The organism is Alphaproteobacteria bacterium LSUCC0719 (assembly GCA_040839025.1).
GTDB lineage: Bacteria > Pseudomonadota > Alphaproteobacteria > Puniceispirillales > Puniceispirillaceae > UBA8309.
Genome location: JBFPJN010000001.1, coordinates 346030 through 460124, shown reverse-complemented (window position 1 = coordinate 460124; position 114095 = coordinate 346030). Strand labels below are relative to the sequence as shown.

Annotated in this window: 115 protein-coding genes, 2 tRNA genes, 1 pseudogene and 1 riboswitch (2 of these 119 only partly in view); of the genes and pseudogenes, 29 read left to right on the top strand and 89 right to left on the bottom strand. The window is 58.4% G+C overall.

The genetic code is table 11. From position 1 onward, the window contains the following. The 3 genes in view from ispD to AB3X55_02210 are tightly spaced (each overlapping or abutting the next) and all read left to right on the top strand, a layout consistent with a single transcriptional unit that may run on beyond the window. On the top strand, window positions 1-1168 hold the 3' portion of the coding sequence (gene ispD / locus AB3X55_02220; protein MEX0502394.1) for a 2-C-methyl-D-erythritol 4-phosphate cytidylyltransferase. 74 nt of this gene lie to the left of the window's left edge; only the last 1168 of its 1242 coding nucleotides appear in the window; the start codon falls outside the window, past its left edge; its stop codon occupies window positions 1166-1168. Then, window positions 1168-1623, top strand: coding sequence for a phosphatidylglycerophosphatase A (locus AB3X55_02215; GenBank protein ID MEX0502393.1), 456 nt, complete (start codon window positions 1168-1170; stop codon window positions 1621-1623). Before ispD ends, AB3X55_02215 begins: the two co-directional genes overlap by 1 nt. After that, entirely contained in the window at window positions 1617-2120 is a 504-nt protein-coding gene (locus AB3X55_02210) for a CinA family protein (GenBank protein ID MEX0502392.1), read from the top strand. The genes AB3X55_02215 and AB3X55_02210 overlap by 7 nt, the downstream gene beginning before the upstream one ends. A gap of 6 nt (window positions 2121-2126) precedes the next feature. Here AB3X55_02210 and AB3X55_02205 read toward each other — a convergent pair whose 3' ends face one another. From AB3X55_02205 to tpiA, 12 genes are all read right to left on the bottom strand, one after another. Continuing rightward, a complete protein-coding gene (locus AB3X55_02205; protein ID MEX0502391.1) occupies window positions 2127-2597 on the bottom strand; it encodes a type II toxin-antitoxin system RatA family toxin in 471 nt (156 codons plus the stop codon). Between the two features lies 1 nt (window position 2598). Further along, window positions 2599-3552, bottom strand: a complete 954-nt coding sequence (gene lipA / locus AB3X55_02200; GenBank protein MEX0502390.1) for a lipoyl synthase — start codon at window positions 3550-3552, stop codon at window positions 2599-2601. A 68-nt stretch (window positions 3553-3620) separates the two neighbouring features. Beyond that, window positions 3621-5021, bottom strand: coding sequence for a dihydrolipoyl dehydrogenase (lpdA, locus tag AB3X55_02195; GenBank protein MEX0502389.1), 1401 nt, complete (start codon window positions 5019-5021; stop codon window positions 3621-3623). 18 nt (window positions 5022-5039) lie between these two features. Continuing rightward, entirely contained in the window at window positions 5040-6299 is a 1260-nt protein-coding gene (locus AB3X55_02190) for a pyruvate dehydrogenase complex dihydrolipoamide acetyltransferase (GenBank protein ID MEX0502388.1), read from the bottom strand. A gap of 2 nt (window positions 6300-6301) precedes the next feature. Then, window positions 6302-7687 carry a pyruvate dehydrogenase complex E1 component subunit beta gene (locus AB3X55_02185; GenBank protein ID MEX0502387.1) on the bottom strand — a complete coding sequence of 462 codons (1386 nt, stop codon included), beginning with the start codon at window positions 7685-7687 and terminating at the stop codon, window positions 6302-6304. 3 nt (window positions 7688-7690) lie between these two features. Continuing rightward, on the bottom strand, window positions 7691-8764 hold the full coding sequence (gene pdhA / locus AB3X55_02180; protein MEX0502386.1) for a pyruvate dehydrogenase (acetyl-transferring) E1 component subunit alpha: 1074 nt from the start codon (window positions 8762-8764) through the stop codon (window positions 7691-7693). Between the two features lie 164 nt (window positions 8765-8928). Further along, window positions 8929-9243: a septum formation initiator family protein gene (locus AB3X55_02175; GenBank protein MEX0502385.1), complete on the bottom strand. Its 315-nt coding sequence runs from the start codon at window positions 9241-9243 to the stop codon at window positions 8929-8931. Between the two features lie 147 nt (window positions 9244-9390). After that, a complete protein-coding gene (gene eno, locus AB3X55_02170) occupies window positions 9391-10668 on the bottom strand; it encodes a phosphopyruvate hydratase (protein MEX0502384.1) in 1278 nt (425 codons plus the stop codon). 94 nt (window positions 10669-10762) lie between these two features. Continuing rightward, window positions 10763-11581: a 3-deoxy-8-phosphooctulonate synthase gene (kdsA, locus tag AB3X55_02165; protein MEX0502383.1), complete on the bottom strand. Its 819-nt coding sequence runs from the start codon at window positions 11579-11581 to the stop codon at window positions 10763-10765. Window positions 11582-11618: 37 nt separating this feature from the next. After that, entirely contained in the window at window positions 11619-13247 is a 1629-nt protein-coding gene (locus AB3X55_02160) for a CTP synthase (protein ID MEX0502382.1), read from the bottom strand. A 110-nt stretch (window positions 13248-13357) separates the two neighbouring features. Next, window positions 13358-13672, bottom strand: a complete 315-nt coding sequence (gene secG / locus AB3X55_02155; protein ID MEX0502381.1) for a preprotein translocase subunit SecG — start codon at window positions 13670-13672, stop codon at window positions 13358-13360. Window positions 13673-13759: 87 nt separating this feature from the next. Continuing rightward, a complete protein-coding gene (tpiA, locus tag AB3X55_02150; protein MEX0502380.1) occupies window positions 13760-14503 on the bottom strand; it encodes a triose-phosphate isomerase in 744 nt (247 codons plus the stop codon). A 285-nt stretch (window positions 14504-14788) separates the two neighbouring features. Between tpiA and AB3X55_02145 the strand changes: the two genes are divergently transcribed. The 4 genes from AB3X55_02145 to AB3X55_02130 all read left to right on the top strand — a co-directional run bounded on the left by AB3X55_02145 (window position 14789) and on the right by AB3X55_02130 (window position 21037). Next, complete coding sequence (locus AB3X55_02145) at window positions 14789-16651, top strand: SurA N-terminal domain-containing protein (GenBank protein ID MEX0502379.1); 1863 nt, start codon at window positions 14789-14791, stop codon at window positions 16649-16651. Between the two features lie 2 nt (window positions 16652-16653). After that, window positions 16654-18147: an anthranilate synthase component I gene (gene trpE / locus AB3X55_02140; protein MEX0502378.1), complete on the top strand. Its 1494-nt coding sequence runs from the start codon at window positions 16654-16656 to the stop codon at window positions 18145-18147. A gap of 140 nt (window positions 18148-18287) precedes the next feature. Beyond that, complete coding sequence (locus AB3X55_02135) at window positions 18288-20036, top strand: long-chain fatty acid--CoA ligase (GenBank protein ID MEX0502377.1); 1749 nt, start codon at window positions 18288-18290, stop codon at window positions 20034-20036. A gap of 74 nt (window positions 20037-20110) precedes the next feature. Beyond that, window positions 20111-21037, top strand: coding sequence for an aminotransferase class IV (locus AB3X55_02130; protein ID MEX0502376.1), 927 nt, complete (start codon window positions 20111-20113; stop codon window positions 21035-21037). On the opposite strand, the gene AB3X55_02125 is transcribed toward AB3X55_02130, so the two are convergent. Further along, window positions 21028-21630, bottom strand: a complete 603-nt coding sequence (locus tag AB3X55_02125; protein MEX0502375.1) for an HD domain-containing protein — start codon at window positions 21628-21630, stop codon at window positions 21028-21030. The genes AB3X55_02130 and AB3X55_02125 overlap by 10 nt on opposite strands. Window positions 21631-21812: 182 nt before the next feature. Further along, window positions 21813-22277: a CoxG family protein gene (locus AB3X55_02120; GenBank protein MEX0502374.1), complete on the bottom strand. Its 465-nt coding sequence runs from the start codon at window positions 22275-22277 to the stop codon at window positions 21813-21815. 334 nt (window positions 22278-22611) lie between these two features. Here AB3X55_02120 and AB3X55_02115 point away from each other — a divergent pair, with 334 nt between their 5' ends. From AB3X55_02115 to AB3X55_02095, 5 genes are read left to right on the top strand one after another with little or no spacing between them, the layout of a single operon-like run. Next, on the top strand, window positions 22612-24477 hold the full coding sequence (locus tag AB3X55_02115) for an extracellular solute-binding protein (protein ID MEX0502373.1): 1866 nt from the start codon (window positions 22612-22614) through the stop codon (window positions 24475-24477). 25 nt (window positions 24478-24502) lie between these two features. Beyond that, window positions 24503-25582 carry a microcin C ABC transporter permease YejB gene (locus tag AB3X55_02110; protein ID MEX0502372.1) on the top strand — a complete coding sequence of 360 codons (1080 nt, stop codon included), beginning with the start codon at window positions 24503-24505 and terminating at the stop codon, window positions 25580-25582. Further along, entirely contained in the window at window positions 25579-26685 is a 1107-nt protein-coding gene (locus AB3X55_02105) for an ABC transporter permease (protein ID MEX0502371.1), read from the top strand. Before AB3X55_02110 ends, AB3X55_02105 begins: the two co-directional genes overlap by 4 nt. Further along, a complete protein-coding gene (locus AB3X55_02100; protein MEX0502370.1) occupies window positions 26682-28277 on the top strand; it encodes an ABC transporter ATP-binding protein in 1596 nt (531 codons plus the stop codon). Before AB3X55_02105 ends, AB3X55_02100 begins: the two co-directional genes overlap by 4 nt. A 36-nt stretch (window positions 28278-28313) precedes the next feature. Further along, the gene (locus AB3X55_02095) at window positions 28314-28790 is read left to right on the top strand and encodes an MmcB family DNA repair protein (GenBank protein MEX0502369.1); all 477 of its coding nucleotides are present in this window, start codon (window positions 28314-28316) and stop codon (window positions 28788-28790) included. A gap of 44 nt (window positions 28791-28834) precedes the next feature. Here the strand turns inward: AB3X55_02095 and AB3X55_02090 are convergent, their stop codons facing one another. Next, window positions 28835-29281, bottom strand: a complete 447-nt coding sequence (locus AB3X55_02090) for a YtoQ family protein (GenBank protein ID MEX0502368.1) — start codon at window positions 29279-29281, stop codon at window positions 28835-28837. 216 nt (window positions 29282-29497) lie between these two features. After that, window positions 29498-29574, bottom strand: a tRNA-Pro gene (locus AB3X55_02085). 195 nt (window positions 29575-29769) lie between these two features. Between AB3X55_02085 and AB3X55_02080 the strand changes: the two genes are divergently transcribed. After that, window positions 29770-30330 (top strand): Crp/Fnr family transcriptional regulator, encoded by a 561-nt coding sequence (locus tag AB3X55_02080; protein MEX0502367.1) that lies wholly within the window; start codon window positions 29770-29772, stop codon window positions 30328-30330. Window positions 30331-30423: 93 nt separating this feature from the next. Here AB3X55_02080 and AB3X55_02075 read toward each other — a convergent pair. The 7 genes and pseudogenes from AB3X55_02075 to AB3X55_02045 all read right to left on the bottom strand — a co-directional run bounded on the left by AB3X55_02075 (window position 30424) and on the right by AB3X55_02045 (window position 34624). Next, a tRNA-Pro gene (locus tag AB3X55_02075) sits at window positions 30424-30500 on the bottom strand. Window positions 30501-30755: 255 nt separating this feature from the next. After that, window positions 30756-30986, bottom strand: a pseudogene (locus AB3X55_02070) (MerR family transcriptional regulator). Then, window positions 30983-31279, bottom strand: a complete 297-nt coding sequence (ihfA, locus tag AB3X55_02065) for an integration host factor subunit alpha (protein MEX0502366.1) — start codon at window positions 31277-31279, stop codon at window positions 30983-30985. The pseudogene AB3X55_02070 and the gene ihfA overlap by 4 nt, the downstream one beginning before the upstream one ends. Before the next feature lie 103 nt (window positions 31280-31382). Next, window positions 31383-32366 carry a beta-ketoacyl-ACP synthase III gene (locus AB3X55_02060; protein MEX0502365.1) on the bottom strand — a complete coding sequence of 328 codons (984 nt, stop codon included), beginning with the start codon at window positions 32364-32366 and terminating at the stop codon, window positions 31383-31385. Beyond that, a complete protein-coding gene (gene plsX, locus AB3X55_02055) occupies window positions 32359-33408 on the bottom strand; it encodes a phosphate acyltransferase PlsX (protein ID MEX0502364.1) in 1050 nt (349 codons plus the stop codon). Before plsX ends, AB3X55_02060 begins: the two co-directional genes overlap by 8 nt. A gap of 40 nt (window positions 33409-33448) precedes the next feature. Continuing rightward, complete coding sequence (locus tag AB3X55_02050; protein MEX0502363.1) at window positions 33449-33955, bottom strand: DUF177 domain-containing protein; 507 nt, start codon at window positions 33953-33955, stop codon at window positions 33449-33451. A gap of 132 nt (window positions 33956-34087) precedes the next feature. Continuing rightward, on the bottom strand, window positions 34088-34624 hold the full coding sequence (locus AB3X55_02045; protein MEX0502362.1) for a ubiquinol-cytochrome C chaperone family protein: 537 nt from the start codon (window positions 34622-34624) through the stop codon (window positions 34088-34090). 83 nt (window positions 34625-34707) lie between these two features. Between AB3X55_02045 and AB3X55_02040 the strand changes: the two genes are divergently transcribed. Then, window positions 34708-35172 (top strand): outer membrane protein assembly factor BamE, encoded by a 465-nt coding sequence (locus AB3X55_02040; GenBank protein MEX0502361.1) that lies wholly within the window; start codon window positions 34708-34710, stop codon window positions 35170-35172. Between the two features lie 12 nt (window positions 35173-35184). Here the strand turns inward: AB3X55_02040 and AB3X55_02035 are convergent, their stop codons facing one another. The 28 genes from AB3X55_02035 to AB3X55_01900 form a co-directional block, all read right to left on the bottom strand. Next, window positions 35185-35676 carry a transcription antitermination protein NusB gene (locus tag AB3X55_02035; protein ID MEX0502360.1) on the bottom strand — a complete coding sequence of 164 codons (492 nt, stop codon included), beginning with the start codon at window positions 35674-35676 and terminating at the stop codon, window positions 35185-35187. After that, a complete protein-coding gene (locus AB3X55_02030) occupies window positions 35669-36106 on the bottom strand; it encodes a 6,7-dimethyl-8-ribityllumazine synthase (protein ID MEX0502359.1) in 438 nt (145 codons plus the stop codon). The genes AB3X55_02035 and AB3X55_02030 overlap by 8 nt, the downstream gene beginning before the upstream one ends. A gap of 11 nt (window positions 36107-36117) precedes the next feature. Beyond that, window positions 36118-37263: a 3,4-dihydroxy-2-butanone-4-phosphate synthase gene (gene ribB / locus AB3X55_02025; GenBank protein ID MEX0502358.1), complete on the bottom strand. Its 1146-nt coding sequence runs from the start codon at window positions 37261-37263 to the stop codon at window positions 36118-36120. Beyond that, on the bottom strand, window positions 37253-37852 hold the full coding sequence (locus AB3X55_02020) for a riboflavin synthase (protein ID MEX0502357.1): 600 nt from the start codon (window positions 37850-37852) through the stop codon (window positions 37253-37255). Before AB3X55_02020 ends, ribB begins: the two co-directional genes overlap by 11 nt. Window positions 37853-37887: 35 nt before the next feature. After that, window positions 37888-39027, bottom strand: a complete 1140-nt coding sequence (gene ribD, locus AB3X55_02015) for a bifunctional diaminohydroxyphosphoribosylaminopyrimidine deaminase/5-amino-6-(5-phosphoribosylamino)uracil reductase RibD (protein MEX0502356.1) — start codon at window positions 39025-39027, stop codon at window positions 37888-37890. Next, on the bottom strand, window positions 39020-39472 hold the full coding sequence (nrdR, locus tag AB3X55_02010; GenBank protein ID MEX0502355.1) for a transcriptional regulator NrdR: 453 nt from the start codon (window positions 39470-39472) through the stop codon (window positions 39020-39022). Before nrdR ends, ribD begins: the two co-directional genes overlap by 8 nt. Before the next feature lie 45 nt (window positions 39473-39517). Beyond that, window positions 39518-40786, bottom strand: coding sequence for a serine hydroxymethyltransferase (gene glyA / locus AB3X55_02005; GenBank protein MEX0502354.1), 1269 nt, complete (start codon window positions 40784-40786; stop codon window positions 39518-39520). 74 nt (window positions 40787-40860) lie between these two features. After that, entirely contained in the window at window positions 40861-41319 is a 459-nt protein-coding gene (rpiB, locus tag AB3X55_02000; GenBank protein ID MEX0502353.1) for a ribose 5-phosphate isomerase B, read from the bottom strand. Window positions 41320-41745: 426 nt separating this feature from the next. Then, window positions 41746-41988 (bottom strand): DUF1467 family protein, encoded by a 243-nt coding sequence (locus AB3X55_01995; protein ID MEX0502352.1) that lies wholly within the window; start codon window positions 41986-41988, stop codon window positions 41746-41748. After that, entirely contained in the window at window positions 41988-42398 is a 411-nt protein-coding gene (gene mce, locus AB3X55_01990; protein MEX0502351.1) for a methylmalonyl-CoA epimerase, read from the bottom strand. The genes AB3X55_01995 and mce overlap by 1 nt, the downstream gene beginning before the upstream one ends. Before the next feature lie 9 nt (window positions 42399-42407). Then, window positions 42408-44099: a ribonuclease J gene (locus tag AB3X55_01985; protein MEX0502350.1), complete on the bottom strand. Its 1692-nt coding sequence runs from the start codon at window positions 44097-44099 to the stop codon at window positions 42408-42410. Between the two features lie 30 nt (window positions 44100-44129). Next, the gene (locus tag AB3X55_01980) at window positions 44130-44909 is read right to left on the bottom strand and encodes a type III pantothenate kinase (GenBank protein MEX0502349.1); all 780 of its coding nucleotides are present in this window, start codon (window positions 44907-44909) and stop codon (window positions 44130-44132) included. Next, entirely contained in the window at window positions 44910-45650 is a 741-nt protein-coding gene (locus tag AB3X55_01975; GenBank protein MEX0502348.1) for a biotin--[acetyl-CoA-carboxylase] ligase, read from the bottom strand. It abuts the gene before it with no gap. Window positions 45651-45661: 11 nt separating this feature from the next. Continuing rightward, window positions 45662-47119, bottom strand: coding sequence for an NADH-quinone oxidoreductase subunit NuoN (gene nuoN / locus AB3X55_01970; GenBank protein ID MEX0502347.1), 1458 nt, complete (start codon window positions 47117-47119; stop codon window positions 45662-45664). A 4-nt stretch (window positions 47120-47123) separates the two neighbouring features. After that, window positions 47124-48629 (bottom strand): NADH-quinone oxidoreductase subunit M, encoded by a 1506-nt coding sequence (locus tag AB3X55_01965; GenBank protein ID MEX0502346.1) that lies wholly within the window; start codon window positions 48627-48629, stop codon window positions 47124-47126. 3 nt (window positions 48630-48632) lie between these two features. Then, a complete protein-coding gene (nuoL, locus tag AB3X55_01960) occupies window positions 48633-50567 on the bottom strand; it encodes an NADH-quinone oxidoreductase subunit L (protein MEX0502345.1) in 1935 nt (644 codons plus the stop codon). 6 nt (window positions 50568-50573) lie between these two features. Continuing rightward, window positions 50574-50885 (bottom strand): NADH-quinone oxidoreductase subunit NuoK, encoded by a 312-nt coding sequence (gene nuoK / locus AB3X55_01955; protein ID MEX0502344.1) that lies wholly within the window; start codon window positions 50883-50885, stop codon window positions 50574-50576. 3 nt (window positions 50886-50888) lie between these two features. Beyond that, window positions 50889-51518 carry an NADH-quinone oxidoreductase subunit J gene (locus tag AB3X55_01950; GenBank protein MEX0502343.1) on the bottom strand — a complete coding sequence of 210 codons (630 nt, stop codon included), beginning with the start codon at window positions 51516-51518 and terminating at the stop codon, window positions 50889-50891. A 49-nt stretch (window positions 51519-51567) separates the two neighbouring features. After that, complete coding sequence (gene nuoI, locus AB3X55_01945) at window positions 51568-52056, bottom strand: NADH-quinone oxidoreductase subunit NuoI (GenBank protein MEX0502342.1); 489 nt, start codon at window positions 52054-52056, stop codon at window positions 51568-51570. A 14-nt stretch (window positions 52057-52070) separates the two neighbouring features. Then, window positions 52071-53093, bottom strand: a complete 1023-nt coding sequence (nuoH, locus tag AB3X55_01940) for an NADH-quinone oxidoreductase subunit NuoH (protein MEX0502341.1) — start codon at window positions 53091-53093, stop codon at window positions 52071-52073. Between the two features lie 4 nt (window positions 53094-53097). Beyond that, window positions 53098-55155, bottom strand: a complete 2058-nt coding sequence (gene nuoG, locus AB3X55_01935) for an NADH-quinone oxidoreductase subunit NuoG (protein ID MEX0502340.1) — start codon at window positions 55153-55155, stop codon at window positions 53098-53100. A gap of 10 nt (window positions 55156-55165) precedes the next feature. Continuing rightward, window positions 55166-56458 carry an NADH-quinone oxidoreductase subunit NuoF gene (nuoF, locus tag AB3X55_01930; protein MEX0502339.1) on the bottom strand — a complete coding sequence of 431 codons (1293 nt, stop codon included), beginning with the start codon at window positions 56456-56458 and terminating at the stop codon, window positions 55166-55168. 10 nt (window positions 56459-56468) lie between these two features. Next, window positions 56469-57083 carry an NADH-quinone oxidoreductase subunit NuoE gene (gene nuoE, locus AB3X55_01925; GenBank protein MEX0502338.1) on the bottom strand — a complete coding sequence of 205 codons (615 nt, stop codon included), beginning with the start codon at window positions 57081-57083 and terminating at the stop codon, window positions 56469-56471. Further along, the gene (locus AB3X55_01920) at window positions 57080-58258 is read right to left on the bottom strand and encodes an NADH-quinone oxidoreductase subunit D (protein MEX0502337.1); all 1179 of its coding nucleotides are present in this window, start codon (window positions 58256-58258) and stop codon (window positions 57080-57082) included. The genes nuoE and AB3X55_01920 overlap by 4 nt, the downstream gene beginning before the upstream one ends. Window positions 58259-58268: 10 nt before the next feature. Next, complete coding sequence (locus tag AB3X55_01915) at window positions 58269-58916, bottom strand: NADH-quinone oxidoreductase subunit C (GenBank protein MEX0502336.1); 648 nt, start codon at window positions 58914-58916, stop codon at window positions 58269-58271. 134 nt (window positions 58917-59050) lie between these two features. Then, window positions 59051-59599, bottom strand: a complete 549-nt coding sequence (locus tag AB3X55_01910) for an NADH-quinone oxidoreductase subunit B family protein (GenBank protein ID MEX0502335.1) — start codon at window positions 59597-59599, stop codon at window positions 59051-59053. After that, a complete protein-coding gene (locus AB3X55_01905; protein ID MEX0502334.1) occupies window positions 59590-59955 on the bottom strand; it encodes an NADH-quinone oxidoreductase subunit A in 366 nt (121 codons plus the stop codon). Before AB3X55_01905 ends, AB3X55_01910 begins: the two co-directional genes overlap by 10 nt. 128 nt (window positions 59956-60083) lie before the next feature. Next, window positions 60084-61067, bottom strand: a complete 984-nt coding sequence (locus AB3X55_01900) for an MBL fold metallo-hydrolase (protein ID MEX0502333.1) — start codon at window positions 61065-61067, stop codon at window positions 60084-60086. 215 nt (window positions 61068-61282) lie between these two features. Between AB3X55_01900 and AB3X55_01895 the strand changes: the two genes are divergently transcribed. Further along, the gene (locus AB3X55_01895) at window positions 61283-62182 is read left to right on the top strand and encodes a DMT family transporter (GenBank protein MEX0502332.1); all 900 of its coding nucleotides are present in this window, start codon (window positions 61283-61285) and stop codon (window positions 62180-62182) included. Further along, window positions 62179-62673 carry a DUF3429 domain-containing protein gene (locus AB3X55_01890; protein MEX0502331.1) on the top strand — a complete coding sequence of 165 codons (495 nt, stop codon included), beginning with the start codon at window positions 62179-62181 and terminating at the stop codon, window positions 62671-62673. Before AB3X55_01895 ends, AB3X55_01890 begins: the two co-directional genes overlap by 4 nt. Window positions 62674-62697: 24 nt before the next feature. Here AB3X55_01890 and AB3X55_01885 read toward each other — a convergent pair whose 3' ends face one another. The 4 genes from AB3X55_01885 to AB3X55_01870 form a co-directional block, all read right to left on the bottom strand. Then, window positions 62698-63567 carry a DMT family transporter gene (locus tag AB3X55_01885; GenBank protein ID MEX0502330.1) on the bottom strand — a complete coding sequence of 290 codons (870 nt, stop codon included), beginning with the start codon at window positions 63565-63567 and terminating at the stop codon, window positions 62698-62700. 40 nt (window positions 63568-63607) lie between these two features. Further along, complete coding sequence (locus AB3X55_01880) at window positions 63608-63979, bottom strand: Lin0512 family protein (protein ID MEX0502329.1); 372 nt, start codon at window positions 63977-63979, stop codon at window positions 63608-63610. Continuing rightward, window positions 63976-64398 (bottom strand): Lin0512 family protein, encoded by a 423-nt coding sequence (locus AB3X55_01875; GenBank protein ID MEX0502328.1) that lies wholly within the window; start codon window positions 64396-64398, stop codon window positions 63976-63978. Before AB3X55_01875 ends, AB3X55_01880 begins: the two co-directional genes overlap by 4 nt. 69 nt (window positions 64399-64467) lie before the next feature. Next, window positions 64468-64809, bottom strand: a complete 342-nt coding sequence (locus tag AB3X55_01870; GenBank protein MEX0502327.1) for an ArsC/Spx/MgsR family protein — start codon at window positions 64807-64809, stop codon at window positions 64468-64470. Between the two features lie 192 nt (window positions 64810-65001). On the opposite strand from AB3X55_01870, the gene AB3X55_01865 reads away from it, so the two are divergent. Then, the gene (locus tag AB3X55_01865; GenBank protein ID MEX0502326.1) at window positions 65002-65718 is read left to right on the top strand and encodes a glycerophosphodiester phosphodiesterase; all 717 of its coding nucleotides are present in this window, start codon (window positions 65002-65004) and stop codon (window positions 65716-65718) included. After that, window positions 65709-66638 (top strand): DMT family transporter, encoded by a 930-nt coding sequence (locus tag AB3X55_01860; GenBank protein MEX0502325.1) that lies wholly within the window; start codon window positions 65709-65711, stop codon window positions 66636-66638. The genes AB3X55_01865 and AB3X55_01860 overlap by 10 nt, the downstream gene beginning before the upstream one ends. 12 nt (window positions 66639-66650) lie before the next feature. Here AB3X55_01860 and typA read toward each other — a convergent pair whose 3' ends face one another. The 6 genes from typA to AB3X55_01830 form a co-directional block, all read right to left on the bottom strand. Further along, complete coding sequence (typA, locus tag AB3X55_01855; protein MEX0502324.1) at window positions 66651-68489, bottom strand: translational GTPase TypA; 1839 nt, start codon at window positions 68487-68489, stop codon at window positions 66651-66653. A gap of 378 nt (window positions 68490-68867) precedes the next feature. Then, window positions 68868-69473: a hypothetical protein gene (locus tag AB3X55_01850; protein ID MEX0502323.1), complete on the bottom strand. Its 606-nt coding sequence runs from the start codon at window positions 69471-69473 to the stop codon at window positions 68868-68870. Window positions 69474-69515: 42 nt separating this feature from the next. Continuing rightward, on the bottom strand, window positions 69516-69917 hold the full coding sequence (locus AB3X55_01845) for a PH domain-containing protein (protein ID MEX0502322.1): 402 nt from the start codon (window positions 69915-69917) through the stop codon (window positions 69516-69518). Window positions 69918-70026: 109 nt separating this feature from the next. Continuing rightward, window positions 70027-71709, bottom strand: a complete 1683-nt coding sequence (locus AB3X55_01840) for a tetratricopeptide repeat protein (GenBank protein ID MEX0502321.1) — start codon at window positions 71707-71709, stop codon at window positions 70027-70029. 51 nt (window positions 71710-71760) lie between these two features. Next, complete coding sequence (locus AB3X55_01835; protein MEX0502320.1) at window positions 71761-72804, bottom strand: M48 family metallopeptidase; 1044 nt, start codon at window positions 72802-72804, stop codon at window positions 71761-71763. Further along, window positions 72801-73460: a hypothetical protein gene (locus tag AB3X55_01830; protein ID MEX0502319.1), complete on the bottom strand. Its 660-nt coding sequence runs from the start codon at window positions 73458-73460 to the stop codon at window positions 72801-72803. Before AB3X55_01830 ends, AB3X55_01835 begins: the two co-directional genes overlap by 4 nt. Before the next feature lie 354 nt (window positions 73461-73814). Here AB3X55_01830 and AB3X55_01825 point away from each other — a divergent pair, with 354 nt between their 5' ends. Continuing rightward, window positions 73815-74762, top strand: coding sequence for a calcium/sodium antiporter (locus AB3X55_01825; protein ID MEX0502318.1), 948 nt, complete (start codon window positions 73815-73817; stop codon window positions 74760-74762). A gap of 139 nt (window positions 74763-74901) precedes the next feature. Next, window positions 74902-75789, top strand: a complete 888-nt coding sequence (locus AB3X55_01820) for a hypothetical protein (protein ID MEX0502317.1) — start codon at window positions 74902-74904, stop codon at window positions 75787-75789. Window positions 75790-75832: 43 nt separating this feature from the next. On the opposite strand, the gene AB3X55_01815 is transcribed toward AB3X55_01820, so the two are convergent. From AB3X55_01815 to AB3X55_01805, 3 genes are all read right to left on the bottom strand, one after another. Then, window positions 75833-77467: a hypothetical protein gene (locus AB3X55_01815; GenBank protein ID MEX0502316.1), complete on the bottom strand. Its 1635-nt coding sequence runs from the start codon at window positions 77465-77467 to the stop codon at window positions 75833-75835. Between the two features lie 287 nt (window positions 77468-77754). Then, window positions 77755-78474 carry a hypothetical protein gene (locus AB3X55_01810; GenBank protein ID MEX0502315.1) on the bottom strand — a complete coding sequence of 240 codons (720 nt, stop codon included), beginning with the start codon at window positions 78472-78474 and terminating at the stop codon, window positions 77755-77757. An 81-nt stretch (window positions 78475-78555) separates the two neighbouring features. Beyond that, on the bottom strand, window positions 78556-80121 hold the full coding sequence (locus AB3X55_01805; GenBank protein MEX0502314.1) for a trimethylamine methyltransferase family protein: 1566 nt from the start codon (window positions 80119-80121) through the stop codon (window positions 78556-78558). 187 nt (window positions 80122-80308) lie between these two features. Here AB3X55_01805 and cobU point away from each other — a divergent pair, with 187 nt between their 5' ends. From cobU to AB3X55_01785, 4 genes are read left to right on the top strand one after another with little or no spacing between them, the layout of a single operon-like run. After that, complete coding sequence (gene cobU, locus AB3X55_01800; protein MEX0502313.1) at window positions 80309-80848, top strand: bifunctional adenosylcobinamide kinase/adenosylcobinamide-phosphate guanylyltransferase; 540 nt, start codon at window positions 80309-80311, stop codon at window positions 80846-80848. Between the two features lie 38 nt (window positions 80849-80886). Continuing rightward, window positions 80887-81906, top strand: a complete 1020-nt coding sequence (gene cobT, locus AB3X55_01795) for a nicotinate-nucleotide--dimethylbenzimidazole phosphoribosyltransferase (protein ID MEX0502312.1) — start codon at window positions 80887-80889, stop codon at window positions 81904-81906. Beyond that, window positions 81903-82730 carry an adenosylcobinamide-GDP ribazoletransferase gene (locus AB3X55_01790; protein MEX0502311.1) on the top strand — a complete coding sequence of 276 codons (828 nt, stop codon included), beginning with the start codon at window positions 81903-81905 and terminating at the stop codon, window positions 82728-82730. Before cobT ends, AB3X55_01790 begins: the two co-directional genes overlap by 4 nt. Beyond that, a complete protein-coding gene (locus AB3X55_01785; protein MEX0502310.1) occupies window positions 82727-83362 on the top strand; it encodes a histidine phosphatase family protein in 636 nt (211 codons plus the stop codon). Before AB3X55_01790 ends, AB3X55_01785 begins: the two co-directional genes overlap by 4 nt. 32 nt (window positions 83363-83394) lie before the next feature. Here AB3X55_01785 and raiA read toward each other — a convergent pair whose 3' ends face one another. From raiA to AB3X55_01740, 9 genes are all read right to left on the bottom strand, one after another. Further along, complete coding sequence (gene raiA, locus AB3X55_01780) at window positions 83395-83988, bottom strand: ribosome-associated translation inhibitor RaiA (protein ID MEX0502309.1); 594 nt, start codon at window positions 83986-83988, stop codon at window positions 83395-83397. A 225-nt stretch (window positions 83989-84213) separates the two neighbouring features. Continuing rightward, window positions 84214-84870, bottom strand: a complete 657-nt coding sequence (locus tag AB3X55_01775; GenBank protein ID MEX0502308.1) for a hypothetical protein — start codon at window positions 84868-84870, stop codon at window positions 84214-84216. Further along, window positions 84863-85342, bottom strand: a complete 480-nt coding sequence (locus AB3X55_01770; GenBank protein ID MEX0502307.1) for a SprT-like domain-containing protein — start codon at window positions 85340-85342, stop codon at window positions 84863-84865. Before AB3X55_01770 ends, AB3X55_01775 begins: the two co-directional genes overlap by 8 nt. After that, window positions 85329-85532 carry a DUF2842 domain-containing protein gene (locus tag AB3X55_01765; protein ID MEX0502306.1) on the bottom strand — a complete coding sequence of 68 codons (204 nt, stop codon included), beginning with the start codon at window positions 85530-85532 and terminating at the stop codon, window positions 85329-85331. The genes AB3X55_01770 and AB3X55_01765 overlap by 14 nt, the downstream gene beginning before the upstream one ends. Before the next feature lie 16 nt (window positions 85533-85548). After that, window positions 85549-86355 carry a sulfite exporter TauE/SafE family protein gene (locus tag AB3X55_01760; protein MEX0502305.1) on the bottom strand — a complete coding sequence of 269 codons (807 nt, stop codon included), beginning with the start codon at window positions 86353-86355 and terminating at the stop codon, window positions 85549-85551. 43 nt (window positions 86356-86398) lie between these two features. Further along, on the bottom strand, window positions 86399-87292 hold the full coding sequence (locus AB3X55_01755) for a DMT family transporter (GenBank protein MEX0502304.1): 894 nt from the start codon (window positions 87290-87292) through the stop codon (window positions 86399-86401). Continuing rightward, window positions 87289-89205, bottom strand: a complete 1917-nt coding sequence (locus AB3X55_01750) for a 3-hydroxyacyl-CoA dehydrogenase NAD-binding domain-containing protein (GenBank protein MEX0502303.1) — start codon at window positions 89203-89205, stop codon at window positions 87289-87291. The genes AB3X55_01755 and AB3X55_01750 overlap by 4 nt, the downstream gene beginning before the upstream one ends. A gap of 110 nt (window positions 89206-89315) precedes the next feature. Next, on the bottom strand, window positions 89316-90131 hold the full coding sequence (locus AB3X55_01745; GenBank protein ID MEX0502302.1) for a precorrin-6A/cobalt-precorrin-6A reductase: 816 nt from the start codon (window positions 90129-90131) through the stop codon (window positions 89316-89318). Beyond that, a complete protein-coding gene (locus AB3X55_01740; protein ID MEX0502301.1) occupies window positions 90128-91273 on the bottom strand; it encodes a cobalt-precorrin-5B (C(1))-methyltransferase in 1146 nt (381 codons plus the stop codon). Before AB3X55_01740 ends, AB3X55_01745 begins: the two co-directional genes overlap by 4 nt. Before the next feature lie 240 nt (window positions 91274-91513). On the opposite strand from AB3X55_01740, the gene cobA reads away from it, so the two are divergent. Both cobA and AB3X55_01730 read left to right on the top strand, forming a co-directional pair. Then, a complete protein-coding gene (gene cobA / locus AB3X55_01735; protein ID MEX0502300.1) occupies window positions 91514-92305 on the top strand; it encodes a uroporphyrinogen-III C-methyltransferase in 792 nt (263 codons plus the stop codon). After that, window positions 92305-93597 carry a cobyrinate a,c-diamide synthase gene (locus AB3X55_01730; GenBank protein MEX0502299.1) on the top strand — a complete coding sequence of 431 codons (1293 nt, stop codon included), beginning with the start codon at window positions 92305-92307 and terminating at the stop codon, window positions 93595-93597. The genes cobA and AB3X55_01730 overlap by 1 nt, the downstream gene beginning before the upstream one ends. 21 nt (window positions 93598-93618) lie before the next feature. Here the strand turns inward: AB3X55_01730 and cobM are convergent, their stop codons facing one another. Genes cobM through AB3X55_01695 form a run of 7 tightly spaced genes read right to left on the bottom strand, consistent with a single transcriptional unit; the run spans window position 93619 to window position 100185 of the window. Further along, window positions 93619-94419: a precorrin-4 C(11)-methyltransferase gene (gene cobM / locus AB3X55_01725; GenBank protein ID MEX0502298.1), complete on the bottom strand. Its 801-nt coding sequence runs from the start codon at window positions 94417-94419 to the stop codon at window positions 93619-93621. After that, window positions 94416-96278, bottom strand: coding sequence for a precorrin-3B C(17)-methyltransferase (gene cobJ / locus AB3X55_01720; protein MEX0502297.1), 1863 nt, complete (start codon window positions 96276-96278; stop codon window positions 94416-94418). The genes cobM and cobJ overlap by 4 nt, the downstream gene beginning before the upstream one ends. Then, window positions 96266-96973, bottom strand: a complete 708-nt coding sequence (cobI, locus tag AB3X55_01715; GenBank protein MEX0502296.1) for a precorrin-2 C(20)-methyltransferase — start codon at window positions 96971-96973, stop codon at window positions 96266-96268. The genes cobJ and cobI overlap by 13 nt, the downstream gene beginning before the upstream one ends. Next, window positions 96970-98169 (bottom strand): precorrin-6y C5,15-methyltransferase (decarboxylating) subunit CbiE, encoded by a 1200-nt coding sequence (cbiE, locus tag AB3X55_01710; protein ID MEX0502295.1) that lies wholly within the window; start codon window positions 98167-98169, stop codon window positions 96970-96972. The genes cobI and cbiE overlap by 4 nt, the downstream gene beginning before the upstream one ends. Then, entirely contained in the window at window positions 98169-98807 is a 639-nt protein-coding gene (locus AB3X55_01705; GenBank protein MEX0502294.1) for a precorrin-8X methylmutase, read from the bottom strand. The genes cbiE and AB3X55_01705 overlap by 1 nt, the downstream gene beginning before the upstream one ends. A gap of 9 nt (window positions 98808-98816) precedes the next feature. Continuing rightward, the gene (locus tag AB3X55_01700; protein ID MEX0502293.1) at window positions 98817-99944 is read right to left on the bottom strand and encodes a sirohydrochlorin chelatase; all 1128 of its coding nucleotides are present in this window, start codon (window positions 99942-99944) and stop codon (window positions 98817-98819) included. Continuing rightward, on the bottom strand, window positions 99937-100185 hold the full coding sequence (locus AB3X55_01695) for a DUF6732 family protein (GenBank protein ID MEX0502292.1): 249 nt from the start codon (window positions 100183-100185) through the stop codon (window positions 99937-99939). The genes AB3X55_01700 and AB3X55_01695 overlap by 8 nt, the downstream gene beginning before the upstream one ends. 259 nt (window positions 100186-100444) lie before the next feature. On the opposite strand from AB3X55_01695, the gene cbiB reads away from it, so the two are divergent. Further along, the gene (cbiB, locus tag AB3X55_01690) at window positions 100445-101425 is read left to right on the top strand and encodes an adenosylcobinamide-phosphate synthase CbiB (GenBank protein MEX0502291.1); all 981 of its coding nucleotides are present in this window, start codon (window positions 100445-100447) and stop codon (window positions 101423-101425) included. Here the strand turns inward: cbiB and AB3X55_01685 are convergent. The 5 genes from AB3X55_01685 to AB3X55_01665 form a co-directional block, all read right to left on the bottom strand. Next, window positions 101422-102903, bottom strand: coding sequence for a cobyric acid synthase (locus AB3X55_01685; GenBank protein ID MEX0502290.1), 1482 nt, complete (start codon window positions 102901-102903; stop codon window positions 101422-101424). The two genes, cbiB and AB3X55_01685, sit on opposite strands and share 4 nt — an antisense overlap. 43 nt (window positions 102904-102946) lie before the next feature. After that, window positions 102947-103579 carry a cob(I)yrinic acid a,c-diamide adenosyltransferase gene (gene cobO, locus AB3X55_01680; GenBank protein MEX0502289.1) on the bottom strand — a complete coding sequence of 211 codons (633 nt, stop codon included), beginning with the start codon at window positions 103577-103579 and terminating at the stop codon, window positions 102947-102949. Continuing rightward, the gene (gene cobN, locus AB3X55_01675) at window positions 103576-107358 is read right to left on the bottom strand and encodes a cobaltochelatase subunit CobN (protein ID MEX0502288.1); all 3783 of its coding nucleotides are present in this window, start codon (window positions 107356-107358) and stop codon (window positions 103576-103578) included. Before cobN ends, cobO begins: the two co-directional genes overlap by 4 nt. Then, complete coding sequence (cobW, locus tag AB3X55_01670; GenBank protein ID MEX0502287.1) at window positions 107339-108436, bottom strand: cobalamin biosynthesis protein CobW; 1098 nt, start codon at window positions 108434-108436, stop codon at window positions 107339-107341. Before cobW ends, cobN begins: the two co-directional genes overlap by 20 nt. A 125-nt stretch (window positions 108437-108561) precedes the next feature. Then, window positions 108562-109194 carry a HupE/UreJ family protein gene (locus AB3X55_01665; GenBank protein MEX0502286.1) on the bottom strand — a complete coding sequence of 211 codons (633 nt, stop codon included), beginning with the start codon at window positions 109192-109194 and terminating at the stop codon, window positions 108562-108564. A 112-nt stretch (window positions 109195-109306) separates the two neighbouring features. Then, window positions 109307-109518, bottom strand: a riboswitch (cobalamin riboswitch). Between the two features lie 198 nt (window positions 109519-109716). Here AB3X55_01665 and AB3X55_01660 point away from each other — a divergent pair. Both AB3X55_01660 and AB3X55_01655 read left to right on the top strand, forming a co-directional pair. Further along, on the top strand, window positions 109717-110466 hold the full coding sequence (locus AB3X55_01660; protein ID MEX0502285.1) for an SDR family NAD(P)-dependent oxidoreductase: 750 nt from the start codon (window positions 109717-109719) through the stop codon (window positions 110464-110466). A gap of 8 nt (window positions 110467-110474) precedes the next feature. Beyond that, entirely contained in the window at window positions 110475-110930 is a 456-nt protein-coding gene (locus AB3X55_01655; protein ID MEX0502284.1) for a nuclear transport factor 2 family protein, read from the top strand. Here the strand turns inward: AB3X55_01655 and AB3X55_01650 are convergent. The 4 genes in view from AB3X55_01650 to AB3X55_01635 are tightly spaced (at most 9 nt apart) and all read right to left on the bottom strand, a layout consistent with a single transcriptional unit that may run on beyond the window. After that, window positions 110911-111369, bottom strand: a complete 459-nt coding sequence (locus AB3X55_01650; protein ID MEX0502283.1) for a DUF3833 family protein — start codon at window positions 111367-111369, stop codon at window positions 110911-110913. The two genes, AB3X55_01655 and AB3X55_01650, sit on opposite strands and share 20 nt — an antisense overlap. 9 nt (window positions 111370-111378) lie before the next feature. Beyond that, entirely contained in the window at window positions 111379-112569 is a 1191-nt protein-coding gene (locus AB3X55_01645; GenBank protein MEX0502282.1) for a class I SAM-dependent methyltransferase, read from the bottom strand. Window positions 112570-112575: 6 nt separating this feature from the next. Further along, on the bottom strand, window positions 112576-113367 hold the full coding sequence (locus AB3X55_01640; protein MEX0502281.1) for a DUF1365 domain-containing protein: 792 nt from the start codon (window positions 113365-113367) through the stop codon (window positions 112576-112578). Continuing rightward, window positions 113367-114095, bottom strand: the 3' portion of a protein-coding gene (locus AB3X55_01635) for an NAD(P)/FAD-dependent oxidoreductase (protein MEX0502280.1). 588 nt of this gene lie beyond the right edge of the window; 729 of the gene's 1317 nt are visible here — the last part of the coding sequence; its start codon lies off the right edge, out of view; its stop codon occupies window positions 113367-113369. The genes AB3X55_01640 and AB3X55_01635 overlap by 1 nt, the downstream gene beginning before the upstream one ends.

The following is a 114095-nucleotide window of genomic DNA, read 5'->3' as shown; positions in this document are numbered from 1 at the left end:
GCGAATGGGCAATGGCACGGCAAAACAGTTTCGCAGTCTGCTGGGTCGCAGCGTCCTGTGGCATTCGGTTGCAGCGTTTCTCGAACATCCCGCCACAGCACAGGTTATCGTTGTTGTTGCCGCCGAGCGCCGATCAGATGCCGTCGAGGCACTTGGCAGCATGGCCACGGATGATCGGGTCAGCATTGTCGCCGGCGGTGTGCGGCGCCAGGATTCAGTTGCGGCTGGTCTTGTCGCGGTCACGGCGACCGGGATCGACCTTGTTGCCATCCATGATGCAGCCCGCCCCTGTCTGCCGCAGCGTGTCATCACGGATCTGATCTCCGCCCTCGATGATGGGGCCGACGCCGCGCTTCCCGTCCTGCCGATGACGGACACCGTCAAGCTGGTCACCGGCAGCAGCGTGGCAGACACCGTTGACCGGACCAGCCTTGCGCGCGCGCAGACACCGCAGATGTTCCGGCTTGACGCACTGATAGCCCGACATGACGGCCTTGCACCGGATACCGAGATCACCGATGACATCCGCCTGTTCGAGGATGGTGCGGCGCGGATTGAGACCGTTCCGGGTGACGCCCGCCTGATGAAGCTGACCCGGGCCGAGGATTTTGCCATCCTGACGGCCCTGTCATCGCCCGAAGGAGATACACCCATGCCAGTCACCGCACCACAGCTGGATATCCGCACCGGCAATGGCTACGACGTCCACAGGTTCGACGATGGCGTCGGCCCCGTCCGTCTTGGCGGCGTCGACATCCCGCATGATCGCAATCTGGCTGCCCATTCGGATGGTGATGTGGGGCTGCACGCGCTGTGCGATGCAATTTTCGGCGCGCTTGCCGATGGAGATATCGGATCACATTTCCCACCTTCGGATGACCGGTGGAAGAATGCCGACAGCACGCAGTTTCTGGCCTTTGCCGCCTCATTATGCGCCTCGCGCGGGGCGACAATCCTGCATCTCGACCTGACGCTGGTCTGTGAACGCCCGAAAATCGGACCGCATCGCGATGCCATGCGACGCTGCATTGCCGATCTTGTGGGCGTGGACATCTCTCGCGTTGCGGTCAAGGCGACCACCTCGGAACAGCTTGGTTTCACCGGGCGTGAGGAAGGAATCGCCGCGCAGGCAACCGCCACACTGGCAATGACGGGAGAGGCAAGGTGATGACCAGTCGTGCCTGGATGGAGCTGGCGACGGTCGGACCGGTAGGACGGTTGCGCCCGGCGCCGGGAAGCTGGGGATCGGCGGCAGCGCTTGTCATTGCTGCGGTACTGGCGCAGTTTGCCGGCTGGACCCTCGAGATCGCCACCCTCGTCATCTGCGTTCTGGGCGTCAGGGCAGCCGAAATCTATGATCGCGAGAGCGGCAGCAAGGATGCCTCTGAAATTGTTATTGACGAGGTTGCCGGCCAGTGGATCACGCTTCTCGCCGTACCGCTCGACTGGCGGTGGTGGATAGCCGCTTTCATCGCTTTCAGACTGTTCGACATTCTCAAGCCCGGACCGGTCAGGCTGGCCGAACGGCTGCCCGGCGGTTATGGCGTCATGGCGGACGATATCGTTGCCGGCGCGCTGGCGGCTGTCTGCTTGTTGATCCTGCAATGGGCGCTGCCATGGTAGCCAGCGAAATACCCCTTCTTTCGGACCTTGCGCGCAAGGTCATCAACCGCGCCGTCCTGGCAGAGGCGATGGTGACAACAGCCGAATCCTGCACCGGCGGCATGGTTGCGTCCGCGCTTACCGACATTGCCGGTGCCTCGGCGGTTCTCGACCGCAGCGTCGTAACCTACAGCAATGCGGCAAAGATCGATCTTCTCGGCGTATCTGAGAGTATTCTTAAGGCGCATGGGGCCGTCTCGCAGCAGACCGCTGCCGCGATGGCGCAGGGCGCATTACAGGCCGCGCCGGACGCCCGGATCGCAATTGCCATTACAGGCATTGCCGGTCCTGGAGGGGGGACGGCTGACAAACCGGTCGGTCTTGTCTGGTTTGGCCTTGCGCATCGCGATGATGACGTCATCACCGCACATCATGTCTTCACAGGCGACCGCGCCGCAGTAAGGCACAAGGCAACCGCCACAGCACTTGGCATGCTGCTGGAAGGGCTTGCACGGTAGCAGAATTCAGGATGATGCCATGCGCGCGGTAAAATTACCGTCACGCTTGCCATACAGTTCGTCGGCACGATCTTCAAATGCCTTGACCATCCGCCGAACGGCTTCGGTGAACAGCGTCTCGATAACCGATTGAAGCAACCGCGAATTGAATTCGAAATCGACATAGAAATCAATCTCGCAGCCGTCGGGATGCGGCAGAAAACGCCATTTATTTGTCAGATATTTGAATGGGCCTTCAGCATATTTTACATCTATTTCAAGCTGATCCGGACTGAGATCAACGTGAGATGTAAACTTTTCACGAAACATCTGAAACCCGATAATCAGATCGGCTTCAAGCCTGTGACGGTCTTCATGCCGGATCCGTGCTGCCATGCACCAGGGCAGAAATTCTGGATAACTGCGCACATTGGCAACCAGATCATACAATTCCTGGGGGCTGTGCCTGATGATGCGCCGTTCGGAATGCACGGTCATCTCACCCTCCGCAGAGTGCCGCGTTCCGCGCCTGCTGGAGCGCGGCAAAATCCGCGTCAGCGTGGTAGGAGGACCGGGTCAACGGCGTCGACGACATCAACAGGAACCCTTTGGCCCGACCAAGCTTGGCATAGGCCTCGAATGTTGCCGGTTCGACAAACCTGTCGACGGGTGCGTGTTTCGGGGTTGGCTGCAAATACTGGCCAATGGTCATGAAATCCACATCGGCGCTTCGCAGATCATCCATCAGCTGTCCGACCTCCTCATCCCCTTCCCCTAGCCCGACCATGATGCCGGATTTGGTAAAGATCGACGGATCGAGCGATTTGACCTGCTGCAGGATTGACAGGGAATGGAAATAACGCGCGCCGGGGCGAATTGACGGATAGAGGCGCGGCACTGTTTCCATATTGTGGTTGAACACATCGGGGCGCGCCTCGACGACAATTTCAAGCGCGCCTTGCTTGCGCAGGAAATCCGGTGTCAGAACCTCAACCGTCGTGCCGGGCGACAGGCGGCGGACAGCGTTGATTGTCTGTGCGAAATGCGTCGCGCCACCATCATCAAGATCATCCCGGTCAACCGAAGTGATCACAACATGTTTGAGTCCAAGCTTGGCCACGGCCTCGCCGACATGGTCGGGCTCGTGCGGGTCGAGGAGATCCGGTCGCCCGGTGGCGACATTGCAGAACGCGCAGGCGCGTGTGCAGACAGAGCCCAGGATCATCATGGTGGCGTGCTTCTGCGCCCAGCATTCGCCAATATTGGGGCACGCTGCCTCTTCACACACGGTCACCAGATCAAGCTCACGCATCAGCGATCTGGTGGCGCTGTATTCGGCAGACACAGGCGCTCTTACCCGTAACCAGTCCGGCCGCCGCGGTTGCGGATTATCCGCGTTGCGGCGCTTTTCGGGATGGCGTTCGGCACCCTTTGTCGTGTTGACCTGCGGCATTGGTGATGTGCGTATTCCAAATGTGAATCTATATGGCAGATACCATGCCGGTCTGTCCATCGCCACCCCTAGAAGTGGATGGCGCGACCATATGCGTCAAGAACCGATTCGTGCATGGCCTCGGACAGCGTCGGATGCGGGAAAATTGTCTGGATCAACTCGGCTTCGGTCGCCTCGAGCGTGCGCGCAATGGCGTATCCCTGGATCAGCTCTGTCACTTCCGGTCCGACCATGTGCGCGCCGAGCAATTCGCCCGTCTTCGCATCAAAAACGGTTTTGATCAGCCCCTGATCGTCGCCAAGCGCGATAGCCTTGCCGTTTGCCAGCATCGGAAAGCGACCGACTCTCACCTTGTGGCCCGCCTCGATGGCGGCGGCCTCGGTCATGCCAACAGACGCAACCTGCGGGCGGCAATAGGTGCATCCCGGCACAGCACCCTCGCCAATGGCGTGTACATCGCTCTGGCCGGCAATCTTTTCAACGCAGATGATACCCTCATGACTTGCCTTGTGGGCCAGCCAAGGCGGGCCGGTTACATCACCGATGGCATAGACGCCGGGCTCGCCCGTCGCGCCATAGGCATCTGTCACGATATGCCCGCGATCCACCTTTACCTTTGTGCCTTCAAGGCCAAGCGATTCGGAATTGCCGATGATGCCAACAGCCATGATGGCCCGGTCGGCAACCACCGGTTCGATACCGCCTTCGAAACTGGCGGTCACACCGGTTGCCGACGTCTTCAGGCCGGCAAGGCGTGCGCCTGTCAGAACTTTCATGCCGCGCTTTACGAATGCCTTTTCCACGAAACCGGAAATCTCGGCATCTTCGACCGGCAGGATCCTGTCCATCGCCTCGACCAAAGTCACCTCGACACCCATGTCCAGATAGAAGGATGCAAATTCAGACCCGATGGCCCCGGACCCGATGATCACCAGCGATGTTGGCATGGTTTCGGGAACCATGGCCTCGCGATAGGTCAGGATCATCTTTCCGTCAGGCTCGATCCCAGGCAGCGCCCGCGCCCGCGCGCCGGTTGCCAGAATCACGTTCCTCGCAGTCAACGTGGCTCCGCCGGCAAGCCCGACTTCACGCATATCACCACGCCGCGCGCCAAGCGTCGCCAGATCGTCGAACACGGTGACCTTGTTCTTCTTCAGAAGATGCTGCACACCAGCCGACAACCGCCCCGCCACCTTGCGCGAGCGTTTGACCACGGCCGGCAGATCAATGCTTACCTCACCACTGACGGTGATGCCGAATTCCTTCATTTCATCGATCGAATGCCGAAGCTCGGCGGCGCGAAGCAGCGCCTTTGTCGGAATACATCCCCAGTTCAGGCAGATTCCCCCGAGATGCTCACGCTCGACGAGCGCCACCTTCATTTTCAACTGTGATGCCCGGATCGCGGCGACGTAACCGCCCGGGCCACCGCCTATGACGATCAGATCGAAGGATGTTTCGGCTGCCATGATCTTACCTCCGACGCTCTAGAGCAACATAGTGACAGGGGCTTCGATATAGCCCTTGAAAGCCTGCAGCCATTCCGCACCGACGGCCCCGTCGACCACCCGGTGATCAGCCGACAATGTGACCGTCATCACAGTGGCGACAGCCAACTGCCCGTCATGGACGACCGGTCTCTGCTCTCCTGCGCCGACAGCAAGGATCGCACCCTGTGGCGGGTTGATGACAGCCGCGAACTCGCGAACGCCATACATGCCAAGATTCGAGATGGTGAAGCTGCCCCCGCTGAATTCCTCGGGTGCCAGCTTGCCATCGCGTGCCCGTGTTGCCAGATCGCGGCTGATCGTGGCTATTTCGGCAAGCCCCTTCTGCTCGGCCGCCCAAATCACCGGTGTTACAAGGCCACCGTCAACCGCCACCGCCATAGCGATATCAGCATGGGTGAACAGCCTTGTATGATCGCCTTCCCAGGATGCATTGGCTTTCGGCACCTTGATCAGGGCCATGGCAGCCGCGCGGATGATCAGATCGTTGACCGAGATTTTCACACCGTCCGGTGCCTGATCGTTCATCTGCCGACGTGCCGCAAGAAGCGCATCTATTTCGCAATCAACCGTCAGATAGAAATGCGGCGCGGTGGCCTTTGATTCCTGCAATCGTGCCGCGATAATCTTGCGCATCTGACTATTGGTCTCGATGCGGCTGTCACCCTGAATGGCCGGGCCGGTCGCAGATGATACCGTGGCTGCCGGCGCACCGCCAGACACAGCGGCGGATTCAACATCACGGCGCAGGATCCGGCCATAGGGGCCGCTGCCACGCAACGCCGCAAGATCAACCCCGCGTTCCGCCGCAATCCGGCGGGCCAGCGGACTGGCAAAAATCCGATCTGTTTTCGGCGTGGCCATTGCGGGTTGTTGCGGTGCTGCCTGTTGCGGTGCTGGCTGATCGGGTGCGGGTTGTTGCGGCGGTGAAGGTTCAACCGCCACAGCAGGCGCTGGCACAGATGATGGCGCCGCAGCCACATCGTCAATTGTCTCACCATCTTCGGCAAGCCGTCCTATCGGCGTGCCAACAGCCACACCTTCGGCACCTGCCTCGACAAGGATGCTGGCCATCACACCATCATCCACCGCCTCGACTTCCATTGTCGCCTTGTCGGTCTCGATTTCGGCAATCACATCACCGCTTCGCACGGTATCACCAACCGCAACCGTCCATTTCGCCAGTGTTCCGGTCTCCATCGTTGGCGACAGCGCCGGCATCAGAATATCGATCGCCATCTTTACGCCCCCCGAAACCCGTCACAGGTGGCCATGACCGTCGACGTGATATCCTCGATTTGCGGAAGGGCCAGTTTTTCGAGATTGGCGGCATAGGGCATGGGCACATCCTTGCCGGTAACCCGTGCAATTGGCGCATCAAGCCAGTCAAAGGCCTGTTCCATGACCTGCATGGCGATCTCGGAACCAAGACCGGCAAACGGAAAACCTTCTTCACAGGTAACAAGACGCGATGTCTTGCGAACCGAGGCAACAATTGTCTCGATATCAAGCGGACGGATGGTACGAAGATCGATCACCTCGGCTGAAATGCCCTGCGCGGCAAGCTGATCAGCTGCCTCAAGCGCGCGACCAACCATGATCGAAAAGGCGGTGATGGTGACATCGCTGCCTTCGCGGACGATCTTTGCCCGGCCGATCGGCACCACCCAGTCATCATCCGTCGGCACATCGAAACTCTGGCCGTACATCACCTCGTTCTCGAGAAAAATCACCGGGTTCGGATCCCGAATGGCGGCCTTCAGCAGACCTTTGGCATCCGCCGCGGACCAGGGCGCAACCACCTTCAGCCCGGGGCAATGCGCGTACCAGCTGGCATAGCATTGCGAATGCTGGGCGGCGACCCGGCTGGCCGCGCCATTCGGCCCACGGAACACGATCGGACATCCCATCTGGCCACCGGACATGTAGAGGGTCTTTGCGGCCGAATTGATGATCTGGTCGATTGCCTGCATGGCAAAATTGAAGGTCATGAATTCAATGACCGGCCGCAGGTCGCCAAAGGCCGCACCGACGCCGAGTCCGGCAAAACCCTGTTCAGTGATTGGTGTGTCGATAACCCGCTTCGGGCCGAATTCCGCCAGCAACCCCTGCGTGACCTTATACGCCCCCTGATATTCGGCAACTTCCTCGCCCATTACAAATACACGATCATCAGACCGCATTTCCTCGGCCATGGCGTCACGAAGTGCTTCGCGAACCGTCAGCGCGGCAGTATCACCAGCCGCCACAGGCTCCGCCGCCACGCTGTCGGCAGCGACCACCACAGGTGCCGGGGTCGGAACCGCAGCAGGAGCCGACAGCGGTGCAGCAGACGGTGTGGCATCAACCGCTGGCGCCGCCGTTGGCATGGCGTCGGCACTGTCACCTTCTTCAAGCAGCATCGCGATTGGCGCATTGACTTTCACACCCTCGCTGCCAGCCGGCACAAGGATCCGGCCAATGGTTCCGTCATCAAGCGCCTCGACCTCCATCGTCGCCTTGTCGGTTTCGATTTCGGCAATCACATCGCCGCTGCGAACGGACGCGCCTTCCTCGACAAGCCATTTGGCAAGCGTTCCCTCTTCCATCGTCGGCGACAGGGCCGGCATCAAGATCTCGATTGCCATGGATCAGACCTCCATCTGGCTGCTATGGCCACCGGCCGGAAGCAGAATGTCTGTAAAGAGTTCAGACGGATCAGGCTCGGGGCTGGTCTGCGCGAATTCGGTCGCACGAAGCACAATCGCCTTGACGTCGGAATCGATGGATTTCAGCTCGTCCTCTGTCACATTCTGTTTGCCAAGAACCTCGCGCAGTTGGTCAATCGGATCATGCTGCTTGCGCATCGCGTCAACCTCCTCACGGGTCCGGTATTTCGCCGGATCGGACATGGAATGGCCGCGATAGCGATAGGTTTTCATTTCCAGAACATATGGCCCCTTGCCGGACCGGCAATGTTCCAGCGCCTCGGCACCGGCAGCCCTTACAGCCAGAACATCCATGCCATCAACCTGCGTGCCCGGGATGCCATAGGCGGCCCCGCGATCAGCCAGCGAACGTCCGGCTGCGGCGCGGGTCACCGCGGTACCCATTCCATATTGGTTGTTCTCGATGACGAACAGAACCGGCAGATCCCAAAGTGCCGCCATGTTGAAACTTTCATAGACCTGACCCTGGTTGACGGCACCGTCGCCAAGATAGGTCAGACACACATTCGCTTCGTCCCGGTATTTGTGGGAAAAGGCAAGTCCGCACCCAATCGGCACCTGCGCGCCAACAATGCCGTGGCCGCCAAAGAAATTCTTTTCGCGGCTGAACATATGCATGGAACCGCCCTTGCCGCGTGAATAACCACCCTCGCGCCCGGTCAGTTCGGCCATCACGCCGTCGGCATCCATACCGCATGCCAGCATATGGCCGTGGTCGCGATAGGATGTGACCACGGTATCACCCGGCTTGCTGACCGACTGCAACCCGACAACCACAGCTTCCTGACCGATATAGAGATGACAGAAACCGCCTATCTGGCCCATGCCGTAAAGCTGGCCGGCTTTTTCTTCAAAGCGGCGGATCAACAACATGTCGCGATACATACCGACGAGTTCATCACGCGCCGGCAGATCGTTCTTGGCCGTGGCACGAGATGCAGCCTTTGGCGGACGCCCCGGCTTGCGCTTGCGTTGAACCTTTGCCGTTTCGGCCATCAGATTTCCCCCCAGCCTGTAGAAACACATGACGCATGACGTCGTTTGGACCGAAACATATTTCGATCAACAGGCTGAGAATTTACTGAAAAAGCGAATTTATCAATAATTTTATTTAATTGTTTTTATTATGTATTTTATAAATAAACCGAATGTCAGTTTACTTAATTATTCCGCATTGTGTCGGAAAATTTCAATTTCGACAGATCAATTGAAATTATGACATCATTCGGCGAATAAAGGCCAAGTTCGGCACGTGCCGTTTCCGCCAGCATGTCGGCATCAAGCGAGTCGGCCTGAAGCAGATGGATCCGATGAGACAGAAAATCATGGTGTTTGTGAAGAAGCGCCAGCTTCTCTTCAGCGAGCATGATCCTGCGGTCAAGTTCAGGACGGGCAAGGATGCCGCGATCACCGGCCAGAATATGAAATCCGAAAAACACGACCACAGATGACAGCAACAAAGAGCTGCTGATCATGACCATAAAGCGTCGGCGTGCTGCGTACATATTCGCCCCTTTTCACCTGCGTGGACGGACCAAATCTCAGGGGTCAGTGAATCAAAGCCGATTCGCCGCGTCAAGAAAAAAGCGAATCGCCGGATTCCATGAAGTTTGATGATATATTCAGGCCCGCAATATGGTGTTGCCGGCATATAATCCGGAACTGTCCAACTCTTCATTGATCCTGAGCAGCTGGTTATATTTCGCCAGCCTGTCGGACCGCGATAAAGATCCGGTTTTGATCTGGCCGGCATTTGTCGCCACGGCAAGATCCGCGATGAAACTGTCCTCTGTTTCACCACTGCGATGCGATATGACGACCCCGAAACCAGCTTTCTGAGCCATTTCAACGGCCTGCAGGGTTTCCGACAGCGTGCCAATTTGATTGACCTTGACCAGAATTGCATTCGCCGCGTCATCGACAATGCCGCGCGCCAGACGCTCTGCATTCGTGACAAACAGATCATCCCCAACGATCTGAACCCTGTCACCGATGGCAGCGGTCAGGGCGGCAAACCCCTCCCAGTCTTCTTCATCCATAGGGTCTTCAAGCGACACAATCGGATGGTTGGCGACAAGCGACGTCCACATCGCAACCATTTCCTTTGATGACAGGCTGCGCCCTTCGCCTGCGAGATGATAGGCACCATCGCGGTAAAGTTCGGTCGCCGCGGCGTCAATCGCAATCACCACATCGTCACCAGGCGTGCAGCCGGCAGCCTCGATCGATTTGCGGATATAGTCGAGCGCCTCGTCGGACGAATTGATTGCCGGCGCGAAACCACCTTCGTCGCCGACTGCGGTTGAATGTCCGGCCTGCGCCAGAAGCGATTTCAGCGCATGAAAAATTTCGGCCCCGACTCGCACAGCCTCTGAAAAATCCGACACGCCGACGGGCATCACCATGAATTCCTGCACATCCAGCGCATTGTTGGCATGCGCGCCGCCATTCATGATGTTCATCATCGGCGTTGGTAACAGATGCGCATGCACACCACCAAGATAGCGCCATAGCGGCAGACCGACGGATTCCGCAGCGGCCCGCGCCGATGCCATCGAAACACCAAGTATGGCGTTCGCGCCAAGCCGGGCCTTGTTCACGGTCCCATCGAGATCGATCATCGTCTGGTCCAGCCCGGCCTGATCCAATGCATCGGCACCGACAAGCGCGTCAAAGATCTCCATATTCACCGCCTCGATGGCCTGCAGGACTCCCTTGCCGCCATAGCGCGACGGATCACCGTCACGAAGTTCCACCGCTTCATGCGCGCCTGTCGATGCGCCGGATGGCACAGCGGCGCGACCAAAGGCACCGTCTTCCAGAAGAACATCAACCTCGACTGTTGGATTGCCGCGTGAATCCAATATTTCACGGGCCTGGATGTCTTCAATGGCACTCATGTCGTGTTGTCCTTCTGCAGTATGATGGGGAACCGGTTCCCTCTGGAACCGGCTATAGCGCCGGTAATGTCAAAATGCAATTTTGGGCTGGCCGTTATCCTCGCCGCGCATCGTCGATGCGACGCAGAACATCAAGAACGGCCGGCATCCCATCAAGCGGCACCATGTTCGGCCCGTCGGACGGCGCATTGTCGGGATCCTGATGACTTTCCATGAACAGACCGTCAACGCCTACGGCCACGGCAGCGCGCGCCAGCACTGGCACGAATTCCCGCTGACCACCGGAACTGCCACCCAACCCGCCAGGCTGCTGAACCGAATGGGTGGCATCGAAAATCACCGGATGGCCCAGATCAGCCATCTGCGGCAGCGCCCGCATGTCGGACACCAGCGTATTATACCCGAATGAGGTGCCGCGTTCTGTCAGCATCACCCGGCTATTGCCGGCACCGACAACCTTGGTAGCAACATGTTTCATATCCCACGGCGCCAGGAACTGCCCCTTCTTGACGTTCACCACAGCACCGGTTTTTGCAGCCGCAACGACAAGATCGGTCTGGCGACACAGAAAAGCCGGTATCTGCAGGATATCCACCACCTCGGCAACCGGCGCGCACTGATCGGGAAGATGGACATCGGTCAACACAGGACAGCCAACGGCATCCTTGACCTGCTGAAAGATCCGCAGCCCCTCATCCATGCCGACACCACGCGCCGCCCCGGCCGACGTGCGATTCGCCTTGTCATAGGAAGATTTATAGACAAACCCCATGTCGGCGCGGGCCGCCATGCCGGCAAGTGCTTCGGCACACATCAGCGCATGATCCAGCCCCTCGACCTGACACGGCCCGGCGATCAGCAACAGCGGACTGTCACCACCACAGGGCACATCGGCGATGTGAAAGCTGGCCATGTCACTTACTCCTGATGATGGCGTTGCCGCCATGATGTCAGACTAGACGCGATTTTTCCATCGACGCCGCAACAAAGCCGGTAAACAGGGGGTGCGGATCAAAAGGCTTTGATTTCAGTTCCGGATGGAATTGCACGCCAACAAACCAAGGGTGGTCGGGCCGCTCGACAATTTCCGGGAGCGTACCATCCGGCGACAGGCCGGAAAAGGTCATACCAGCCGCTTCAAGCTTGTCACGATAGGCGATGTTGACCTCATAGCGATGCCGGTGACGTTCGGAAATTTCCGCCGACGCATAGAGATCGCGCGCCAGCGTGCCGTCCTTCAGCAAGCACGGATAGGCCCCAAGGCGCATCGTGCCTCCAAGATCGCTGTCTGAACTTCGCTGCATCGTCTCATTACCGACTGTCCATTCCGTCATCAGCCCGACAAGCGGGATTTCCGGTTCGCCAAACTCGCTGGATCCGGCACCCGGAAGCCCCGCCAGATTACGCGCCGTTTCCAGTACGGCCATCTGCATGCCAAAACAGATTCCCAGATACGGAATTCGATGCACACGGGCAAATTCGATGGCACGGATCTTACCCTCCGAGCCACGCTCTCCAAACCCACCCGGCACCAGAATGCCGCTGACATGATGAAGTGCCTCGATGGCGGCATCCTCTTTCTCGAACAGCTCTGAATCGATCCATTCGATCCTGACCTTCGCGCCATTGGCGATACCGCCATGGACAAGCGCCTCACCAAGCGACTTATAGGAATCCTGAAGCGAGGTATATTTGCCGACAATGGCGATCGTCACCTCGCTGTCCGGATTGGCCAGACCGTCACGGATCCGTGCCCAACCCGCAAGATCGGGCGTCTTTTCGGGAAGATTGAAGTGACGGATCACCTCGCGATCCAGTCCCTGGTCGTGATAGGACAGCGGTACCTCGTAAATATTGTTCACATCCATCCCGAGGATCACCGCCGAGGGACGGATGTTACAGAACAGGGCGATTTTCCCGCGCTGTTCTTCCGGAAGCGGGTGTTCGGTACGGCACAGCAGGATATCAGGCTGGATTCCGACCGACTGGAGTTCCTTGACCGAATGCTGGGTCGGCTTGGTTTTCAATTCACCGGCAGCCGCGATGAAGGGAATCAGTGTGACATGAAGGAAACAGGTCTGCTCGCGACCCAGTTCGTTGCCAAGCTGGCGGATCGCCTCGAGGAAAGGCAGCGATTCAATGTCACCGACCGTGCCGCCGATTTCGCAGATGATGAAATCCTCGTCATCGTGATTTGACTGGATGAACGCTTTGATGGCGTCGGTAACGTGCGGGATGACCTGGATCGTGGCGCCAAGATAGTCACCGCGCCGTTCACGCGCCAGCACGTCGGAATAGATCCTGCCGGTGGTGATGTTGTCGGTGCGTCGGGCGTGTACGCCGGTGAACCGTTCATAATGACCAAGGTCGAGATCGGTCTCGGCCCCGTCATCGGTCACAAACACCTCACCATGCTGCGTTGGTGACATGGTGCCGGGATCGACATTCAGATACGGGTCAAGTTTACGAAGGCGGACTTTGTAGCCACGCGCTTGGAGAAGAGCTGCAAGTGCGGCAGCGCCCAGGCCCTTGCCGAGGGAAGAAACCACACCACCAGTGATGAATAGATATCGAGGCATGGACCATCTTACTACCGCAATATCCAGCGGCATGTAAGTACCAAAATCACATCATCTGGGGGTTTTATTCAGCTTTTGCGGCTTGACAAACCGGCAACCGGTGAAAGCGTCTATTCCGTCGTCGGAACGACAGGGCCAGAAGCTGGTTTCGGCGTTTCGTTGATCACTTCATCCACAATGGAAACGGCTTCCCGCTGGGTGCCGGCCATGATTGCAAGAATCAGTGACGTCGCAAAAAAACAGGCAGCCAGGATCGCCGTGACGCGCGTCATCAGATTGGCCGTGCCACGCGCGGTCATGAAACCGCCACTGGCACCGCCGCCACCGCCGATGCCAAGCCCGCCGCCTTCGGACCGCTGCAGGAGAACGGCGCCGATCAGCGCCAGCGCAATCAGGATATGGATCGTCAGAATGAGCGTTTGCATGCCAGATAAGCCTTGCCAAGATCAGCGGTGCATAGGATCGCGATGTTATATTGGCTGCTGCCTGTTATTTCAAGGAATTTACGACAATCACGATCGGCGGGCGGCTTCACGTGCGCCAGCACTGCAGATACCGCTGAAATCCGTGGCTTTCAGGCTGGCGCCGCCAACCAGCGCACCGCCAACATCAGCAACCGCGAAAATCGCCTCGGCATTATCAGGCTTGACCGATCCGCCATACAGTATCGGCACGCCGGCAAGCCCGCATCCGTCGAGCCAATGCTGAATGGAGGCATGCATCGCCGCTATTTCATCAACGCCTGCGACCTTGCCTGTGCCGATCGCCCAAACAGGTTCATAGGCAATCATCAGCCGCAATGGGTCGATGTCGGAAGGAACCGAGCCTGCAAGCTGTGAGGCAACAACAGCCTCAGCCGTGCCGGACTCGCGCTGATCAAGAGTTTCCCCGACACAGATCATCACATCGAGCCCGCTGGAGAGCGCCGACCGTGCCTTGGCGGCGACAAGCGCATCAGTTTCTGCGTGGTCGGCGCGGCGCTCCGAATGGCCGAGAAGCACCACCGACGCACCACAGTCGGCAAGCATGCCGGCAGCGACGTCACCGGTGTGCGCACCCGATTCATTCTGGTGGCAATCCTGCCCACCGACGAGGATATCCGTGCCCTCAAGCCTGACCCCCATCTGCACGAGATAGGGCGCAGGCGGAAACAGAATACGCGAGACACCCTCAAACGTTTCCCCCGCATAGGCAGCGACAAGCGCCGCGGCATCGGCCAGCGGCGGATTCATTTTCCAGTTTGCTGCGATGATCATGTCAACCTTACCTCCCCCAAACCAGCCGGAAACCGGCCAGGCATGTCGCCGCCACCCCGGCAGACAAACACCCTGCGCGCACCCTACATAATCCTCGGCAGGAATGGCAATGCCTGCCACCACCTGAAGGTGAGACAATCGAGCGCGGCGCACGAAATTGTCAATTGCCCCGCCTTGGCTGAAAGTCTACAACTACGCCGTGATGATGTTCCCGATCGGCCCATCACGCGGGTGGGGAGTCTATCGGAACATATGACGCCAAAACAACAAACGCAGAGATAACTTATGCTTCAGGCATTACGCGGCGGTGCCAAGTCGCCCATTATGAAGATTTTCCTGGTCTTTCTGGCAGCCGGATTTGCGCTGTGGGGTGTCGGTGACATGACCACCGGACTGATTGGCGGCAGCGACAAGGCGATCAGTGCCGGCAGCCAGAGCATGTCCCCGCGTGAAGTGGCGATGAAATTCGACCGCGCGCGCCGCAACTATCTGCCCAACGCGACTATGGGCGAGGCCATTCAGGCCGGTTTGCTCTCGGAACTGGCGGGCGCGTTGGCGCGTGATGTCGTGTTCAGTGCCGAGGCCGACAGGCTTGGTCTTGCCGTCACCCGTGACATGCAGCGCGATGCGGTGGCGAACGAACCCTCATTCCGTGACGAGACGGGCGATTTCTCGCAATCGCGGTTTGTCAGCACGCTTGCCAATGCCGGGCTGAGCGAAGAGGAATATCTTCAGGAAGTCGAAACCGCACTGCGTCGCATCCAGATTGTCGACGCCATCGCAACCGGTGCCGGCCAGCCCGATGCCGTCGCGCGGATTGTGACAGCGTATGAACTTGAACGCCGCACCGCCCGCCTGGTCAGCATCCCGGTTGACGCCACAGCCATTGCCGACCCCGACGACAGCACGCTGGCAAGCTGGTTTACCGATGTGAAAAGTCGCTATGACGCGCCTGCCCTTCGCTCGGCACGTGTTGGCGCCATAGACCCAGAAATGTTTGCCGCCGAAATCGAAATCAGCGATGCAGCGGTTGAAACGGCCTACCGTGATCGGATTGATGAATTCACCACGCCTGAAACACGGCGTCTTCGCCAGATGGTGTTTGATGACAAGGCATCTGCCGAAGCCACCTATTCAAGGCTGACCAGCGGCGAGGATTTTGCCGCTGTTGCAAATGACGTGCTGGGTTGGACCGCCGCGGATACAGAGCTTGGCATGGTATCCAGAAACGATCTTGATGAAGCCATCGCCGAAGCCGCTTTTGCGGCATCGCAAGGCGATGTGACCGGCCCCGTTGAGTCCGCCTTCGGTGTTCATCTGATCGCCGTCGACGAGGTGGTCGCAGGCGGCGAGATCAGCCTGGCCGGCGTCAGTGATACGATCCGCACAACCCTGCAGGCCGAAGCAGCCAGAGACATGATCTTTGAAAAGGCCAACATTCTGGAAGACGTTCTGGCATCAGGCGCGACCATTGCCGAAGCGATTGCAGAGGTCGGTGGCACAATCGTGACGCTTCAGAACATCGACCGTCGCGGCAATGACATTGATGGCCAGCCTTACAGCGGGGACGGCGCAGAACTGGCACAGGACAGTCTTGTCCTCGACACAATCTGGTCGAGTGACATTGACGATCTGAGCGTCATACAGGAAGGCGCCAACGACATGTTTTTCGTTGTCGAGGTAACAGAAGAAACAGACCCGCGTGGTCGCGAGCTGACAGAAGTACGGAACCGTGCGATCGCAGACTGGAAAGTTACCGAAGCCATCAAGGCAGCGCGTGAAAAGGCCACTGAATTGAGTACGGATGCATCCGCCTTTGACGGGGCAGATGAAACAACGGCCTTCAGGCGCACCGGAACCGGCCTTGACCATGAAGCTGCACGTCTGATCGCCACCGCGGCGTTCGGCCAGAAGATCGGCGAAAGTCGGGTTGTCGAGACCGGAACCGAAGCCATCGTCGTGCGCACGGAAACCGTGACAGCCGCAGAGGACACGGAATTGACCGAAACGGCACAGCTTCTCGACAGCTTCACCAACAGGGCCATCCAGCAGGATATTCTGGCCACATTGTCACGCGACCTTTCACAAACACATGACCTGCAGATCCGCCTTGGCGGTGTCCAGCAGCTGTTGATTGGCAGTCAGTAGTCATGGCGGGCGACGACGCTTTTGACCGCTTTGCCGAGGGGTTTGCGACTGGAACCCCCCAGCTGGTGGCGCGCGAACTCGTTGCCGACACGCAAACACCTGTGTCTGCCTATCTGCGGCTTGCCGCCGGAAGCCGAAACACATTCCTCCTGGAATCGGTTGAGGGTGGCGAGATACGCGGCCGATTCTCGATCATCGGTCTGGCACCCGATCTGATCTGGCGCTGCCGCGGCACCACGGCCGAAATCAATCGCAACCCGCAGGATGGTGACAGCTTCACTGCCGATGACCTCTCGCCCATGCAGTCGCTTCGCGCATTGATGGCGGAATCCGCGATGAGCGATACCGGAACCCTGCCCCCGATGGCGGCTGGATTGTTCGGGTATTTCGGCTATGACATGATCCGGCATATCGAGGCCATCCCGGACACCAATCCGGTGGCGCTCGACACCCCCGATTCGATGCTTGTCAGGCCCTCGCTCATCGCCATTTTCGACCGGCTGCGGGACAGTATTACACTGGTGGTACAGGTGCGGCCGGCGGAATGGAGTGAGCCGGCATCTGCCTGGAATGTCGCCCAGAGCCGCATAGCCAACGCGCTGAAGGCGCTGGACGCCCCGATGCCGGCAACCGTTGCTGGTGGCAGTCAGGCGGTGTTGCCGCACCCGCAGTCAAATGTCGAGCAGCAGGATTTCCTGTCAATGGTCGACCGCGCCAAGGATTATATCCGCGCCGGCGATATTTTTCAGGTTGTGCTTTCCCAGCGATTTTCGATTCCGTTTCATCTGCCGGCAATCAATCTCTATCGCAGCCTGCGGCGTCTGAACCCGTCTCCCTTCCTGTTCTTTTTCGACTTTGACGATCTTGCGATTGTCGGATCGAGTCCGGAAATTCTGGTACGGCTTCGCGATGATGTCGTCACCATTCGTCCCATCGCGGGCACCCGCAAACGCGGCGCGACGCCCGAAGAAGATGCGGTCAATGCCAAGGATTTGATGGATGACGTCAAGGAACGGGCCGAACATCTGATGCTTCTCGATCTTGGACGCAATGATGTGGGCCGGGTATCCCGACCCGGCACAGTGCGGGTGAAGTCGAATTATGAAGTCGAATATTACAGCCATGTCATGCACATAGCCTCGCAGGTCGAGGGGGAAATCAGGCCCGATCTCGACGCCGTCGACGCCATGGTGGCCGGATTTCCGGCAGGCACCGTTTCGGGCGCGCCAAAAATCCGCGCCATGCAGATCATCGACGAACTCGAACCCGACCGTCGCGGCGTCTATTCAGGCGCCATTGGCTATATTTCTGCAGCTGGCGACCTCGACACCTGTATCGCCCTGCGCACAGCACTTGTCCGCGATGGCAAACTCCACATCCAGGCTGGCGCGGGCATTGTCTATGACAGTGACCCACAGTCTGAATATGAAGAAACGCAGAACAAGGCGATGGCGCTGATCCGGGCCGCCGGTGACGCATTGCAGTTCTCGCAATAGGTCACCGTCACCAATCATCACAAAATGTGACCGCCTGCCGGGCGGGCGTCGCCCGACAGCTCTGCCCTCTATCAGCATCCGGATCACGCAAAGCCATTGCAGCGACAGTGATTTTCACTAAGCTTTTATGACTTTGATTTTTGATCACAGGGGCAGCGCGCCCAGGAATTGATTCACATGACACAGGAACGCTGGCCGGAAGGCACCCATTATGTCGAAACCGCAATGGCAGCTGGCTTGGCCACAGCTGGCGGTCAGTGGCCGATGATGTCAGGCGGCTTGCCGCGGTACTGGTGAAATGTGGGGTCGAACCTGGCGAACGGGTTCTGGTTTCGGCTGAGAACAGGCCGGAATGGGCGATCGCCGATCTGGCTGTGATGTCCATCGGTGCCATTGTTGTTCCCGCCTACACGACGAATACCGAAGATGATCACCATTACATCATGGATCATTCAGGTGCCTGTGTTGCGATCACATCAGGTGGGATGCTGGCATCGCGGATCGCGCTTGCTGCCAATCGCGTCCCCTCTCTTCACAGCCTGATTGTAATGGATGACACCTTCGTCGCACCCGAGGGTTTGCGACCAGCATTGCAATATTGGGGCGCCGCCCTCGCCGGCGCGACACCGCTGGAGGATATAGACGAACGTATCAGCGCCCATGCGCCAGACGATGTGTGCTGTTTTATCTATACCTCGGGCACTGGCGGCCGCCCCAAAGGGGTCATGCTGACGCACCGATCGATCCAGGCCAATATAACGGCGGCAATAGAGCTTCTTGCCGAAGGCAGGGTCGTCGAAAATCAGCGTTTTCTGTCGCTGCTTCCCCTGTCCCATTCCTATGAGCATACAGCCGGCCTGCATCTGCCCTTCCAGATCAGGGCCGAGGTCTGGTATTGCGAAAGCACCGACCAGATCGCCAACAATCTGGTTGAGGTTTCACCCACATTGATGACGGCGGTGCCACGACTTTATGAAGTTCTTCATGACCGGATCATGCGCGGTGTGCGGGCAAAGGGCGGCCTTTCGGAAAAATTGTTCATGGCGGCAGTGCGACTTGGCACCAAACGTCTTGCCGGGCGGCATCTGCTGCCACACGAATTCATTCTGAACCTTGTTGTCGACAGGCTTGTCCGGACCAAGGTACGCGCGCGTCTCGGCGGCCAGCTGCAATATTTCATTTCAGGCGGGGCGGCGCTCAATCCGGAAATCGGCAGTTTTTTCATGGCGCTTGGAATCAACCTGCTGCAGGGATATGGCCAGACCGAGGCCTCGCCATTGATTTCGGCCAATCGACCGGGACGGATCAAGATTGAAACGGTTGGTCCGGTGGTTGCGGGGGTTGATCTTCGCATCGCCGATGATGGTGAAATTCTGGTCCGCGGCGACCTGTTGATGAAGGGCTACTGGCGCGACGAAGCCGCGACAACAGCAGCCATCCGCGACGGGTGGCTTCATACCGGCGATATCGGCGAGATAGATGCTGATGGATATATTTCCATCACCGGACGCAAGAAGGACATCATCGTGAATTCCGGCGGTGAGAATATTGCTCCCGGCCGCGTCGAGGCACTGCTGACCATCGAACCGGAAATTGAACAGGTGATGGTCGACGGCGACAAACGGCCCTGGCTGTCGGCTGTTATCGTGCCGTCGGACGATCTGCGGAATATCGCGTCCTCGCCAGATGCTCTCCACACAATGATCGGCGAGGCTGTCGATCGCGCCAACAGCCGCCTGTCACAACTTGAACGGGTTCGCAGATATATCATTGCGGACGAGGCCTTCACCACCGAGAACGGCCAGATGACGGCGACGCTCAAGGTCCGGCGCCATATTGTCCGCGAACTGTATGGCGACAGGCTGGACGCGCTCTATCCCCAGAAATGATGTCGTTGGAACAATGATCAGCCACAACACGCGCCGACATGACCCTTGTCTGGTCGCATCAAGGGAGACAGGCAATGGCTGAATCCGATGATCTGACGACAGGGGCGGCCTGGATGGACGGCAAGATCATGCCGGTGTCTGCGGCACGATTGCCGGTCAATGACTGGGGCGTCATCCATAGCGACATTACCTATGATGTGGTTCCGGTCTGGGATGGTGGCTTTTTCAGGCTGGACGACTATCTCGGCAGGTTTTGCCAGTCCATGGCGTCACTGCGGCTGGATGTCGGCATGACAGCTACGGACATTCGCGCGGCGCTGCACGATATGGTCGCAGCCTCTGGGTTGCGAGCCGCCTATGTGGCGATGGTGGCATCGCGCGGCATTCCTCTCATCCCCGGAACACGCGACCCACGCGAATGTGGCAATCATTTCTATGCATGGTGTGTTCCATATATCCACATCATGCGGCCGGACCTGCCGCCGGAAAAACGCACCGCATGGATCGCCAAGAATGTTGTGCGGATTCCCGAGACCAGCATCGATCCACGGGTGAAGAACTATCACTGGGGCGACTTCACCACTGGTCTGTTCGAGGCCAAGGACAACGGATTCGAGACGGTTATCCTGCTTGACGATGCGAGGCACATTACCGAGGGACCGGGGTTCAACGTCTTTGCCGTCAGGAGTGATAGTCTGATCACATCAGATCACGGCATGCTCGAGGGAATCAGCCGCCGTACAGTGCTGGAAATGGCTGCCGAGCGGGGGCTGGGCGTGCAGGTCAGGCCGTTGCCGCTTGCCGAATTCATGGATTGCGACGAAGTTTTCATATCCAGTTCGGGCGGCGGTGTGATCGCGCTGACGCGGGTCGATGACCGCATCTTTGGCAATGGCGCGGCGGGACCGGTTACCACCGAGCTTCATGCCACTTATTGGGACTGGATGCAGCGTCCGCAGATGCGGACCGAAATCAGTTATGGCGGCCAGGCTCAGGCCTGACCGGCCACCATTCTTTCAAGCATCGGAAGATAAGTCGAAAAGGGCGGCACCACCATCCCGACTTCCTTGCCGGCTTCATCATATCGACGCACTGCAATGATGGCGTCAAAATTCGGATGCGCTTCGAAGGCTGCCGCCTCTTCATCATTCATCGGACCACCCTGAAGATTCAGGGAATGTACCGACGCTTCCGACAGCCTGTCGAAATAGCCGGGCTCGCGCGCGCACAGATAGCGCTTGGCGGCAACATGATAGCGACAGCAATCAACGACCAGATCGGGAAAGAACTGCTCCAGCACGGCGGCCCCGGCATTTTCATGCTGACGGTCGGTCTGATCCTCCAGAAACATCGTCCCCGAGGGAAGTGGCATGCCGATGAACTCGCCGGTAAAATGGCCGATGTCGTGTAGCAGAGCCGCCACGATGACCTGTTCTTCATGGCCGTCACGCTGCGCGAAATGAGCCGCCTGCAGCATATGCTCGCCAATGGTCACCGGCTCGCCCAGATATTCGTCAGCGCCGCGGCGCGTGAAAATACCGTCAAGAAACGGAATGATCGTGGATGGTGTGAGTTCGCTCGTCGCGTCAGCCATCAAAATTTCCCCTCAGGTCATCTGGACCAATGTAATCCGGGCCAATGTAATCCGGACCAACAGGGTGGCGCCCACCGTAGCCCGTGGCAGCAGCTTTCGCTGCGTTGCCTCCCCCCACTGAAAATGCCGACAAGGTCGACAGTCTCGATCGAGCATATACGGTGGGCGCCGTCTGTTGGCGGTCAGGATGCGTTTTCCAGCGCTTCCTCACCACTCATTATCTTCTCAAACTTCTCAAAGAACTTCTTCGAGAGTTTTTTTGCCGTACTGGTAATCAGCCTGCCCCCAAGTTGCGCAATCTTGCCGCCAGTCTCGGCCTTGGCAGTATAGCGAAGGATTGTGGTCTCGCCATCCTCTACAAGCTCTACGTCAGCTCCACCCTTGGCAAAACCGGCGACGCCGCCATCCCCCTCTCCCGCCAGGCTGAACGCATCGGGCGCCCGGCTTGGATCAAGGGTCACACGGCCGCTGAATTTTGCCTTCACGGGTCCGACTTTCAGGGTGACCTTTGCCACCAGTTCGGTATCCGATTCCTTTTCAAGCTCTTCACAACCAGGAATGCAGGCTTTCAGGATATCGACATCATTCAGCGCGTCATAAACCTGCGCGCGCGAAGCCGGGATGATGATTTCGTCAGCTAATTCCATTCTTTCGTTCCATTCCATGCACCGCAGACGGTGTATCGGGTCGTTGTGCTTGCCACCCTGCCGAAACATGTTCCGAACATGAAGAACCCACATACACAGAGTTCACCAACCGGCTGGCAGTGGAAAGCTGTAACACACTGCGAGGCTGTGACCAATCATCGCAATGCGGGGCTTTTGGCAGAGTTTCCCAAGATGACGGTATCGTCCGGACAGACATTCGGCGCTACTATGGTGGCAGTATAGACTATATCGTATCCAGATGTGAGCCGGTGGCAGTCCACCCCCGTGCCGGCCCACCATCATGACCGAAAAGCTGGTATGAAGGAGTTCCAACATGAAGCCATCATTTGACCATCTGACAGGACGTGTCCGAGATCTGGTCATGGCCGGAGTTGTTGCCAGCCTGATCAGCACTGCCGCCGGTGCCGAGACAATCAAGTCACACGGCATCTCAACCTTTGGCGAACTCAAATACAGTGCGGATTTCCCCCATCTGGACTATGTGAACCCGGATGCGCCAAAGGGCGGCGAAATCTCGATCTGGGGCTTTGGTTCCTTTGACTCGATGCACCCCTACACCACCAAGGGGCGTGCCGGTCAACTGTCCTCGATCTTCTTTGAAAGTCTGCTTGAAAATACCGCCGACGAGGCCGACGCCGTATATGGCCTGATCGCCGAATCCCTGGAATATCCAGAGGACAGAAGCTACGTCATCTTCAATATGCGGCCAGAAGCGCGCTTTTCCGACGGCTCGCCCCTGACGGCCGAAGATGTCGTTTTTTCCTATGAAACGCTTCGTGACAAGGGACTGCCCTCTTTTCGTGCGGTGATTCAGAAACAGATCGAGAGCGCGGAGATACTGACCCCGCACCGGGTGAAATTCATTTTCAAGGATGGTATCCCAACGCGTGACCTGCCACTGACGGTCGGCGGACTGCCGATCTTTTCAAAGGCGTGGTACGAATCCACCGGCACCGATTTCGAGGACTCCACCCTGACCCCCGGTCTTGGATCCGGCCCCTATGTGCTGGACTCGCTGGATGTTGGTCAGCAGATCATCTACCGGCGCAATCCCGATTACTGGGGACAGGATTTGCCGATCAATCAGGGACGCCATAATTTCGATCGTATCAGGATCGAATATTTTGCCGACTACAACAGCGCCTTCGAAGGTTTCAAGGCGGGCACCTATACTTTCCGCACCGAGGCGTCGTCAAAGATCTGGGCCACAGGCTATGATTTTCCGGCCATCGAAAAGGGATGGGCGGTAAAGGACACCCCAGCTGACGGCACGCTTGCCAGTGGCCAGTCCTTTATCTTCAACCTGCGCCGCGACAAGTTCCAGGACATTCGTGTGCGCGAGGCCATGGCTCTGATGTTCAATTTCGAATGGTCGAACAAGACGCTGTTCTATGGCATCTATGCGCGGATCAATTCCTTTTGGGAAAACAGCAATTTGAAGGCGACCGGCCTGCCTGGCGAGGGGGAATTGGCCCTGCTTCAGCCCCTTGCTGACAAACTTCCGGACGGCGTGCTTGGCAGCGATGCGGTGCTGGCACCAACATCATCCGAGCGTCAGCTCGACCGCCGCAATCTGCGCCGGGCTTCGGCACTGCTGGACGCGGCAGGATGGACAGTTGGTGATGACGGAATCCGCCGCAATGCGAACGGTGAGACGCTGAAGGTTGAAATCCTAAATGATTCCCAGGCCTTTGACAGGGTCATCAACCCCTATGTCGAGAATCTGCGCGCGCTTGGCGTGGACGCTGTACACACCCGCATCGACAACGCACAGATGACCGAACGTGAGCGGAATTTCGATTTCGACATGGTCACCGGCAATTTCCGGACCCAGCTGACCCCCGGATCCGAACTTGAGCAATATTTCGGATCGGAAAGTGCTGCATTTTCGATTTTCAATCTCGCGGGATATGGAAGCGAGGCGGCGGACAGGCTGATCGAAGCTGTAAAGGCAGCAACGACGCGGGCGGAGCTGGATGACGCCGTGCGGGCGCTTGATCGTGTTTTGCGGGCGGAAAAATTCTGGGTTCCGCAGTGGTTCCGGAACATTCATACCGTCGCCTATTATGACATGTATCGCTATCCTGACACCCTGCCGGCCTATGCCCTTGGAACGCTTGATTTCTGGTGGTTCGACACGCAGGCTCACGACAGGCTGAAGGCCGCGGGCGCCTTCTGACAATCGTCAAGGAAGCATTGCCATCATGGTTGCCTATATCCTGCGCCGACTGGCTCTCATCCTGCCAACATTGTTCGGCATCATGCTGATCAATTTCGTTCTGGTGCAGTTTGTGCCGGGCGGCCCGGTGGAACAGATCCTCTCGCAGCTGGAACAGGATACCGACGTATTTGCCGGAATCGCCGGTGGAGGCGGTGAAATCAGACAGGCCAGCGACCGCGGTGACTACCTTGGCGCACAGGGGCTGCCAGAGGATTTCGTGGCCGACCTCGAGCGGCAGTTCGGCTTCGACAAACCACCTCTTGAACGGTTCCTGTCGATGCTGTGGGACTATATGCGGTTTGATTTCGGCGAGAGCTATTTTCGATCCATCAGCGTTACCGACCTGATTGTCGAAAAGATGCCGGTGTCGATTTCGCTTGGCCTGTGGACAACACTTCTTGCCTATCTGATCTCGATCCCGCTTGGCATCCGCAAGGCCGTTCGGGACGGCAGCGGGTTCGACAGCTGGACATCCAGTCTGATCATCGTCGGCTATGCCATCCCGGGGTTTCTGTTTGCCATTCTGCTGCTGGTGCTGTTCGCAGGTGGATCATATGTAAAGATTTTCCCCCTTCGTGGCCTTGTCTCGCCCGATTTCGCGGACATGTCGGCCTGGCGGCAGGTGCTGGACTATTTCTGGCATATTGCGCTGCCGGTCATCGCTTCGACCATCTCCGCCTTTGCCACGCTGACATTGTTGACGAAGAACTCCTTCCTCGATGAAATCCGCAAGCAATATGTGCTGACGGCACGCGCCAAGGGACTGACCGAGCGTCGTGTCCTGTATGGTCATGTGTTCCGAAACGCGATGCTGATCGTCATTGCCGGATTTCCGGCGGTGTTTGTGTCGGTGTTCTTTGGCAGTTCACTGATCATCGAAACAATCTTCTCTCTTGATGGGCTTGGCAGGATGGGATTCGAGGCAGCGGTCGCGCGGGATTATCCCGTTGTTTTCGGAACGCTGTTCATCTTCAGCCTGATCGGCCTCGTCATCGGACTGATATCGGATCTGATGTATGTATGGATCGATCCCCGGATCGATTTTGAATCGAGGCTGTCATGAGCCAGATCAGCCTGACCCATCGCCGCTGGCAGAATTTCAAACGCAACCGCCGCGCCTTTGTCTCGTTGATTGTCTTCGGCGTGCTGTTCGTTGTGTCGTTGTTCGCTGAATTGATCGCCAATGACCGGCCTATCCTGGTGAAATACCGGGACGGCTACTACATGCCCATCTTCCAGTTCTATTCCGAACGCAGCTTTGGCGGTGATCTTCGAACCGAGGCCATATATGGTGACGTCGAGGTCCAGTGCCTGATCGTTACCGGTGGCATGGATGCGTGCTGGGACACCCCGGAAATGCTGATTGAAGACGCCGCCGATGGACGTATCAGCGGTCAAGAAATCGAGCGTGGGTGGATTGTCTGGCCGCTGATCCCCCATCACCACTCGACAATTGCGACCCTCGACAGTCCGGCCCCGTCACCGCCGGATGCGAACCACTGGCTTGGCACGGATGATACGGCACGCGATGTACTGGCCAGAATCATCTACGGCTTTCGGCTGTCGGTTATGTTCGCCATCATCGTGTCGGTTCTGGCTTCAGCCATCGGCATTCTTGTCGGGGCCGTACAGGGATATCTAGGCGGACGAACCGATCTGCTGGCGCAGCGGTTGATCGAAATCTGGGGCGCGACACCATCGCTCTACATCATCATCATCGTCTCGGCGATATGGCGCATGGATTTCTGGCTTCTGGTGTTTCTGATGACGCTGTTCAGCTGGACAGCCCTGGTCGGTGTGGTACGGGCCGAATTCCTGCGGGCCCGCAACTTTGAATATGTTCAGGCCGCGAAGGCGCTCGGGGTGCGACCAATGGCAATCATGTTCAGACATGTACTGCCAAACGCCATGGTGGCAACCTTGACGATGCTGCCTTTCATCGTTACCGGCGCCATCGGCTCGCTCGCCGCGCTGGATTTTCTGGGCTTCGGCCTCCCCTCCTCGGCGCCGTCGCTTGGCGAGTTGACGCTACAGGCAAAACAGAACCTTCAGGCGCCCTGGCTCGGCCTGACGGCATTCCTTGTCTTTGCCCTGCTGCTGGCGCTGCTTGTGTTCATCTTTGAAGGGGTACGCGACGCCTTTGACCCAAGAAAGACATTTTCATGACCGCGCCGCTCCTGTCTCTTCGCAACCTCCAGATCGGCTTCCGGCGTGACGGTGTTGTGACACCGGCGGTCAGATCGCTGTCGCTGGACATCATGCCGGGCGAGACAGTGGCGCTGGTTGGTGAAAGCGGGTCCGGAAAATCGGTATCGGCCCTCGCAAGTCTGGGCCTGCTTGCCGACAATGCCATGCAGAGCGGGGACATCTGCTGGAAAGGCGCGCCGATCAATCCGCATGACGAAACTTTCATGCAGGGCATTCGTGGCAACCAGATCGGGATGGTCTTTCAGGAACCGATGACGTCCCTGAACCCACTTCACACCATCGAGCGGCAGATTGGAGAGAGCCTGCGGCTTCATCAACGGCTTTTACCGGCCATGCTGCGGGATCGTACAATCGAATTGCTGCATCGTGTCGGCATCCCCGAACCACAGGACCGCCTGTCATCCTACCCGCATGAACTGTCAGGTGGTCAGCGCCAGCGTGTGATGATCGCCATGGCGCTGGCGAATGGGCCCGATCTGTTGATCGCGGATGAACCGACAACGGCGCTTGACGTGACCATTGAGGCACAAATCCTTGACCTGCTTGCCGACCTGAAGCGCGATACCGGGCTTTCAATGCTGTTCATCACACATGATCTCGGTGTGGTCAGGCAGATTGCGGACCGTGTCCTGGTCATGCGCAAGGGCGAGATCGTCGAACATGGCAAGATGGCGGATATCTTTGGTGCGCCGCGCGAGAGCTATACAAAGGACCTGATTGCCGCCCAGCCACAGGGTCTGCGCAACGCGCGCAGCACCGGCTCCGACAATCTGTTGACGGCTCGGGATATCAAGGTGCATTTCCCTGTTCGCGGCGGATTGCTTCGCCGCACAAGACGCTGGATCAAGGCTGTGGATGGCGTTGATCTTGACGTGAAGACAGGCCATACGGTCGGCATTGTTGGTGAAAGCGGGTCAGGCAAATCAACCCTTGCCAGAGCGGTGACCCAACTTGTGGGCTGTGAGGGCCAGATCACCTTCGACAACGCGCCTGTCAGACAGGGTGACACGCGCGGGCTGAAGGCGTTTCGCCGACAGGTACAAATTGTCTTTCAGGATCCTTTTGGATCGCTGTCACCGCGGATGTCGGTTGGTGACATTATCGCCGAGGGGTTGGTGGCACATGATATCGGCAGCGTTGCCGAACGCCGCCTGGCGGTGGCCGAGGTGCTGGAAGAGGTCGGGCTGGATCCCGCTGTGGCCGGCAATTACCCACATGAATTTTCCGGTGGGCAGCGCCAGAGGATTGCCATTGCCAGAGCGCTGATCCTGAAGCCGCGGATCATTCTGTTTGATGAACCGACATCGGCACTGGACATGACTGTCCAGAAGTCACTGATCGCGCTTCTTGACCGGCTGCAGAGCCGGTTTGACCTCGGCTATCTTTTCATCAGTCACGATATCGCGCTGATCGGATCAATCAGTGACGACATGATCGTGATGAAAGACGGGGTGGTCGTTGAACGCGGCGCAACATCCGCCATCATGCAGGCGCCGCAGCATCCCTATACAATCGACCTGATCGCGGCGGCCAGGCGCAAAAGCGCCTGAGCGAAATGACTGCCCCTGTTCTGGAAAACCGGTGAGATGCCAAAGACAGATGACACGCTTCCAACCCTGCGGATTACCGATGCGGTTGCCAACATGTTCATCGAACGCGGTGACGCCTGTCTGCGGGAATTCACTTTGCGGACGGGGCGGCGCGTTGACATCATCGCAATCGGCAATGGCGGCGAGATCACGATTGTCGAAGTGAAATCCTCGCGCCAGGACTTCCTCAGCGACCGGAAATGGCATGAATATCCAGAATGGGCCGACCGATTCTATTTTGCCGTCGCGGATACGTTTCCGCGCGAGATCCTGCCGGATTCCGACATGTGCGGCGTCATCATCACCGACGGGTTTGACTGTCTCGAGATACAGCCGGCACCGGAATCACGGCTGGCGGCCCAGCGGCGAAACCATCTTGTAAAGCGGATCGCCCATATCGCGATGCGGCGTCTTGAATTCACAGGAACAGGCGCGACATTGGCACCTGACGAAGACACGGATATCGAACGTTAACACCGGATCACAGTCGACAGCAGACGACATCACCACCCCGCCGGTCAGGGAAGCGTGCCTTCCAGAACATAGCGAAGGATATCAACAATCTGCGCCGGCGTTTCCACAACCGCAAGCGCCGCTGCATCGACTTCCTTCAGCGCGTGCTGGTGATCCGCCCCATGCATGATGATGAGCGACTTGCCAAGTGCCGCCGCATAGCCCGCATCGAAGGCCGCGTTCCATTGCCTATATTTCTCGCCAAACCGCACCACAACGATATCTGCCGCGGCAATACCATTGCGCGTTCGGATGGCGTTGATATTGGCGCCCTTGTTATCGTGCCAGAACTTGTCGGGTTCGGCGCCAAGGATCCGCACGCCGCAATCATCGCTGGCTTCATGATCGGTGACAGGGCTTGAAAAGCTGACATCGAGGCCAGCTGCGCCGGCAATGATCTGGTCGCGCCAGTCAGTGTGAATTTCACCTGAAAGATAGACATTGAGGCTCATGAACCATCCCTTTCCCTAAATCATCGGCGGCGTCTGCAACGACACCAAACCGGCTGGCGTTCACGGTGTTGTGTTTGTATCAGGCCTTTCAGGGGCCCGCCACCGGGTAAACATATTTTGAGGCATTCAGAAGTGCAGGATTTGGACAGACATTGTCACTGCGCGGAATTTCGAGCCATGACGCATTATGGCAGGTCATTGGCTTGTGAAGGAAAATGGTCGGAGCGGCGGGATTCGAACCCACGACCCCTTCACCCCCAGTAAAGTGCGCTACCAGGCTGCGCTACGCTCCGACGCGAAAGGTTATACGCTGTCATCCATGTCGGTGCAAACACCTTTCTGTGGCAACCCTGAGCAGCACCCTTGACTGGCAACCTTTTGTGGCAGCCGGGAATGGGCGGAGTGACGATGTGACATGGGCGATCTGGCTGATGACAGCAGACAAGATCATGTTAATGACCTATTGTGACGCACTTATTTGATGATGGATGCAGGCAATCGTGCTCGAACGCGACAAATTTATCCTCTGGGATTCCAATGAAGTGATCTATCGCGCCGGCGACCCGTCCCGCGACGCCTTTCTGATCATGGAAGGTTCGGTTGAGCTTTTCACGGCAGAAGGTCTGCGGCTGAACAGGATTGGTGCCAACGAGATCCTTGGCGAGACATCATTGTTGCTCGACACCGAACGAACGGTAACCGCCATTGCTTCGCCAGTGGGGGCCAAGGCAACCCGCATTCCCCGCCAGTATTTCATCGATATCGCAAAACGCGACAAGGTGACTGCCGCGCTGATCCGTAAGATCCAGTTCCGGCTGATCGACAGCAACAAGCAGAGCAACATGCTTGGGCTCGAAATCGAGCGTATCGCCGACCTTGTCGAAGAACTCATCCAGCAGGAAAAGCCCGATGCCGGCATGATTGCCAAATTGCGAAACAAGCTTGAATCAGTGCGCCAGCAGGTTGTGATTGACCGGCACCTCGCCGCCTATCCAAGCGTCGAGAAAAAGGCGGCGGCAAATCAGGACAATGCCGAACATTTCGGCTGAAACCGCAACCGGCCACGATCGGACCCGACATCGACAACATCTCCACCCGGTGAAGACGCTGATGATTGCAGATGACGGTCGATGACTGGAAACTGGTCGGAGCGAGAGGATTCGAACCTCCGACCCCCTGCTCCCGAAGCAGGTGCGCTACCAGGCTGCGCTACGCTCCGACACGATAAGCGTTATAGACGAGCAATCACGCCTTCGCAAACGGATTCATCCTTGTTGATCGACCGATGATGGCGGATGGATATCTGCGCGGGCCACGCCGGTTTTGGCGTCGGCTTATGACATCAGCTTTCGATGGTCTTGCGAAGATGCGCCAGCGAATCACGCGCCGACTCCAATGAGGCAAGCGCCTCTGAAAGCCCATCCGTGGCTACCGTCGCCGCGACCATGGAAGCGCTGCCTGGCTGGCGGTTGTCCAGATGTTTCTGCGCACCTTTGATCGTGAAACCATCCTTGTAGAGAAGGTCTCGGATGCGCTCGAGAAGCGCCACATCGTCTGGCCGGTAATATCGCCGACCGCCGCTGCGCTTCAAGGGACGTAACATGGTGAATTTGGTTTCCCAGAACCGCAACACATGCGGCGGGATATCAAGATGGTCCGCAACCTCGGAAATCGTCCGGAAGGCATCGGAAGCTTTCTGACTCATGATTCGGCGTCAACCCGGTCTTTCAGGATATGCGACGGACGAAATGACAGGACACGGCGTGGAGTAATGGTTGCTTCCACACCCGTTTTCGGGTTGCGGCCTACACGTTCCCGCTTTGACTGCACCGAAAACGTACCGAAGGACGAAAGCTTAACTTCTTCGCCTTTTTCGAGACATAGGCACATTTCTTCAAGAAATGTTTCAACAAGTTCAGCTGACTCATTGCGAGACAAACCGATATTTCGATACACCGCCTCGGCGAGGTCGGCACGTGTCAATGTCTTGCTCATGATGTCACGCTAATGTCGTTTCCAGGTTGAGTCAATCAACTGCACATAAAATTGATGCGATTGCGACTGTGTTACAGATGTTTATCTCAAAAAGCTAATGTATGCATTAATCACCTGGCCGGCCATAGCGAACAAGCGCGGCACCCCAGACGAGCCCACCACCAATCGCCTCGAAGGCCAGAACCTGTCCGTTGCGGACCCTGCCATCGTCAACCGCAGCCGCCAGCGCCAACGGGATCGAGGCCGCCGACGTATTGGCATGCTGATGCACCGTCTTCACCACACGATCATCCGACAGTCCCATTTTCTTCTGCATGCCTTCGATGATCCGGATATTGGCCTGATGCGGCACCAGCCAGTCCACCTGATCAACGCTCATATCGGCAGCTTCCAGAACCTCGTCCATGACGGTCGAAAGCTTTTCAACCGCGTGACGAAAGACCTTGTTGCCTTCCATCCTGACATGCCCGACAGTGCCCGAACTTGACGGCCCACCATCGACATACAGGATATCACGGTGCGCCCCGTCTGCGTGAAGGCGGCTGGCCAGAACACCATACCCACCTGTTGCATCGCCGCGTTCCAGCAACACCGCGCCAGCGCCATCGCCGAACAGCACACAGGTCGTGCGATCTTTCCAGTTCAGGATTTTCGAGAAGCTTTCCGCGCCAATGACAAGGGCCCGCCGCCCCCGACCGCTGGACAGCATCGCATCGGCAACATCCAGAGCATAGACAAACCCCGCACAGACGGCCTGAATATCAAAGGCAATGGCCGTTGTCGCGCCAATCTGGTGCTGAACCCTGGTCGCTGTCGAAGGAAAGGTATCATCGGGGGTGCTTGTGGCAACGATGATCAGGTCGATATCGGCACCTGTCAGACCGCACTGTTGAAGCGCCCGCTCAGCAGCATTGCGCGCCAAATCCGAGGTTTTCTCGTCATCAGCAACGATGTGCCTCTGTGCAATACCGGTGCGCTGCTTGATCCAGTCATCGCTTGTTTCGACCATCTTGGCCAGATCATGGTTGGTCATGACCCGTTCCGGCAGATAGCTGCCAACAGAAACCATCAATGTCGCATGATCAGCCATTGTCTTTTTTCTGCTCCAGAATGGTGTTGGCCCGCGCAATGGCCTCACTCACATCGGGAAGAAATCCATGATCAACAAGCTCGGCGGCAACATTGATAGCATTGGCAAAGCCAATCTTGTCGGTGCCACCGTGCGATTTCACGGCGATGCCATTCAACCCCAGGAATACCGCTCCATTATAGCTTCTGGGGTCGATATGGCGACGCATATCCGAAAGCGCCCTTCGGGCCAGAAAATACCCAAGACGCGACAGCATCGTGCTGGCAAAGCTTCGTCGCAGAAGCTTGGTGAACATTGACGAGATCCCCTCGGCCGTCTTCAGCGCGACATTGCCTGAGAATCCATCGGTCACAACAACGTCAAGCTTGCCATTGGTCAGGTCTGATCCCTCGACAAACCCCTGATAGTTGATGCCGAGTGCAGGATCCGCCAGCTGGCGCGAGGCAACACGAAGATATTCATGTCCCTTCTGCTGTTCCTCGCCAACATTGAGCAGACCAAGACGCGGTTCCTCTTTACCGGTCAGACTGCGATGAAAAGCCTGACCAAGGATCGCAAACTGGACGAGGTTTTCCGCGTCACATTCGATATTCGCACCAAGGTCGAGCATGCACATCAGTTCGCCAACAGTCGGGAAAAATGCCGCAATCGCCGGTCGTGTGACACCGGTCATCGTTCTGAGCTGAAGCTTTGCCATAGCCATCAGGGCACCGGTATTGCCAGCCGACACAACCGCGTCGGCCTCGCCATCGGCAACGCTGGCAATGGCCATCCACATAGAGGTTGTCTTGCCGCGCCGAACCGCCTGTGACGCCGTGTCGTCAGGTGACACCTCCTCGTTGGTATGCACGACGCGCACATCCGACAGGTAACGCGCCTTGGCAAGCAAGGGCCTGATCTGCGCCTCATCCCCATAAAATGTGATGGCGAGATGCGGATGCTGGCCACAGGCAACATCCGCTCCCCTGACAACGCATTCTGGCGCGTTGTCTCCCCCCATGGCGTCAAGCGCCAGTCTTACGATTTCGGTGTCGGCACTCACAAACGCAAACCTTCCAATCCTGACCAACGGCCCAAGAGCATCATTCCCCGGATATTTTCAGACTGCCCAGGCTGGCAAAGGGATGAGTGTTCTCAACATCGCCAGCCTTGAACTCGTCCGGGGCATCAACGGTACGCGGCCACGCATCGACCGACAGCGCAAGGGTCTGCGCAACCATTTCGCCTAGTTCTATACACCCATCGACCAGTGGTTCGGAGTCCTCAAGCCCGACAACGATCTCGTCATCTTCCTGAGATGCCCGAACATACCGTTCTTCAATGTCGAAATCCACAGTTTCTGGAACCGGATCACCGGTAACAATGCAGGGCTGAACAAGCTCCGCCGTGGCGCTGCCTGTAACGTCCCAGGCATCCGGTCCCACCCTGGCGATTTCCACCGACACGTCCAGCCGGGTGAATTCGAGAAACCCGAAGCGCTCGGCAAGTTCGGCCAGCTGCGCCTCTGTCACGACCAGCGAGCCGCGAAACGGCCCCTTGACCGGCAGGGTTTCAACATCCAACGAGGTTTCAAGAGAAAATGTCTTCATCGGCCATAACCGGATGTCCGATTGGGCAATCGCCACATCCGTCCTTCATTCGCGATGCACTATAACGGTGTCTGTGACAAAAGCCACGCCAATCAGGGTGTCAGGTTCATCATCAGGCTGACCACTGGGAACCTAGCCCAGATTGCCCGCCAGCAGAACATCGTCTTTCAGCGCCGACAATCTGGCATCAAGCGCCAGAACATGATCGACAAGCGGGTCGCTGGCAGATCCAGAATCCCGAAGCAGGTTCCTGCCGATGGCCGCGGCAAGCGCCTCGCGATCATTGTTATCAAGCGCCGTTGCATAGGCATCGAGCCGTCCCATGAAGGCCTCTGCCATAACCCTTACACGCTTGCTGACACCAATATCACCGGCACCCATCTCGCGAAGCGACAGATCCATGTCGGAAAACATCGAGTCGAACAGCTGCTGGCTGAGTTCAGCCCCAGCGTCGCCGCACCCCTTCAGCCGGCGCATGACAAGCGCCACCACCAGCGCCAGCGCGTCAAACCGGCCATCAACCGTGTCGGCCACACCATGATCTCGAAAAAATGCCGGGTCTCTGGCAAGCTCCACAGCGTTGCCATAGAGAATTTCAGGCGTGCCAAGCTGACGTTGGCGCCCCCAGTCGAGCATATTTCCAAGCCATCCTTTTTCTTGGCTTTCCATCGCCGAACCATCCTATTAAGGTAACGCTGCGACGCCAGACGGGCGCTGACGGCGCTAAGGATAAATATAGCAGGACCATCAGCATGACCAGAGGCTTGTTTGACGCATTTCCGGGCGCAAAGCAGCTGCGCGGGATGTTTGTCATCCTTCTTGCAGGCGCAATGATCGCCGGATGCGAAGCCCGTATCGCGCCGCATGGCCACAGCGTTGACAGCACCGAACTCGACCAGATCATTCCCGGCACAACAACCTATGCCGACCTGCGCGGCATTCTCGGTAGGCCAAGTTTCGAAGGCGCGTTTGATTCGGGTAAAATCTATTATCTGAGCGAGGTCATGATTGAACCGCCAGGTGGTCGCAAACGCATCGCAACACGAACATTGATTGTCATCACACTGGATGAGTCGGATTTCGTCAGTGAAATCGAACTTCGCGATGAACGCAGTGGCAATACCATCGCCTATCTTGACGAAAAGTCGCCAACACCAGGGGATAATTTCGGTGTCACGGAACAGATTTTCTCGACATTGCGTAAGAAGCCACGCTGACCCTGTCTGCCGCTAGGCGTCGCCCTGCCCGCCCATCTCGACCACGCGCGCCTTGTGAGCAACCCTGTCCAGCACAGCATTGATGAAACCGACATCGCAGCCGCATACATCGGCAATAGCGGCATATTCGCTGACCACCGCCCGGGCCGGCAGATGCGGCATTGTCATCAATTCGCATGCCCCTGCCCACAGAACAGCCCGGTCAAGGACCGTCAGACGTTCCATCACCCACCCGTCGGCAAGACAATCGCCAAGGGCGCTGTCAAGCTCCTCGCGTCGCGACTCGATTGAGGTCGCAAGCGCGTTCAGATGCGCATTGTCGATATCCTTGACCCGGAATGACTTGCGGATGTCTTCGCTGTAATGCGTCAGAAAGGCTGGCAGAAATTCTGCAACAGACTGGCCCGACATCTGCCCCTGATAGGACAGCTGGACAGCCGCAAGACGTGCCGCAGACCGGCGGCGGACCGGAACCGGCTTCAACTCCTTGCCAGCCTCAGCCATTGGCGCCAAGCTCAGCTCTGAGACGCACCATGGCAAGCGCCGCCTCGGCAGCACCCCCACCCTTGTCTTTGCGGCGATGATCTGCACGATCCCATGCCTGATCTTCATTCTCAACGGTCAGAATACCATTGCCAATGGCCAGATTGTCGGCAATCGACAGATCCATCAGCGCGCGCGCTGACTCCGCGCAGACAGTGTCGTAATGTGTGGTTTCGCCGCGTATCACACAACCAAGGGCGATATAGCCGTCAAAATGCCTTGATCCCGCATGGGCAAAGGCAATCGCCGCCGGAATTTCCAGCGCACCGGGAACACCGACGCGTTCATATGTGGCACCGGCGGCATCAAGCGCACGTGTGGCCCCTTCCACCTGGGCATCGGCAAGCGCTTCATAGAAGCGCGCCTCGACAATCAGAAAATGTCCGCTCATTTTATTCCTCGTCAGGCCTTGCCGCCATTAAGCCGGCGCCAGTCAACAATCTCAAGATCATAACCATCCAGGCTGATCACATTGGCCGGTCGGTTTGACAGCAGGATCATCTGCCGAACGCCAAGCTCATGCAGGATCTGCGCCCCAACACCATATTCGCGAAGCCCTTGCGCCGGATCATGTGCCGGGGTGCCACTCATCTTGGCACCGATCGTCTCCGACAGACTTGTCTTGGACGATTCCCGCAACAAAACGACAATTCCCCGTCCCTCGTCCGCGACAGCCTGCATCGCGCTTTCAAGCTCATTACCGCTACGCCGGTCGGAAATCTCGCCAAGCACATCCGCCATCAATTCCAGACGGTGCATCCTGACCAGCACCGGATCACGGGTGGAAATGTCCCCCTTGATCATGGCAACATGTTCGACACCGGAAACGGTATTCTCAAACACCATCAGCCGCCACTCGCCGCCGATACGGCCATTCATTACCGTTTCCACGGTTCTCTGGACCAGTGTTTCACTGGCACGGCGATAGGCGATCAGGTCGGCTATCGAGCCGATTTTCAACTCATGTTCCCGCGCAAAATCCACAAGGTCGGGAAGACGCGCCATCTCGCCGTCATCCTTCATGATTTCGCAGATCACCCCGGAAGGGTCGGCATGGCCGGCCGCGCGGGCTATGTCGATCACCGCCTCTGTATGGCCGGCACGAACCAGCGTTCCGCCGTCCCGTGCCACCAGCGGGAAAATATGGCCCGGTGTGGTGATGTCCTCGCCGGTACATTGCGGGTTGATTGCGGTGCGGATGGTGTGGGCCCGGTCCCCGGCGGAAATGCCTGTAGTGACACCTTCACGGGCCTCGATGGACACGGTAAAGGCTGTCTGGTGACGGCTTTCATTCCGGCGTTCCATCAATGACAGGCCAAGTGATTCCGTGCGCGCCCTGGTCAGAGCAAGACAGATCAGGCCGCGCCCATGCTTGGCCATGAAATTGATGGCGGCAGCGTCGGCCCATTCACCAACCACGCACAGATCGCCCTCATTTTCCCGATCCTCATCATCAACAAGGATGAACAGTTTGCCAGCGCGGGCATCGGCGATAACATCTTCGATCGGAGACAGGGCAGCCGCGCCATCGCGGTTGTTATTTTTCATTGGTTTCACTTTCGGCAAGCCTGGCCACATAACGCGCCAGCATATCGATTTCCATATTGAGTGACTGGCCTTTCTGAAGCGCGCCAAGTGTTGTCACAGCCCAGGTGTGGTCAATCACATTGATGCTGAAATCACACCCCCTGACCTCATTCACCGTCAGCGACACGCCGTCAAGCGCCACCGACCCCTTTGCCGCAACAAACCGGGCCAGATGGTCAGGCGCGCGAAGCCACACGCAGTGGCTGTCGCCAACAGGTTCGATCGACAGGACCGTGGCCAGACCGTCAACATGTCCTGACACGATATGGCCGCCGAGTTCATCACCAACCCGCAGCGCCCGCTCAAGGTTGACCTGCTGTCCCTGCTGCCAGTCACCCAGGGTTGTGACCCGCATGGTTTCGGCCGAGGCCGCGACCTCATATTCATGGTCTGTTGTCGAAAGCACGGTCAGGCAGATACCGGAATGCGCTACCGACGCGCCGATTGCCAGGGCAGAACAATCCCAGTCGACGCCAACGCGCAAAATTCTGTCTCCCTTGTCGGCAATGGACACAATGGTCCCCATCGCCGTGACGATACCTGTAAACATGATAGGAAGCTGTCCCGTGACCGTGTCACGCCTTTCTAGTCAATCTCTTGCGGTCGTTCCAGCATTAAGAAGAGGTCTGCACCAAAACCTCCTCTGGCAACCACTTCGAAAGACGCTTGCGACGGCAGGTTTTGTGCCGCGAGTGGCGAGATTGACGGAATGCCGTCAGCGCCGATGATATGCTGGCTACTGGTCCATAAGATGCGGTCGACCAGACCATCCCGCAAGAGGCTGGCCGCCAATTTCCCACCTGCCTCGATCATCAGACTGCCGATACCTGCCTCAGCAATGGCGTTCATAACCGCTGAAAGCGACAATTTGCCATCATCACCGGCAATCACGGGCATAACCTCGGCACCAGTCGCCTCGATCGCGCTGACAGCATCCGCATCGGCACCCTGGTGACAGAAAAATGTCAGGCCAACATCGCCAACGCTGTTGAACAACCGCGCCGTGACAGGAGTTCGCAGCGATCCATCCAGAATAAACCGATGCGGGCTGTCGCCGGCAAGACCGGGCAGCCTACAGGTGAATTCGGGATCATCAGCCAGCACCGTGCCAACAGCAGACAGCAAACCATCAACCCGGCTTCGTTGCAGATGGACATATCGGCGCATATGCGGCCCGGTAATCCAGCGCTTTGCGCCATCAGCCAGCGCAATCATACCGTCAAGCGAGGTCGCGGTCTTCAGGGTCACAAAGGGGCACGCGCGTGTTGTCCGGGACAGAAAGCCGGCGGTAACACGGCGTGCCGCCTCTGCCTCGACACCAATTCGCAGGCTGATTCCCTGTTCGGCAAGGAGATCGATGCCGCGGCCATTCACCCGGTCATCAGGGTCCCGAAGGGCAATGACAACACGGGCCACACCGGCATCGACAAGAGCCTGCGCACAAGGACCGGTCTGGCCATGATGCGCGCAGGGTTCTAGCGTGACATAAACGGTGGCACCGCGCGCGGCGGTACCTGCCATGCCAAGGGCACGGACTTCGGCATGGGGACGCCCACCCGATGCGGTGTGTCCTGTGGCGACAAGCGTTCCATCGGCCGACACGATGGCACATCCCACAGGCGGATTTGGTGCCGTTCGCCCTTCAGCGCGGCGCGCCTCGGCAATGGCAACACGCATCCATCTGCGATCATCAGCCGGCGATGCCCCTGGTGTCGTGTCAGTCACCAAGTTCCTTTTCCACAAAATCTTCGAAATCGGTGGCTTCATCGAAATTCCGATACACCGACGCATAACGGATATAGGCCACCTGATCGAGGCTGGCCAAGGCCTGCATCACCAGTTCGCCAACCAGATGCGATGGCACATCACCCTCGGAATGGCCTTCCAGTTTGCGAACAATATCATTGATCGCCAGCGCCACCTGATCCTTGTCGACATCGCGCTTGCGAAGCGCAATTTCGAAGGACCGCTCAAGCTTGTCACGGTCGAACACGGATTTGCGCCCGCTTCGCTTGACGATGTTGATTTCCCGCAGCTGAACGCGTTCAAACGTCGTGAAACGCGCCTCGCACACCCCGCAGAGACGCCGCCGCCGAATGGCGGCACCGTCCTCGGCGGGCCGAGAATCCTTTACCTGGGTGTCTTCACTACCACAAAACGGACAAAGCATGATCCCCCGCCACGCAAGATATTGTTGTGGACGGGAGTGTACACACTATTGATAGATTGGGAAAGCCCGGCAAAGTTCCCGGACTTCATTCCGCACGCGGCCCTCGACAGCACTGTTGTCATCCGGGTTGGCGGCAAGACCATCAAGAACATCTCCGATCAGATGCCCAATCCGGGTGAATTCGGCGGCACCAAATCCACGCGTTGTTCCTGCCGGTGATCCAAGCCGCACGCCTGAGGTCACCATTGGCGGCTGAGGATCAAAAGGCACGCCATTCTTGTTGCAGGTGATACCGGCATTTTCCAGCGACACCTCGCTGATATTGCCTGTCAGCCCCTTTGGTCGCAGATCGACAAGCACAAGATGCGTGTCGGTGCCACCGGATACGATATCAAGACCACGTTCGATCAAGGCATCCGACAGCGTTTTCGCATTGGTCACGACCTGTTCGATATAGGTCCGGAATTCCGGACGCAGCGCCTCGCCAAATCCGGCAGCCTTGCCAGCTATGGCGTGCATCAGCGGACCACCCTGAAGACCGGGGAACACCGCCGAATTGATCTTTTTGCCAAGCGCCTCGTCATTCGACAGGATGATCCCGCCCCGCGCCGCCCGCAATGTCTTGTGCGTGGTCGAGGTCACGATATGGGCATGCGGTACCGGGTTCGGGTGGACGCCGGCAGCAACAAGTCCAGAGATATGTGCCATATCAACCATCAGATAGGCCCCGACAGCGTCGGCGACCTCGCGGAATTTTGCAAAATCAAGTGTCCGTGGATAGGCCGAGCCACCAGCCAGCAGAATCTTCGGCTTGCATGCCTTGGCCTGTTCCATCAGCGCATCAAAATCCACCTGTGCGGTTTCTTCATCAACACCATATTGTTCGGCATTGAACCATTTTCCGGACAGGTTTGGCGCCGCGCCATGCGTCAGGTGACCACCTGCGGCAAGCGACATTCCAAGAATTGTGTCTCCCGGCTTCAACAGTGACAGGAATACGGCCTGATTGGCCTGTGCGCCGGAATGCGGCTGCACATTCACAAAGGCCGCGTCAAACAGCTTCTTGGCACGTTCGATGGCCAGCGTTTCGGCAACATCGACAAATTCACATCCGCCATAATAGCGTCGGCCGGAATATCCCTCGGCATATTTGTTTGTCAGCACCGACCCCTGCGCCTCAAGCACCGCATTGCTGACGATGTTTTCGGACGCGATCATTTCGATCTGATCCTGCTGGCGGATCAACTCATGATTGATGGCGCCGGCCAGTTCAGGATCCGAATCGGCAAGGCCCGCCGAAAAGAAACCGTCCATGATTGCGTATTTTCTGATGTCATCCATGATGCTCTCCTGAGGCGACCCACTCTGTCGCCAGGTTGCGGTGTGCGCTACGCCGTATCGCCGGGACTGGCCAGCTTGTCAACACGGCGTGCATGACGCCCCCCTTCAAATTCTGTCTTCAAGAAAATATCGACGCAGTCCAATGCCACGGCAACGCCAGTCAGGCGTTCGCCAAGGGCCAGAACATTCGCATCATTATGTTCCCGGCACAGGCGCGCGGCAGTCACATCACCGACAAGCGCCGCCCTGACCCAGGGAAATCTGTTCACCGCGATGGAAATGCCAATGCCGCTGCCACATACAGCAATGCCTCGTGATGCAGGATCGACCTGCATCGCCTTAGCAAGTTTGGCCCCGTAATCGGGATAATCAACGGATTCGTTCGAAGCCGGCCCAAGATCTTCGACAGCCTTGCCCTGATCGACGAGATATGCAGCGATGGTGCGCCGCAAATCAGCACCAGCATGGTCCGAGCTGAGATAGATTTTCGAGGCGGGGAATACCATCCGCTGTCGTTCTCCGTTCACGACGGGCTGGAACACCCGTCTGAAAATCCAAGGCCGCAGACATTACTACCGATGTCCTGTCCCGCCAACCATTCAATTGCCCGTCGACAGCCCTGCGCCGACCGGTGGTACATATGATGTTACCGGCCAAATTCAATGGTGTTTTTCCGTCGGTGAATGCCGAATTTATGTCTGGTGAGATGATTGTTACAAAAATCAGCTGAAAATTTGAAAATTCATACAATTTTTTTATCGACAGGGCAATTATTCGTGCGTAACGTTTGAACCATAACACGGGGTGATTACCGGGTTTAGGGAGAGACTGGAGCTGGGGCAAACTCAGCCCACTGAGAAAAGGCAAGGCCGCAGCCTTGCTTTTTTTTGTGCCCATAATGACACCCTGCCAGAATTTTTGGACGACCAGCCCTAGCCCGTCGGGATGCCAAGGGTGATGATCTGCGCCGAAATGACCCAATCCACAATAATCGTCAATATCGCCGCGATGACAGTGGCGGCAAAACCCTTGCGCCACAGCATCGGACGCTGCGGGGCAGACGGCGCGTGACCAGCCTCTGGCGTCTCCTCGGTCCGCACGCCAAAGGGAAGGCTCATCAGGAACACCCACCACCACAGCAGCAAAAACACAACCAGCGCCGAGACAAAATCCATTACCCACCAACCTCTTCAAGTTCAATCAGGGTGCCACAGAAATCCTTTGGGTGAAGAAACAGCACCGGCGTGCCATGCGCGCCCGTCTTTGGTTCCCCATCCCCAAGAACCCTGGCCCCGGATGCGACGAGCCGGTCGCGAGCCTGGCGGATATCGGCGACCTCGTAACATATATGGTGCATGCCTCCATCCGGGTTGCGGTCCAGAAATCCAGCGATCGGCGAGGCGTCGCCAAGTGGCTCCATCAATTCGACCTTTGCATTCGGCTGCTCAACGAACACAACCCGCACGCCATGCTCCGGGAGTGGCAATGGCGCGCTGCAGACGGCACCAAGAGTGGACTGCCATTGCCGTGCCGCAGCCTCGACATCCGGCACCGCAATCGCGATATGGTTGATACGACCAATCATCTCACGTCACTACGCCACACCGCGAAGATCATCTTCGCTGACCCGCATGATATGAACATGCGCTATCGGACGCAGACCAAACATGTTGCGCGCGACGCGCCGCAGCGCCTGACCGGCAATCTCCTCGACATTCGCATCGTCGCGCCGGGCCGCCCGGCCCATGCCCGCCAGCGCATCCTCGATCGCCAGACTGGCGGTAGCGATGTAATCCGCTGCCGCCGATTCATCGCCGATACCGGTCTGCGACACCGCCGGAACAGCGCACAGCCCCCCATCGCGATTCATGACAAGACTGGCGGTGGCAACGCCGTTCCACAGCATCCGACGGCGGGCCCGCATCATGTCAGACTGAATTTCCAGAATCTTGCCCTTTTCATGGGTCAGCGCGCCGGTTTTGACATTGTCGATGATGGCAGCCTCGCCGTCACCGCCCTGCCCGGCAAGACGAATAACCGTTCCATTGTCGGGAAGCAGTGTCTGACGAACCTGGCATGCCTCGGCAAGCTCTGCATGCGCGGCAAGATGACGTGCCGTGCCGTGTACCGGAATTGCAATGCGTGGCTTGACCAGCCCGTACATTTCGACCATCTCCTCGCGCGAGGGATGACCGGATACATGCACCGGCGCATCCTCGTCCGTAACCAGGTTGATCCGCCGCCGGATCAACGCATCCTGGACCCGCGCAATGGCCGGCTCATTCCCGGGGATCTGGCGGGATGAATAGATGACGGTATCCCCTTCTTCGAGGGTTACGCTTTCATGCGCCCCGGCGGCAATCTTCGCCATTGCGGCACGCGGTTCGCCCTGGGTTCCGGTACAGATGATGACGATGTTGTTACGAGGCAGAAGATTGACATCTTCTTCCGGCACAAAATCGGGAAGATCACGCAGATAGCCAACCTCCTGCGCTGCAGAGATCGCCCGCTTGATTGCCCTGCCAACCACGGCAACCGACCGGTCATTCGCCTGCGCAGCGCTGATGATCGACTGTATGCGCGCCACATTGCTTGAAAAACAGGTCACGGCGACACGCCCCGTCGCGCCGGCAATAACATCGCGAAGACCTGCCTGTGCGTCGGCCTCGGACCCGGTGCGCCCCTCGACCATGGCGTTTGTCGAATCGCCAACCATCGCCAGCACACCTTCATCGCCGATCTGTGCCAGACGTGTGGTGTCGGTTTCGCCGCCAAGTCCCGGTGCCGGATCGAATTTCCAGTCACCGGTATGCAATACGGTGCCGGCCTCGCACCGGATGGCCAGCGCGGTTGGATCGGGGATGGAATGTGTCAGCCCAACCATTTCGACGCTGAACGGCCCGATATCTGTAACCGAACCAGGGCCAATCTCGATCAGGGGAATGGTCTCCTGATGGCCATTCTCGGCCAGCTTGCGACGCAGCAACGCCAGTGTGAAGGCACTTCCATAGACCGGACATCCAAGCTGGGACCACATATAGGGAATGGCACCAAGGTGATCTTCATGGCCATGCGTCAGAACGAGCCCCGCAAGCCGGTCACGTCGCTGTTCGATGAAGGTCAGATCCGGCAGCACAACATCAATACCGGGCATGCTGTCATCCGGGAACGAGATGCCGAGATCCACCATCAGCCAGCTGCCATTGTAATGATAGAGATTGGCATTCATGCCGATCTCGCCGGATCCACCAAGCGGCACAAAAAGAAGGTCGGTAGTATTATACATATGTCGTCGGTTTCCCTTGGTTGCGCAGCATCAGCGATTGCGCGCGAAAATTTCAAAAAGCCCTTTGACTGTCAGATCGGCATCGACAATCACCGGACCATCAAGATGCGACGCAAAAAGGCCAGCCAACCCACCCGTCATAATGGCCTTCATGTCGTCATCAGGCCCGCAATGGACAGCACGAAGCCGCGCCAGCAGCCCGTCAATCATGCTTACATACCCCCAGAAAACACCAGATTCCATCGCCGCGATGGTGTTTTTGCCGAGGATCGGCAGATCCGCCTCGAAGTGCCGCAGTTCCAGCCTTGGCAATTGTGCTGCCGCACGTTCAAGTGCCTCGATTGAAAGTGATACGCCGGGGGCAATAATACCGCCTTCATAGGCACCATCGGCGGCAACAAGATCAAGTGTCGTCGCGGTCCCGAAATCCAGCACAATGGCGGGAAGGCTGTGATGCACCTTTGCCCCGACAGCATTGACAAGCCGGTCCGCCCCCGCCTGATGCGGCATGTCGATATTGACGTCAATGCCAAGCTTCACATCGGCACTGCCAACAACAAGTGGGGCCTTGCCGGTAAGCAGGGAAAGCGCCTCAACGACCCGGGGCGTGACATTCGGCACGACACTGGCAATGATGGAGTCGTCAGCTTCATCAAGCGCCGTCCCCATAGTGCCGCGCATCAGATCAATACAGGTTTCGGTATCGGAAATGGCGTCGGTACGGATTCGCCATACATCGCGAACGCCGGCATCCACATCACCAAGCGCCAGCACAAGGTTTGTGTTTCCAACATCAATGGCAAGCAGCATTCAGCCTCTACCCATCAGTTCGACATCACCTGTCGTGACACGGATGCGCCGACCGGCATCATCGCGCAGGACAAGAGCGCCGTCAGTATCGAGATCGTCGAACGATCCCGCAATGACATCGGCACCGGTCGAGACCCGCACCTTGTCGCCTATATGGGCGCAATGACGAAGCCATTCCAGCCTTACCGGTGCAAAACCTGAACGGACATAGGCGTCAACACGGGTCAGAAGATTGTTCCCGTAACTTTCCGCCAGATCGGCCGGGGTGACATCACCGCCACCAAGGTCATGCACGGAAATCGCTGGCAGGCGGGCATTCGCCACGGTTGTGACCGGCACGATATTGACACCGGTGCCTATCACGATCGCCTCGCCACGCGCCTCGAGAAGAATGCCGCTGATCTTGCCGCCACCAACAAGAACATCGTTTGGCCATTTCAATTGCACCTCATGTCCGGCAAGCCGTGCTGCCAGTTCCTCGCGGATCGCCAGCGCGGCGACAAAGGACAGGCCAAAATAGGCATGTGGCAACAGCGAAGGACGCAGCAGAACGGACAGATACATCCCGCCCCGTGCCGATGCCCAGGAAGCACCCCGGCGACCACGTCCTGCGGTCTGTTCACCAACCAGAAAGGCCCGACCCGAAGGCGCGCCCTCGGCGGCGGCCTGCCAGGCGAGATCAGACGAGGATGACGCAACATCAACCCTGGTCAATGACAGCACGGATGGCGCTGGCAACATCACCTGTCAGGTCAACCGAAAACGATCAGCGCCACCGCTGCGCTGTCAGCCGCCGCCAACAGACCGCCAAGACCGGCAAAGAACAGCAGGATCACCGCCAGGCTGGCGCCAAGCACCACGCGGTTGGCCATCGGAATATGGGGATCAAGCGGTGCGTCGGTGTCTTCAAAATACATCAGACGGATGATCCGCAGGTAATAGAAGGCACCAATCACCGACATCACCACACCGATTACCGCCAGCGGCACAAGACCTGCCTCGACAGCCGCGAGGAAGACATACCATTTGCCGAAGAAGCCGGCCAGCGGTGGAATGCCGGCCATTGAAAACATCATCACCAGCAGGCCGATGGCAGGCAACGGATGAGTGCTGGACAAACCCTTCAGATCGGCAATCCGGGTGGCTTCGGCACCATCCCGCCGCATCAGCAGTATGATCGCGAACGTGCCAGCGCCCATGAACACATAGCCTGTCATATAGATCATCACGCCGGTTGCACCAGCCACGGTGCCGGCAGCCAGGCCGGCAAGCGCATATCCCATATGGGCAATCGACGAATAGGCCATCATACGCTTGATATCTGTTTGCATGATGGCACCAAGGGCACCAATGACCATCGAGGCAATCGACAGGGCGATCAGTACCTGCTGCCACTGGTCTGCGATACTGCCAAAGGCACCGTAGGTCAGCCGAAGAAGCAGCGAAATCGCGGCCACCTTGGGCGCAATGGCGAACAATGCTGTCACCAGTGTTGGCGACCCCTCATAGACATCGGGAGTCCACATATGGAACGGTGCGGCTGATACCTTGAACGCCAGACCCGAGATCATGAAGACCATGCCGATGATGAAGACAGGCGGCAGCGCGCCACCGGAAAGCGCCTCTGCGATACCGGTGAAATCGGTCGTACCGGCCACGCCATAGACAAGCGATGCGCCGTATAACAGCATTCCCGACGACAATGCGCCAAGAAGGAAATATTTCAGGCCCGCCTCGGAGGAACGAAGCGAATTGGTGCGCATTGCCGCCACCACATAGAGCGGCAATGACTGCAATTCGATCCCCATATAGAGCGCCATCAGATTGTCAGCTGAAATCATCAGCATCATGCCGACAAGTGCCAGCAGAACAAGAAGACTGTATTCGGGCTTGTTGATATCACCGTCACCATCGGTGCGCAGCGACAGACCAAGTGCCGCAAAGGTGCCCGTCAGCACAAGCACCTTCATGTAGCTGGCAAAACTGTCAGCCGAAAACATGCCGCCAAAAGCAGAGGTGATCACAAGGTCTGAATTCACCAGCAGAAGCAAGGTGATCAGAATGCCACCCATAGCCATCCGGGTAACCCGGCGCGCATTGCGTGCCGTCTCGCCCCCGAAGGCCGCAACAAGCACCAGGAGAAGACTGACACCGGCCAGAAAGATCTCGGGCAATGCCGGCATGATATCGGCCATCTGGAATTCGAACATCGCCCTATCTCCCCGCCAACACGATGGCACCGCCCGCAGCGGCACTGTCTAGGATGAGCTGAATGCTTGATGCCATGACATCAAGCAATGATGCCGGATAGATGCCGAACCAAAGAACCAGCACCGTCAGCGGCGCAAAAATCAGAACCTCACGGCGGCTGATCCGTTCCATCGCCTCGACCTCTGGGCTGACGACCTTGCCAAACATCACGCGCCGATACAGCCACAGCATGTAGGTCGCGCCAAGGACAAGGCCGGTGGCAGTGAACAGGGCCACCCAGCTGCTGGCCTTCCAGGCGCCGACAAGCACCAGCATTTCACCAACAAAGCCGCTTGTTCCCGGCAGACCAACCGAAGCCAGCATCATGAACATGAAGAAGACGGCATAGCGTGGCATCACTGCTGCCACCCCGCCATAAGCCGTGATTTCGCGTGTGTGAAGGCGGTCATAGACAACCCCGACACAGAAGAACAGCGCCGCCGACACCAGACCATGGCTGATCATCTGGAACATCGCACCGGCTACACCCTGTTCGGTAAGGGTGAAGATCCCGATCGTCACGAACCCCATATGCGCCACCGAGGAATAGGCGATCAGCTTTTTCATGTCGCTTTGTGCCAGCGCGACGAGCGACGTGTACACAATGGCGATGATCGACAGCGCAAAGATCAACGGCGCAAAGAATTCGGACGCCAGCGGGAACATCGGCAGTGAAAAGCGGATAAAACCGTATCCCCCCATCTTCAAAAGCACCCCGGCAAGGATCATCGAGCCAGCGGTCGGAGCCTCGACATGAGCGTCGGGAAGCCAGGTATGAACCGGCCACATCGGCACCTTGACGGCAAAGGAGGCAAGAAAGCCCAGGAACAACCAGGTCTGCATGCCCGCCGCAAAGCCATGTGATGTCAGCATCGGAATATCGGTCGTGCCGGCGTCAATATACATTGCCAGCATGCAGACGAGCATCAGCACCGATCCGAGAAGCGTATAGAGAAAGAATTTGAACGCCGCATAGACACGCCGCGCCCCGCCCCAGACACCGATGATGATGAACATCGGGATCAGCACACCCTCGAAGAACAGATAGAACATCAGCATGTCAAGCGAGGCAAACATGCCGATCATCATGGTTTCCAGCACCAGAAAGGCGATCATATATTCACGGACACGCTTGGTGATGGCTTTCCAGCTGGCAAGAATTGCCAGCGGTGACAGCAATGTCGACAACAGGATGAACGGCATCGAAATGCCGTCAACGCCAAGGTGATAGCTGATGCCACCGGCCGGAATCCAGTCACCGCGTTCCTCGAACTGATAGCCCGGTGCCTGCGGATCGAAATTCAGCAGCAGCGCCAGTGACACCACAAAGGTGAACCCGCTGACCCATAGCGCCACATGGCGCGCGTTGCGGGCCACCACCTGATCTTCGCCACGGATCATCATCAGGAACAGAACGCCGATCATCGGCAGGAAGGTAATGATCGTCAGAAGGGGCCAGTTGCCAATCATTGCCTATATCCCCCCGAACCGAAGATAATACCAGCTGACCAGCACAACCACGCCGATCAGCATTGCGAACGCATAATGGAAGACGAAACCCGACTGCAGACGAGATGCCGCCGCCGACACCCGAACCACAAGACCTGACAGGCCATCCGGCCCCAGACCGTCAATCGTGTCACGATCGCCTTTCTGCCACAGCACAGCACCAATCCGCACCGCCGGCCGCACAAAGACCGCGTCATAGAGTTCGTCGAAATACCATTTGTTGAAGAAGAAGGCATGCACCGGCCGGAAGGTCCGGACCATCGCAGCAGGAATGCCTGTCCAGACGCTGTAGCACAGCACCGCAAGCACGACACCAGACGTTGCCAGACCAATCGGCAGCAGCTTGACCCAGGTCGGAACATGATGGGCATTTTCCATCGCCGGATGGATCGGAAGGATCAGGATCGAGTCGCCCCAGAACCGTTCCATTCCAGAGCCGACAAACAATTCATAGCCGATCCAGCCCGAAAAGATCGCGCCGACTGACAGCACCAGCAACGGCACTGTCATCACCAGAGGTGATTCATGAACATGTGACATCACCTCGGCCGAGGCCCGCGGCTTGCCGTGGAACGCCATGATCAACAGTCGCCAGCTGTAGAATGCTGTCAGCAGGGCCGCCGCACAGCCAAGCCAGAACGCAAGCGACCCGACACCGGTATGCGCGGCATAGGCCGCTTCAAGGATCATGTCCTTCGAATAGAAGCCAGCAAAGAACGGAAATCCGGCAAGCGCCAGCGATCCAATCCACATCATCGCGTAGGTGAAGGGAATCTTGCGCCAGATCCCGCCCATATTGCGCAGATCCTGTTCGTCGGACAGCGCGTGGATCACCGATCCCGCACCAAGGAACAGCAGCGCCTTGAAAAAGGCATGTGTTGTCAGGTGGAACATCGCCGCCGGATAGGCCGAAACCCCGGCAGCAAAGAACATGTAACCAAGCTGCGAACAGGTCGAATAGGCAATCACCCGCTTGATATCAAACTGGGTAAAACCGACCGTCGCCGCAAAGATCGCCGTCAACGCCCCGACAATGGTGATGATATCAAGCGAGAACGGCGCATATTCCAGCATCGGCGACAGGCGGCATACCATGAAGACACCTGCGGTAACCATGGTCGCAGCATGAATGAGCGCCGACACCGGCGTCGGGCCCTCCATGGCATCGGGAAGCCAGGTGTGAAGACCAAGCTGGGCCGATTTGCCCATCGCACCAATGAACAGCAGGATGCCCGCAACCTCGAGCGCCGGCAGCGCACTGCCGAGGAAACTGATTTCGCTGTTTGCCATAATCGCGGCATTCGCGAAAATCTCGTCGAACTGGATCGACCCGAAAATCTGGTAAACCGCGAGAATACCAAGCGCAAAGCCGAAATCGCCGACACGGTTGACCACAAAGGCCTTCATCGCCGCGGTATGGGCGCTGTCCTTCTTGTACCAGAAGCCGATCAGAAGATATGAGGCGACACCAACACCCTCCCAGCCAAAGAACAGCTGCACCAGATTATCCGCCGTCACCAGCATCAGCATGGCAAAGGTGAACAGGCTGAGATAGGCCATGAACCGGGCCCGGGCGTTGTCGTGCGACATGTAGCCGACAGAATAGACGTGAACCATTGATGACACGCCCGTGACGACAATCAGCATCACCGCGGTCAGCGTGTCGAAACGCAGCCGCCACATCGCCTCGAAGTCACCCGAGACAATCCAGCGCGCAAGATCGATGGTGACAGGCTGACCGCCAATCGCCACCTGCACAAAGGCAATGATCGAGAACAACAACGACAAAAGCATGAAGCCGCAGGTGATCAGTTCGGCCACCCGGTCGCGGTTGCCAAGGCTGAGCCAGCCTGCAATCAGCGATCCCAGAAGCGGCAGAAAGACAATCGAAGCATACATTCCAGATCAGCCCTTCATCATGTTCACATCCTCAACCGCAATCGATCCGCGGTTGCGGAAGAAAACGACGAGAATGGCAAGGCCGATCGCAGCCTCGGCGGCAGCGACGGTCAGAATGAAGAGCGAGAAGATCTGCCCTTCAAGATCCCCGTTATAGGCGGAGAAGGAAACCATGTTGATGTTCACCGCAAGCAGCATCAATTCGATCGACATCAGGATCGTGATCACGTTCTTGCGGTTCAGGAAAATGCCGAAGGTGCCAAGCGCGAACAGCACGGCGGACACGGCAAGATAATGATTTAGCGAAAGTTCGAGCATGGCTTACCTCTCACGCTTGCTTGGTGACACCGTGGCAACGGTACGGGCCGACGCGCCAACCGGCACATCGACAATCTCGACACTGTCTTCACGGCGCCGCATATTCTGATCCGCAATCACCTGACGCCGAACCCCGGACCGCCGGCGCATGGTCAGCGAAATGGCACCGATCATCGCCACAAGCAGGATCAGACCAGCCACCTGGAACAGATACATGTATTTCGTGTACAGAACGTTGCCCAAGGCGCGGGTGTTGCTGATCTCTGCCACAGCCGGCAGGGTCGCTTCGCTGAAGGCATCGCCATACATTGCCGCCACCAGCTCGAACACCAGAATACCGCCGACAATCAGGCCGATTGGCAGATATTTCTGAAAGCCGGCGCGCATCTCGGCAAAATTGATGTCGAGCATCATCACAACAAACAGGAACAGCACCGCGACCGCGCCGACATAGACGACGACAAGAAGCATCGCGATGAATTCAGCGCCAATCAGAACGAACAGCCCAGCCGCATTGAAAAAGGCCAGGATCAGAAACAGGACGGAATAAACAGGGTTGCGCGAGACCACGACCATCAGGCCAGCACCAAGCATCACCGCTGCAAACAGATAGAAGAACAGCGCCTCAATCATGCTCCGCCATCCCTGCAATTGATTTCACGAGTCAGTCCCCCTGTCATGATCAGCGCCAGCGTGCGTCTGCGGCGAGATTGCGGGCAATTTCGGTTTCCCATCGGTCACCATTCGCAAGGAGTTTGTCCTTGTCGTAATACAGTTCTTCGCGGGTTTCGGTTGCGAATTCGAAATTCGGTCCTTCGACAATGGCATCCACCGGGCAGGCTTCCTGACAGAAACCGCAATAGATGCATTTTGTCATGTCGATGTCATAGCGCGTTGTCCGGCGGCTACCATCCTCGCGGGGTTCGGCCTCGATGGTGATGGCCTGTGCCGGGCATACCGCCTCACACAGCTTGCAGGCAATGCACCGCTCCTCGCCATTCGGATAGCGACGCAGGGCGTGTTCCCCCCGGAAACGCGGCGACAGGCTGCCCTTTTCGTAAGGGTAGTTGATGGTCACCTTCGGCTTGAAGAAATATTTCAGCGTCAGGAACAGCCCCTTGCCAAGTTCCAGCAGCAGGAATGAACGCAGACTGTCGATCATCGCACGCATCGTACTTCTCCCCCTTAGCCTGCCATCACATTTGGCAGATTGTCGGTCCATAGCAGGAAGCCCGACGTCAGCACGACCCAGATCAGCGAGAAAGGAAGGAAAATCTTCCATCCAAGGCGCATCAGCTGGTCGTAACGATAGCGTGGTGTCGTCGCCCGCACCCACAGGAACACAAACAGCAGCAGCATCACCTTGAGGATGAACCACAGCGGCCCGGGCACAAGATTCAGTGGCCAGATATCAAATGGTGGCAGCCAGCCGCCAAGGAACAGCACCGTCGTCATGCCGCTCATCAGGATCATGTTGGCGTATTCACCAAGGAAGAACAGCGCAAAGCTCATCGATGAATATTCAACGAAATAACCGGCAACAAGTTCCGATTCACCTTCCGGAAGGTCGAACGGTGCCCGGTTTGTTTCGGCAAGTGTCGAGATGAAGAAGACAAAGAACATCGGCAACAGCGGCAAGGCAAACCACATATCGCGCTGCGCCTCGACAATGGCTGTCAGGTTCAGCGAACCGACACAGATCAGCACGTTGATGATGACAAGGCCCATCGACACTTCATAGGACACCATCTGTGCCGCAGACCGCAACGCGCCAAGGAAGGCATATTTCGAGTTGCTGGCCCAACCGGCCATGATCACGCCATAGACACCAAGCGACGAAATCGCAAAAAGATAGAGAATTCCGACATTGATGTCGGCAATCACCAGGCCTTCGCCAAACGGGATCACCGCCCAGGCCACGAGCGCCAGGACAAAGGTCAGCATCGGCGCAAACATGAAGACAAGCTTGTTGGCCCCGGCCGGCAGGATGGTTTCCTTGGCCATCAGCTTCAGCGCATCGGCAAAAGGCTGGAACAGACCGAATGGACCAACGACATTCGGGCCCTTGCGCAACTGCATGAACCCGATCACCCGTCGCTCGGCCAGTGTCAGATAGGCAACCGCAATCAGCAGTGGACCGACAACAAGCATGATCTTGCCGACAATCCAGGCCAGTTCGATGATATAGCTGTTCATAATCAGGTCCATATCGTCACTCCGCCGCGTCCTGGGCTCGATCGGCCTGCAACGCCATCATACACTGTCCCATCGTTTCCGAGGCGCGGCTAATGGCACAGGTCATGTAGAATCCGTCAAGTGCCGTTATCACTGGCGCCGAGCTGGTTTTGCCGCGACCACCAAACTTTGCCCAGCGTGCCGCCTTGACGGCGTCCGGAACGGCGAAATGCGGTGCCACTTCGAACAATTCGTCACGAAGCTCGGCAAGGCTGTCAAATCCGAGATTGAGTCCCATACGGCCAGCAAGCGCGCGAATGATTGTCCAGTCCTCTCGCGCCTCACCGGGCGGGAAGGTCGCACGGTTGGCATATTGCACCCGGCCCTCGGTATTCACATAGATCCCGTCCTTCTCGGTATAGGCCGCGCCCGGCAGGATCACATCGGCGACATGCGCGCCGGCATCACCGTGATGTCCCTGATAAATGACGAAGGCCTTCTTCAGCCGTTCGGCATCAATCTGGTCGGCAGCCTGAAGCCAGACGACATCAAGCGTACCAGCCTCGGCGGCCTTGTACATGCCGGCAACATCAAGTCCACCGCGCGCCGGGGTCAAACCAAGGTCAAGTGCGCCGACGCGGGCCGCTGCCGTGTGAAGGACGTTGAAACCGTTCCAGTCACCACTCACGACACCATAGCTGTCTGCGATCTCATGCGCCTTGCCGAGTATGGCCGCCCCATCAGGACGCGAAAGTGCGCCCATACCAATGATGATCATCGGCCTTTTGGCCCGTTTCAGAGTGGCCGCAAACTTTGACTTTCCAGACAGGATATCGGCCAGAACCGACGGATTATCACCAAGGTTTTCAGCCTCGTATGTCAGATCCATCTGCGGACCGACCACACCGACGGGAAGCCGTGTCGCCAGCCAGTTGCGGCGAATGCGGGCATTCAGAACGGCAGCCTCGATCCGCGGGTTGCTGCCGATGATCAGCAGCGCATCCGCATCATCAATGCCGGCGATGGTCGAATTGAACAGATAACCGGCACGCGCCCCGCCGATCGCCGCGCCATCCTGACGACAGTCGATATTGCCACTGCCCAGCTTGGCGAACAGACGCTTCAGCGCAAACATGGCTTCGGCATCGCATTGATCGCCAGTGATGGCCGCCATTTTTTCCGGCTTTGCCTTTTTCAGCTTTGCCGCCACTGTCGTCAGCGCGTCGTCCCAGCTGGCCGGAGCCAGCCTGCCGTCACGACCGCGGATATAGGGCGTGTCGAGACGTTGCCTACGCAAGCCGTCAATGGCATAGCGCGTCTTGTCGGAAATCCATTCCTCGTTGATGTCCTCATTCAGACGCGGCAGCACGCGAAGCACCTGCGCACCGCGCGAGTCCACCCGGATGTTGCTGCCGACGGCATCCATCACATCGATCGATTCCGTTTTGTTCAGCTCCCAGGGGCGCGCGGTAAAGGCATAGGGCTTTGACGTCAAAGCCCCGACAGGACACAGGTCGATGACATTTGCCGACAATTCAGAGGCAAGCGTCTTTTCAAGATAGGTCGTGATCTCCATCGACTCGCCACGGCCAATCGCACCAAGCTCGGGAACACCTGCCACTTCGGTGGCAAAGCGGACACAGCGCGTGCAATGGATGCACCGGGTCATGGTTGTGCTGATCAATGGCCCCATATGCTTGTCTTCGACAGCCCGCTTGTTCTCTTCATAGCGCGAGGAGTCAAAGCCATAGCCCATCGCCTGATCCTGCAGATCGCATTCGCCGCCCTGATCGCAGATCGGACAGTCGAGAGGATGGTTGATCAGCAGAAATTCCATCACACCCTCGCGCGCCTTCGTCACCCGATCCGTATCGGTGCGGATGACCATGCCGTCACCGGCAGGCATGGCACAGGAGGCGATTGGCTTTGGCGCACGCTCCATATCAACGAGGCACATCCGGCAATTGCCGGCAATGGACAGGCGGTCATGATAGCAAAAGCGTGGGATCTCTACGCCGGCTTCCTCACATGCGTGAAGGACGGTCGCACCATCCTCGACCTCAACCTCAATGCCATTGACTGTCAGCTTTGGCATGCCCCTCTCCCTATTCCGCCGCTTCTACGGCTACGGCGGTACGGTGCGCGGTGATCCGACGCTCTATTTCCGGCCGGAAATGCTTGATCAGCCCCTGAATCGGCCACGCAGCGGCATCGCCAAGCGCGCAGATGGTGTGACCCTCGACCTGCCGGGTGACCTGTTCCAGTGTTTCGATCTCATGGATTTCGGCATCACCACGGACAAGACGTTCCATCATCCGCCACATCCACCCCGTACCTTCGCGGCACGGTGTGCATTGTCCGCAGGATTCATGCTTGTAGAAATAGGACAGTCTGGCGATAGCCTTGACGATATCGGTGCTTTTATCCATGACAATCACGCCCGCGGTGCCAAGCCCGGTTCCGGCCTCCCTGAGAGCGTCGAAATCCATTGTCATGGTGTTGCAGACACTCTGCGGCATCAGCGGCGTTGATGATCCGCCGGGAATCACGGCAAGCAGGTTGTCCCAGCCACCCCGAACGCCACCAGCATGCTTTTCGATCAGTTCCCGAAGCGGGATCCCCATTTCCTCTTCCACATTGCAGGGCCGGTTCACATGACCGGAAATGCAGAACAGTTTGGTGCCGGTGTTGTTTTCCTTGCCAAGACCGGCAAACCAGTCGGCACCCCGCCGCAGAATAGTGGGGGCCACGGCAATGGATTCAACGTTGTTGACGGTGGTCGGGCAACCATAAAGGCCGGCACCTGCCGGAAATGGTGGCTTCAGTCGCGGCTGGCCCTTTTTGCCTTCAAGCGATTCAATCAGCGCGGTTTCCTCGCCACAGATATAAGCACCGGCACCGCGATGGAGATAGATATCGAACTTCCATCCCGACTTCGCGGCATTGTCACCCAGCAAACCAGCCTCATAGGCCTCGTCGATGGCGGCCTGAAGGCGACGCGCCTCATTCACAAACTCGCCGCGGATATAGATATAGGCGGCATGTGCCCGCATCGCGAAGCCGGCAATGACACACCCTTCCAGAAGCTTGTGCGGCTCGTGCCGGATGATGTCGCGGTCCTTGCATGTGCCAGGCTCCGACTCATCGGCGTTGACGACAAGGTAATGCGGCCGGGCGCCAACCTCTTTTGGCATGAAGGACCATTTCAGGCCCGTGGGGAACCCAGCGCCACCACGTCCACGAAGACCGGACGCCTTGATCCGCTCGACGATCTCGTCATGACCAAGCTGCAGCAGCTTGGCGGTATTGCTCCAGTCGCCGCGCGCTTTGGCACCGGCAAGCCCGGAATCCATCCAGCCATAGAGGTTGGTGAAAATGCGATCTTCGTCTTTCAGCATCCTGCCCTCCCTATTCAGCCGGCTTCAGTTCATTCAGGGTGGTCGCCCCGCCGTCAGCTTCGGACCCGGACCGACCGGTCACCGACCCGACAGGCAGCGGTGCGTCCGCTTCCAGCGAGTCGAGAAGCGCGCCTGTGCTGGCGTAATCCAGATCTTCATAGAAATCGTCATTGACCTGCAGGATCGGCGCGTTCACGCAGGCACCGAGGCATTCCACCTCAAGCAGCGTGAAACGCCCGCATGCCGAAGTTTCGCCAGATGAGATGCCATACCGATCCTTGATGCAGCGCATCATGTTGTCGGATCCGCGAAGCCAGCAAGGCGTCGTCGTGCAGGCCTGCAGGAAATATTTTCCGACCGGCTTCAGATTGAACATCGTGTAGAAGGTCGCCACCTCGAGAACCCGTATTTCGGCCATATCGAGTTTCGCCGCGATCACCTCGATGGCTTTCATGGGGATCCAGTTGTCATGCTGGCGCTGGGCCAGATCCAGAAGCGGCATCACCGCACTGGCCTGGCGACCTTTCGGATATTTGGCGATGATGCGTTTTGCCTCGGCCTCGTTCGCGCGCGTGAACGCAAAGCTGTCCGGCTGTTCATCCGCGATGCGGGCATTGATACTCATCTGTCAATCTCACCAAAAACAATATCCAGAGACCCGATAATGGCCACCGAGTCGGCAAGCATGTGACCGCGCGACAGATAATCGACGGCCGCCATGAAATAGAACCCCGGAGCCCGGATCTTGCACCGATAGGGCTTGTTGGATCCATCGGCGACGAGATAGACGCCAAACTCGCCCTTGGGTGCCTCGACAGCGGTATAGCTGTCACCTTCGGGAACATGGAACCCCTCGGTATAAAGCTTGAAATGATGGATCAGCGCTTCCATCGACTGTTTCATCTCGCCCCGCTTGGGTGGGGTGATCTTGTTGTTCTCGGCCAGCACCGCGCCGTCGGGCATGTTGTCTATACATTGCCTGATGATCCGCAGCGATTGCCGCATTTCCTCGACCCGGACCAGATACCGGGCATAGCAATCACCGGTCTTGCCGACCGGTATGTCGAAATCCATTTCGGCATAGGCGTCATAGGGCTGCGCCTTGCGAAGATCCCACGCAACACCGCTACCGCGAAGACATGGCCCCGTCATGCCAAGATCAAGCGCCGCTTCTTCGGTGATCACACCGATATCAACCGTCCGCTGTTTGAAAATGCGGTTGTTGGTCAGCAGCGTTTCCAAATCGGCGATGAAGGCGGGGAACCGCTCGACCCAGTCCGCAATCTCGTCAAGCAGTCCATCGGGAAGATCCTGATGCACACCGCCCGGCCGGAAGTAGGCGGCATGAAGGCGCGCGCCACAGGCACGCTCATAAAAGCCCATCAGCTCTTCGCGCTCTTCGAAACCCCACAACAGCGGGGTCATCGCGCCGACATCAATGGCAAAGGTTGTGAGATTCAGCAGATGGTTCAGGATCCGTCCGATTTCACAATACATCACCCTGATATATTGCGCGCGGCGCGGCACCTTGATGCCGACGGCACGCTCAACCGCCAGCGCCCAGGCATGCTCCTGGTTCATTGGCGACACATAGTCGAGCCTGTCAAAATAGGGCAGTGCCTGAAGGTATGTCTTGTGTTCGATCAGCTTTTCGGTACCGCGATGAAGCAGGCCGATATGCGGGTCGGCGCGTTCAATTACCTCGCCATCCATTTCCAGCACAAGGCGAAGCACACCGTGCGCCGCCGGGTGCTGCGGCCCGAAATTCATCGTAATCGGTTTGATCTGCATTTCTGCCATGACCGGCCCCTTACCCGTCCTTGCCTGCTTTTTCATCACCCGGAATCTGCGCCTGCATGCCTTCCCACGGACTCAGGAAATCGAAATCGCGGAATTCCTGAACAAGTGACACCGGCTCGTTGACGACACGACGCTGCGTATCGTCATAGCGGACCTCGACATGGCCGGTCAGCGGAAAATCCTTGCGCAGCGGATGCCCCTCGAAACCGTAATCCGTCAGCAAACGCCGCAGGTCTGGATGGCCGGCAAAGAAAATACCGAACATGTCCCACACCTCACGCTCGGCCCAGTTGGCGGCAGCGTAAACAGACGTCATGGATGGCACCGCCTGCCCTTCGCCAACAGCGGCGTATACACGAAGCCGCATATTGTTTTTCATCGACAGCAGCTGATAGATCATCTCAAAACGGTCAGGCCGCTCGGGGTAATCCACGGCAGTAAGATCGGACATCTGGTTGAAGGCGGCGTGCTGGTCATCACGAAGCGCGACCAGAGTTTGCTTGATCGAGCCAACAGCCACCTCGATGACGATTTGGCCCTGCACCATCCTGCTTGCCAGAATGCTGCCACCAAGAAGCTGCTGAAGATGGTCGAGCATATCGTGCAACGGCGCGTCGACGCCGGCGGTATCTGCTTCGGTGTTGGCAGCGTCAGTCATATCCTGGTTCCCAATGCCGCCGGACGGGCAGCTGTGAATACCAACCACCGCACTGATGGCCGGCTTGGCACCTGAAACATATTGCACGGGGGGACCATGCCAGGCACCGCGACACCTCCCCCTGAAAAGCCCGTTCAGCCGCGCGCGATCGTCGCTGTGCGTCTGATTTTCTTCTGAAGCTGGAGCAATCCGTAGATCAAAGCTTCGGCTGTCGGCGGGCATCCAGGAACATAGACGTCAACCGGTACGATGCGGTCACACCCACGAACAACAGCATAGGAATAATGGTAATAGCCGCCACCATTGGCGCAGGATCCCATCGACAGAACCCAGCGCGGCTCGGGCATCTGGTCGTAAACCCGGCGTAATGCAGGCGCCATTTTATTGGTCAGCGTGCCGGCGACAATCATCACGTCGGACTGGCGCGGGCTTGGCCGGAACAGCATACCATACCGGTCCATGTCATATCGGCTGGCGGCAGAGTGCATCATTTCGACAGCGCAGCAGGCAAGTCCGAATGTCATCGGCCACAGCGACCCCGACCGTGCCCAGTTGAACAGCTTGTCCGCGCTGGCGATAACAAATCCACGGTTGGTGATCTCGTCACCCACAGCCTTCAAAATGGCGTCCTGCTCGGGGCCCGGTCCGATCGGTGCGGCCTGACGGGGGTCGATCACTCCCATTCCAGCGCTCCTTTTTTCCACTCATAAATGAAACCAATGGTCAGTACGGCAAGGAACAGCATCATCGACCAGAAGCCGAACAGGCCTATCCCCCCAAGCGATACCGCCCAGGGAAACAGGAATGCAACTTCAAGATCAAAGATGATGAACAGGATGGCGACGAGGTAGAACCGCACGTCGAACTGACGGCGCGAATCGTCGAACGCGTCAAAGCCGCATTCATAGGCAGCCATCTTCTCGTCATCAGGACGCTGGTTGCCAAGAAGCAGCGACGCGCTGACCATGACAACGGCCAAACCGATAGCAATCGCGAAGAAAACCGCAATAGGCAGATATTGATGTAAAAGCTCTGGCACCTGGTTCTCTACTCCCACAAAGAAAACCTTCGTTTGAATAATTCAGCGACCGGTCAAAAGCAAGCCAAACACGCACTTTTCAGCCCAGATAAAATGCCGCTGCGGAATAACAACACGCTTGACAGCCTCTATTCCGGATTCCAGCGCTCGCCATGGCGCAGGGCGCGGAAGCGGCCGGGGGCAATACCAGCCAGAGCAAGCGCCGCCGCAAGGCGCTGTGGCGGCTGCGCCATCGGTTCCAGGGTCAGCTTGAATGTCCCCCAATGAATGGCCACCGCCTGTCGTGCGCCGAGGTCCTGAAAAATCTTTACTGCCTCTTCGGGATTGCAATGCGAACTTTGCATGAAATCACGCGGCTCGTAGGCGCCAATCGGTATGGCGGCGAAATCCGGCGCACCAAGACGGTTCCGGGTTTCAACGAAGTCGTCGCAATACCCGGTGTCACCTGCAAAATAGAACTGGAATCCATCTTCAAAGCCGATCATGAAGCCCGACCACAATGTCCTGTTGCGATCAAAGGGCGTGCGCGATGCCCAATGCCGCACCGGTGTGGCGGTGACTGTCACATCATCGCGGCTGTCGGACTGCCACCAGTCGATCTCGACGACATCGGCAAAGCCGGCGCGCCTCACATATCCGGCAAGGCCAAGCGGCACGACAAAACGGATATGGGGCTGCCGAACCGCAAGACGCCGCAGTGCCGGAATATCGAGATGGTCGTAATGCGCATGTGAAATGACTGCGACATCGACATGCGGCAATGTCTCTGCCGTGTAGGCTGGCGGCACGACGCGTTTTGGGCCGGCGAAACTGAAGGGTGAGGCGCGATCGGAAAAGACCGGGTCGGTCAGCACGCTGACACCGCAATGGGTGAACAGCAATGTCGAGTGCCCCACCCAGACAACTTGTGGCCCCAAACCAGGTACCGGCGCATTGACAGACGGATCCATCAGCGGAAACCCATCGGTTTCGGCCGGATCGGCATCACGGGTCATGAAGGCACGCGCCAATCCAAGAATGTCGCGAACACCTTTGTGATGTCTGTAGCCCTTCGAATGCTGAAACCTGTTGTCAGCCGGATCGAATTGCGGCGACTCACTGTAATGTTTCATGCTGCTGCACCCGTTTGGAAATTGGCCTCTATCGTGACAGAGGTATCGTGACAGGGGGAACGGTCGGCGTCATCCATCGCCCAGGCCGCGGAGGTAGCACATGACACCGGCTCATGCAAAGAGCCACAGCATGAGAAGCGCGTGGACTTGCCTGAAATTTCGTGGTTACTGACATCATCCTTCAGCTAATGGTACCGAAAAGGAATTGGGAACGGATGTCGCGCAATACTGCCATGCTGTTGATCATCGCCGGCGCCACCTGCATGAGCTTTGTCGGTCTGCTGATGCGCCTTCTCGATACCACCGACGGCATGGTCATTCTGTTCTATCGGTCAATCACCCTGGCCGGCATGGTTGGGCTGGTGGCCTGTATGCGCCGCAGCCAGCACCCGGTTGGCTTTCTTCGATCTCTTGACCGGACAGATCTGATGATGGGGCTGGCGCTTGCGATCGCGTTCATGACCTATGTCTATGCAATGCTGCTGACTTCAGTGGCGTCAGCGCTGCTGTTGCTGACCCTCTCGCCATTCATTGCCGCCATTCTCGGTTGGGTATGGATCGGCGAGCGACCACATCCGCTGACATGGCCAGCCATGGCAGCGGCACTCATCGGCGTCATTCTGATGATCAGCGATGGCATCTCACTTGGCCGCACGACAGGAAACCTGATGGCGCTGGTGTCATCATTCAGCTTTGCGGTGATGCTTGTGCTGGCACGTCGCAGCCGCCGCAATGATGTTCTGGGCGGCACCTTTCTCGGTGGATTGCTGGCGCTGGTCATGGCAGGAGGCGCTGCCAGCATCATTGGCGACGGCCTTTCAATATCCGGCTCCGACCTTGCCCTGACATTATTCATGGGGGCTTTCACGATCGGCATTGGCATCGCGCTGGTGACGTGGGGGACAGGCTATGTTCCGGCGGCAGAGGTCAGCCTGTTGACCCTTGTGGAAAGCGTGCTTGGCCCGATCTGGCCGTGGATTTTCCTTGGTCATGCCATGACGTTGACCGAAATTGGCGGCGGTGCCATCGTTCTTGGCGCGGTTGCGATGCTGGCACTTGCCACGCGCGACACGCCCAAGATCAGTTCACCAAGCCAGGACAGGCATAACGCATGACCACCCCATCCAGCCCTTCGCCTGACCCTGTATCGGCCGCACCCGAAGAGACTGCCCCACCGCTTGCCAGCCTGATGGGCTTTGGTGGACTGATTCCCTTTTTTGTCTGTGCCGGCACTGCACACAGCGCGGTAACCCCCTGGGCCGGACTCGCGCTGATCATCTCCGGTGTTTACGGTGCCGTCATTCTCAGCTTTATCGGGGCGGTTCACTGGGGGCTTGCCATGCGGGGTGATCGCAGCCCGGCCTGGTTTGTCTGGTCAATTCTGCCAGCTCTGTATGCCTGGCCTCCCATTGTCTTTCTGGACACACGTACAGCGCTGCTGGCACTGGTGCCGGGTTTTGTCATCAGCTGGGATGTTGACAGGCGTGCCGCCAAAGCAGGACTGATCCCACGCTGGTATATGCGGCTGCGCAACATGCTGACGCTCGGCGCCGCGATGGGGCTTGCTGCCGCCTCGCTGGCACCGCCGCCCTTTCCTCTTGGCTGACCACCCTGCTGACCCGGCTGTGACTCAGTCCCGGGCGCGGATCATCATCATATTGCCAACAATCACCAGCCCCATCCCGGCTAGTGACAGCAACGACCATTCATAGCCTTCATAGCGCGCCGAGATCAGCAGGGCGAAGATCGGGAACAGGACGGTGGCATAGGCCGCCCGCCCCGGCCCGATACGTCCGACCAGACTGAGATAGCAGGCGAATGTGATGACCGACGAGACGATGATCAGATAGGCAAGACTGCCAAGGTAGCTGAGCGTGGGATCAATGATGAAATCATGGCCCCGAACCAGCGCCACCAGCGCCATGAATATGGTGCCATAGATCATACCCCAGCTTGTCGAGGCCAGAACGTGGGTACCACGCCCCTGACTGACCGAAGACAGCATGTTGCCAATGCAGAAACTCATCGTGGCGGCAAGCCCGAACGCCACCGATGTCAGCACCGTCGACGACATCTTCAACTCGGGCAGAAAGACCAGCCCAAGCCCGGCGAGGCCTGTCAGTCCGGCAGCAAGCTGCAAAAAAGGGGGTGGACGGCGGTTGAGCAAGGCGGCAAGTCCAACATTGATTACCGACGACATCGACAGCATCACCGCCAGAAGTCCGGATGCGGCATAGAGGCTGGCATTGTAGAACAGCGCAAAATTGGTCGAGAACAGGGCCATTCCCAACCCCAGAAAGCCCAGATGTTCGCGCCTGCCAAAGCGAAGACCTATCCCGCACCAGGCACAGATCCCAACCATCAGCAGGCCGGAAACACCAAACCGCCAGACAAGCGACACTTCGGGCGCGACAACACCCAGTTGTAGCGATAGCGGATACCAGCTTGTGGACCAGCCAAAGACAACGGCGACATACAGAAAGATTTCATAGGGGCGCATGCAGAAAGACGCCGTTCAGTGGCGGTTGCCACGATGGCGGTCAGCCATCGGCAGCATCACTGATCGCCCAACCCGCGGCATCAACGTCCAGAAATGCCTCGACGGCCGCCGACGCAATGACTGTCGGGGTATCCTGGGAATCATCCTCGACATTCAGACCGCCGCGCACCACCATAACTTCGGGGGCGCCGCGTGGCAGCGTGTCCGCAACCGTCGCAATATCAACCGCATCGGGATCCTGGACACCAATTGTGACCCTGACCACCATGTCGCGGTGATTGTAGCCACAGGACCTGAACAATGACAGTGAACTGTGGCCGATAGCATCACGAACAGCGCGGCAGGCCGCCTTGGTATAGTCACCGCCATACAGGTCGGTGCCGGTGCCCATTTCCAGAATCAGACGTTTCATGCCTTTACCGCCCCAGTCTTTACCGGCCCAGCCTTTACCGGCCCGGTCTTTACCGCCTTCGTCTTCATGGTCGTGCGACGTTCCATATCGAAAGAAATGATGATGGCCGCGTTGGCCATGATGGTCACGCCATCCGCATCCGGCTTGGGGATATCGAGGCCGCCATGAACAACCCTTACCGTCCCATTTCCATAGGGGAACGCTGCCTTCACTTCGGCGGTATCAACGGCTTTCGGGTTCTGAACGCCAATTTCGACATTGATCAGCATATCCGATTTCTCAAAACCGAAAGCCTCGGCAAAGCTGATGGAATTGCGCCATAACGCATCCTGAACCGCGCGCACAGCGGCGCGGGTATAGTCACCCTTGCGAAGCGACGTTCCCATTCCAAGTTCAAGCGCTATTCGTGTCTTTGCCATGCCGCCCCAACCTCATTCAAACCGACCTTATTCAACCCGACATCTCACCCAAAATTCCAGCCGCACCCCCTAGGCCAGCCCCACCGTATGGCGCACGGCGGCGTCCCACCCGATCGTGACGGCCCCGTCAGGAAGCACAATCAGCGGCCGCTTCATCAGCGCCGGATACAGCTGCAACAAATCGACAGGATCACCGTTACGCGCAGTTTCATCCAGTCTACGCCAGGTCGTCGACCGGCGATTCACAACGCGGTCTGCGCCATGCGCGGCAAGCGCCAGGCGCACCGTGTCGGCTGGCACGCCATCCTCGCGGACATCACGGAATTCAACCTGCATGCCGGCATCCCCCAACGCTTTCAGCGCGGCCCGGCAACTGTCACAATTCTTCAGTCCATAGAATGTCAATGCCATCGCGGCACCTCCCGTCAGCCGGCAGATTATACCTGCGGCCTGTCTGACGCAATGGTATCGCTGGCACGCCAAAGAGCCGGCCGCAAAGGGCAGCAGAAAGGTGACAGTCCGGGCTGACTGGAGTAAACAATCACACCGACACAGTCATCACAGACCCAGCCGTTTCAGGCACAGCCATATCGAGGCAGATCCATGAAAATCGACAGCCATCGTATCCAGGCGCATCGCGGCGCCAGCGGTCAATTCCCGGAAAACACGTTGCGGGCCTTTCGCAAAGCCCACGAGGCCGGCGTGACATCCATTGAAACCGATCTGTCACTTCTTGCCGACGGGGCGCTGGCAATTTTCCATGACCCGGTATTGGGACGCACCGTTCCGGGAACTGCCGCTATCACAAGCCTCACCGCCGACGAGGTGGCAAACCTTGACGCCGGGGCGTGGCGTGGTGCGGAACATGTCGGCGAAGCGGTGCCGCTGATGCGCGACATTCTCGACTGGCAGCAGACAACCGGTATCGGCTTCAACTGGGAGATGAAAATCCACGGTGATGAACATCGGCCGGCCGCCGAAGCGTTGGCAGCCCATCTCGAGGGGCGCGATCTCGACCTGTCGATTGTCTCGTCATTTGATGCCCGCTTTCTTGCCGAGATCCAGCACATTCTTCCCGAGCTGCCCCGGGCGCTGATCGTCGAGGACATACCAGCGGACTGGAAGATGATGGGACAGCAGATGGAACTCACCGCCTTTCATCTGGATCAGGAATTCGTCACCCCGGCCCTTGTCCGTGACATTCATGACGCCGGCTATCTGGTGCGCGTCTATACCGTCAATGACGAGCCGGATATGGCGCGGATGATCGAGGCGAACGTCGATGTCATCATCAGCGACTACCCGGAGCGATGGCTTTGACTGGCGGCGTTCTTCGCCACCGGCCAGGCAGCCTGTCATTTGTGATGCTGTTGACGCTGGCCTGCCTCTATTCGCTTGGATTTCTGTCCGCCTCGATGGCAACGCTCGAGGTAGGCCCCTTTTTCGCCGGCGCGACACGGGTGATCACCGCGTCGGCTTTCCTGCTTGTGGTTGCCTATGTCACAGGTGCAGGTCTGGTACAGGGGACAAGATTATGGGTGATGGCGTCGATCTATGGCGCGATCTCGCTGTCGATCCCGTTTCTGATCCTTCCCTGGACACTGACATATGTCAGCAACACGACCGCAGCAATCTACTACGCTGTCATTCCAATCAAGGTACTGTTGCTCTCGCGGATCTTCATCGGCACACCGATCACGGCCCGCAAATGGGTTGGTTTCACCCTTGCCTCGGCAGGCATCATCATCCTCGCACTGGCAGGTGTGGCGGGTGACACCACCATCCTCGCCGCGCCGATGATCCAGGACAGTTTTGAGGGCGAGTTGCCAATCTGGATCCCCCATCTGATCTGCATCATGACCGCCATATTCATCGCTGCGGGAGGGGTTCTGTTCCAGATGATGCCGCCCGCCTCGGCTGTCGCCATCACCGCATCGGCATTCCTTGCCGGCAGCATTCTGGCTTTCCCCGTAGCGCTGATCACCCTGCCTGACACCATGCCAAGCCTTGAGGGTATGGCATGGATTCTCAGTTCGGGAATCCTTGTTTCGGGGTGCGGAATGCTGGTCAGGGGGCAGTTGATCCAGCGGGAAAATGCCGTGTACACCTCGACAAACGGCTATATCGTCCCGCTGATTACCAGCTTGTTCGGCATCACAATTCTCGGCGAGAGCATCGGTGCCGTCTCGGTCATGGCCTATATGCTTGTTCTTGGCGGGCTGGTGCTGTCCCGCCGCTGACGCACGAAGGCCCTAGCCGTAGGCACGTTCCTCGTCCTCGATCTGGCGACGGTATTTCTTGCGCTCATGATCAAGAAGATAGCGTTTGCGAAGCCGCAGGCTGACCGGCGTGACTTCCAGCAGCTCGTCACTGTCGATATAGGCCATCATGTCTTCAAGCGACATCCGGCGTGGCGGTACCAGTGCCACCGCCTCGTCCGATCCTGCGGCCCTGACATTGGTCAGTTTCTTGCCCTTCAGAACATTGATTTCAAGGTCGTTGTCGCGGCTGTGTTCGCCAACGATCATACCCTGATAGACAGGCGTCTGCGGGTCGATGAACATAACCCCACGATCCTGTAGATTGAACAGCGCATAGGCAACCGCCGTGCCGGTTTCAGAGGCAATCAGCGCACCATTGCGACGCCCTGGAATGTCGCCACGATAATCTTCATAGCTGTAAAACACGCGGTTCAGAACGCCGGTGCCACGGGTATCGGTCAGGAACCGGCTTGGATAGCCGATCAGGCCGCGTGACGGTGCCAGAAAAACCAGCCTTGTCTTGCCGGCACCTGAGGAACGCATGTCCTGCATGGTAGCCTTGCGGCGGTTCATGGCATCGACAACCGTGCTTGCATAGGCCTCGTCGACGTCGATCGTCACTTCCTCGACCGGCTCCATCCGCTTGCCGCCTTCATTGCGGATCAGCACGCGCGGACGCGAGACGGTCATTTCGAATCCCTCGCGGCGCATTGTTTCAACAAGAACACCAAGCTGCAATTCGCCGCGGCCACCGATTTCAAACGCATCCTTGCCGGCGCTCTCGTTAAAGGTAATGGCGACATTGGTTTCCGCCTCGGCCAGCAGCCGCTCGCGGATCATGGTCGAGGTGACTTTCTTGCCTTCGCGTCCGGCAAAGGGGCTGTCATTGACGGTGATGGTGACGGACATGGTTGGCGGATCAACCGGTGTCGACTGAAGCGCCTCGGTCACCTGCGGATCGCAGATGGTATCCGCCACCGACGCCTCGGCAAGGCCGGCGATACAGATCAGATCGCCGGCGGCAACTTCATCGACGGGAACGCGCTGGGTTCCCTCAAAGCGGAACAGCTTGGTCAGGCGGCCGGTCTCGATCTGCCTGCCGTCCAGATTGATTGCCTTGACCGCGCTGTTGACACGCGCGGTTCCCTGGATCACCCGGCCGGTCAGGCAGCGGCCAAGAAACGGGTCGCTGTCGAGAAGTGTTGCCAGCATCGCAAAGGGCTTGTTCGGCTCCACATCCGGTGCCGGCACATGGTCGACAACGCGATCAAGGAGCGGATGCAGGTTTTCGCGTGGGGCGTCGAGTTCTGCTGTACACCAGCCATCTCGCCCGGAGGCATAGAGAATGGGAAAATCAAGCTGTTCGTCATTCGCATCAAGCGAGACAAACAGATCGAACACCTCATCGACAACTTCGTCGGGGCGGCCATCGGGACGGTCGATCTTGTTGATCACGACAATCGGCCGAAGCCCCTGTTTCAGCGCCTTGCCAAGCACGAACTTGGTCTGTGGCATCGGCCCTTCGGCAGCATCGGTCAGCAGGATCACCCCGTCCGCCATATCCAGAACGCGTTCGACCTCACCGCCGAAATCGGCATGCCCGGGGGTGTCGATGATGTTGATCCGCGTATCCTTCCAGACCACCGAGGTGGGTTTGGCGAGGATGGTTATGCCACGTTCCTTTTCCAGATCACCTGAGTCCATAAGCCGCTCGGCAACCTTCTGGTTGTCGCGGAACAGGCCAGCCTGTTTCATGATCGAGTCGATCAGGGTTGTCTTGCCATGGTCGACATGGGCGATGATCGCAATATTGCGAAGCTGAGTTGTCATGACTGCGCTTTCAAAAACGGCCGGGGACGCGGCAATGCCACGCTTCCTAGCCGACAAACGGGCGGCTGACAAACGAGATTTGCCATCCGGCGACAAAAAACACTGTTTCCAGCGGCATTCCGACCCTGCCCTCACGCTGGGCTTTGGCGGCAATCTGGCCTAACGTTCTGCACTTCCCTCGGTGCGGCGGGGAATGGCTGGGGACACAGGATGAACGGAAAGCTGAAGACATATGTCAAACGGATGGGCCTTGCCGCCTTCCTCTTTTTCTTTCTGAAGGGGCTTGGCTGGATAGCCATATTTTTTATCGGCTGGCAGATCTTCGAGTGAATCTAACATCATCCGCATGCCAGGAACCATCCGGCAGATCCAGACGCCCTAGCCGTAAAGGTAGATTTCAAGACCAACTTCAATGCTCAGCAACACGATAATCACACCGATCAGGAACAGCACTCGCAGCCAGGGTGCAGCGAACCCCGTTCCCAGAAACCATACAGGTGACAGCGTCTTCAGAGATTGTACCGGAAACCTTATCTCGAGATACCTTGTGATTTCGTGAGATATGCGCCACGAACGGCCAAACATCGCGAAAACCACTCCTGTCGCCGTGCTTGCCGATGATAGTGCCCTGTTCAGTTCCAGATAGGCGCCGTGGTCAATCACCAATACAGGCCATGCCACAAGGAAAAGCGCTGCTACAATCACCACCGCAAAGGGGATCCGGTGATAAGCCGCCCATAACGGGCCGAATATCAAACCCAGCCAGCTGAAGCTGACAATGCTGCTGATGTGTTTGTGAAGCTGCAGCACATTGTCTTCGGTCACCACAATATCGGCAAGGCTTGTTAGTGCAGACACCGTATCAAACTGTCTATTCAGACGTTTCAACAGTCTTGCTTTGAATTTGGTCTTGACCTTGTCGTTCAGGGCCGCGAAGAACTCTGAACTCTCAAGCATGAGATCAACGGTCACTTTCGACGTCACAGGTCTCTCCATTCAGCGGTTCCACGACCCTCCGAAAGGCCGTCAGGAAAAATCGATTTCCTTGGTCTGGGTTCGCGCGCGCGCCCTTTCCACACAGTCACGAAGCTGATCCATGACACTTTCAGGCTGGTGTATAGCCCGCATGGTCAGGTTGGATGTGGTGCGGTCAGAGGACAGGATCTGGAGATGCCCAAGCCCGAAAATACGCAACAGGAACGGCTTGGAAACGCTGTAATCCCTGACCCTGTAGAGTTCTATCTCGTCTATTGACTGTGACAGAATTCCCTTCTTGATGATTATCCTGTCCTCGGAAAATCCATAGCTTGTGAAACGTGTCTGCAAATAGCGATAGAGTGGCAGAACAATCGTCCAGGACAAAATCACAAAGTAGGGAATGTTGGGGATTTGCGACGGGCGACTTTTCCACACAGTTTCACGATCCATGATCCTGTCTCCTGAAATTCTTAATCATGTCTGACAGCACGCTGGCACCGAGGTCTGACGCCATCATCACAGGACCGGCAACGCGGCCCCCACCCGGTTCACGTTACCGCTAGTTCAGTTGCGCCCGCAGGGCCTCGATACGCTGATCATTCGGGCGAAGCTTGGTGAATTCATCAAGCGCCGCTTTTGCAACAGCCTTGTCATTCAGGGCCAGCGCGGCCTCGAATTCACCCAGCCACGCGGCAGCGTTTTCCGGATTGTCCTCACGCGCCAGAACAAAGTCGGCAAGTGCACTTTGGGTGTCACCAATGTCCAGATACACATTGGCGCGCTTGATGTAGAATCTCTCACGCCGGTATCGTGTGTTCTCGACAGCCTGCGTCAGCGCGTCAATCGCATCCGTGTATTTTTCCTGCTTCACATAGATCTCGGACAACAGCGAGAGAGCGTCGCTATAGCCGGCCCGCAGATCAAGCGCTTCAAAAATGGACTCGGTTGCGGCTTCCAGTTGATCCAGTTTGAAATAGAGCTGACCAAGATACAGGAAGATCCGGGCATTTTCCGGGTCATATTTCTTGGCGAGAAGAAGATCTTCGAGACTCTTTTCAAACTCTTCCGTCTTCATGCCAACCCGTGCCCGACGCATATAGATATCCGAGTTGGTCGGGTTGATGGAGATGGCGTTGGAGAAATCCGCCAGTGCGTCGTCATAGAGCTTCAGCTCGTCATTCACGATCCCGCGCCATTTCCAGGCTGTCAGGAACCGGTCATCGAGTTCTATCGCCTTGGTCAGATATTCCTTGGCAACGCTGTATTGCCGCTGATAGCCAAACACCATGCCAAGCCCATAGAAGGCTTCCTTGAAATCAGGATTGAGTGACAGCGCCTTGCGAAAGGATTTTTCGGCGTCGGTATAGTTTTTGGGCTTCGATCCGAGATAGGCCCATCCCAGATTGTAATGCGCCATGTCAAAGCGGGGGTCAATCCGCAATGCCTCGTCAAAGTTCGACTTGGCGTTTTCAAAGTCCCGCCCGTCGCTTGCCATCACTCCCTTCCAGAGATAAGCCCATTTTGAATCAGGGTTTATCGCAATCGCCTGATCAAGGAAGGCGGTGGCCTTGTCATCCTCACCAGCATTGTAGCTGATGACACCAAGGCGCATTAACGCGAAATCATTTTCCGGATCGATCGCTATCGCCTGTTGAAGTGTTTCGAGTGCGCGCTCGTTATCCTTCAGAGCCGCATAGATCTGGCCCCGGAGGATATATGGCTCGGGCGCGTCCGGTTGCTGCTGCTCGAGGAACACCGACTTCGCCAGTGCTTCATAGGCCGAGTTCAACTCCTCAGCGTCATAGGGGCGGTCGAGATTGAACAGATCCCGGACAGCGGACATTCCATCGATATACGCATCCAGAAACAGATAGTCCGAATTGCTGGGTTGCAATTCCAGCGCCTTTTCAAGGAACTGTTTGGCAACAGCTATGTTGTTTTCCTGATAATACAGGCGCACGCCGACCTGGGCGTAGTCATTCGCCATGCGCCGCACATCCCAGGCATCCTTCAGATAGACACCGAGTTCCCAACTGCCGATCAGACCCGAAACTGCGATTGTGGCTATCGAGGCACTGCGCACCAGAAGCTTTACAAATCGTCGCTGGCGCGCCTCTTCCTCTTCAGGAGCAAATGTCTTTGCGAGCCTTTCCAGAACACGGGTCTGCTCAAGAACAAGTCCCTTGAGTTCTGCTGCCGACACCGCATTCTGATCTGTGTTATTGGGGTCGGAATCCGTCACAGCACACCTCTAGCCTGTTCAAAGTAACCCGGATTGATCTGAAGCCGCCGCCTATTTGCCAACAGCCTCGGCAAACCTTTTGGTACGTGCAGCCAGACCTTCCGCTGACACATCGGATGATCCCGCGCCTTCCCTCAGCTTTGCAGCCCTGTCGTCAGGATAGCCGCTGCCATGCTTGCGCGAGGTGATTGACTCAAGCCGCTCGATCACCTTGACACCGGCCTTCCAGTCATAACCGAGGCTGCCGGCAATCTGTCCGCCACGCAGATCGGCTTCACCCTCAAGATCCTTGCTGAAGCCATTCTCGCCCCAGGCAAGAAGTTCTCCGAACAATCCACCAGCCCCCATATCGGCAGTCGCGCTCTTGAACAGCTTTGCGCCTTCATTCTGTCTAATGGCGTTCAGACCATGATCCATCTCGATATGCGCGATTTCATGGGCCAGCACAAAGGCAAGTTCGTCTTCATTCTCGACAAAATCCAGCATGCCAGTGGTGATGAACACAAACCCGCCCGGCGCGGCAAACGCATTCACCACATCGGGCTCGTCAAGCAATACAACCACCGGATTTCTGTAATTCTTGGTCAGGCGGCTAGCGCTGAGAAGATTCACGACAACATTTCTGAGATAGAAAAGACGTGGGTCATTCTCGTCGGCGACCTTGTAGTTGCCAAGCATTCTGGCCGCCAGCTCGCGGCCAAGCACATATCTTCCAACCGGCCCCAAATTGGTATTCTGTGCAGATTTGAGGGTCTGGCCGATGAGGCCGCCAGGATTCGACAATCCGCCTTCGCCGCTGCCGCCACCCAGCAGACCGCCAAGACCACCGCCGCTGTCACTGTTGCCGCCACCGAGCAGACCACCAAGCCCGCCGCCGCTGCCGCCGCTGTCACTGTTGCCGCCACCAAGCAGACCGCCAAGCCCGCCGCCGCTGCCGCCGCTGTCACTGTTGCCGCCACCCTTGAGGATGCCGCCAAGTGGATTGCTGTTATCCCCGCCGCCAAGAAGACCACCAAGTTGGGCATGCGCGGCAGACGCCAGCACGACCAAGGCCAGGAACCCAAGAATGGGAGTGAAAATCTTGTTCCGGATCATTTGTACTCTCCCAGGCCACCAGCCTTTCTGAATGCCATCAAAGATGACGGGTCGTAAATTCCTTGAGCATGGCCGATCAGACGGTCGATCGTATCGTAATCGGCAGCACCGCCCTTGGCACCGCCTGCAGCACCTCTGACCGCGCGCAGATCACCCTCTTCCTCATCTTCAGAGAAATTCCGCTTTGCCTTGCCCGAGGCAAGTTCGGCAACCTTTTCCTCGGCGCGCTCAATCGTCTGGTCACCAAAATTCTTTTCCGAGACCAGACAGGACGTTGGAACAAACCTGGACGATCCGACATCAGCCCATGAATAACGGGTATATTCCTCGACCTCGATCTTTCGAGGCGTGCCTTCTCCCGCCATGCTTTTGGCCTGCTGTTCCAGCTTTTTCTTCGATTTGAAATCGGAATCTGGAAGCTCAAACGCACCTGCAAGGGCATTGATCTTGACCGTTTCGCCAAAGGCTATGCCGCCGCCCGGCGCACCGAAGGCGGATGGAGCTGCATAGACCGGCGCATTTTCACAGGCAATGCGGACACTGTCGCCAACGGCCAGCTGTTCTACCGCAAACGCCGTGGGCACCGCACCGGCAACCAGCGTGGCAAAACCGAAAATGGAAGAAAGAAAGGCGCGTTTCCGTATGAAATTCGTCACGATACACATCCCTGATAACGCTGAAACAAGGTACAGATAATGAGACTTGATGATTTGTTGTCAAGCAACTGTAGTAATTAATACCGCCTGCGCCGTCATAGCACCAGCCTGATATCTGCCGCGCCCCTGTTGACCAACGCCAGGATCCGGCACCGGCCATGACATATGCGGTATTTGTCATGGTGGCCATTGGCGCGGCGGTATGGCATTCCCATATCCGAACAAATCAGATCGTCACGGACCAAAATCCAAGGCTCCGTAAAGGTCCGGCATGCTCGTGGCATGGGCGCTATCATCGCCCCCCCTTCTCAGCAGCGGCTGGTCAACAACAGATAGGAAAGTCTGACTTTGGGCATGATGATCTTCATCAATTTAACGGTGGGCCTTGGTCTGCTGCTCGTCGGCGGTCGGTATCTTGTCCAGCATGCCGTCCAGCTGGCCGGCAAGATTGGCGTGTCGCCACTGGTCATCGGCATGACAATTGTCGCCTTTGGCACCTCGTCACCGGAACTGGTGGTATCGATTGGCGCCATCCTGACCGCACATGACGACATTGTTATCGGCAACATTGTTGGCGGAAACATCGTCAACATCCTGCTGGTCCTGTCGCTGTCCGTCCTGATCTTCCCGATCCCGGTGTCACGACGTTTCATTGCGCGCGAGGGCACGGTGACAGTCGGTGCCATTTTGATGTTCATGGCGCTCTGCTTTGATGGTGTTGTCAGTTTCACGGATGGTCTGGTTCTGCTGGCCGGGTTCGCCGGCTTCATCGCCACCACCCTGATGACAGGCCGGGACGAGGACCAATCGCAGATTGACGGAAGGCAACATGCCGCCGGCACGGCCCCGCTGCGGGCACAGGATCTCGGGCTGCACGGCCTGTGGATTGCCGGGGCGCTGACGGCGCTGGCAGTTGGGTCGAACCTGTTTGTCACGGGGGCAGCCGATCTCAGCCGCCTGCTCGGGGTGTCCGAGGCGGTCATCGGGCTGACCGTGGTTGCGGTCGGCACCGCGGCACCCGAGATCGTGATTGCCACCATCGCTGCCTGGCGACGTGAATCGGGGGTTGCCATCGGCAGTGTGCTGGGAAGCAACATGTTCAACATGCTTGGCATCGGCGGCATTACCGCGCTGGTATCGCCCATCGCGGTAAATCCCCATTTCATCGAGGTTGATGTCATGGTGCTGCTGGCGGCCACGATCTGCGTCGTGCTGATCGGCTATATGCTGAGATCGCTTGGGCGGGTGGTCGGCGCGCTACTGCTGGCCGCCTATATCACCTATACGGTTTCGCTGTTCTGATGGCCTGCCGCACCTCATCGGACGTAAAGAGTTCGTCCGGTGGGATATCGTGGGAACAGAACTCGATAATTATATTAACCGGTCTATGCTTACCTCTTGGTGCCCCGTTCAGAAGGTGGCGAGGCCGGATTTTGACAAAATGCAACATCTGCAACAGTCGTGGACGCAATTTCGCTCGATAGCCGTGCATCTTGGTATGCTGGCTATGATGACAACTCTAGCGGCAGGCTGTGTCACCAGTAACGACGTTCAGCCTGGCAACAAACTCAATCTCTGTGACTTCTCCGGCCCAGATTTCAGGAAAATTGAACGCCACCTTCACCATGAAGTGGCATCGGGGGACAGGGTTTCTGAGCTGGTGTCGAAAATAGCCTGGAACACCAGCCACTGGTTCGAGGATACTAATCTTGCGGACCTCGATGATTATCCAAGGCATGTGAAGGAGTTCAGAACGCACCTTTCCCGCGAAAATTCGTCTCTGCAACCCTATCCGGACGGGTTTCTCATCTTTCATTATCAGGTCTGTGAGAAGCCCAATAGGAACAGCGATCAATGGTCGCTGTTCATCCACGCTGACAAATGGCGCCGCATAGACGAGTTCGGTATCGTCCTGACCTATATCGACTGGAATTTTGCTGCGCGGAGCGAACCCCTGAACCACCGCAGATATCTTGTTGCTAGCGACAGTTTCTCGACGCCGGCAGGCCACAATAGGAAGCCGGTGACAATGGCGCTTGATTCGCTCATGAATGATCGGGGCTATTCCGCAGAGCAGCTGATTGACGAAATCATCGCCGCCGGCTTCGTCGGCAAGCCGGCAAAACTGACAGACATTCAAATAGATTCACGTGAGATGAAAGTGTTGACGCATGAGTTCACCTTCCCTGACCCACTGGGAATCACTGATCCCTCGGTAAATGGCGAACTTGTCTTTTATCGCTTTGGGGGCTTTCTAAGCCCTGATTTCAAATGGCGCTTTACCATCATTGAAGCCCCCAATACGGGCGCTGTCATCAAGATTGAATGACGACTTTTAACCCTTAGTGTGCTGACTTTTTCGACATAGTCGGTCAGGCGATCTCAAGGACCGAGGGTGCCGAGAGATAGAAATCATCTCTGTCAAGCGAGCCATCAAAATCGAGAAGAATGACATGGATGCCGCGCTCACCGTCTGCATTGTCATACAATATCGTGTCCTGATGTCCGTTTGCATCAACATCCTGCCTTCGGATCCACACCGTGTTGACGTTGCTGCCGAGAAAAATCCTGTCAGCGTCACCGCCAATTTGAAAATCTGTGACAAGATCGGCCTCCCCGAGCGTGTCCTTTGGTCTGTCACGGATGTTCAGGAAAAATATGTCGCTTCCGGTGCCACCGGTCAGAACATCGCGTCCGCTGCGTCCCGATAACCAGTCATTACCGGCACCTCCGTGAAGAACGTCATCGCCTTCATTTCCATATAGGTAATCATTGCCACCATGACCAAGGATGAAATCGTTTGCGGTTGAACCTTGAAAATTGTCACTACTATGGGCTCCATTCCAAACCACAAGATTATCTGTAATCGGTAACGTTATGTGATCGGCGCTGGAAGGTGGATTTGTTGTTCGTGTGACGCTCGCATCATCAGCAGGGACATCAGAACCGCCATCGATATCGGTCGGCGTCTGTGGCGGATTGGACGACGCCGGACGCAGCGAATTCTCACGAATATCCTTTGCTGATGCGGCGTTGAATCCGGGTTCGCTCCCGTCTTTTGTCAATCGGGACAGCGCTGCGTTAGCCTCGTTGGTATTGGAGTCAATATCCGGAACAAGATTAGCTTCGTTCAATCCCAAGGCGATGGCCGCGTTGCTGTTGTCGTTCAGCACTGAATAACCAATTTTGGATGTCAGCCTTGACACCACCTCATTGACTGAGGCGAAGGCGGCTTCCGCGTCCTGTCCAACGGCAAGTACTTTTTCACCGCGTCGCGCCGGGTCTGTTAGATCAGCTCTATCTCTTTTGTCAGACGAACGCGCCTCTGGCACAGCTTCTTCTGTTGTATATCTGCCGTTAAAAACACCAGAACTTGCTTCGACACCTACCCTTGTCACCAAACGAAGGCCGCTATCCGGATTTTCAAGAAAAGCGTAAGCGTGATGAGCTGATCCAACCACTGGCTTCCAGCCAATGCCGAATACAAGCCCTGTATGCTGGTTTGCGAAAGCAAGCTGGGGTTGATTCTCGATGTCCTGCGCCTTCTGGCGGGCCTCTTCCGCCTCGCGGGCCTTGCGCTCATTATCAAGGCGGCGCTGCTCGCGCTCAAACCTCTCTCGCTCCATTGCGGCCTGTCGATCCTGCTCGGCGCGTTCGGCGTCCTCGCGGGCCTTGCGCTCATTATCAAGGCGGCGCTGCTCGCGTTCAAACCTTTCACGCTCTATCGCAGCCTGACGTTGCTGCTCGGCGCGTTCGGCTTCCTGACGCTGTTGTTCAGCCTCGCGCTGACGCGCCGCGCGCATGACGGCATCGTCATAGTGATCATTATCATCCGATCCACCGCCACCACTATCGCTATCGCCACCGCTTGAGTATCCACCACCCGTGTCACCGGTGTTGCCAAGACCATCACCAATACCGGGACCATCCCCGCCGGTGATACCGGCTGTCCATCCTCTGTAAGGGTTGTCGTCAATTACGCCGCCCGGCCCGTTTTCGCGTTCCATGGGAATATCGCCCTCCTCCGCCATGGCCGAGCGTAGGTTGATCAGCGACAAAAACAGTCAGCGGAAAAATAAAGCGTCTCAACAATCAACCAGCCGAGCCAGTCAATAGCCTGTTGAACAAGCGTTGAACAGGTTAAAACGGTAAGTCAAGGAATATTCAACTTATTGTTTTATATTAATATTAATCAATTAATTAATTTATTTGTTGGGAAATCAGCACGACCTGAAATCGGAAAGGAACCGAGTCCACCCAACAAATCCCAAGCACACCGCCTCGAAGAAACGCCTCACCTGTCTCTGATCAGTTCAATGATCCCCCGCAAAGCTAGAATAAACCCACTAACCAAAATTAGTGCAGTTATACTGCCCCACATCGCACCGGTGGCATTGATGGCGAGTAGACCGAAGCCGTTCCCCTTTTCGATCATATAAAGAAGTCGGTTTGGAGAGCTGAATATCCACCATGCGAAAACAAGGATCGCCGGGATCATAGGAATGCTGATCCAAGCCCCGCGCCGCATGGCGGTATTGCGGTATTCATCATAATTGACATGGATATGGCGGGCATGCGCCTCCAAAAGCGGATAGATCCGCCACATCTTGACGCTGATGGTCAGCGGCCAGACCAGACATATTGCCGCCAGAACAATCTGTTCGACGATGAAATGGATATAGGCCGCGCGCGGCAGTCTGGCACCGACCTCGTCCAGCTGTGCCTGCGTTACCGTCAGGATGCCGAAAACAGAACTCGGCAATCTGTCCGCAATCCAGTCCGTGACGACAAAGGCGTGATGATAGGGCGGCCAGGTCTGGATCAACAGCCAGGCAACAGGCATGAACACCAAATGCCCGTAAAACAGGATGTTAGACGGCCTGACAAAAAAGCAATTACGAAACTCCACAGCCCGCCGCACCTCATCGGACGTAAAGAGTTCGTCCGGCGGGATATCGGTCCGCTTGATCAGCCGCAATGGCGGACCCCGTTTCCAGAAGGCACGGATGGTCATTGGCTCACCTCCCGTCCCAGTCTAGTGGACAGAGGTAAATTTCACGTTAACAGCCAATACACGCAGAGGCCGGATCGGCCCCTAAAAATCGGTCGGTGCGCCGCCCTCCTCCTTGCGGCGGGCGACGAATGCACACAGGGCCTCGTCGATGGCCGGGTCGATTGGCGGGGCCTCATATTCGGCAAGGATCTGTTTCCAGGCGGCATTGGCGCGGTCATGCGTCCAGACGGCGCCGGTTTCCTCCCACGCCTCGTAATTGCGCCAGTCCGACATCAGCGGCGCGTAAAAGGCGTCACGATAGCGTTCCCGGGTGTGGTCCGCGCCAAAGAAATGGCCGAACGGACCCACGGCACCAATCGCCTCGACCGCCAGATCATCGGTGCCAATCGGCACCGGACGGTTGGTATAGGCGATCTGTTGCAGCATTTCGCAATCGATGATGAATTTTTCAAAGCTGGCCGACAGCCCGCCTTCCATCCAGCCCGCCGCGTGATAGATCACATTGGCATGCCCGGAACAGCATGCCTGAAGCGAGAACAGCGATTCCCAGATTGCTTGTGCGTCCGGCGCGTTGCAGGCATTGGCGTTGGAGGCACGCCAGGGCAGCCCGTAGCGCCGTGCCATCTGCCCCGACATATGCATGGCGCGCACATATTCCGGCGTGCCAAAGGCCGGTGCGCCGGTCTTCATGTCGACATTGCTGGTAAAGGCACCGTAAACACAGGGCGCGCCATCACGCACATGCTGTAACAACGCAATCGCGGCCAGCCCCTCGGCATTCTGCTGTGTCACCGCGCCGGCAATCGTCACCGGAGCCATCGCGCCGGCCAGGGTGAAGGGTGATATGATCACCGCCTGTCCGCGCCGGGCCGCGCGCATCGCACCATCCAGCATCGGCCAGTCATGTTTCAGGGGCGACGACGAGTTGATGTTGGTGAACATATGCGCGCGTGATTCAAATGCCTCATCCGTCAGTCCGGCGGCAATCCGCGCCAATTCCATGACATCCTCGATCCGCTCGGGCCCGAGCGAATAGGCATGGATCACCTTGTCGGTCAGGGTCAGAATGTCGTAATGCGCGTCGAGATGCCGGATCGAGGCGTGAATGTCGATCGGCTCGACCGGATAGCCGCAATTCATGTGAATGCAGTTATAGGACTGGGCAAGCCGCAGCAGGTCCTGGAAGTCGGCGCGATTGCCGACCCGCCGGCCACGATCGAGATCCATTACATTCGGTGCCGAGGCAACCTGTCCGAAATTGACATGCCGCCCGCCGATCGTGATCTCGCGATCGGGATTTCGCGGGGTGATGGTGAATTGCGCCGGCGCGCGGTCAACCGCCTCCATGACAAAGTCACGATCCATATGCACCAGCTTTGTATCATAATCGACCCGGCACCCCGCCGCCTTCAGGACATCCAGCGCCGTATCATTCAGGAACAGGATGCCGATTTCCTCGAGAATCCGCATGCTGGCATCATGGATGGCCTCAACACCGTCCGGGTCGACAGGCTGTGCCGGGTCGTCAAGATAGGTGACAGCGCCCCATTCAAGCTGTGTGGCAAGAAAGGGCGTCTTCAGGCGCTCGCCATCACCGCGACGACGACGGCGTGACCGCTTGGCCGAATCAGATCCGATTTCGGACATGGGGCACCTCATTCAGCTTTCCCCTTTCGACGGTAACAGTGGCAACACCTTCAATCGTTCTAAAAATGACGCTCGATACCCAAATTCGGTCACAGGACAGGGACAGGTGAGCTTTGCCGCTGTCAAACGCCGCTGCGGATGGTAGAAGAACAGCAACTGAATGACGGCCAACCAGGAGACATGCGCGGTGGCACCACAGATCCAGTTTGTTCTTGGCGGCGCCCGGTCAGGCAAATCGGCGCACGCCGAAATGCTGACGCAGCAGTCTGCTGGCCGCCCAGCCGACAGCGATCGCCTTGTCTATATTGCCACAGCCGAGATCTTTGATGATGAAATGGCGGCACGGGTCGACCTGCATCGCCAGCGGCGCGGGCCGGAATGGGCGCTTGTCGAGGCACCTGTCAATCTTTCACAGGCTATCAGCGAGAATGACAGCGAGACCACAGCCATCCTTGTCGACTGTCTGAGTGTCTGGACGACAAATCTTCTGATCCATGAACATGATATGGACAAAACACGCCAGGAGCTTGTCGACACCATCCGCACTTGTCGGGGCAGGCTTGTCCTTGTGGCCAGCGAAACCGGCCTTGGCATTGTGCCGGACAACGCCCTGTCGCGCCGCTTTCGAGACGCCAATGGTTTACTGAACCAGGCCATCGCCGCGGCAGCTGACGAGGTGTTTTTTATGATGGCAGGTATTGCTTTAAGAATTAAACCACAGCAATAAACATTCACCTTTCCTAAAGATCTGGTTCCGGACCCTTCATGAATTCATTTTCCTCACCAGGCCACATTGCCGAATTGATTGGAAAGCTGCCGCAGCCGGATGGTGTGGCACGGGCCAGCGCCGCTGCGCGCCAGGACCAACTGACCAAACCGCCGGGCTCGCTTGGCAAACTTGAACAGCTGGCGCTGTGGATGGCGGCCTGGCAAAGGACTGACAGACCCCAGATCACCAATGGCAAATGCCTTGTCTTTGCTGGCAACCACGGTGTCGTCAAGCAGGGGATCAGCCCGTTCCCGCAGGAAGTCACCCAGCAGATGGTGTGGAATTTCGAGGCTGGCGGAGCCGCAATCAACCAGCTTTGCGAGACCGCAGGACTGGAACTGAGTGTCACCGCACTCGATCTTGGCCGTCCCACCGTCGATTTCACAACGGCGCCTGCCATGGACCCTGACGAGGTTCTGCATGCGATGAATGTTGGCGCTGCCGCCATTGGCGAGACATGCGATTATCTGATTGTCGGCGAAATGGGCATTGGCAACACCACTGCCGCTGCCGCCATCTGCATGGCCAGATTCGGCGGTGATGCCGGTGGCTGGGTCGGGCCGGGCACAGGTCTCGACCCGGCGGGCGTCAGCCACAAGGCAATGATTGTTCAGGCGGCCATCGACCGACATGGCGACAAGGTAACCGATTGCGTCAGTCTTCTTGCCGCCTGTGGTGGCCGTGAACTGGCGGCAATTGCGGGCGCTGTCCTCGAGGCACGACTGCGCAGCATCCCTGTCATGCTTGACGGGTTCATTTCGTCCGCCGCCGCCGCCGCACTGACGATTGGCAAAAGGCTGGATGTTCTGGATCACTGCATGATTTCGCATCTGTCTGCGGAGCCGGGACATATTCGCCTTGCTTCCGCCCTGCGGATGCAGCCGCTGCTCGACCTGCGGATGCGACTTGGCGAGGCAAGCGGTGCCGCGGTGGCGACATTGCTGGTCCGCGCTGCGACGGCGGCCCATAATGGCATGGCGACCTTTGCCGAGGCAGGCGTCAGCAAAGAAACATGACACTGGACAGGGAAATGGACAGGGATAGGGACAGGGCACCGTCGCAATCCCCGTTCGGCGACTGCGCCGCGGCGTTTTTACTTCTCAGCCGCATTCCAACCGGCTGGTACAGGTTTCCTGCCGAACGCCCTCCCAATTTCACATCGGCACTCTGGGCCTTTCCCCTCGTCGGGCTTGTCATTGGCGGCGCGGGTGGCGCCATCCTGGTGACTGGCGCGGCCCTTGGTCTGCCGCCGCTGGCCAGCGCGTCACTGGCGCTTCTTGGCCTTGCCTTGCTGTCAGGTGCCATGCATGAGGACGGGCTGGCCGACATGGCAGACGGGTTTGGCGGTGGTCGGGACAGCAACGACATCATCCGGATCATGCATGACAGCCGCATCGGGGCCTATGGTGTGCTGGCGCTGATCCTTGCGACCGCTCTCAGACTTTCGCTGCTGGCTCTGAGCCTTGAGGTGCTGGCAGGTTGGCATCTGGTCGGTTTCATGGCGATGATCGGGGCGGCGAGCCGGTTTCAGCCGGTATTGCAGCTATCGGTCTATTCCGTCAGCCCGCATGCCAGCCTGGCTGCCCTGACCGGGCGCACCAGCATTACAAGGCTGATTGTCGCGCTGTTCCTGTGGGCACCTGCCATGATCTGGATTTTGGGGCTGTTGCCGACGGCCTGTATTGCGCTGCCGGCATGCGCCCTCAGCCTGTGGATTGGCCGGGTGGCGACACGCAAAATTGACGGCCTGACGGGTGATGTGATGGGCGCAACAACCCTGTGCGGCGAGATCATGATGTTGATCAGTTGGGCGTCGGTTGGCGCGATGCTGCCGGCATGACATCACATCCGGAAATTTGTGAAATCTTTTTTGTTCGCCATGCACCGGTGGTCAAGCAACGCAATCATGTGCCGCCTCATGACCCGCCGATTGAGCCGCACCGGTTTGATGTAACGCCGCTTGTCAGCCAGCTTCCGACAGCTGCAGATTGGCATGTATCGCCCTTGCGGCGGGCGCAGCAGACAGCACAATTGCTGGCCCCTGCACTGGCGCCGGCAGTGATGTCAGACTCCCCGCACCTCGTCGAGATGGATTTCGGGATCTGGCACGACAGACCGGTGGCCGAGATTTGGGATCAGATCAAGGATGGGCCACTTCACAACTGGGCCTTTCTGACCGCCGACCTGACTGCGCCACAGGGCGAGTCCTTTGCCGCGCTGACCGACCGTGTCGCGGGATGGATGCGCGAAGTTGAAGCGGCGTTCACGCCCACTCCAAGGATCGTTATCACCCATGCCGGCGTGATACGGGCGGCGATGGCACTGGCGCTGGCCGCACCGCTGGATCATGTGGTCGGTGTGCCGGTACCGCATTTCGGCGTTCTGAAACTGACCCTGATGGACCCGGAACGCGCCACCGCTGCCGGTGGCGCCTGGCTTTTCGGGGGGCTGACCGATCCCGGAATCACCTGACCGGATTATGACCGGACAATGGCCGGACGGGACTAGCTGTTGAGATGCCGGACCCCGCGAGGATCAATCCAGCCAATCGAGCCATCCTCGCGCCGATGCACGACATTCAGCCCGAAATGCGCGGCATTTCTGAACATCAGCATTGGCGCTTCGCTAAGTTCAAGCTTCATCACCGCCTGCTCGACCGTCAGCATCTCGATGTCATAGGCAAGTTCGGCAACCACGGCTGGCATATCGTCATTTTCCGCGCCATCCTCGATCTGGTCGGCACCGGCATAAATCATCATGGTTGCGGGCAGGACGTCATCCTCTTCCGCCGGTGTGACCGCACCACGATGATTCTTCAGCCGTCTCTTGTGCCGACGAAGCCGTTTCTCGGCATGTTCGATCGCGGCCTCCAGCGCCGCATGGGCGTCATGCGCAAACCCTGTCGCCTCGAGTTCCATTCGTCGAGACAGGGCAACACGGGTCTTTACCCGAAATCCGGAATCAGCCTTTTCCAGGGTCACATGGCCACTCACCGCACGATCAAAATATTTTTCGACGACACTGTTCAACGCCGTTTCGGCATGTGTCTGAAACGCCGAACCGGTATCCATGTTTTTTCCTGAAACGCTGATATTCATATCTGTCTCCCTTCCGAGCGGACGTTATGGCGGCACCGGAGTGGCCATAGGCCTTGGGGGGACCGGCGCAACCTGCTTTCGTGGGCTGCCAGACAGCCCACATGAGCGGAACGCACTGCATCTGCGCCCATCACAAACAATTTTATCTGTTGGGGAGAGCGGACGGGCGCTCCGACACTTAAAGGCTGCCAAGAAAAACAATTTGGCGCAAGCGAAACCGTGCCATCATGCCGCATCTGCCGGAAGATACCGAAGTCCAAGCGACAGACGCCCCGACCCGATGCGATCTACACCATGAAGCGGTCGTGCCTGTTCGCCCTCGCGTTCCGCAAATCCTTCAGCAGACATCAGCACAATGCGGCCTGGCCGGTCATCGATGCGCCGGATCCCGGCCCCCTGACGATCAGTGCAGGTAAAAAGGCGTGACGTGCCGGCAAGTGTGACAATGACCACAATCCCGCGATATCGCCTGCCATCCCGGTGGATACCAATCCCCCGTGACCCCGCCGGATAACGCTGGATTGCAAAATCATTCAGGACAATGTCCGGAGGCAGTGGCGGCGATGTCATCAGGGCACCCGCCTGCCGCAATGTCTTTTCAAGCAAGGTCGCAAGCAGTGCGAAAGTCCCCTCGCGCGGCGCGGGAAAACAGACATCGAAATCCTGAAACACGCTGTTGCCGCGATGTTCAATCTGCGGTGTGGCGGTGCGGTAGGTCTGCTGGCCTGCATAGTCGCCAAGCCGTGCAATTTCGGTGCCCGTCAGAAAGGCCAGGCTTGTCGCCCGGCGCGCCGGCGCCTGCAGCCGTGTCAGGGCGCGTCGCATGGCCATGAGCCGTTGCGGCGTGACGGCAAAATCCAGATCACTCATGAGATCACTCATGATATGCCTCGGACCTGATGAATTCGACAGGCGAGCGGCATTGTGCGCAGACAAGCCCCGGCTTTCGGCGATGGCGTCCAACCTCGAAACATCCTTCGGGACAGCGCATCAGCCACGGTTCAGACGCGAAGTTCAACGTATGGCACCGGGTTGCGCTGCATCCGATCTCACGTGCCTTGCGGCGCCATACCGCATCATGACCATGATGTGGCCCGACCAGCGCATGGGCGATTTCATGAAGAATGGTGTCGCGGATATGGTCTTCCTCGGCATAGCGTACATAGTGACGTGACAGCGAAATTTCCCGCCGACGATAATCACACTGACCGGCACGCCGACGCGCATTGTCGAGCCGCACAGTCCAGCCATCAAGGCCATGTTCGCGCATCAGGCCTGCCGCGGTTTCGAGAGCGCCCTTGAGCGGGCGCGCCGGGGCGCCCACATCATCTGTCCCGCTCTTATCGTGCCTCATGCGTCGCCAGCCATTTGACCACCGAACCGGCTGCGGGAATCCAGGCCAGACCAGCCAGGACAAAGAACAGGAGATCGACCAGAAAATGGATCTCCATGATGAAAGTCGACAGCCACACCATGCCCCCGACATAGATCGCCAGCGCGGGCAGAATGCCAAAGGCCACAGCAAGATGACGCCACCGTTTCATGTCATGTTCCTTCTCGTCATACCGACCAGTCCAAGCCGGCATCATATAGCAGCTTCAGACTCATCACGAAAAGCAGACAGTAGGTCACATCATAGAACAGCTTGTCCGACACGATATCATTCAGCTTCTTACCGAAATACACACCAAGTGGAATAAAGGGGACAAGCATCAAGGACATCATCAGGCTGTCACCGCTGAACAGGCCCAGATCACCATAGAAAGGCAGTTTCGCCACGTTGATGACAAAGAAAAAGACACTCATCGTGCCAACAAAGACCTGACGCGCCAGCCGGTGTGGCAGCAAAAACAACTGCGCCGGGATGCCACCGGCAAACGCAACAAAGCTGGCAAGGCCCGATAGGCCACACCAGCCGATTGCCCGTGGCCAGAGACGGGCCACGATGCGCTGTGCGATTTCCTCGGCAAGTTCAGTCTGGGGCCAGATGCGAAGCCGAAGATAATTCAGCGCCGTCAGCATCCCGATCGTGCCAACCAGCCACAGCAGCATGGCATTGCTGAAATAGTCAAACAGCAGCCACCCTGCCAGCTGACCGGCAAGACCGAAACCGCACATGATCAGGGCAAACCGGCGGTCGATATGTTTCCGCCAGATGTAGAGAACCCAGACGTCAGTGATCAGAAAGATCGGCAACAGCACCCCAAGTGCCGGTTTTGGGGGAAGAACAAAAAGCAGAATGGGCATGCTCATCGTTCCGAGCGCACCGCCAAATCCCGATTTCGAGATCGCCAGCGCCATCACCGACAGGAAACAGATCGCCCAGAACAGAACCGGTGTTGCCTGCATGGCCTCAAAACCGGGCATAATCACTCCCCCACACCCTTGTGCCGGCTAACCTGCATCCAACTCACTCGCCACGAAGGCGCTGCGCGCGCCCCTCGCGAAAGGCAATGTAGGACACCGCGCTGAGAACCACCAGCGCACCGATGATCGTCGACAGCACTGGAATTTCGTCAAACAGCGTGATGCCGAACAGTATGACGAACAGCAGCTGGACATATTTGCCCGTCTGCGCCGCCCACATCGGCCCCTGAAAAGATTTCATCAATGTCATATGTCCAAGCGTCGCCGCCGTACCGATGGCCACAATGCCAACCCAGTTCATGGCCGACATGGGCTGCCAGAACAGCATCGCGGGTACCGCGGTGGCGACCGCAATGCCTGCCGACAGCGCAATGATGATGACATTGTCGCCATGATGTGCCTTCAGGGATTTCGCAATCAGGTCGGACACCGCAAACAGGGGGGCGGTCAGCAGCACCGCGACTGTGCCAAGATTGATCTCGGCAAATCCGGGCTTGATGATCACCATTGCGCCAACAAAGGAAATCAGGATTGCCAGCAGCCGCCGCATCTTCAACCCCTCGCCGAAATAGATGGCAGCCCCAATTGTGGCATAGACCGGCCCGAGATTGAGCAGGGCATTCACCTCGGCAAGGGGAATACGCATGATGCTGTAGAACCAGAACAGCACCGCCAGCGAATGGCAGACAGACCGCACCACCAGCATTTTCCAGCTTGCCCTGACGCTGGTTCCACCAAGCGTTCTGGCAACAAGGGGCAGCAGCAGCATAATGCCGAAGACATAGCGCAGGAACACAGTCTGGACAGGTGGCAAATCCGTCAGGAACAGCTTTACCGAAACCATCACCAGAGCAAACAGCAGACAGCTGAGAACCATCCAGGCGAGTGTCCGGCGCACCTCGGTGGCAGGACCGTCGGATCGGGTCAGAATGGTCATGCAGACCGGCTTTCATTCCAGTACAGGGGGCCACCGCGGAATGCCGGAAACCCGACACCAAAAATACAGGCCGCATCCGCCATATCAGCGGAATCCACCACCCCCTCGGCAACCGCGGCGCGGCATTCGGCAACCAGCGGCGCCAGCAATTCGACGGCAATGTCGTCAAGCTCGGCCTCGGCATATACCCCGCGCGGCCTGACAGCCTTCTTGCCATCCCATTGATAGAACCCGGACCCCGTCTTGCGCCCCAGATTGCCAGCCTCGATCAATTCCGTCAGTGCTGCGGCGGCGTTGTCTGAGATTCCGATGACCCGGCCGGCATCAAGACAGACATCAAGCCCAACCTGATCACACAGTTCAATCGGCCCCATCGGCATGCCGAACATCACCAGCGCCTGATCAAGCTTGTCCGGGTCCGCCCCGTCCAACATGACCTCGATCGCGCGGAACATGTAGGGCAGCAGTGCCCGGTTGACTAGAAAACCGGGTGATGACTTGCACCTTACCGGCTGCTTCTTCATCGCCCCACAGGCAAACATCGCCCGGCTGACGAAATCCTGACGGCTGGCATCGGTGTAGACGATCTCGACAAGGGGCAGCACCGGCACAGGATTGAAGAAATGCATACCGATCAGACGTGTTGGATCGGCCAGCGCGCTGCCTATCTGTTCCAGGGGAATTGCCGAGGTGTTGGTTGCCATGATGGCGTCAGGCTTCATCACGGCCTCGGCGGCGACAAAGACCTTCTGTTTGACATCAAGCCGCTCGGCGACAGCCTCGATCACCAGATCTGCATCCTTCAGTCCCACGCCATCCGGATCGGCCGTCAGACGGCCAAGCGTGTCGGCAACGCGCTGCGGATCTTTCAGTCGCCGCTCATACAGGGCACGCGCCCGATCAACAGCCCCGTCGATGACAGCCCTGTCCAGATCCTGCAAGGTAACCGCAAATCCGGACATCGCCGCAACAGCGGCGATATCACCGCCCATCGTTCCGGCCCCGATGACATGGATGCGGGTTATGTCCGCCTCTCCCCGAGCGCCCTTCTTGACCGCGTCATTCAACTGGAAGGTCCGTCGCAACCCTGCGGAAGCAGGCGTCATCATAAGTTGAGAAAACAGTTTCGTTTCATTTTTCAATATATTGTTTTTACTTAAATCATCTACTGAAAAATGGTCTAGAATGGCAAAGGGAGCTGGCATGTTCCGAGGCGTGGTTCTGAGCATCAGCCTGGCCCGTTCATCCTCGATCATCGCCGCCAGATCCCCGGTTGCCGGTGGTGCCGCACGGGCAATCCTGCCGGCAATGGCGTCGCGCGCGGCCTGTTCCAGACCGTCTCGATCAGCCACCAGATGATCGATCGCCCCGGCATCCCGCGCGGCGCGCGCCTTCAATGGGCGGCCATGCAGGACAAGCTGAAGAGCGGCTTCCGGCCCCATTCTCTCGCAAGCCCGGGCCGACCCGCCATAGCCCGGAAGCAGGCCAAGGTTGATTTCCGGAAACCCGACCTGGCACGCCGAATCGTCTATGGCGATGATATGCTCAAAGGCCAGCGCAAGCTCCAGCCCGCCCCCGACGCAGATACCATCGATCAGGATCACCGTCGGGCAGGCAAGATCCTCTATTTTCTGAAAGCATTCCAGAACCCCGGCAATATGCGCCTCGACATCATGGCGTGTTTCCAGACCGGCGAATTCATTGATGTCAGCGCCAAAAATAAAGCCTCGCGACTTGCCGGACCGGAACACAAAACCCTGCGGCGACCCTGCATCCAGACTGTCAATGATCGAGAACAGCTCGGCCATTACCGCATGTGACAGCACATTTGCCGACCGTCCCTTTACATCAATGGTCACCCAGGCAATGCCAGCCTCGTCATGGGTCAGATCGAAATGCTCATAGGATGTCATGCAAGCCTCCCGCGGTGGCGGAAATCGAAAACAACGTCTGGGATGGTATCACGGGCGGAACACATCTGATGGATCTTGTGGCGTATCTTGGCACGAACAGCCCGGTGGCGTCACTCGGCACGTTGGTGGTCCAGACGAGAGACAGCCGCCACAAGGAGAGCCTCCACACTGTCATGAATCTCCAGATTTGCCAGCTGTTTTTGTGCAATGGTCTGGTCTGATCCACCATCGCCTTCGAATGTGTCGCTGTGACGCGCCAGCAACCAGACGGGCAGACCAAGCTGCCGCGCCGCGGCGATCTTGGCAAAACTGGCCTCACCACCTGAATTCTTGCAACACAGAAGCGTGATGTCAGCCTCGATGAATTGTCTGCGCTCGGCCTCGACACTTGTCGATGGCAAGGCATTGATGAAAGTCACATTGTCAGGCGCGACGCGGCCCTCGACATTCAGCGCCCGCGCGAGCAAGGCGATATCACGCCGCTGCATGAAAATTTCGATGGATTGTGTGCCGCCGGCCAGAAATACCCGGCTGCCGGCAGGGATGGCATCCGCCATGTCCTGCCAGCTGGTAAAGCTGCGCCAGTCATCCCCCTCCAGCGGCTGCCAGGGGGGACGCTCGAACCGCAGCAGGGGAATTCCTGTGCCCGCTGAGGCAAGGCGTGCATTGCGGCTGATATGCCTAGCAAAGGGATGGGTGACATCGATCAGCAGATCGATGGCATGATCACGACAGAAGGTGGCCAGACCATCCGCGCCGCCAAACCCGCCATTGATGGTTGCGACCGGCAGCGCTGCCGGGTTCGGCGTGGCCCCGGCCAGCGAGGCGGTGATGGCAAATCTGCCATCGGCAACAAGCCGGTCAATGACCGCGCGCGCCTCTGCCGTGCCGGCAAGGACAAGCGTTTTCACCTTCTGCCGGGTCATTCCCCGACCCCGTCGGCAAGCCTGCCAGCCCGGCCAAGCATCTCACCATCACGCCCGACTATCACCACTTCGACATCCATTGGCGCGCCCTGAAGCTGGGCCAACGCCGTATCCCGGGCCGCCTCTGCCACAGCGGTGGCAAGTTTCGCACGCTGGATGCTGTCCACCATCCCGGACACCTCAAGGACGGAATTCGCACCTGCAACGCGGTCATGATCAAATCCGAAGACCTCCGCCATTCCGGCAAGCGCGGCAAAATCCACCTGCGAGCGGGCGGAATGCAGATCGGTGGCACCTTGGGCAAGCTTCACCATCTTGCCGAAGCCACCAAGGATCGACAGGTTGGGAACCGGATTGCGGCGCATATATTTCAACATGCCGCCAACGAAATCACCCATGTCGATCAGGGCGATATCCGGCAGATTGTACCGGGCCCGCCCCCAGCCTTCGGAGGTCGCGCCCGTTGATCCCATCACATGGGGCAGATCATTGGCCCGCGCCACATCTATGCCGCGATGGATCGAGGCAATCCAGGCTGAACAGGAAAACGGTCTGACCACGCCGGTGGTGCCAAGGATTGAAATGCCGCCTTCGATCCCAAGCCGTGGGTTCCAGGTCTTCAGCGCGATCGCGTCTCCACCGGGCACGGAAATCTCGATTTCAACATCGCGCGGTCCCTGCAGGGCGCTGGCAAGCTCGTCAATGGCCTCGCGCATCATCCGGCGTGGCACCGGGTTGATGGCAGGCTCGCCAACCGGCACCGGAAGACCGGCCTTGGTGACCACCCCGACCCCGTCGCCGCCGTGGAAGCTGATCCCCGTTCCCTTCGCACCGGCCCTGACGGTGGCACGGATCAGCGCGCCATGCGTCACATCGGGGTCATCACCGGCATCCTTGACGATGCCGGCACGAAACCACAGCCCAGTTGCCGCGTCATCGGCGGCATTGCCGGTGGCCTTGTCAGCCACCTCAAGATCGGCGTTTTTGCCGCTTGGCGTGACAATTGTGACGCGATCAGGAAATTTCCCTGTCACCATCGCCGTGTAGGCTGCATTGACAGCGGCGGTGGCACAGGTGCCCGTGGTCCAGCCAAAGCGGAGTGTGGTCTCTAGCGTTGTCTTCCGCGTTGCGGGACGGCTCATGGATCAGACACCTGTCGGGTTTTGTTGGCGCGGTGGCAGGAATAACCGGACTGGTCTTGAAAACCTGCCGCTGCTAGAATTCGACTTTCAGATTAGTACCGAAAATTCAGAATATCATCCACCATTCACCGGGCAGACAAGATGTCAGACGCACCAACCACGTCTCAGCAGCGCGATCAGGGCATCCTGCCCCGCCTCGACGCGCGCGACTGGCCGGAATTCCAGCCGGGCTGGGTATGGATGACGGGTGGTGGTCCGGGGGATCCCGGCCTGATCACACTGCATGCGTTGAATGCCCTGCAGCAGGCAGACGTCATTGTTTACGATGCGCTGGTCGATCCGGCCCTGTTACACTGGGCACGTGCCGACGCGCAGGTTGAATATGCCGGCAAACGTGGCGGCAAACCATCGCCAAGCCAGCGTGATATTTCGCTTCGCCTTATCGAGCTTGCCCGCCAGAATCTGCGGGTGCTGAGGCTGAAGGGAGGCGATCCGTTCGTGTTTGGTCGCGGCGGCGAGGAAGCCCAGACATTGGTCAAGGCAGGGATCAGGCTGCGGGTCATCCCCGGAATCTCGGCTGGTATTGGCGGCCTTGCCTATGCCGGCATTCCGGTGACGCACCGCGACGTCAACCAGTCCGTGACCTTCCTGTCCGGGCATGACAAAACCGGACTGACGCCGTCGGCCATAGACTGGCAGGGGCTTGGCAGCAGCGCCCAGGTGATTGTGATGTATATGGCAATCAAGCATATGCCTGACATCTGTGCCCGCCTGATTGCCGCCGGCCGTGCCCCGGATGAGCCTGTCGCCATCGTCCAGAACGCCACCCGTGAAGATATGCAGGTGCTTGAGACAACGCTTTCCAGGGCACCCCGGGACATTACCGACAGCGGCATAGGTGCGCCATCCATTGTCTGTGTCGGTCGTGTCGTGTTGATGCGCCAGTGCCTGGACTGGCTTGGCCAGATGGCCGGTGAACCGGTGCGCAATGAAGACCCGCTTGGCGTGCGGACAATGTCGGACACGGCGTAATGGCGTCGCGGGCGCTGGTTGTCGGCGGCCTGACCTCCGGCAGTGGCAAGACAATGCTGACATTGGGGCTGCTGCGGGCGCTGGCGCGGGCCGGACATTCGATCAGCGCTGCCAAGACCGGCCCCGACTATATCGACAGCGCGTTTCTCGGCGCTGCTGCGCTTTCCCCTTCGGTCACTCTCGACAGCCACGCGATGCCACCGCCGATGATCCGTCATCTTGCGGTCACCCGGCCAGGCGAGCTGCTGATCATTGAAGGCGTCATGGGTCTGTTCGACGGCACCGATGGCGGCAGTGGCAGCACAGCACAACTGGCAGCGACCCTTGGCGCGCCAATCCTGCTTGTTCTTGACGCCCGCCATCAGGGGCAGACGGCGGCGGCGCTTGCCGCCGGCATCAGAAGTCAGCTTCCTGCGGAAACAACCCTTGCCGGGGTCGTGCTGAACCGTGTCGCCTCACCTCGCCATGAAGCGCTGATCGTCGAAGCTCTGTTGCAACGTGGCATTCCGCATCTCGGCAGCCTTTCGATGACACCCTCGATAGCGGTGCCGTCACGCCACCTTGGACTTGTGCAGGCGGCAGATCTTGCCGCAAATGATGACCTTGAACCCCTGATCGAGTCAGCTGCCGCGCTTGTCGAGTCGTCGCTGGAGATTGATGCCATCATAGCCGCGGCAGGACCGTTACCGGACGCACCACCCCTGCCCCGTCCCACCGCACCCGGCCAGCGCATTGCCATTGCCCGTGATGTCGCCTTCGGTTTTGCCTATACCCACATGCTGGAGGGATGGCGTGGCGCCGGTGCCGAAATCATTCCCTTCTCGCCACTGGCAGATGAAACGCCTGATACCGATGCCGATTTCATATTTCTTCCCGGCGGATATCCCGAACTTCACCTGCCGACCCTTGCCGCCGCCCGACAATTTCACCAAGGTCTGTCTCTGGCGGCATCTCGCGGTGTTCGGATCTATGGTGAATGCGGGGGGTTCATGACGCTTGGCAGGACCATCATCGATGCTGACGGCACGTCATACCCAATGGCTGGCCTGCTTCACCTCGAGACAAGCTTCGCCGCACGCAAACTGCATCTTGGCTACCGCAGCCTGACGCCACTGGTCGATATCTGGCCGCATTCAAGCACCATTACCGGGCATGAATTTCACTACACAACAGCGACCACAGCGCAGGGCCCACCGCTATTCCAGATGCAGGATGCGGCCGGCCGGGATCTTGGCACCGCCGGATTGGCAGAGGGTTCGGTCTGCGGGTCATACGCGCATATCATCGCCTGAACCGCATCCGGTCACGACCGCCTAGGCTTCATCCATGTCGGAACCAGCATCAGCCACGCGCCCGCGCTTTGGCCGCAGGATATGCGCATGCGCGGCGTCATACAGCGCGCTGTCCCGAAATTCATCATTCTGCGCCAGTCCGCGCCCCACGAAGATCAACGCGGTGCGGGTGATTTTTTCGGCCTGTACCGCCTGACGCACTGTCGACAATGTGGCATGGATGTAGGATTCATCCGGCCAGCCGACGCGGTAGGCGACAATCACCGGGCAGTCCGCCCCGTAATGGGGGGTCAGATCACGTTCGATCTGGCGAAGGTTGCGGATCGACAGATGGATGGCAAGGGTCGCCCCGGTCCTGCCAAGGCTGCTCAGCTCCTCACCAGCCGGCATCGCCGAGGATTTCATCGCGGTGCGCGTGAGGATCAGCGTCTGCGTCACTTCAGGCACCGTCAGTTCAATTCCCAGTCCGGCGGCGGCGGCGGCATAGGCCGACACGCCCGGCACAATCTGATAGTCGATCGCAAGCGCCTTCAACCGCCTGATCTGTTCGGCTATCGCGCCATAGAGGGACGGATCACCGGAATGCACGCGCGCCACGTCCTGACCGGCCTCGTGCGCCTGGCGTATCTCGTCAATGATATCATCAAGTGTCAGCGACGCGGTATCGACCACCCGCGCCGTATCCGGCGCCGCGGCGACAACCGCCTCCGGCACCAGCGATCCGGCATACAGGCAAAGTTGGCATCGTTCGATCAGCCGCAGGCCGCGAACGGTGATCAGTTCCGGGTCACCCGGTCCGGCACCAATGAAAAAGACCGTCATGATGATGGCTCCGCTGCGTTGCTGTCTGCGTCGAGATGCTTGGCATAGCCGCGTGGTGTATAAACCGCCGCACCACGACCAAGATCAAGCTGTCTTGATGTGCTGGCCCCCACCATCACGGTGGTCAGCATGTCCACCTCGTCGATATCGAGACTTTCCAGTGTACGATAACGAATGGCCTCGTCAGGACGACCAAGGTTTGACGCCAGAACCACCGGCACATCGCCGCCGCGATAATGCATCAGAATATCCCGCGCCGCGGCCAGTTGGGTTCGGCGGCGTTGCGAAACAGGGTTGTAGAACGCCACCACGAAGTCCCCGGCCCCCGCGGCATGGATCCGCTTTTCGATCTGCGCCCACGGTGTCAGCAGGTCGGACAGGGAGATCGCACAGAAATCATGTCCAAGAATCGCCCCGGACCGTGCCGCTGCCGCCTGCAGCGCCGAAATGCCCGGTGCGCTTACAACATTGACACGGCGGGCCGCTTCGGACACACCGCCCTGGTCTTCGGCCCGGTCAAGAAGTTCATAGACAAGCGCCCCCATGGCATAAATTCCGGCATCACCCGAACAGATGATGGCCACATCCTTGCCGGTCGCGGCTTCCTCAAGGGCATAGCGACAGCGCGCCTCCTCCTCGCCAAGCTTGAAATCACGGCGCGGAATATGGGCCACGTTGGCACCAAGAAGATCGATATAGAGCCCATATCCAACCAATTCGTCCGCGCCAAGCACCATCTGCGATGCCTCGGGCGTCCGCCAAGCAGATTGTCCGGGGCCGATACCGACAAGCATCACCCGACCAGGCTTTCGACCCGGCATCCGTGACAGATGAACCGGCGATGGTGCCAGCGCCAGTGCCATGGTGGCTTGGCGCGACTTGGCCTTTGGATGGATCAGAACACCGGCGTCCCCGGCCGCCGCCAGCGCGGCCGCCTCGGCCACACCGGGAATGCCGATTTCCTCCTGCACCGCCGGCGATGGGTTTTCAAGCCGCGGTGCCTGTGCGGCCAGACTGTCACGGTCAAACACCCGCAATGGCACGGCAAGCATGTCTGCCAGCGCGTGCAATGCCGGTTCATCTGCTTTTAGATCGACACTGAAAAGACCGGCAATGGCCGCCGCGTTGATATCCGCCCGTGCCAGTTCCTGCATCACCAGATCAATCAACTCATCCGCCGGACAGCCACGTGCGCAGCCAACGCCAAGCATCACATCCTGCGGGCAATAGACAAGCTCGTTCTCCGCCGGTATCTGCTGGCGCCGTGTCACCGTCAGCACCACGGCATCGCCGCGCGGCACGTGCTGGAACCATTCCTTCAGCCCGTCAACACAGTCACCATCAATGAATGCCCCGTCGCCGGCCAGCAATTGCGGCATCACACGATGCGCAGCAGCAGCATTTGCCAGCCGCCAGCCCTGCGGCGGCTCGTCAAGTGACACTTGCCATCGCCCGTCACCCGCTGTCGTCATGGCCAGCTCGCCACCAAGCCGTTCCGCAACCCGCCGTGCCAGCGTAATGGCACCATGATGTCCGCCGACGAGGGGAACAACGACCCGCCCGCACTCCGCCACCGCAATGACCGGCGCATCCGTACTTTTATGCTTCAGATGCGGTGCCACTGCGCGGATCAGAATGCCGGCAGCACATATGCCGATGATCGGACGTCCACTGCAGAACAGATCGGCAATATGAAGCCTGGCCTTGCCAAAATGATGCGGTGCCTGCGGACAGCGCACCGCATGACCATGGATGTCGGCATCAAGCGCCTTTGCCAGCTTGCCGGCAAGCAGCAAGCCCGCCTGCGACAGGCACAGAATGACCGGTCGCGCGGTTGATGGCGGGGTCAGCCGATCCATGGATCATCTCCCTTGTAGATCAGGATCATCGAAAAATAGGGGGCTTCGTCAGGGGCCTTTGCAAGGGGCAGCGCCTGCTGGTGCGGTAACGAGGCATGGCTTGTATACAAGGCCGAATCGGCAAGCCCAAGACGGTGTAACAGGGCGCGCAAACGCGGCATATGGCGTCCGACCTTCATGATCGCAACCGCATCGGCGGCCTTGATCGCCGCTGCCAGATGATCATCATCCATCGTGCCGGGCAGAACACTCAGAACATCGCTTCGCGCCACCAGCGGGCGGGCCTGCGCGGCAGCACAGGCGGACAGGCTTGTCACCCCGGGGACAATCTCCACCGGATAGCTGTCACGCAGCCTGACAAGAAGGTACATGAAAGACCCATAGAACAGCGGATCCCCCTCGCACAGCACCACGACGTCCCGGCCCGCCGCCAGATGGCCGGCGATGGTTTCAGCCGCATCATCATAGATCGTCTGCGCGGGTGCCCGTCCAGGGCGCATCGGCACAATCATCGGTATTTCGATGGCATCCGGTGATATGGCGTCGGCAACAATAGCGCGCGCAAAGGAGGCGCCTGTATCTGGCGCGGGATAGGCGACAACACCAGCAGATTCCACCAGTGCCCAGGCCCGGCGCGTTACCAGCTGCGGATCACCGGGGCCAGTGCCAACGCCGATCAGACGTCCTGTGTTCATGTCATATCCACCGGTTTGTGCCAGCACCATTGCGTGACCGGCATCAAGGGTCTCCAGCCATGAAACCCGCCAACCGGGTCGGCGTGATGGACCGAAAGCCGTGTCAGGTCGCCACCTGATTGCTGCCAGGCCGCAACAAGCATTGTTTCACTTTCGATGGTTACCGCATGCGCCACCAGCACACCGCCGGGCCGCAGCGCCGATTGCGCCGCCGCAACAACCGCCGGTGCCAGCCCCCCACCAATGAAAACGGCATCGGGCCTTGCCAGCCCGGCCAGCACATCCACCGCATCACCGGCCACCGGTTCCAATCCTGTCACACCATGACGCGCCGCGTTGGCAACAGCCCGGTCAAGCTGGGTGTTATTGCGATCAATGGCAAAGGCCCGCCCAGAACCGGCCAGACGCAGAAAATCTATGGCAATGGCACCCGACCCGGTGCCGATATCCCACAACACGGCTCCAGGGAAAGGCGCCAGCTTGGCCAGCGCGCTGGCGCGCGCGTCTCTTTTGGTCAGCTTGCCGTCATTGTCGAAACTTGCGTCAGGCGCGGCTAAACCAAACCCAGACGCCACTGTGTCCGGGCAGTCAACGCCGATGATATGAAAGTCCGGTACATTGTCGTCTGTCCAGCTGTCGGCGCGGCCGTCACGCCGCCATTCATCAGCCCCCCCAAGATGCGCCAGAACATGAAGATTCGCCATGCCATAGCCCTTGGCTGTCAGCACTTCGGCGACCCTGGCAGGGCTGTTGCCATCCTGCGCAATGACAAGCAAACGGGCCCGTGGATACAGCTGACCAACCAACCTGTCGATCGGCCGGCCATGGATGGATACCACCTCGCATCTGGCCAGCGGCCATCCAAGTCGCGCTGCGGCAAGCTGCATGCCCGACACCGCCGGTATCACATCACACCCATCTGGCCCCAGTTCGCGAACCAGGCTGGCACCGGCGCCGAACCACATCGGGTCACCCGTAGCAAGAAGCACAAGTGATTTATCAGAGTTATCTTTCAATATATTGAAAATATGTAAAAATGGTGTTGGCCAATCCTGAATTTCAGGACCATCCGGAAGGTCGGCGTGAAATCTGGGCGCGGCGATAATCATATCCATCCCGGCCAGACGCGATCGCAGTTTTTCCGGCAGCGCCGCCACCCCGCCCTCGTCAACACCGATGACAAGCGGCCTTGCCATCACCCGGACGCCCCTGCGCAGGACAGCGCCAGCGCATTCACCACGGCTGATGCCATTGCCGAGCCACCACGCGTACCGTGAATGGCAAAGAACGGCACCTGTGAGACATGATCCTGCAGCGCCTGTTTGCTCTCGGCTGCACCGACAAACCCCACCGGACATCCAATGATCGCGGCCGGACGGGGGCCGCCTTGCGAGACCAGCTCAAGACACCGAAACAGCGCTGTGGGCGCATTGCCAACCACAATCAGCGCACCTGCCATATCCTGTCCCCAGAGATCGACCGCAGCGGCGGACCGTGTTGTCTTCAGTTCGCCTGCCAGCGCCGGCACCTCCGGGGCGTTCAATGTTACCCGTACATCATTGTTCGCAGGTAGAAATCGCCGTGTGATGCCACTGGCGACCATTGCACAGTCACAGAACAGGGGCGCGCCTGCCAGCAGCGAAGCCGTCGCGCTGGTAACGAAATCATCCGACGCCGCCATGTCTGCAACGATATCCGGCATGCCACAGGCATGAACAACCCGCACTGCCACGTCACCAAGATCTGCAGGAACCCCGTCAAGCGAGATCTGTTCGCGGACAATAGCGAATGAGGTCTCGTAGATCGCCTGCGGGTCTTTCAGATAAGGTTCCATCAGCCGATGTTACTTGCCGCCAGGCTTGCGGTCGCGAACCGATTCCGGCCCGAGCGGATGCTTGGCGTGTGGATAGGGGTGATGGTGGTGATCATGCCCGTGATCATGCGCATGTGAATGATCATGATCGTGATCGTGGTCGTGATCGTGATCGTGATGATGGTGCCCGTGGTCCAGTCGGCAGGCACCGGTGCAGAAATGGTCACATAGCGGACAATCCTCGACATTGCTGCCCGGCGCCGATACACCCTGGCCTTCAACATGATGGTGATGGCTTTCCTGAGCGAGACCAACCTCGTTCTCAAAGCCAAGAACCTGCGCACGATATTTGCACAATGCGCAGTTCATGTTGTTGTCGCCGTCGAGAATTTCACGAACCCGGTCGGCAAAGGTCGCAATCACCTTTGGATGGTCGTTGAGATAGCCGGCCTTTACGAATTCGATGTCCGGATGCGCCGCCGCCACCTCGTCTGTGAAGCCGTAGATCCGGTCAATCAGGATTCCGGAAAACAGGAAATAGGGAAACACCACGATCCGCTTGAAACCAAGCTTCACGACATTTTCGAGACATGGCTGCACAAGGGGAAATGTCACCCCGGAATAGCCAACTTCGGCCCAGCCAAATCCCATGCCCTCCCACAGCATTCGTGAAATCTTCGAGATGTTCGAATTGGCGTCGGGATCGGATGCGCCGCGACCGATAACCACCAGACAGGTGTCAGCCCGGTCAACAACACCATGTTCGGCGTCCGCAGCCGCAATCGCATCGCCGACACGGTCGCCGGCTGCCTGCAGCATCTGCAAATCGACCGCCAGTTCGCGGCCATACTGGATGGTAATACCATGTTCGGCGGCATAGGTGTTCAACACCGAGGGAATGTCGTTTTTCGCATGTCCGGCAGCAAACAGCATTCCCGGCACCGCCAGAACATGGTTCACACCCTGCTCGCGAAGCCGGTCAAGACCAGTCTTGATGACCGGGGTTGCGAATTCAAGATATCCGTATTCGACCGGCCAGTCCGGAAACAGGGGGGCCAGCTTTTCTGCCAGAACGGCAAATTCCGTCACCGCCGATTTGGACCGCGACCCGTGTCCACAGATCATCACACCATACGTCTTTGGACTTGCGTCATGCATCTGCCGGCTCTCCTTCAGGCTCCGCGATATCATTGCTGTCTGCTGTATCGTCTTCATCCTCGGCGACCGTCGCGCGCCCTTTGGCGGCAAGCACGGCAGCCATCGCCGCGGCAGCCATGCCAAGCGCAACGCCGACCAGATGACCATGACCCGCGACCTCGCCAACATGCCCCACATGCGCAAAAGCTGTCTGCATGCCGCCCAGAAGGATTACAACACAGGCCGAAGCAGCGCTTGTCATTTGGCTTTTGTCAGGAAGAATCATCGTTTCACCTCGGGTCCACAAGCTTTTCGGAGGGGCAAAACGACCGGCAAACGCAAGCTGCACATCACACAAGCGTCCACCTTCGGGTCCGAGGCCCGGAATTGACGCCCTGCATGGGTCCGCCGCACCGGGGTCGTTTTCATCTTGTCGCCAAGTCCACCGACCTTGCATTGATATTACAGCGCCAGTGCAAAAACAATTGCACCAATGCGACCAAAGTTGAATTATGGCGCCAATGTTCGATCCCCTTCCTCTCCTGACATTCAGCCTTGCGGCACTTGGCTTTCGTGCTGCCATCCTGCTGGTCGCAATGGCGCTTGACTGGCTGATTGGCGAACCGGAGCTGTTGTGGCGGCATCTTCCACATCCGGTGGTTATCATGGGGCGTGGCATTTCCTGGTTCGAACGGCGCTGGAACAGGCGCACCGGCATGACCGGACATGGCCGCCGGAGGCGCGGTAGCATCGCCATGGGTCTGCTGACATTTGCGGCGGTGGGGCTTGGCATTCTGCTGTCATTCGGGGGTGCGATCCTGGCCGTGGTCATTCTGGCGATCATGCTTGCCGCACGATCGCTCGATGATCATATCCGTGCCGTTGCAGACGCGCTGGCCGATGACATAGACCCGGCGCGCCAGGCTGTAGGCATGATTGTCGGTCGCGACACAAGCTCGCTGAACGAAGCCGAAATCGCCCGTGCCGCCATCGAAACAGGCGCTGAAAACCTGTCAGACGGCGTGTTTGCGCCTGCCTTGTGGTTTCTTGTCGCCGGACTGCCGGGGTTGTTTGTCTACAAGCTGGCAAACACTGCCGACAGCATGATTGGATACCGCAATGCCCGCCATCTCGCCTTTGGCTTCGTCGCCGCCAGATTTGATGATCTGCTGAATATCGTGCCGGCGCGGCTGACAGCCGTACTTATTTGCCTTGCGGCAGCACTTCGTGGTCGTGGCAGGGCGGCACTGACAACGATGCTGAAAGACGGCCGGTATCACGCCTCGCCAAATGCCGGCTGGCCGGAAGCGGCCATGGCCGGCGCGCTGGATGTGTGGCTTGCCGGGCCACGTCGCTATGGCAACCGGGTGCGGCAGGCCCGCATTTTCAACGAAGGCGGCGCCGAGGCGGACGGCAACGCAATCCTGCAGTCACTTCATCTGCTGATCGCGGCGCAAATCCTGTTCGCCATGCTGACGCTGGCACTTGCCGTGGCCCTCTAGAGCCCGGCGATCCTGCCAAAGGCTTCAAGATCGAGATGTGCCGCCATATGCGCGGCAAGATCGTCAAGCACGGTATCGACACGTCCGGCGAAATCAACCTCACCAAAGCCGCCAACCCGACCCCGACGACCTGCCAGCCTGCCAAGAAAGGCGCGCCGGAACCCGTCATCGGCAAAAATACCGTGAACATAGGTGCCGATCACAAGCCCATCTTCCGACACCGCCCCATCGCCACGACCATCGATATCCAGGAGTGGACGGGCGCAGTCCGCACCATCAGTACGACCCATATGAATTTCATAGCCCGTCACCGCGGCATCGAACAATGGGGCGCGGGCTGCGACGCGGGCCAGCGTCTTGTCCGCAGCCAGCACAGTGTCCACCGCCAGATGACCAAGACCGGCGGTGGCACCGACAGCCCCCTCTACCCCATGCGGATCATCCACAGTACGGCCAAGCATCTGATACCCGCCGCACAACCCCATCACCATACCGCCCCGCCGCAGATGCGCTGCAATGTCGGTATCCCATCCCTGTTCACGAAGAAATGCCAGATCGGCAATGGTCGATTTCGACCCCGGCAACAGGACCATGTCACAATCGCCGGGAATCACCTCTCCCGCCTCGACAAGGGTCAGCCGCACATCCGCCTCGCCGGCCAGCGGATCAAGGTCATCGAAATTGGCAATCCGCCGCAGCACCGGCACCGCGATATGCACCGGCGCGTCTTTGCGTACCTCGCCGGCCTTGCTGGCAATGTCGAGAATGTCTTCGGCAGGCAGGAAACGGGCCGGCGCAAACCACGGCAGAATACCGAGGCCCGCCCAGCCAGTCGCCTCTTCAATCATCGTCATGCCATCGGCGAACAGCGAGGTGTCACCGCGAAACTTGTTGATCAGAAAACCACGGATCAGCGCCCGGTCTGCCGGATCAAGAACAGCGCCCGTGCCGACAAGGCTGGCGATCACACCGCCCCGATCAATATCACCGACAATCACCACCGGGATGTCGGCTGCAGCGGCAAAACCCATATTGGCGATGTCACCAGCCCGCAGATTGACTTCCGCCGGGCTTCCCGCACCTTCGACGATCACCAGATCGGCATCGCTGGCAATCCTGCCAAAACTGTCCAGCACACGCGGCAGCAGTTCGGCCTTGTGCGTGCCATATTCACGGGCCCGCATGCTGCCAAAACGCTGTCCCTGCACAATTACCTGAGAGCCTGTTTCGGTTTCGGGCTTCAGCAGCACAGGGTTCATGTGGACGCTTGTCGGCGTCCTGCAGGCAAGCGCCTGCATGGCCTGCGCCCGGCCGATCTCGCCCCCGTCTGAAGTCACGGCGGCGTTGTTCGACATGTTCTGCGGCTTGAAGGGGCGAACCGACAGACCGGCATTGGCAAAATGACGACACAGGCCGGCCACAAGCACCGACTTTCCAACATTCGAGCCGGCACCCTGAATCATAATGGCTGGTGGCATGGAAGAAGACCTCATGATTCCGGGCTGATGGTCCTGAAAGGGATCAGAATTCGACGCCGATCTGGGCCTTGATCCCGGATCTGAAGGGATGTTTGACAAGGCTCATCTCGGTCACGAGGTCAGCAGCGTCAATCAGCGCATCGGTGGCATTGCGGCCTGTCAGCACGACATGCGTCATTTCCGGCTTTTCGTTGCGCAGAAAATCCATAACAGCGTCAAGATCGATATAGCCATAGCGAAGCGCGATATTGATCTCGTCCAGAAGCACCATGTGATACCGCGGATCGCGGATCATCTGCTTGGCCTTCTCCCAGGCGGCGCTGGCAGCGGCAATGTCACGTTCACGGTCCTGTGTTTCCCAGGTAAACCCCTCGCCCATTGTGTGAAAATCGCACAGCTCGGCAAAATGGCCGGTGATCAGATTGCGCTCACCGGTATCCATCCCCCCCTTGATGAACTGAACAACCCCGCAAGGCAGACCATGCGCAATACAGCGGAAAATCATCCCGAAAGCAGCCGATGATTTGCCTTTTCCCTTACCGGTATGAACGATGATCAGGCCCTTTTCCTCGGTCTTTGTCGCCATGATCTTGTCACGCGCCTGTTTCTTGCGTGCCATTTTGCTGTTGTGGCGCTGGGAATCAGACGGCTGGCTATCATCATTCGGGGCGGTCATTTCTGGGTCTCCTCGGTGCGGGGGCGAAGCCGGTCAAGATCAGATTGCACGCTGTTTCGACGTGGTGTCCATAGGCCACGTTGAATCGCCTCGTCAAACCTGTCCAGCATATCGTGATAGGCATCTTCATTCGACGATGACAGGAAGTCCCGCACCCTGTCATCCTCGATATAGGCTTCGTACAGGGCGCTGAAATGATGCTCGGCGACCTGTCGTGTGGTCGCCGCAAAGGCAAACAGATAATCCACCGTTGCCACGATTTCGAACGCCCCGCGATAGCCATGACGCATCGCCCCGGCGATCCATTTCGGGTTGCTGGCGCGGCCCCGCACAACACGTCCGATCTCTTCGGACAAGGTACGGATAACCGGCCTTTCGGCTAGCGAATGATCGTTGTGATAGACCGGCACATCGCGTCCTGACAGCTGCGATATCGCCGCCGACAGGCCACCGGCGAACTGATAATAATCATCGCTGTCCAGGATATCATGTTCACGATTGTCCTGGTTGTGCAGCACCGCGTCAGAGGCAGCAAGACGTGTTTCCAGCACCTCGCGGGCCGAGATGCCGTCGCTGTTCTCGCCATAGGCATAGCCGGACCAGACAAGAAACGCCTCGGCAAAATCGGCGCGATCCTGCCACAGCTTCTCGTCAATCAGGGCCTGAAGTCCAGCTCCATACGCCCCCGGCATGGCGCTGAATATCCGCAGGGTGCTTCGCCGTGCCGCCGCATCAGCTTCCAGTCCCTGTGACCGATAGCGGGCATCATCGCGGCGTGCCGCCGCCGCAAGCGGGTTCATATCGTCAGGCTCGTCAAGGGCGGCAACGGCTCTTACCGCCCGGTCAAACAGCGTCATCTGGGCTGGAAAGGCGTCGCGGAAGAAACCGGAACAGCGAAGGCAGACATCGACCCGGGGGCGGTCAAGACTTTCCAGAGGCATGATTTCAAAGCCGGTGACACGGCGCGAGGCGGCGTCCCAGCTTGGCCGCACCCCCATCAACGCCAATGCCTGCGCCAGATCATCACCGCCCGTACGCATATTCGAGGTGCCCCAGGCCGACAACACCACGGCACGCGGCCAGTTGCCATGATCCATCAGATGCCGGTCCAAAAGCGCCTCTGCCGACGCCCAGCCAAGCCGCCAGGCCACCGGGGTCGGCAGCGCGCGACTGTCGATGGAAAAGAAATTGCGCCCGGTTGGCAGGACCTCAGGCCGACCCCGGGTTGGTGCCCCGGAAGAACCGGCCGGCACAAACCTGCCGTCAAGGGCGCGAAGCAGGCCATCCGTCTCGCGCGGGCCACAGGCGCCAAGACGCGCCCGGATGTCGACAAGCGCGCTGTCAATGATCGCCGCACTTGCCGGGCCGGGCGGCATTTGCGACCCCGCCACCAGCGCCAGCGCCAGCAAGTCAAGCCGTTCAACCGTGTCACCCTGGCTCCGCCACGGGGCGTCCGAGACCCCGTCAAGACAGGCCGGCCGCGGCCCGGCCCAGGCAACACCACGGTCAGATGTCAGCGGATCGAATACGTCAACATCACCAAGCCCGAGATCGCGCGCCAGCGCCCGTACCAGCGACGCATTGGCCCCATCACCATCACCGCGGGGGGTGCGCAGGATCTGCACAAGCAGCCCGTTAGAAAGATCTTCATCAGGCGTCTGTCCATAGACATGCAGCCCGTCACGAATCTGCAACTCCTTGAGATCACATAGATAATTGTCAAGCTTCAATAGCTGCTCGGCTGGATCATCGGCCTCGTCGATGCCGCAGTCCTGTGCGATCCCCGCCCGCAGGGCGGTGTCGAGAATGTCACCAAGCAGAGCGTCGGATCGGGCCCGGTCCATGCCGGCGGCCTCGAAATATTCATCCATCTGCGATTCCAACTCGGCCATCACACCATGACTGTCAGCCTGCGTCATTGGCGGGGTCAGATGATCGAGTATCACCGCAGCGGTCCGGCGCTTGGCCTGCGCGCCCTCGCCAGGGTCATTGACAATAAAGGGGTAGAGATGCGGCATCGGCCCCAGCACAGCTTCGGGAAAACACGCCTCACTCAGCGCCAGCGCCTTGCCGGGAAGCCATTCGAGGTTTCCGTGCTTGCCAAAATGCACCACGGCGTGAACGCCGCCCACTTCACGAAGCCAGATATAGAGTGCGAGGTAGTTATGCGGCGGCACCAGATCCGGCGAATGATAGGTCGACTTCGGATCGATATTGTACCCGCGTGCGGGCTGAATGCCGACAAGGACATGACCATAGCGGCGAAGTGGCAGATGCAGCCTGTCACCATCACACATCGGATCGGTTGACACCGCCCCCCAGCACGCCGTTACCGCATCCTGCACACCGACCGGCAAAAAGTTGAAATACCGGGTATAATCTTCAACGGTCAGGCTGACATCCGAGACCCGACCCTGCCATCCGGAATTGGTCGGCCCGGCCTTCAGCTGCGCGATCAGTTCTGCGCTGTTTTCAGGCCCACCCTGCAGGACATAGCCCGCATCGCCAAGCACCTGCATGGCGTTGAAGACACTTGCCGGTGTATCGAGTCCAACGCCATTGGCAATCCGTCCATCACGGTTCGGATAATTTGCCATGATCAGGGCAACCTTGCGATCGGCTGTCCCTGTCCGGCGAAGCTGCGCCCAGTTTGCCGCCAGTCGCGCGACGAAAGCCGCCCGTTCGGGAACAGCCTCATAGGCGGTGGTCATCGCATGCGTGACAGGATGGCGCGTCGGTGGCTGCTTGAAGCCGACAGCGCGCGTCAGAACGCGACCGTCAAGTTCCGGCAGCGCCACATTCATTGCAAGATCGCGAGGTGTCAAACCAGCGCTGGAACCCTGCCAGTCATCTTTCAGGCTGGCTGACAACACCAGCTGCAGAACCGGCGCATCCACCGCCCCGAAAGGGCCCGCCGATTGCATTCCCGGCATTGCGTCATCCCCGGCCAGCGGGTCTGAAACAGCAAAGCTGGTCATATTCAAAATGACATCCGCCTGCGCCTGGCGCAGCAGGTCGGCAAGCACAGCCGCTGATTCTGCATCCTTCAGGCTGGCCGAAAACAGCGGCAGGGGATTCATCCCGGCGTCGACACAGGCATTGATCGCCGCATCAACAGGCGCGAGGTCGGCTGCCTGCATCAGGGCGCGATAAAAGACTATGGCCGCAACAGGCGCCCCGGCCCGCCAGTCCGCCCGCAAGACACCCAGATCGGGTGTGCGGCTTCCTGGCCAATAGATGCCGGCGCGAAGCAGCGGCAGTGGCGGCGGGGCGGTTTCGGTCCCGTCACACAGATCGCGAAGCGCCAGAAGAAAGGCACGCGCATTGTCAGGGCCACCGGAATCAAGATAGGCGGCCAGCGCGTGACACTGGTCTGGCGACACACTGGACAGGTAATCCAGCTCGGGATCCGGCTTGCCATCGCCAGCAAGGAAGACAAGCCGTGGCCCGCCCCTGTCCGCCAACGCGCGCAACTGCTGCACGCCATAGGACCAATAGCCCGTGCCACCGAGAAGACGCACGACGACCAGCCTGGCACCGCTGACAGTGTTTGCCAGATAGGTGTCGACCGAGAACGGGTGAGACAGGCTGAGATAGTTGGCGATCCTGATTGAAGGAGTGTCAGGGTCTGCAGCAAATTGCGACGCGGCGGCGGATAACAGGCTTACCTCGGTATCAGCCGAGGTCAGACAGATGATATCGCCCGGCGGCTGATCGAGATCGACTGCCTCGCCAGAGTCATAGAGCGCCCCGCCATCTTCAACCCTGGGAAGATGCATCTTCGTCGATCAAACTGCCACCAAGACGCGCCGCAATGCGTTCCGCATCCAGTCCAGCCATGCCAATGACAACAAGCCTGCCGGAAACAGCATCCCGGTCACGGGCAAAATAGCCGTCAACACGTCTGCCGACCGCCTGCACCACATAGGGCAGCGCCTTGCCACTGACCGCAACACGCCCCTTGGCCCGCAAGATGCCGAATTCCGCGGCAAGCGCGGCAATGGTTTGCTGAAACACATCAACATCGTCAATTTCTGCAAGCGCGATGATACGCGAGGAAAATTCATCATGGCCATGCTCGTGATGATGATGGTGATCATCGTCATGGTCGTCATCATCATGGTGGTGGTGGTGGTGATGCGAATGCTGCGAGCGGGCATGTGCCTGCTCTTCCATGCCAAGGCCGAGAATGGCGTCCATCGGAGCCGCCCCGCCCGCAACAGGAATGATCGGCGTTGGGGCTTCGAGCTGGTCTTCAACCGCACCACGCGCACGCGCCATGCCAGCCTCATCGAGCAGATCCGCCTTTGACAGCACAATCAGGTTGGCAGCGCCTATCTGATCGGCGAACAACTCGTCAATCGGGCTTTCATGGTCCAGCTCCTCGTCGGCGGCGCGTTGTGCTTCCAGCGCATCAAGGTCATGTGCGACACCGCCCTCTGCCAGCGCCGGCCCGTCAACAAGCGTCACCACCCCGTCGAGCATGACCTGTGACTTGATGTCCGGCCAGTTGAAGGCCTGGACAAGCGGTTGCGGCAGGGCAAGGCCGGATGTCTCGATAATAATGTGGTCGGGCGGCGGTGTCTGGGCCAGCAATTGCTGGATGCTTGGCAGGAAATCATCGGCCACTGTGCAGCAGATACAGCCATTGGCAAGTTCGATGATGTCATCAGCACCACAGCTTTCCGCGCCGCAATCCTCGAGCATCGCACCATCCATGCCGATATCACCGAATTCATTGACGATCAGCGCCAGCCGACGGCCATTGGCCTGGGTGATGATATGGCGGATCAGTGTTGTCTTGCCGGACCCAAGGAACCCGGTGATCACGGTTGCGGGGATACGGGGTGATGCCATCGTTTGAACCTTTCGCGCCTGATGCGCCTTCATAAGCCGTATGCACGGACCCGGAAATGCAAAAAGGCAGAGCCATGCGACCCTGCCCCTGCAAAAGCCGCCGCCCGGAACCGGCGGCACCTTTGTTACATCGCGGGGAAAACCACCGCTTCAACAATTTCCACCATATAGGAGACGCCAACACCGGCAATGGCCGCCCCGGCCAGCCGCGGCTGCAAAGCACCGGCATCAAGTGACTTCCAGATCCTGTTGACCAGCATCGCAACGCCGATGGCAATGGCCATCTGGATCATCCCGAAACCAGCGAGATAGGCAACAATCGGCGTTGCCTCGGCACCGACAATGGTGGCGCCATAGGCCCAGCCGTGAAACAGACCCACCAGCGCGGCAATGCCACCGGCAACCCGCAGATCGGTTGCCCGCCCACGCATCGCCACAACGCCGCCGGCGATGACCGAGCCTGTGATGACGATCTCGGCGAACGGCAGTGTCACAGCGGCAAGTGTCAGCATTGCCCCGGCAAGCGTGCCAGCCACAAAAGCCACCGGCATCAGCACGAAATTGCGATGGAAGGCAGCTATCAGGCCAACCGCGATCACAAAGGCAAGATGATCAAGCCCGATGACCGGATGGCCAAGCCCGGACAGAAGCCCTTCGGTCATACTGTTCGGTGTCATGCCACCCAGCGGATGGTGTGCCATCGCGGCGGTGCCGGTTGTCAGGATCATAGCTGCTGCCAGCGCAAAGAACTTCGTCATTGGGCGTCCCCCATAAGAACCATTGCCTGACCATCAGGACGGTTCGGTTTCATGGCGGGGATGGTGTCGCGGGCAACATAACAAAGGCTCGCTTCACGGCATTCCCCGGCCGTTGCTTTCCAGCTTTGAAGGCAGGTCTCCTGGCTCGTGGTCATGGCCCGTCCGCCTTCCCGGAGGAAGTTCCCCCAGTGGCATGATGACGGGCGACCAGCATACAGTCGCGGGGACGGCCATGGCTTTGGGCAGTCATTTTTCACCCGTACCATATTCCCTCATTAAGGCATGGGGCTTTGCCCCACAGCCACCTTCAACGCTGCATGATATTGGTCTGATTCTGCGGCATCCTGTCAACCAATTGCGTCATGCAATGGTCAGGTGCCGCCATACGTCCAACGCGGTCCCGACCGTGGCGAGGCTCCGCACCGCATGTTTTGCCTCGCGCCTCTTCACAATGGATGCGATTATACCCACCTGCCAGATCAGGACCACATTCCAGAACTGGCCGGCTTTGAGGGTATGAGCATGTCGCATTATTTCATCACGGGTGCCAGTTCCGGCATTGGCGCCGCCCTTGCCGGGAAATGCCTGGCGGCAGGCAACAAGGTCACTGCCGTGGCACGCCGTGCCGATAGGCTGGCCGCCCTTGGAGACGGGCAACAGAATTTTCATGGCGTTGTGTGCGATGTCACCGACGCCAATGCGCTGGCACAGGTGATTACCGACGCTGTCTCGACGCAGGGCCCAATAGATTGCGCCATTCTCAATGCCGGAATCTATGAGCCCCAAGACACGACAATCATTGATCCGGCTATCTATGCCAGGCACATGGATGTCAATTATATGGGTGTTGTCAATGCGTTGCCTGAACTTATCGACCATATGCTTGCACAAGGCCGGGGACAGCTTGCGCTGGTGTCATCGGTTGCCGGATGGCGCGGACTGCCGCGTGCCGCCGCCTATGGACCAACCAAGGCCGCACTGATTTCCCTCGCCGAATCCATGACTTTTGATCTTGCGCCACGCGGCATTGACATCAAAGTCATCTGCCCCGGCTTTGTCGACACCGAATCCACCGCGGTGAACGACTATGAAATGCCGGGCCTGATCAGCGCCGACACAGCAGCAGACGAGATACTTGCCGGCCTGAAGACCAACCGGTTCATGATCAGCTTTCCGCGCAAATTCGCCCGCAGCATGAATATGCTGCGCTGGCTTCCGGACCGGACCTTTTTCCGCCTTGTCGGGGCACGAACCGGTTTTCCGCAGAAATAGGCCCCATCGTGACAGACGATATCATCACCCGCTATGCGAATGCCTTTGCCGCCCTCACCCCGGAAACAATGGACGCGCTTCTGGCCACCACATCGCCAGATATCCGGTTCACCGACCCGTTCAATGACGTGACCGGCCAGGCTGCCTTTCGGCGCATTTTCCAGCACATGTTCGAGACCTGCGACGCGCCACGGTTCCACATTATCGACATTGCCCACGGCACCCAGAGTGATGAACAGCGCGCCTATCTTCGCTGGCGGATGAGCGGGCGCATCAAGAGCTGGCCGCATACAAACCTTGATTTCGAAGGCATGAGCGAAGTTCATGTTGGAAAGGACGGGCTGATCTCGACACATATAGACCACTGGGACAGCGCAAGCCAGCTATTGGCCCGCCTGCCGATGATCGGTGCGCTGATGCGTCCGATATTACGGCTTTTCAAGGTCAGGACGGATGAAAGCTGAGAAGCACCTCGCCAAGGCGGAACCCGGCCTTTGACACGGTGGCCCTGTTCACCAGGATGTCACCGGCCTGCAGGACCATAACGTCATCAAACCCCACGGTGACCTTGCGCCCATACATTGCCAGCCGGAACCTGTAGCGCCAGCTGAGCATATTTGCCGTACACAGCCCACGCGCCACACCGACAACATCGGCGCAGCGTCCCTCATAACGACCGCCGCCAAGTGCCGTCACCTCCCAGCGCCGCTGTTCGGTTTCGCCATCGTCATAGAGAAATGATTCGTCCAGAACAAAGCCGCTGTCCGTTTGCCGGCCGGCAACGGCCACCTCGAACTGGCGACGAATGGTGCCAAACCGGTCGACAAACACACCATAGGCATCGAGACGGCGTGCGAAATATCGTTCCGGTTCGAATGCCGGAATGGTCAGCTGGCTTGCCATGCCCGGTTCCTAGCGATGCATGTAGACAAGATGTTTAACATCAATCATGCCAGCGCGAAATCCACCCTCACAATAGGACAGATACAGTTCCCACATGCGTTTGAACCTGTTGTCGAACTTGCCTCTGGCAAGCTGCGGCCACGCCTCCTGGAACCGCGAGCGCCATTCTGCAAGCGTACGGGCATAATCCTGACCAAAGCCGGTTTCATCGACCAGCCTCAGGCCGGCCTCGGCGACAGGTCGCTCCAGTCGCGGCATTGACGGCAGCATGCCGCCAGGGAAGATGTAACGCTGGATGAAATCGGGGTCGCGCCGATATTCTTCAAAGGCCGTCTCTTCGATGGTAATGGCCTGCAGAGCTGCCCGGCCTCCGGGTTTCAGCAACGACGAGACAGCATTGAAATAGGTTGGCCAATAGGCCTGACCAACAGCTTCGAACATCTCGATTGAAACAATCTTGTCGAATGTGCCATTCAGATCACGATAGTCGATCAGCTGCACATCGCCGCGCCCGGCAAGACCAGCATCGGCAAGTCGTTTTTTTGCGAAATCATGCTGTTCACGTGAAATGGTGATGCCAGTGACCTTGGCGCCACGTTCCGCGATTGCGTATGCGGCGAAACCACCCCATCCACATCCGATTTCAAGCACATGATCGCCCGGCTGGATATCGGCAAGATCAGCAAGACGCCGGTATTTGTTGGCCTGCGCCGTCGCCAGATCATCCGTGTCGTGATCATACATGGCAGATGAATAGGTCATCGTTTGATCAAGCCATGCGGCATAGAATTCATTGCCGAGATCATAATGATAGGCGATGTTCTTGGCCGCGCCGGATTTGCTGTTTCGTCGCATGCCATGAAACAGACGCAGGCCGATGCGGCGCCAGATACTGGCCGACATCTGCTGGGTGAGCATGGCGTCATGCATCACCGCCAGTTCAATCAATTCAGCCATGCCCGGGCTGTCGATGTCACCATCCATGACGGCTTCGCAGAACCCCATCTTGCCATCTGCAATGATCTGCGAGACGGCCTCCAGCCGCAGGATCGTCATCTCGGCTGCCGGACCGGGCTCCACCCCGACAAACTCGTGACGTGTGCCATCCGGAAGGGTGACAGCAAGGCGGCCATATTGGAGCCGCGAGAACAAGGTAAGTAGCAGGTCGAGTTTTCGTCGATCAAAGAAACCTGTCATCATATCCCCTCATTTCCCACCAACATTCCTGGCACGCGACCACGGACCCGGCGGTTCCGGCCGCCGGTAAAAACGAACACGTTTCCACCACAGGCGTACCGCCTCGACATGGATCGAGATCAGCGGCCTCATCGGCCATTGGCCAGTTGTCACAAGTGCCTTAAACACCTCTAAATTAGTAAGCTGTTCCCGTTCACCGCGCAACGTTGCCGTCAGGCGGGGTTTGCCAGCATCGGTATAGCGCATCAGCACCTGAACCGCAGACGTGTCTGCCGGCGCAGCGAACCGCAGCCGGTAGTCTCCGCTGACTGGGAAAAAGGGCGAGACATGAAAGATCTTTTCAGCCTCGAGAATGGCCTGCCCTTGGTCGACGCGGCCAATATAGGCATGCATGTCGCCAAAAGTGTTGCGGACCTCGTAAATATACATCACGTCACGATCCGCGCTGTCCCGAAGCACATAGATCGACACTGGATTGAACGCCATCCCCATGATCCGCGGAAAGGTCAGCAGATGAACGCTGGCGATCTCCTGATCGGGGCAGATATGCCGCGCCTGTTCGCGGGCATAGTCCGCCAGCGGCGTTATGCTGCCGGGACGCCGAAAATTGGGTCCATAATCGGACTGTCGAAATGACAGCAGATTGAACCTGTCGACGGAAAAACAGCAGGATTGGCGATCAGCCTCGGCAAGCCTGTCGAGATCAATCCATATGGACAGACCCTTGCGTGACAGGAAGTGCGATGGCGTGCCATGGCGCGTGTGATCAATTCTGGATCGCACGAGCTGGCAAGCTGTCATCACGCAATCTCGCGGGTCTCGGCGATGACGGGACGCTGCCACGCGGTGACCTCGGTGCGCCAGGGCACATCGAATCCCAATGTCCGGGTAATGGCGATGGCCGATTTCAGACCGTCTTCATGAAACCCGTGGCCTGTCCAGGCGCCGGCAAAGAACAGATTGTCGGTTCCCTGGATTTCGGCAAGACGCCTCTGCGAGGCAACAGCCCGCTCGTCAAAGACCGGATGCGCATAACTGTAACTGCCATGAACAAGAGCCCGGTCAGGTTCACGATGCGGATTCAACGTCTCGAACAACGGGTAAGCGGCGTCAATGGATTGCAGACGGTTCATCCAGTAGGTCAGGCACAGCGAGGTATCGACACCCTCGCCACCAATATAGTTCCAGGCCCCCCAGGCACGGCGACGGCGGGGCATCAGGCTTGCATCGGAATGCAGGACAGCCCTGTTGGGCTGGAAGCGGAAGCCGGAAAGAATCTCCTGCTCTGCCGGTGTCGGATCGGAAATCAATGCCAACGACTGGTCGGCATGCGCCGCCATCACAACCTTGTCGAACCAGACATCACCCTCGCCGGCAATTGTCAGGATCACGCCACCCTGTGCCCGTCGCACACCGGTGATATGGGTGTTCAGATGGATGCGACCACCAGCCGTACCGCCAAGTGAAGCGGCGATACGGTTTACATATTCGCGTGATCCGCCCTGCACGGTGCGCCATTGCGGACGATC

What these genes read in the sequence shown, in the direction of transcription:
- AB3X55_02215 (MEX0502393.1), top strand. Translation starts at nt 1,168, where the DNA reads ATGACCAGTCGTGCCTGGATGGAGCTGGCGACGGTCGGACCGGTAGGA.
- AB3X55_02210 (MEX0502392.1), top strand. Translation starts at nt 1,617, where the DNA reads ATGGTAGCCAGCGAAATACCCCTTCTTTCGGACCTTGCGCGCAAGGTC.
- AB3X55_02205 (MEX0502391.1), bottom strand. Translation starts at nt 2,597, where the DNA reads ATGACCGTGCATTCCGAACGGCGCATCATCAGGCACAGCCCCCAGGAA.
- lipA (MEX0502390.1), bottom strand. Translation starts at nt 3,552, where the DNA reads ATGCCGCAGGTCAACACGACAAAGGGTGCCGAACGCCATCCCGAAAAG.
- lpdA (MEX0502389.1), bottom strand. Translation starts at nt 5,021, where the DNA reads ATGGCAGCCGAAACATCCTTCGATCTGATCGTCATAGGCGGTGGCCCG.
- AB3X55_02190 (MEX0502388.1), bottom strand. Translation starts at nt 6,299, where the DNA reads ATGGCGATCGATATTCTGATGCCGGCGCTGTCGCCAACGATGGAGACC.
- AB3X55_02185 (MEX0502387.1), bottom strand. Translation starts at nt 7,687, where the DNA reads ATGGCAATCGAGATCTTGATGCCGGCCCTGTCGCCGACGATGGAAGAG.
- pdhA (MEX0502386.1), bottom strand. Translation starts at nt 8,764, where the DNA reads ATGGCCGAAACGGCAAAGGTTCAACGCAAGCGCAAGCCGGGGCGTCCG.
- AB3X55_02175 (MEX0502385.1), bottom strand. Translation starts at nt 9,243, where the DNA reads ATGATCAGCAGCTCTTTGTTGCTGTCATCTGTGGTCGTGTTTTTCGGA.
- eno (MEX0502384.1), bottom strand. Translation starts at nt 10,668, where the DNA reads ATGAGTGCCATTGAAGACATCCAGGCCCGTGAAATATTGGATTCACGC.
- kdsA (MEX0502383.1), bottom strand. Translation starts at nt 11,581, where the DNA reads ATGGCCAGCTTTCACATCGCCGATGTGCCCTGTGGTGGTGACAGTCCG.
- AB3X55_02160 (MEX0502382.1), bottom strand. Translation starts at nt 13,247, where the DNA reads ATGCCTCGATATCTATTCATCACTGGTGGTGTGGTTTCTTCCCTCGGC.
- secG (MEX0502381.1), bottom strand. Translation starts at nt 13,672, where the DNA reads ATGCAAACGCTCATTCTGACGATCCATATCCTGATTGCGCTGGCGCTG.
- tpiA (MEX0502380.1), bottom strand. Translation starts at nt 14,503, where the DNA reads ATGATCATCGCAGCAAACTGGAAAATGAATCCGCCGCTGGCCGATGCC.
- AB3X55_02145 (MEX0502379.1), top strand. Translation starts at nt 14,789, where the DNA reads ATGCTTCAGGCATTACGCGGCGGTGCCAAGTCGCCCATTATGAAGATT.
- trpE (MEX0502378.1), top strand. Translation starts at nt 16,654, where the DNA reads ATGGCGGGCGACGACGCTTTTGACCGCTTTGCCGAGGGGTTTGCGACT.
- AB3X55_02130 (MEX0502376.1), top strand. Translation starts at nt 20,111, where the DNA reads ATGGCTGAATCCGATGATCTGACGACAGGGGCGGCCTGGATGGACGGC.
- AB3X55_02125 (MEX0502375.1), bottom strand. Translation starts at nt 21,630, where the DNA reads ATGGCTGACGCGACGAGCGAACTCACACCATCCACGATCATTCCGTTT.
- AB3X55_02120 (MEX0502374.1), bottom strand. Translation starts at nt 22,277, where the DNA reads ATGGAATTAGCTGACGAAATCATCATCCCGGCTTCGCGCGCGCAGGTT.
- AB3X55_02115 (MEX0502373.1), top strand. Translation starts at nt 22,612, where the DNA reads ATGAAGCCATCATTTGACCATCTGACAGGACGTGTCCGAGATCTGGTC.
- AB3X55_02110 (MEX0502372.1), top strand. Translation starts at nt 24,503, where the DNA reads ATGGTTGCCTATATCCTGCGCCGACTGGCTCTCATCCTGCCAACATTG.
- AB3X55_02105 (MEX0502371.1), top strand. Translation starts at nt 25,579, where the DNA reads ATGAGCCAGATCAGCCTGACCCATCGCCGCTGGCAGAATTTCAAACGC.
- AB3X55_02100 (MEX0502370.1), top strand. Translation starts at nt 26,682, where the DNA reads ATGACCGCGCCGCTCCTGTCTCTTCGCAACCTCCAGATCGGCTTCCGG.
- AB3X55_02095 (MEX0502369.1), top strand. Translation starts at nt 28,314, where the DNA reads ATGCCAAAGACAGATGACACGCTTCCAACCCTGCGGATTACCGATGCG.
- AB3X55_02090 (MEX0502368.1), bottom strand. Translation starts at nt 29,281, where the DNA reads ATGAGCCTCAATGTCTATCTTTCAGGTGAAATTCACACTGACTGGCGC.
- AB3X55_02080 (MEX0502367.1), top strand. Translation starts at nt 29,770, where the DNA reads ATGCAGGCAATCGTGCTCGAACGCGACAAATTTATCCTCTGGGATTCC.
- AB3X55_02060 (MEX0502365.1), bottom strand. Translation starts at nt 32,366, where the DNA reads ATGGCTGATCATGCGACATTGATGGTTTCTGTTGGCAGCTATCTGCCG.
- AB3X55_02050 (MEX0502363.1), bottom strand. Translation starts at nt 33,955, where the DNA reads ATGAAGACATTTTCTCTTGAAACCTCGTTGGATGTTGAAACCCTGCCG.
- AB3X55_02045 (MEX0502362.1), bottom strand. Translation starts at nt 34,624, where the DNA reads ATGGAAAGCCAAGAAAAAGGATGGCTTGGAAATATGCTCGACTGGGGG.
- AB3X55_02040 (MEX0502361.1), top strand. Translation starts at nt 34,708, where the DNA reads ATGACCAGAGGCTTGTTTGACGCATTTCCGGGCGCAAAGCAGCTGCGC.
- AB3X55_02035 (MEX0502360.1), bottom strand. Translation starts at nt 35,676, where the DNA reads ATGGCTGAGGCTGGCAAGGAGTTGAAGCCGGTTCCGGTCCGCCGCCGG.
- AB3X55_02030 (MEX0502359.1), bottom strand. Translation starts at nt 36,106, where the DNA reads ATGAGCGGACATTTTCTGATTGTCGAGGCGCGCTTCTATGAAGCGCTT.
- ribB (MEX0502358.1), bottom strand. Translation starts at nt 37,263, where the DNA reads ATGAAAAATAACAACCGCGATGGCGCGGCTGCCCTGTCTCCGATCGAA.
- AB3X55_02020 (MEX0502357.1), bottom strand. Translation starts at nt 37,852, where the DNA reads ATGTTTACAGGTATCGTCACGGCGATGGGGACCATTGTGTCCATTGCC.
- nrdR (MEX0502355.1), bottom strand. Translation starts at nt 39,472, where the DNA reads ATGCTTTGTCCGTTTTGTGGTAGTGAAGACACCCAGGTAAAGGATTCT.
- glyA (MEX0502354.1), bottom strand. Translation starts at nt 40,786, where the DNA reads ATGGACGGTTTCTTTTCGGCGGGCCTTGCCGATTCGGATCCTGAACTG.
- rpiB (MEX0502353.1), bottom strand. Translation starts at nt 41,319, where the DNA reads ATGGTATTCCCCGCCTCGAAAATCTATCTCAGCTCGGACCATGCTGGT.
- AB3X55_01995 (MEX0502352.1), bottom strand. Translation starts at nt 41,988, where the DNA reads ATGGATTTTGTCTCGGCGCTGGTTGTGTTTTTGCTGCTGTGGTGGTGG.
- mce (MEX0502351.1), bottom strand. Translation starts at nt 42,398, where the DNA reads ATGATTGGTCGTATCAACCATATCGCGATTGCGGTGCCGGATGTCGAG.
- AB3X55_01985 (MEX0502350.1), bottom strand. Translation starts at nt 44,099, where the DNA reads ATGTATAATACTACCGACCTTCTTTTTGTGCCGCTTGGTGGATCCGGC.
- AB3X55_01980 (MEX0502349.1), bottom strand. Translation starts at nt 44,909, where the DNA reads ATGCTGCTTGCCATTGATGTTGGAAACACAAACCTTGTGCTGGCGCTT.
- AB3X55_01975 (MEX0502348.1), bottom strand. Translation starts at nt 45,650, where the DNA reads ATGTTGCCAGCGCCATCCGTGCTGTCATTGACCAGGGTTGATGTTGCG.
- nuoN (MEX0502347.1), bottom strand. Translation starts at nt 47,119, where the DNA reads ATGTTCGAATTCCAGATGGCCGATATCATGCCGGCATTGCCCGAGATC.
- AB3X55_01965 (MEX0502346.1), bottom strand. Translation starts at nt 48,629, where the DNA reads ATGATTGGCAACTGGCCCCTTCTGACGATCATTACCTTCCTGCCGATG.
- nuoL (MEX0502345.1), bottom strand. Translation starts at nt 50,567, where the DNA reads ATGTATGCTTCGATTGTCTTTCTGCCGCTTCTGGGATCGCTGATTGCA.
- nuoK (MEX0502344.1), bottom strand. Translation starts at nt 50,885, where the DNA reads ATGCTCGAACTTTCGCTAAATCATTATCTTGCCGTGTCCGCCGTGCTG.
- AB3X55_01950 (MEX0502343.1), bottom strand. Translation starts at nt 51,518, where the DNA reads ATGATTGAGGCGCTGTTCTTCTATCTGTTTGCAGCGGTGATGCTTGGT.
- nuoI (MEX0502342.1), bottom strand. Translation starts at nt 52,056, where the DNA reads ATGCGTGCGATGATCGACAGTCTGCGTTCATTCCTGCTGCTGGAACTT.
- nuoH (MEX0502341.1), bottom strand. Translation starts at nt 53,093, where the DNA reads ATGGACCTGATTATGAACAGCTATATCATCGAACTGGCCTGGATTGTC.
- nuoG (MEX0502340.1), bottom strand. Translation starts at nt 55,155, where the DNA reads ATGCCAAAGCTGACAGTCAATGGCATTGAGGTTGAGGTCGAGGATGGT.
- nuoF (MEX0502339.1), bottom strand. Translation starts at nt 56,458, where the DNA reads ATGCTGAAAGACGAAGATCGCATTTTCACCAACCTCTATGGCTGGATG.
- nuoE (MEX0502338.1), bottom strand. Translation starts at nt 57,083, where the DNA reads ATGAGTATCAATGCCCGCATCGCGGATGAACAGCCGGACAGCTTTGCG.
- AB3X55_01920 (MEX0502337.1), bottom strand. Translation starts at nt 58,258, where the DNA reads ATGGCAGAAATGCAGATCAAACCGATTACGATGAATTTCGGGCCGCAG.
- AB3X55_01915 (MEX0502336.1), bottom strand. Translation starts at nt 58,916, where the DNA reads ATGACTGACGCTGCCAACACCGAAGCAGATACCGCCGGCGTCGACGCG.
- AB3X55_01910 (MEX0502335.1), bottom strand. Translation starts at nt 59,599, where the DNA reads ATGGGAGTGATCGACCCCCGTCAGGCCGCACCGATCGGACCGGGCCCC.
- AB3X55_01900 (MEX0502333.1), bottom strand. Translation starts at nt 61,067, where the DNA reads ATGAAACATTACAGTGAGTCGCCGCAATTCGATCCGGCTGACAACAGG.
- AB3X55_01895 (MEX0502332.1), top strand. Translation starts at nt 61,283, where the DNA reads ATGTCGCGCAATACTGCCATGCTGTTGATCATCGCCGGCGCCACCTGC.
- AB3X55_01890 (MEX0502331.1), top strand. Translation starts at nt 62,179, where the DNA reads ATGACCACCCCATCCAGCCCTTCGCCTGACCCTGTATCGGCCGCACCC.
- AB3X55_01885 (MEX0502330.1), bottom strand. Translation starts at nt 63,567, where the DNA reads ATGCGCCCCTATGAAATCTTTCTGTATGTCGCCGTTGTCTTTGGCTGG.
- AB3X55_01880 (MEX0502329.1), bottom strand. Translation starts at nt 63,979, where the DNA reads ATGAAACGTCTGATTCTGGAAATGGGCACCGGCACCGACCTGTATGGC.
- AB3X55_01875 (MEX0502328.1), bottom strand. Translation starts at nt 64,398, where the DNA reads ATGGCAAAGACACGAATAGCGCTTGAACTTGGAATGGGAACGTCGCTT.
- AB3X55_01870 (MEX0502327.1), bottom strand. Translation starts at nt 64,809, where the DNA reads ATGGCATTGACATTCTATGGACTGAAGAATTGTGACAGTTGCCGGGCC.
- AB3X55_01865 (MEX0502326.1), top strand. Translation starts at nt 65,002, where the DNA reads ATGAAAATCGACAGCCATCGTATCCAGGCGCATCGCGGCGCCAGCGGT.
- AB3X55_01860 (MEX0502325.1), top strand. Translation starts at nt 65,709, where the DNA reads ATGGCTTTGACTGGCGGCGTTCTTCGCCACCGGCCAGGCAGCCTGTCA.
- typA (MEX0502324.1), bottom strand. Translation starts at nt 68,489, where the DNA reads ATGACAACTCAGCTTCGCAATATTGCGATCATCGCCCATGTCGACCAT.
- AB3X55_01845 (MEX0502322.1), bottom strand. Translation starts at nt 69,917, where the DNA reads ATGGATCGTGAAACTGTGTGGAAAAGTCGCCCGTCGCAAATCCCCAAC.
- AB3X55_01835 (MEX0502320.1), bottom strand. Translation starts at nt 72,804, where the DNA reads ATGATCCGGAACAAGATTTTCACTCCCATTCTTGGGTTCCTGGCCTTG.
- AB3X55_01825 (MEX0502318.1), top strand. Translation starts at nt 73,815, where the DNA reads ATGATGATCTTCATCAATTTAACGGTGGGCCTTGGTCTGCTGCTCGTC.
- AB3X55_01820 (MEX0502317.1), top strand. Translation starts at nt 74,902, where the DNA reads ATGCAACATCTGCAACAGTCGTGGACGCAATTTCGCTCGATAGCCGTG.
- AB3X55_01815 (MEX0502316.1), bottom strand. Translation starts at nt 77,467, where the DNA reads ATGGAACGCGAAAACGGGCCGGGCGGCGTAATTGACGACAACCCTTAC.
- AB3X55_01810 (MEX0502315.1), bottom strand. Translation starts at nt 78,474, where the DNA reads ATGACCATCCGTGCCTTCTGGAAACGGGGTCCGCCATTGCGGCTGATC.
- AB3X55_01805 (MEX0502314.1), bottom strand. Translation starts at nt 80,121, where the DNA reads ATGTCCGAAATCGGATCTGATTCGGCCAAGCGGTCACGCCGTCGTCGT.
- cobT (MEX0502312.1), top strand. Translation starts at nt 80,887, where the DNA reads ATGAATTCATTTTCCTCACCAGGCCACATTGCCGAATTGATTGGAAAG.
- AB3X55_01790 (MEX0502311.1), top strand. Translation starts at nt 81,903, where the DNA reads ATGACACTGGACAGGGAAATGGACAGGGATAGGGACAGGGCACCGTCG.
- AB3X55_01785 (MEX0502310.1), top strand. Translation starts at nt 82,727, where the DNA reads ATGACATCACATCCGGAAATTTGTGAAATCTTTTTTGTTCGCCATGCA.
- raiA (MEX0502309.1), bottom strand. Translation starts at nt 83,988, where the DNA reads ATGAATATCAGCGTTTCAGGAAAAAACATGGATACCGGTTCGGCGTTT.
- AB3X55_01775 (MEX0502308.1), bottom strand. Translation starts at nt 84,870, where the DNA reads ATGAGTGATCTCATGAGTGATCTGGATTTTGCCGTCACGCCGCAACGG.
- AB3X55_01770 (MEX0502307.1), bottom strand. Translation starts at nt 85,342, where the DNA reads ATGAGGCACGATAAGAGCGGGACAGATGATGTGGGCGCCCCGGCGCGC.
- AB3X55_01765 (MEX0502306.1), bottom strand. Translation starts at nt 85,532, where the DNA reads ATGAAACGGTGGCGTCATCTTGCTGTGGCCTTTGGCATTCTGCCCGCG.
- AB3X55_01760 (MEX0502305.1), bottom strand. Translation starts at nt 86,355, where the DNA reads ATGCCCGGTTTTGAGGCCATGCAGGCAACACCGGTTCTGTTCTGGGCG.
- AB3X55_01755 (MEX0502304.1), bottom strand. Translation starts at nt 87,292, where the DNA reads ATGACCATTCTGACCCGATCCGACGGTCCTGCCACCGAGGTGCGCCGG.
- AB3X55_01750 (MEX0502303.1), bottom strand. Translation starts at nt 89,205, where the DNA reads ATGACATCCTATGAGCATTTCGATCTGACCCATGACGAGGCTGGCATT.
- AB3X55_01745 (MEX0502302.1), bottom strand. Translation starts at nt 90,131, where the DNA reads ATGACCCGGCAGAAGGTGAAAACGCTTGTCCTTGCCGGCACGGCAGAG.
- AB3X55_01740 (MEX0502301.1), bottom strand. Translation starts at nt 91,273, where the DNA reads ATGAGCCGTCCCGCAACGCGGAAGACAACGCTAGAGACCACACTCCGC.
- cobA (MEX0502300.1), top strand. Translation starts at nt 91,514, where the DNA reads ATGACGGGTGGTGGTCCGGGGGATCCCGGCCTGATCACACTGCATGCG.
- AB3X55_01730 (MEX0502299.1), top strand. Translation starts at nt 92,305, where the DNA reads ATGGCGTCGCGGGCGCTGGTTGTCGGCGGCCTGACCTCCGGCAGTGGC.
- cobM (MEX0502298.1), bottom strand. Translation starts at nt 94,419, where the DNA reads ATGACGGTCTTTTTCATTGGTGCCGGACCGGGTGACCCGGAACTGATC.
- cobJ (MEX0502297.1), bottom strand. Translation starts at nt 96,278, where the DNA reads ATGGATCGGCTGACCCCGCCATCAACCGCGCGACCGGTCATTCTGTGC.
- cobI (MEX0502296.1), bottom strand. Translation starts at nt 96,973, where the DNA reads ATGAACACAGGACGTCTGATCGGCGTTGGCACTGGCCCCGGTGATCCG.
- cbiE (MEX0502295.1), bottom strand. Translation starts at nt 98,169, where the DNA reads ATGGCAAGGCCGCTTGTCATCGGTGTTGACGAGGGCGGGGTGGCGGCG.
- AB3X55_01705 (MEX0502294.1), bottom strand. Translation starts at nt 98,807, where the DNA reads ATGGAACCTTATCTGAAAGACCCGCAGGCGATCTACGAGACCTCATTC.
- AB3X55_01700 (MEX0502293.1), bottom strand. Translation starts at nt 99,944, where the DNA reads ATGCATGACGCAAGTCCAAAGACGTATGGTGTGATGATCTGTGGACAC.
- AB3X55_01695 (MEX0502292.1), bottom strand. Translation starts at nt 100,185, where the DNA reads ATGACAAGCGCTGCTTCGGCCTGTGTTGTAATCCTTCTGGGCGGCATG.
- cbiB (MEX0502291.1), top strand. Translation starts at nt 100,445, where the DNA reads ATGTTCGATCCCCTTCCTCTCCTGACATTCAGCCTTGCGGCACTTGGC.
- AB3X55_01685 (MEX0502290.1), bottom strand. Translation starts at nt 102,903, where the DNA reads ATGCCACCAGCCATTATGATTCAGGGTGCCGGCTCGAATGTTGGAAAG.
- cobO (MEX0502289.1), bottom strand. Translation starts at nt 103,579, where the DNA reads ATGACCGCCCCGAATGATGATAGCCAGCCGTCTGATTCCCAGCGCCAC.
- cobN (MEX0502288.1), bottom strand. Translation starts at nt 107,358, where the DNA reads ATGCATCTTCCCAGGGTTGAAGATGGCGGGGCGCTCTATGACTCTGGC.
- cobW (MEX0502287.1), bottom strand. Translation starts at nt 108,436, where the DNA reads ATGGCATCACCCCGTATCCCCGCAACCGTGATCACCGGGTTCCTTGGG.
- AB3X55_01665 (MEX0502286.1), bottom strand. Translation starts at nt 109,194, where the DNA reads ATGACGAAGTTCTTTGCGCTGGCAGCAGCTATGATCCTGACAACCGGC.
- AB3X55_01660 (MEX0502285.1), top strand. Translation starts at nt 109,717, where the DNA reads ATGTCGCATTATTTCATCACGGGTGCCAGTTCCGGCATTGGCGCCGCC.
- AB3X55_01650 (MEX0502283.1), bottom strand. Translation starts at nt 111,369, where the DNA reads ATGGCAAGCCAGCTGACCATTCCGGCATTCGAACCGGAACGATATTTC.
- AB3X55_01645 (MEX0502282.1), bottom strand. Translation starts at nt 112,569, where the DNA reads ATGATGACAGGTTTCTTTGATCGACGAAAACTCGACCTGCTACTTACC.
- AB3X55_01640 (MEX0502281.1), bottom strand. Translation starts at nt 113,367, where the DNA reads ATGACAGCTTGCCAGCTCGTGCGATCCAGAATTGATCACACGCGCCAT.